The sequence below is a fragment of the Musicola keenii genome, from assembly GCF_014855505.1.
Classification (GTDB): Bacteria; Pseudomonadota; Gammaproteobacteria; order Enterobacterales; family Enterobacteriaceae; genus Musicola; species Musicola paradisiaca.
In genome coordinates this window covers 172,757-288,099 of the sequence record NZ_JAAWVW010000002.1, presented here as the reverse complement: position 1 = coordinate 288,099, position 115,343 = coordinate 172,757, and the positions used below count along the sequence as shown (strand labels likewise).

98 protein-coding genes and 1 other annotated feature (2 of these 99 running past the window's edge) are annotated in these 115,343 nt (G+C 57.1%); of the genes, 56 read left to right on the top strand and 42 right to left on the bottom strand.

The window, feature by feature from the left end; genetic code table 11:
• The 4 genes from potH to rlmC all read left to right on the top strand — a co-directional run.
• Positions 1-618, top strand: the 3' portion of a protein-coding gene (gene potH, locus HEP82_RS03570; RefSeq protein ID WP_192456812.1) for a putrescine ABC transporter permease PotH. The gene continues 342 nt to the left of window position 1, outside the view; the window shows 618 of its 960 coding nt (coding positions 343-960); the start codon falls outside the window, past its left edge; it ends in the stop codon at positions 616-618.
• Entirely contained in the window at positions 615-1,460 is an 846-nt protein-coding gene (potI, locus tag HEP82_RS03565; RefSeq protein ID WP_015853975.1) for a putrescine ABC transporter permease PotI, read from the top strand. The genes potH and potI overlap by 4 nt, the downstream gene beginning before the upstream one ends.
• 105 nt (positions 1,461-1,565) lie before the next feature.
• Positions 1,566-2,015, top strand: coding sequence for a YbjO family protein (locus HEP82_RS03560; RefSeq protein ID WP_192456864.1), 450 nt, complete (start codon positions 1,566-1,568; stop codon positions 2,013-2,015).
• A 66-nt stretch (positions 2,016-2,081) separates the two neighbouring features.
• Complete coding sequence (gene rlmC / locus HEP82_RS03555; RefSeq protein WP_192456811.1) at positions 2,082-3,254, top strand: 23S rRNA (uracil(747)-C(5))-methyltransferase RlmC; 1,173 nt, start codon at positions 2,082-2,084, stop codon at positions 3,252-3,254.
• Here the strand turns inward: rlmC and HEP82_RS03550 are convergent.
• The 6 genes from HEP82_RS03550 to artP form a co-directional block, all read right to left on the bottom strand.
• Positions 3,219-4,397: an MFS transporter gene (locus HEP82_RS03550; RefSeq protein ID WP_192456810.1), complete on the bottom strand. Its 1,179-nt coding sequence runs from the start codon at positions 4,395-4,397 to the stop codon at positions 3,219-3,221. The two genes, rlmC and HEP82_RS03550, sit on opposite strands and share 36 nt — an antisense overlap.
• A 133-nt stretch (positions 4,398-4,530) precedes the next feature.
• Positions 4,531-5,265, bottom strand: a complete 735-nt coding sequence (gene artJ / locus HEP82_RS03545; protein ID WP_192456809.1) for an arginine ABC transporter substrate-binding protein — start codon at positions 5,263-5,265, stop codon at positions 4,531-4,533.
• Between the two features lie 273 nt (positions 5,266-5,538).
• On the bottom strand, positions 5,539-6,210 hold the full coding sequence (artM, locus tag HEP82_RS03540) for an arginine ABC transporter permease ArtM (protein WP_192456808.1): 672 nt from the start codon (positions 6,208-6,210) through the stop codon (positions 5,539-5,541).
• Entirely contained in the window at positions 6,210-6,926 is a 717-nt protein-coding gene (artQ, locus tag HEP82_RS03535) for an arginine ABC transporter permease ArtQ (protein WP_192456807.1), read from the bottom strand. Before artQ ends, artM begins: the two co-directional genes overlap by 1 nt.
• 10 nt (positions 6,927-6,936) lie before the next feature.
• Positions 6,937-7,668 carry an arginine ABC transporter substrate-binding protein gene (gene artJ, locus HEP82_RS03530; RefSeq protein WP_192456806.1) on the bottom strand — a complete coding sequence of 244 codons (732 nt, stop codon included), beginning with the start codon at positions 7,666-7,668 and terminating at the stop codon, positions 6,937-6,939.
• Between the two features lie 17 nt (positions 7,669-7,685).
• Entirely contained in the window at positions 7,686-8,414 is a 729-nt protein-coding gene (gene artP / locus HEP82_RS03525) for an arginine ABC transporter ATP-binding protein ArtP (RefSeq protein WP_192456863.1), read from the bottom strand.
• A 480-nt stretch (positions 8,415-8,894) separates the two neighbouring features.
• Here artP and HEP82_RS03520 point away from each other — a divergent pair, with 480 nt between their 5' ends.
• Entirely contained in the window at positions 8,895-9,221 is a 327-nt protein-coding gene (locus HEP82_RS03520; protein ID WP_192456862.1) for a heavy metal-binding domain-containing protein, read from the top strand.
• A 2-nt stretch (positions 9,222-9,223) separates the two neighbouring features.
• Entirely contained in the window at positions 9,224-10,060 is an 837-nt protein-coding gene (locus HEP82_RS03515) for an N-acetylmuramoyl-L-alanine amidase (RefSeq protein ID WP_269150409.1), read from the top strand.
• A 38-nt stretch (positions 10,061-10,098) separates the two neighbouring features.
• On the opposite strand, the gene HEP82_RS03510 is transcribed toward HEP82_RS03515, so the two are convergent.
• From HEP82_RS03510 to hcp, 3 genes are all read right to left on the bottom strand, one after another.
• Positions 10,099-11,574 carry a DUF2867 domain-containing protein gene (locus HEP82_RS03510; RefSeq protein WP_192456805.1) on the bottom strand — a complete coding sequence of 492 codons (1,476 nt, stop codon included), beginning with the start codon at positions 11,572-11,574 and terminating at the stop codon, positions 10,099-10,101.
• Between the two features lie 136 nt (positions 11,575-11,710).
• On the bottom strand, positions 11,711-12,718 hold the full coding sequence (gene hcr / locus HEP82_RS03505) for an NADH oxidoreductase (protein WP_192456804.1): 1,008 nt from the start codon (positions 12,716-12,718) through the stop codon (positions 11,711-11,713).
• A 57-nt stretch (positions 12,719-12,775) separates the two neighbouring features.
• Entirely contained in the window at positions 12,776-14,428 is a 1,653-nt protein-coding gene (hcp, locus tag HEP82_RS03500; protein WP_192456803.1) for a hydroxylamine reductase, read from the bottom strand.
• A 286-nt stretch (positions 14,429-14,714) separates the two neighbouring features.
• Here hcp and HEP82_RS03495 point away from each other — a divergent pair, with 286 nt between their 5' ends.
• A complete protein-coding gene (locus HEP82_RS03495) occupies positions 14,715-16,376 on the top strand; it encodes an ATP-dependent endonuclease (protein ID WP_192456802.1) in 1,662 nt (553 codons plus the stop codon).
• 200 nt (positions 16,377-16,576) lie between these two features.
• Here HEP82_RS03495 and cspD read toward each other — a convergent pair whose 3' ends face one another.
• Positions 16,577-16,798 (bottom strand): cold shock-like protein CspD, encoded by a 222-nt coding sequence (gene cspD / locus HEP82_RS03490; protein ID WP_192456801.1) that lies wholly within the window; start codon positions 16,796-16,798, stop codon positions 16,577-16,579.
• A gap of 346 nt (positions 16,799-17,144) precedes the next feature.
• Between cspD and clpS the strand changes: the two genes are divergently transcribed.
• Together clpS and clpA are read left to right on the top strand one after the other, a co-directional pair.
• Positions 17,145-17,465 carry an ATP-dependent Clp protease adapter ClpS gene (clpS, locus tag HEP82_RS03485; RefSeq protein WP_192456800.1) on the top strand — a complete coding sequence of 107 codons (321 nt, stop codon included), beginning with the start codon at positions 17,145-17,147 and terminating at the stop codon, positions 17,463-17,465.
• A gap of 29 nt (positions 17,466-17,494) precedes the next feature.
• Positions 17,495-19,774: an ATP-dependent Clp protease ATP-binding subunit ClpA gene (gene clpA / locus HEP82_RS03480; RefSeq protein ID WP_015853959.1), complete on the top strand. Its 2,280-nt coding sequence runs from the start codon at positions 17,495-17,497 to the stop codon at positions 19,772-19,774.
• 581 nt (positions 19,775-20,355) lie between these two features.
• Here the strand turns inward: clpA and infA are convergent.
• The 5 genes from infA to trxB form a co-directional block, all read right to left on the bottom strand.
• Positions 20,356-20,574 carry a translation initiation factor IF-1 gene (infA, locus tag HEP82_RS03475; RefSeq protein ID WP_002211347.1) on the bottom strand — a complete coding sequence of 73 codons (219 nt, stop codon included), beginning with the start codon at positions 20,572-20,574 and terminating at the stop codon, positions 20,356-20,358.
• A gap of 95 nt (positions 20,575-20,669) precedes the next feature.
• Positions 20,670-21,386, bottom strand: coding sequence for a leucyl/phenylalanyl-tRNA--protein transferase (gene aat, locus HEP82_RS03470; RefSeq protein ID WP_192456799.1), 717 nt, complete (start codon positions 21,384-21,386; stop codon positions 20,670-20,672).
• Positions 21,387-21,452: 66 nt separating this feature from the next.
• Positions 21,453-23,174 carry a heme ABC transporter ATP-binding protein/permease CydC gene (gene cydC / locus HEP82_RS03465; RefSeq protein ID WP_192456860.1) on the bottom strand — a complete coding sequence of 574 codons (1,722 nt, stop codon included), beginning with the start codon at positions 23,172-23,174 and terminating at the stop codon, positions 21,453-21,455.
• A 17-nt stretch (positions 23,175-23,191) separates the two neighbouring features.
• Entirely contained in the window at positions 23,192-24,958 is a 1,767-nt protein-coding gene (gene cydD, locus HEP82_RS03460; protein WP_192456798.1) for a heme ABC transporter permease/ATP-binding protein CydD, read from the bottom strand.
• Positions 24,959-25,182: 224 nt separating this feature from the next.
• Positions 25,183-26,142 (bottom strand): thioredoxin-disulfide reductase, encoded by a 960-nt coding sequence (trxB, locus tag HEP82_RS03455; RefSeq protein WP_192456797.1) that lies wholly within the window; start codon positions 26,140-26,142, stop codon positions 25,183-25,185.
• Between the two features lie 511 nt (positions 26,143-26,653).
• Here trxB and lrp point away from each other — a divergent pair.
• The 10 genes from lrp to dmsD all read left to right on the top strand — a co-directional run bounded on the left by lrp (position 26,654) and on the right by dmsD (position 42,285).
• Positions 26,654-27,148 (top strand): leucine-responsive transcriptional regulator Lrp, encoded by a 495-nt coding sequence (gene lrp / locus HEP82_RS03450; RefSeq protein WP_010277211.1) that lies wholly within the window; start codon positions 26,654-26,656, stop codon positions 27,146-27,148.
• Between the two features lie 115 nt (positions 27,149-27,263).
• Entirely contained in the window at positions 27,264-30,740 is a 3,477-nt protein-coding gene (locus HEP82_RS03445; protein WP_192456796.1) for a DNA translocase FtsK 4TM domain-containing protein, read from the top strand.
• A gap of 153 nt (positions 30,741-30,893) precedes the next feature.
• A complete protein-coding gene (lolA, locus tag HEP82_RS03440; RefSeq protein ID WP_192456859.1) occupies positions 30,894-31,505 on the top strand; it encodes an outer membrane lipoprotein chaperone LolA in 612 nt (203 codons plus the stop codon).
• A 7-nt stretch (positions 31,506-31,512) separates the two neighbouring features.
• Positions 31,513-32,856 carry a replication-associated recombination protein A gene (locus HEP82_RS03435; RefSeq protein WP_192456795.1) on the top strand — a complete coding sequence of 448 codons (1,344 nt, stop codon included), beginning with the start codon at positions 31,513-31,515 and terminating at the stop codon, positions 32,854-32,856.
• Positions 32,857-32,963: 107 nt separating this feature from the next.
• Positions 32,964-34,259 carry a serine--tRNA ligase gene (gene serS, locus HEP82_RS03430; protein ID WP_192456794.1) on the top strand — a complete coding sequence of 432 codons (1,296 nt, stop codon included), beginning with the start codon at positions 32,964-32,966 and terminating at the stop codon, positions 34,257-34,259.
• Positions 34,260-34,758: 499 nt separating this feature from the next.
• A complete protein-coding gene (locus tag HEP82_RS03425) occupies positions 34,759-37,209 on the top strand; it encodes a DmsA/YnfE/YnfF family dimethyl sulfoxide reductase (protein WP_192456793.1) in 2,451 nt (816 codons plus the stop codon).
• A gap of 348 nt (positions 37,210-37,557) precedes the next feature.
• Positions 37,558-40,002 (top strand): dimethylsulfoxide reductase subunit A, encoded by a 2,445-nt coding sequence (dmsA, locus tag HEP82_RS03420; protein ID WP_192456792.1) that lies wholly within the window; start codon positions 37,558-37,560, stop codon positions 40,000-40,002.
• Between the two features lie 11 nt (positions 40,003-40,013).
• Complete coding sequence (locus HEP82_RS03415; protein WP_015853948.1) at positions 40,014-40,631, top strand: DMSO/selenate family reductase complex B subunit; 618 nt, start codon at positions 40,014-40,016, stop codon at positions 40,629-40,631.
• A gap of 1 nt (position 40,632) precedes the next feature.
• Positions 40,633-41,493, top strand: coding sequence for a DmsC/YnfH family molybdoenzyme membrane anchor subunit (locus tag HEP82_RS03410; RefSeq protein ID WP_192456791.1), 861 nt, complete (start codon positions 40,633-40,635; stop codon positions 41,491-41,493).
• Positions 41,494-41,670: 177 nt separating this feature from the next.
• Positions 41,671-42,285, top strand: coding sequence for a Tat proofreading chaperone DmsD (dmsD, locus tag HEP82_RS03405; RefSeq protein WP_015853946.1), 615 nt, complete (start codon positions 41,671-41,673; stop codon positions 42,283-42,285).
• Between the two features lie 178 nt (positions 42,286-42,463).
• Here dmsD and HEP82_RS03400 read toward each other — a convergent pair whose 3' ends face one another.
• From HEP82_RS03400 to HEP82_RS03390, 3 genes are all read right to left on the bottom strand, one after another.
• Positions 42,464-43,069: a glutathione S-transferase family protein gene (locus tag HEP82_RS03400; protein WP_192456790.1), complete on the bottom strand. Its 606-nt coding sequence runs from the start codon at positions 43,067-43,069 to the stop codon at positions 42,464-42,466.
• Between the two features lie 151 nt (positions 43,070-43,220).
• Positions 43,221-43,865, bottom strand: a complete 645-nt coding sequence (locus HEP82_RS03395) for a DsbA family protein (RefSeq protein ID WP_192456789.1) — start codon at positions 43,863-43,865, stop codon at positions 43,221-43,223.
• A 260-nt stretch (positions 43,866-44,125) separates the two neighbouring features.
• A complete protein-coding gene (locus HEP82_RS03390) occupies positions 44,126-45,001 on the bottom strand; it encodes an MBL fold metallo-hydrolase (protein ID WP_192456788.1) in 876 nt (291 codons plus the stop codon).
• 102 nt (positions 45,002-45,103) lie between these two features.
• Here HEP82_RS03390 and HEP82_RS03385 point away from each other — a divergent pair, with 102 nt between their 5' ends.
• On the top strand, positions 45,104-46,012 hold the full coding sequence (locus HEP82_RS03385) for a LysR family transcriptional regulator (protein ID WP_192456858.1): 909 nt from the start codon (positions 45,104-45,106) through the stop codon (positions 46,010-46,012).
• A gap of 168 nt (positions 46,013-46,180) precedes the next feature.
• Entirely contained in the window at positions 46,181-47,329 is a 1,149-nt protein-coding gene (locus tag HEP82_RS03380; protein WP_192456857.1) for an MFS transporter, read from the top strand.
• 61 nt (positions 47,330-47,390) lie between these two features.
• Here the strand turns inward: HEP82_RS03380 and HEP82_RS03375 are convergent, their stop codons facing one another.
• The 5 genes from HEP82_RS03375 to ycaO form a co-directional block, all read right to left on the bottom strand.
• Positions 47,391-48,326 carry a LysR family transcriptional regulator gene (locus HEP82_RS03375; RefSeq protein ID WP_192456787.1) on the bottom strand — a complete coding sequence of 312 codons (936 nt, stop codon included), beginning with the start codon at positions 48,324-48,326 and terminating at the stop codon, positions 47,391-47,393.
• A 404-nt stretch (positions 48,327-48,730) separates the two neighbouring features.
• Positions 48,731-49,471, bottom strand: a complete 741-nt coding sequence (gene pflA / locus HEP82_RS03370; protein ID WP_192456786.1) for a pyruvate formate lyase 1-activating protein — start codon at positions 49,469-49,471, stop codon at positions 48,731-48,733.
• Between the two features lie 280 nt (positions 49,472-49,751).
• Positions 49,752-52,034, bottom strand: coding sequence for a formate C-acetyltransferase (pflB, locus tag HEP82_RS03365; protein WP_192456785.1), 2,283 nt, complete (start codon positions 52,032-52,034; stop codon positions 49,752-49,754).
• 56 nt (positions 52,035-52,090) lie between these two features.
• Positions 52,091-52,948, bottom strand: a complete 858-nt coding sequence (gene focA, locus HEP82_RS03360) for a formate transporter FocA (RefSeq protein ID WP_192456784.1) — start codon at positions 52,946-52,948, stop codon at positions 52,091-52,093.
• 814 nt (positions 52,949-53,762) lie between these two features.
• Positions 53,763-55,526: a 30S ribosomal protein S12 methylthiotransferase accessory factor YcaO gene (ycaO, locus tag HEP82_RS03355; protein WP_192456783.1), complete on the bottom strand. Its 1,764-nt coding sequence runs from the start codon at positions 55,524-55,526 to the stop codon at positions 53,763-53,765.
• A gap of 235 nt (positions 55,527-55,761) precedes the next feature.
• On the opposite strand from ycaO, the gene serC reads away from it, so the two are divergent.
• The 5 genes from serC (at position 55,762) to ihfB (ending at position 61,423) form a co-directional block, all read left to right on the top strand.
• Positions 55,762-56,847, top strand: a complete 1,086-nt coding sequence (gene serC / locus HEP82_RS03350; protein ID WP_192456782.1) for a 3-phosphoserine/phosphohydroxythreonine transaminase — start codon at positions 55,762-55,764, stop codon at positions 56,845-56,847.
• Between the two features lie 261 nt (positions 56,848-57,108).
• Positions 57,109-58,398, top strand: a complete 1,290-nt coding sequence (gene aroA, locus HEP82_RS03345) for a 3-phosphoshikimate 1-carboxyvinyltransferase (RefSeq protein ID WP_192456781.1) — start codon at positions 57,109-57,111, stop codon at positions 58,396-58,398.
• 183 nt (positions 58,399-58,581) lie between these two features.
• The gene (gene cmk, locus HEP82_RS03340; RefSeq protein ID WP_192456780.1) at positions 58,582-59,274 is read left to right on the top strand and encodes a (d)CMP kinase; all 693 of its coding nucleotides are present in this window, start codon (positions 58,582-58,584) and stop codon (positions 59,272-59,274) included.
• Positions 59,275-59,371: 97 nt separating this feature from the next.
• On the top strand, positions 59,372-61,045 hold the full coding sequence (rpsA, locus tag HEP82_RS03335) for a 30S ribosomal protein S1 (protein ID WP_192456779.1): 1,674 nt from the start codon (positions 59,372-59,374) through the stop codon (positions 61,043-61,045).
• A gap of 90 nt (positions 61,046-61,135) precedes the next feature.
• Complete coding sequence (gene ihfB / locus HEP82_RS03330; RefSeq protein WP_192456778.1) at positions 61,136-61,423, top strand: integration host factor subunit beta; 288 nt, start codon at positions 61,136-61,138, stop codon at positions 61,421-61,423.
• Positions 61,424-61,623: 200 nt separating this feature from the next.
• Here ihfB and HEP82_RS03325 read toward each other — a convergent pair whose 3' ends face one another.
• The 9 genes from HEP82_RS03325 to hisG all read right to left on the bottom strand — a co-directional run bounded on the left by HEP82_RS03325 (position 61,624) and on the right by hisG (position 69,574).
• Complete coding sequence (locus tag HEP82_RS03325; RefSeq protein ID WP_192456777.1) at positions 61,624-62,262, bottom strand: hypothetical protein; 639 nt, start codon at positions 62,260-62,262, stop codon at positions 61,624-61,626.
• 248 nt (positions 62,263-62,510) lie between these two features.
• Positions 62,511-63,125 carry a bifunctional phosphoribosyl-AMP cyclohydrolase/phosphoribosyl-ATP diphosphatase HisIE gene (hisIE, locus tag HEP82_RS03320; RefSeq protein ID WP_192456776.1) on the bottom strand — a complete coding sequence of 205 codons (615 nt, stop codon included), beginning with the start codon at positions 63,123-63,125 and terminating at the stop codon, positions 62,511-62,513.
• A complete protein-coding gene (gene hisF / locus HEP82_RS03315; RefSeq protein WP_192456775.1) occupies positions 63,119-63,895 on the bottom strand; it encodes an imidazole glycerol phosphate synthase subunit HisF in 777 nt (258 codons plus the stop codon). The genes hisIE and hisF overlap by 7 nt, the downstream gene beginning before the upstream one ends.
• Positions 63,877-64,614, bottom strand: a complete 738-nt coding sequence (gene hisA / locus HEP82_RS03310) for a 1-(5-phosphoribosyl)-5-[(5-phosphoribosylamino)methylideneamino]imidazole-4-carboxamide isomerase (RefSeq protein ID WP_192456774.1) — start codon at positions 64,612-64,614, stop codon at positions 63,877-63,879. The genes hisF and hisA overlap by 19 nt, the downstream gene beginning before the upstream one ends.
• Positions 64,615-64,620: 6 nt before the next feature.
• Positions 64,621-65,211, bottom strand: a complete 591-nt coding sequence (hisH, locus tag HEP82_RS03305; RefSeq protein WP_192456773.1) for an imidazole glycerol phosphate synthase subunit HisH — start codon at positions 65,209-65,211, stop codon at positions 64,621-64,623.
• Complete coding sequence (gene hisB, locus HEP82_RS03300; RefSeq protein ID WP_192456772.1) at positions 65,211-66,278, bottom strand: bifunctional histidinol-phosphatase/imidazoleglycerol-phosphate dehydratase HisB; 1,068 nt, start codon at positions 66,276-66,278, stop codon at positions 65,211-65,213. Before hisB ends, hisH begins: the two co-directional genes overlap by 1 nt.
• Before the next feature lie 13 nt (positions 66,279-66,291).
• The gene (hisC, locus tag HEP82_RS03295; RefSeq protein ID WP_192456771.1) at positions 66,292-67,362 is read right to left on the bottom strand and encodes a histidinol-phosphate transaminase; all 1,071 of its coding nucleotides are present in this window, start codon (positions 67,360-67,362) and stop codon (positions 66,292-66,294) included.
• Positions 67,359-68,669, bottom strand: coding sequence for a histidinol dehydrogenase (hisD, locus tag HEP82_RS03290; protein WP_192456770.1), 1,311 nt, complete (start codon positions 68,667-68,669; stop codon positions 67,359-67,361). The genes hisC and hisD overlap by 4 nt, the downstream gene beginning before the upstream one ends.
• Before the next feature lie 5 nt (positions 68,670-68,674).
• Positions 68,675-69,574 (bottom strand): ATP phosphoribosyltransferase, encoded by a 900-nt coding sequence (gene hisG / locus HEP82_RS03285; protein WP_192456769.1) that lies wholly within the window; start codon positions 69,572-69,574, stop codon positions 68,675-68,677.
• 62 nt (positions 69,575-69,636) lie between these two features.
• Positions 69,637-69,757, bottom strand: a sequence feature (His leader region).
• A gap of 296 nt (positions 69,758-70,053) precedes the next feature.
• On the opposite strand from hisG, the gene HEP82_RS03280 reads away from it, so the two are divergent.
• Positions 70,054-70,875, top strand: a complete 822-nt coding sequence (locus HEP82_RS03280) for an SDR family oxidoreductase (protein WP_192456768.1) — start codon at positions 70,054-70,056, stop codon at positions 70,873-70,875.
• Positions 70,876-70,938: 63 nt separating this feature from the next.
• Here HEP82_RS03280 and HEP82_RS03275 read toward each other — a convergent pair whose 3' ends face one another.
• On the bottom strand, positions 70,939-71,664 hold the full coding sequence (locus HEP82_RS03275; protein ID WP_192456767.1) for a response regulator: 726 nt from the start codon (positions 71,662-71,664) through the stop codon (positions 70,939-70,941).
• Positions 71,665-71,669: 5 nt separating this feature from the next.
• The gene (locus HEP82_RS03270; RefSeq protein ID WP_192456766.1) at positions 71,670-73,295 is read right to left on the bottom strand and encodes an ATP-binding protein; all 1,626 of its coding nucleotides are present in this window, start codon (positions 73,293-73,295) and stop codon (positions 71,670-71,672) included.
• A gap of 426 nt (positions 73,296-73,721) precedes the next feature.
• Between HEP82_RS03270 and HEP82_RS03265 the strand changes: the two genes are divergently transcribed.
• The 11 genes from HEP82_RS03265 to HEP82_RS03215 all read left to right on the top strand — a co-directional run bounded on the left by HEP82_RS03265 (position 73,722) and on the right by HEP82_RS03215 (position 84,403).
• Positions 73,722-75,089, top strand: a complete 1,368-nt coding sequence (locus HEP82_RS03265; RefSeq protein ID WP_192456765.1) for a 2-hydroxycarboxylate transporter family protein — start codon at positions 73,722-73,724, stop codon at positions 75,087-75,089.
• 63 nt (positions 75,090-75,152) lie between these two features.
• On the top strand, positions 75,153-76,037 hold the full coding sequence (locus HEP82_RS03260; RefSeq protein ID WP_192456764.1) for a fumarylacetoacetate hydrolase family protein: 885 nt from the start codon (positions 75,153-75,155) through the stop codon (positions 76,035-76,037).
• Positions 76,038-76,104: 67 nt separating this feature from the next.
• Positions 76,105-77,148 carry a [citrate (pro-3S)-lyase] ligase gene (gene citC / locus HEP82_RS03255; RefSeq protein WP_192456763.1) on the top strand — a complete coding sequence of 348 codons (1,044 nt, stop codon included), beginning with the start codon at positions 76,105-76,107 and terminating at the stop codon, positions 77,146-77,148.
• 30 nt (positions 77,149-77,178) lie between these two features.
• Positions 77,179-77,472, top strand: coding sequence for a citrate lyase acyl carrier protein (citD, locus tag HEP82_RS03250; RefSeq protein WP_192456762.1), 294 nt, complete (start codon positions 77,179-77,181; stop codon positions 77,470-77,472).
• On the top strand, positions 77,469-78,344 hold the full coding sequence (gene citE / locus HEP82_RS03245; RefSeq protein ID WP_192456761.1) for a citrate (pro-3S)-lyase subunit beta: 876 nt from the start codon (positions 77,469-77,471) through the stop codon (positions 78,342-78,344). The genes citD and citE overlap by 4 nt, the downstream gene beginning before the upstream one ends.
• 26 nt (positions 78,345-78,370) lie before the next feature.
• Entirely contained in the window at positions 78,371-79,891 is a 1,521-nt protein-coding gene (gene citF, locus HEP82_RS03240) for a citrate lyase subunit alpha (RefSeq protein ID WP_192456760.1), read from the top strand.
• Between the two features lie 10 nt (positions 79,892-79,901).
• Positions 79,902-80,459: a citrate lyase holo-[acyl-carrier protein] synthase gene (gene citX / locus HEP82_RS03235; RefSeq protein ID WP_192456759.1), complete on the top strand. Its 558-nt coding sequence runs from the start codon at positions 79,902-79,904 to the stop codon at positions 80,457-80,459.
• Positions 80,443-81,330 carry a triphosphoribosyl-dephospho-CoA synthase CitG gene (gene citG / locus HEP82_RS03230; RefSeq protein ID WP_407938272.1) on the top strand — a complete coding sequence of 296 codons (888 nt, stop codon included), beginning with the start codon at positions 80,443-80,445 and terminating at the stop codon, positions 81,328-81,330. Before citX ends, citG begins: the two co-directional genes overlap by 17 nt.
• 534 nt (positions 81,331-81,864) lie before the next feature.
• Positions 81,865-82,623, top strand: coding sequence for a flagellar brake protein (locus tag HEP82_RS03225; protein ID WP_192456757.1), 759 nt, complete (start codon positions 81,865-81,867; stop codon positions 82,621-82,623).
• 183 nt (positions 82,624-82,806) lie between these two features.
• Complete coding sequence (locus HEP82_RS03220) at positions 82,807-83,052, top strand: hypothetical protein (RefSeq protein ID WP_192456756.1); 246 nt, start codon at positions 82,807-82,809, stop codon at positions 83,050-83,052.
• Entirely contained in the window at positions 83,042-84,403 is a 1,362-nt protein-coding gene (locus tag HEP82_RS03215) for an APC family permease (RefSeq protein ID WP_192456755.1), read from the top strand. Before HEP82_RS03220 ends, HEP82_RS03215 begins: the two co-directional genes overlap by 11 nt.
• Positions 84,404-84,535: 132 nt before the next feature.
• Here HEP82_RS03215 and sbcB read toward each other — a convergent pair whose 3' ends face one another.
• Positions 84,536-85,966 carry an exodeoxyribonuclease I gene (sbcB, locus tag HEP82_RS03210; protein ID WP_192456754.1) on the bottom strand — a complete coding sequence of 477 codons (1,431 nt, stop codon included), beginning with the start codon at positions 85,964-85,966 and terminating at the stop codon, positions 84,536-84,538.
• 403 nt (positions 85,967-86,369) lie between these two features.
• Between sbcB and tmaR the strand changes: the two genes are divergently transcribed.
• From tmaR to HEP82_RS03170, 8 genes are all read left to right on the top strand, one after another.
• Complete coding sequence (gene tmaR, locus HEP82_RS03205; RefSeq protein WP_015853906.1) at positions 86,370-86,708, top strand: PTS system regulator TmaR; 339 nt, start codon at positions 86,370-86,372, stop codon at positions 86,706-86,708.
• A gap of 391 nt (positions 86,709-87,099) precedes the next feature.
• Positions 87,100-89,400, top strand: coding sequence for a ComEC family protein (locus HEP82_RS03200; RefSeq protein WP_269150407.1), 2,301 nt, complete (start codon positions 87,100-87,102; stop codon positions 89,398-89,400).
• Positions 89,401-89,438: 38 nt separating this feature from the next.
• Complete coding sequence (gene msbA / locus HEP82_RS03195) at positions 89,439-91,187, top strand: lipid A ABC transporter ATP-binding protein/permease MsbA (protein WP_192456753.1); 1,749 nt, start codon at positions 89,439-89,441, stop codon at positions 91,185-91,187.
• Positions 91,184-92,179 carry a tetraacyldisaccharide 4'-kinase gene (gene lpxK, locus HEP82_RS03190; RefSeq protein ID WP_192456752.1) on the top strand — a complete coding sequence of 332 codons (996 nt, stop codon included), beginning with the start codon at positions 91,184-91,186 and terminating at the stop codon, positions 92,177-92,179. The genes msbA and lpxK overlap by 4 nt, the downstream gene beginning before the upstream one ends.
• 39 nt (positions 92,180-92,218) lie before the next feature.
• Complete coding sequence (locus HEP82_RS03185; protein WP_192456751.1) at positions 92,219-92,401, top strand: Trm112 family protein; 183 nt, start codon at positions 92,219-92,221, stop codon at positions 92,399-92,401.
• Positions 92,398-93,150, top strand: a complete 753-nt coding sequence (kdsB, locus tag HEP82_RS03180) for a 3-deoxy-manno-octulosonate cytidylyltransferase (RefSeq protein WP_192456750.1) — start codon at positions 92,398-92,400, stop codon at positions 93,148-93,150. The genes HEP82_RS03185 and kdsB overlap by 4 nt, the downstream gene beginning before the upstream one ends.
• 310 nt (positions 93,151-93,460) lie before the next feature.
• A complete protein-coding gene (pelN, locus tag HEP82_RS03175; protein ID WP_192456749.1) occupies positions 93,461-94,780 on the top strand; it encodes a pectate lyase PelN in 1,320 nt (439 codons plus the stop codon).
• A 433-nt stretch (positions 94,781-95,213) separates the two neighbouring features.
• Positions 95,214-96,110 (top strand): YcbJ family phosphotransferase, encoded by an 897-nt coding sequence (locus HEP82_RS03170; RefSeq protein WP_192456748.1) that lies wholly within the window; start codon positions 95,214-95,216, stop codon positions 96,108-96,110.
• 17 nt (positions 96,111-96,127) lie between these two features.
• Here the strand turns inward: HEP82_RS03170 and elyC are convergent, their stop codons facing one another.
• Entirely contained in the window at positions 96,128-96,907 is a 780-nt protein-coding gene (gene elyC, locus HEP82_RS03165) for an envelope biogenesis factor ElyC (RefSeq protein ID WP_192456747.1), read from the bottom strand.
• Positions 96,908-97,096: 189 nt separating this feature from the next.
• Between elyC and cmoM the strand changes: the two genes are divergently transcribed.
• The 7 genes from cmoM (at position 97,097) to cueO (ending at position 108,013) form a co-directional block, all read left to right on the top strand.
• Complete coding sequence (gene cmoM, locus HEP82_RS03160) at positions 97,097-97,882, top strand: tRNA uridine 5-oxyacetic acid(34) methyltransferase CmoM (protein WP_192456746.1); 786 nt, start codon at positions 97,097-97,099, stop codon at positions 97,880-97,882.
• The gene (gene mukF, locus HEP82_RS03155) at positions 97,879-99,201 is read left to right on the top strand and encodes a chromosome partition protein MukF (protein WP_192456745.1); all 1,323 of its coding nucleotides are present in this window, start codon (positions 97,879-97,881) and stop codon (positions 99,199-99,201) included. Before cmoM ends, mukF begins: the two co-directional genes overlap by 4 nt.
• A complete protein-coding gene (gene mukE / locus HEP82_RS03150) occupies positions 99,182-99,898 on the top strand; it encodes a chromosome partition protein MukE (RefSeq protein ID WP_015853895.1) in 717 nt (238 codons plus the stop codon). The genes mukF and mukE overlap by 20 nt, the downstream gene beginning before the upstream one ends.
• On the top strand, positions 99,895-104,328 hold the full coding sequence (mukB, locus tag HEP82_RS03145; protein ID WP_192456744.1) for a chromosome partition protein MukB: 4,434 nt from the start codon (positions 99,895-99,897) through the stop codon (positions 104,326-104,328). Before mukE ends, mukB begins: the two co-directional genes overlap by 4 nt.
• A 295-nt stretch (positions 104,329-104,623) precedes the next feature.
• Positions 104,624-106,051 (top strand): hypothetical protein, encoded by a 1,428-nt coding sequence (locus HEP82_RS03140; protein ID WP_192456743.1) that lies wholly within the window; start codon positions 104,624-104,626, stop codon positions 106,049-106,051.
• Between the two features lie 92 nt (positions 106,052-106,143).
• Entirely contained in the window at positions 106,144-106,284 is a 141-nt protein-coding gene (locus tag HEP82_RS03135) for a hypothetical protein (protein ID WP_192456742.1), read from the top strand.
• A 58-nt stretch (positions 106,285-106,342) separates the two neighbouring features.
• Positions 106,343-108,013, top strand: a complete 1,671-nt coding sequence (gene cueO, locus HEP82_RS03130) for a multicopper oxidase CueO (protein WP_192456741.1) — start codon at positions 106,343-106,345, stop codon at positions 108,011-108,013.
• A 48-nt stretch (positions 108,014-108,061) separates the two neighbouring features.
• Here cueO and HEP82_RS03125 read toward each other — a convergent pair whose 3' ends face one another.
• Complete coding sequence (locus tag HEP82_RS03125) at positions 108,062-108,472, bottom strand: winged helix-turn-helix transcriptional regulator (RefSeq protein WP_192456855.1); 411 nt, start codon at positions 108,470-108,472, stop codon at positions 108,062-108,064.
• Between the two features lie 100 nt (positions 108,473-108,572).
• On the opposite strand from HEP82_RS03125, the gene HEP82_RS03120 reads away from it, so the two are divergent.
• Positions 108,573-109,685 (top strand): NADH:flavin oxidoreductase, encoded by a 1,113-nt coding sequence (locus HEP82_RS03120; RefSeq protein ID WP_192456740.1) that lies wholly within the window; start codon positions 108,573-108,575, stop codon positions 109,683-109,685.
• A 64-nt stretch (positions 109,686-109,749) separates the two neighbouring features.
• On the opposite strand, the gene HEP82_RS03115 is transcribed toward HEP82_RS03120, so the two are convergent.
• From HEP82_RS03115 to HEP82_RS03105, 3 genes are all read right to left on the bottom strand, one after another.
• Positions 109,750-110,256, bottom strand: a complete 507-nt coding sequence (locus HEP82_RS03115; protein ID WP_192456739.1) for an NUDIX hydrolase — start codon at positions 110,254-110,256, stop codon at positions 109,750-109,752.
• A gap of 303 nt (positions 110,257-110,559) precedes the next feature.
• Positions 110,560-111,201 carry a ribonuclease T2 family protein gene (locus tag HEP82_RS03110; RefSeq protein ID WP_192456738.1) on the bottom strand — a complete coding sequence of 214 codons (642 nt, stop codon included), beginning with the start codon at positions 111,199-111,201 and terminating at the stop codon, positions 110,560-110,562.
• Between the two features lie 544 nt (positions 111,202-111,745).
• Entirely contained in the window at positions 111,746-112,345 is a 600-nt protein-coding gene (locus tag HEP82_RS03105) for an NUDIX domain-containing protein (protein WP_192456737.1), read from the bottom strand.
• A gap of 215 nt (positions 112,346-112,560) precedes the next feature.
• On the opposite strand from HEP82_RS03105, the gene HEP82_RS03100 reads away from it, so the two are divergent.
• Complete coding sequence (locus tag HEP82_RS03100; protein WP_192456736.1) at positions 112,561-113,319, top strand: DeoR/GlpR family DNA-binding transcription regulator; 759 nt, start codon at positions 112,561-112,563, stop codon at positions 113,317-113,319.
• A 123-nt stretch (positions 113,320-113,442) separates the two neighbouring features.
• Here the strand turns inward: HEP82_RS03100 and HEP82_RS03095 are convergent, their stop codons facing one another.
• Complete coding sequence (locus tag HEP82_RS03095; protein ID WP_237048186.1) at positions 113,443-113,730, bottom strand: hypothetical protein; 288 nt, start codon at positions 113,728-113,730, stop codon at positions 113,443-113,445.
• 50 nt (positions 113,731-113,780) lie between these two features.
• Between HEP82_RS03095 and HEP82_RS03090 the strand changes: the two genes are divergently transcribed.
• Positions 113,781-114,053: an Lrp/AsnC ligand binding domain-containing protein gene (locus HEP82_RS03090; RefSeq protein WP_192456734.1), complete on the top strand. Its 273-nt coding sequence runs from the start codon at positions 113,781-113,783 to the stop codon at positions 114,051-114,053.
• A gap of 195 nt (positions 114,054-114,248) precedes the next feature.
• Here the strand turns inward: HEP82_RS03090 and HEP82_RS03085 are convergent, their stop codons facing one another.
• Positions 114,249-115,343, bottom strand: partial view of an NADH-dependent flavin oxidoreductase gene (locus HEP82_RS03085; RefSeq protein WP_192456733.1) — the 3' portion only. 60 nt of this gene lie beyond the right edge of the window; only the last 1,095 of its 1,155 coding nucleotides appear in the window; its start codon lies beyond the right edge, outside the window — the gene reads right to left on this strand; it ends in the stop codon at positions 114,249-114,251.

The window sequence follows — 115,343 nt, the reverse complement described above, 5'->3', positions numbered from 1 at the left end:
TGTTTGTTGGTGGGCTACCCGATGGCCTGGGCGGTGGCGCACAGTCGGTCATCCACCCGCAATATTCTGCTGTTGTTGGTGATCCTGCCGTCCTGGACTTCGTTCCTGATCCGCGTCTATGCCTGGATGGGGATCCTTAAAGACAACGGTATTCTGAACAATTTTCTGATCTGGCTGGGCGTCATCGACCAGCCGCTGACCATTCTGCATACCAATCTGGCGGTGTATATCGGGGTGGTGTATTCCTATCTGCCGTTTATGGTGCTGCCGATTTATACCGCGCTGACTCGGCTGGATTACTCGCTGGTGGAGGCGTCGCTTGATCTCGGCGCACGTCCGGTACGCACGTTCTTCAGCGTGATTGTGCCGCTTACCAAAGGCGGCATTATCGCCGGTTCCATGCTGGTGTTTATCCCAACGGTAGGGGAATACGTGATCCCTGAATTGCTCGGCGGCCCGGACACCATCATGATCGGTCGCATCCTGTGGCAGGAGTTCTTTAACAACCGCGATTGGCCTGTGGCCTCAGCGGTAGCGATGGTGATGCTGATCCTGCTGATTGTGCCCATCATTTGGTTCCACAAGTATCAGAACAAAGCGGCGGAGGATCAGGAGTGAACAATTTACCGGTAGTGCGTTCGCCGTGGCGCATTCTGATTCTGGTGCTGGGATTTACCTTCCTGTACGCGCCGATGCTGATGTTGGTTGTCTACTCGTTCAACAGCTCGCGCCTGGTGACGGTATGGGCGGGCTGGTCGACCCAGTGGTACAGCGCGCTGTTTGAAGACTCGGCGATGATAAGCGCCGTAGCGCTCAGCCTGACTATCGCCGCCGCCTCGGCGACGATGGCGGTGGTGATCGGTACATTGGCGGCGGTGGTGATGGTGCGATTCGGTAATTTTCGCGGTTCTACCGGCTTTGCCTTTATGCTGACTGCGCCGCTGGTGATGCCGGATGTGATCACCGGCCTGTCGCTGCTGCTGCTGTTTGTCGCGTTGGGGCACGCCATTGGCTGGCCGGCGGAACGCGGCATGTTCACCATCTGGCTGGCGCATGTAACCTTCTGCTCGGCCTATGTCACGGTGGTGATCAGTGCGCGTCTGCGTGAACTGGATCATTCGATCGAGGAAGCAGCGATGGATCTTGGTGCGACGCCGCTGAAAGTGTTTTTCATCATCACGGTGCCGATGATTGCGCCGGCGCTGATTTCCGGCTGGTTGCTGGCGTTCACGTTGTCGCTGGACGATCTGGTGATTGCCAGTTTTGTGTCCGGGCCGGGTGCGACGACGCTGCCGATGCTGGTGTTTTCCAGCGTGCGCATGGGGGTCAATCCGCAGATCAACGCCCTGGCGTCGTTGATTTTGCTGGTCGTCGGCGTTATCGGGCTGATCGCATGGTGGTTTATGGCGCGGGCGGAAAAACAGCGGCTGCGGGATTTACGACGCGCGGTGCATAACTAACGCATTTTTCTGTTTTGTTTGCCTTTTTTCCGATAGCGCCACCATACTTAGGTGGCGTTATTGTTTCAGGAGAAACACACCATTCTATACGGTAAAAAAGCGATAATGCGGCGTAGCGCGTTCGCGCCGGTGGCGGTGATGGTGGCGGGAATTGCGATTATCACTACCCGCTGTTTGAGGATCCTGCTGATGGTGGGAGAACTGGGTGTCAGCGAATTTGTCGACTGGCTAAGCAACAGCGCCAGAGAATGGGATACCACGCTGGTGTTGTTGGGGGCATTGGTGATCGTCAGCCTGGAAATTCGTTGCGGGTTTGCCGTGCTTTCCGGCATCAACTGGGGGCGCTGGTGCTTTCTGGCGGCGGAATGTTTGGTGACGGTGTATATGTTAATGGCGTCCATGGTCGACTTTTTACCGCCCGTATTTCATATCGGCGGTGGGACGACCGGCGAAATACTCAACAACCTTCTGCTACAACAACTACCTGATGCGTTACTGATCTTGTTGCTGTTTGTTCCCCGGCGCAGTCAGCGTTTTTTTGCCCAGCCGTCCTAACTTTCCTGTCTGCTGGTGGTACAATCAGCCCCCTTTTGTGTATTGACGACAGATTTCAGCCTTCCCATGCAATGTACCCGCTATAACGACGGAACCTGCCGCTCCTGCCAGTGGCTGGAGAAAGACTACACGCAGCAGTTAGCTGATAAGCAGCAACACCTGTGTGGATTGCTGACGGGCCATCCGGTGTCGCAGTGGCTGCCGCCGGAGGCATCGGCGGAAAGCGCATTTCGCAATAAGGCCAAGATGGTGGTGAGCGGCAGTGTGGAGCGGCCGCTACTGGGGATGCTGCGCCGCGATGGTACGCCGATCGATCTGTGCGATTGTCCCCTCTATCCGCAAGATTTTGCGCCGGTATTCGCGGTGCTGAAGCCTTTTATCGCCCGGGCCGGGCTGACGCCCTATAACGTGACGCGCCGCCGCGGTGAACTGAAGTATCTGCTGTTGACGCAAAGCACCCTGAGCGGCCGTTTCATGCTGCGCTTTGTATTGCGATCTGAAGCCAAACTGGCCCAACTGCGCGCCGCCTTGCCCTGGTTGCTGCAGCAATTGCCGCAGTTGGCGGTGATCTCCGCCAATATTCAGCCGGTACATCAGGCCATCATGGAGGGCGAGCAAGAGATCCCGTTGACGGAACAGCAGGCGCTAGAGGAACGGTTTAATCAGGTGCCGCTGTACATCCGGCCGCAGAGCTTTTTCCAGACCAATCCTCAGGTTGCTGCCCGGTTGTATGCCGCCGCCCGTGCGTGGGTGGCGGGGTTGCCGATCGACAGCTTGTGGGATTTGTTCTGCGGGGTAGGGGGATTCGGGTTGCATTGCGCCCGTCAGGAACGGGCGCTGACCGGCATTGAAATCAGCGCGCAAGCTATCAGCTGTGCGCGTCGCTCGGCAGAGCAACTGGGGCTATCGCAGGTGAGCTTTGCGGCGCTGGACTCTACCCGTTTCGCCGTCGGCGAAAGTCGGACGCCCGATTTGGTGATCGTCAATCCGCCTCGTCGGGGGATTGGCGCTGAATTGTGCCAGTATCTGGCGCGCATGGCGCCACCCTACTTGCTTTATTCCAGTTGTAACGCGGAAACCATGGCGCAGGATATGGCGCGTCTGCCGGCGTATCGGGCGGTGAAGGTACAATTATTCGATATGTTTCCCCATACCGCTCATTACGAAGTGCTGGCGTTATTGCAACGGTCATCGACGGCCAGCCTACCGGGGGAGTTTTTTCATCCCCAACAGCGTTAGCGCGCAGAATGCCGCACCGACCAGAAAAGTCGCGGCGGCGCCCCAGTAGCTCCACAGTACGCCGGCGATCGTACTGGCCAACAGCAAGGCGATGCCGCTTATCAGATTGAACATGCCGTAGGCGGTACCACGCAGGTCAGCCGGCGCTTCGTCGGCGATCATGGCCGCCAGCAATCCCTGCGTCATCCCCATATGCATGCCCCACAGTGCCACACCCAACAGCAAGCCGAACCCATGTGTGCTGCATGCCAGCACGATATCCGCCAGAATCAGCACCACCAGCCCGGTTTGCAGCAGCGCACGGTGGGATACGCGATCCGCCAGTTTACCGAAGGGGTACGCCGAGCAGGAGTAGACCAGGTTCATCGCCACCATGACCAACGGAATCAGCGGCAAAGGAATGTTTAATTGCTGTGCCCGCAGTACCAGAAACGCCTCGCTGAAGCGGGCGAGGGTGAAAATGGCGCCGGCGCCGACTACCCACCAATAACCAGCGCCGAGGCGCTTGAGGTTATCGCGACGGATCGGATTGGTGCGCGGTGCGACGCGGCTGGGTTCCGGCTCGTTCAGACCAAAAAACAGCAGGGTGATGGACAACAGACCGGGGAGCGCGGCGACCCAAAAAATGGCCCGAAAATCATTGTGCCACAGCAGCATCAGACCGACGGCGATCAGCGGCCCGGCGAAAGCGCCGAAGGTATCCAGCGATTGGCGCAGACCAAAGGCTGCGCCGCGAATGTCCGATGGCGTAATATCCGCCACCAGCGCGTCCCGAGGGGCACTGCGGATCCCTTTACCGATGCGGTCCAACAGGCGGGCGCCGAGTACCATTCCGATGGATGGCGCCAGTGCGAACAACGGTTTGCTGAACGCGCCCAGCCCATACCCTAGTAACGCCAGCCCTTTACGTTTGCCGAGATAGTCGCTAAGTACGCCGGAAAATACCCTGACGATGAGCGCGGTGGCTTCCGCCAACCCCTCCACCAGACCGATCAGCATGACGCTGGCGCCCAGCGTCGATGTCATAAACAACGGCAACAGGCTGTGAATCATCTCGGAGGAGATATCCATCAGCAGGCTGACGCCGCCCAACACCCATACCCCTTTCGGAATGCGGTTTAGGGTCGATAAGAGTGGAAACATAATGTGCGCCCGGTTCGGTGGATTGTGGTGCAGCCAGTGATGCAACGTGCAGAGCCTAGCAGGTTGCGCGTCAGGTGTCAGGCGATGTTGCCGGTGAGCCCGCGGCACCTGTCCGGGCGGCGGGCTCTGAGGGTTATTGCTGCGGGAACCACTTGTCGTTGATGGCTTTGTAGGTGCCGTTGGTCTTGATGGCGGCCAGTGCGTTATTCAGTTTTTCCAGCAGCGCCTGGTTATCCGGCCGTACCGCAATACCGAGACCGATACCGAAATAGGCTTCATCCGTCACTTTTTCGCCGACGGTGGCCAAATCCGGGCTGGTCTTCAGCCATTCATTGACGACGGCGGTATCGCCGAATACGCCGTCAAGCCGGCCATTTTTCAGGTCGATCAGCGCATTCTGGTAGCTGTCGTAAGGCACGGTCTTCACTTCCGGATGTTTATCCTGCAGGTATTTCTGGTGAGTGGTGCCGTTTTCCATACCGATACGTTTACCTTTCAGATCCGCCAGCGAGTGATACTTGCCTTTTTGCGCGATCACGATGGCGGAGTTGGCGTAGTAAGGCTGGGTAAACGCGACTTGTTTACTGCGTTCAGGGGTGATGTCCATGCCGGAGATCACGGCGTCGTAGCGGCGGAATTTCAGCGCCGGGATCAGACTATCGAACGCCTGATTGGTGAAGCTACAAGTGGCCTGCATCTGTTTGCACAGCGCATTAGCCAGATCGATATCGAAGCCGACGATCTGGTTGCTGGCGTCCAGGGATTCGAACGGCGGGTAGGTGGCGGAAGCCGCGAAACGTACCGTCTCGGCAGCGGTGGCGCTCAGGGTGAAACCCGCCAGCAGGGTGGCAAGGACGATTTTTTTCATGATCACTCCAATCTGTTTTTGTACATTCGTATTACGGCGTGTCGCCAGTGGAAACACCATGCCATCAATAAAATACATATGCAAATATTATGATTAAAAATTCAATAATATCCTATGGGCTTGGTGGTATTGAAATAATGTTTATATTTTACAATGAGATATTAAGGTCAAGAGGGCAGTGGGATGGGCGGTTGAATAATATTTCACCATGGGTGAATGTTATGTTAATGCCGGCAGGCGCAACGACGCCCTGGCGGCAGGGCGTCGATATGTTCAGGCGCTACGTTGTTCGAAAGCCAGTGCGCGACGTTCGAGAAGACGCATCAACAGCGTCAGCAGGCCATTGACGCACAGATAGACGATACCGGCGGCGCCGAACACCAGTACATCATACGTCCGCCCATACAGCAGTTGCCCGTGGCCCATGACCTCCATCAGCGTGATGGTATACGCCAGCGAGGTACCTTTGAACACCAGCACCACTTCGTTGGAGTAGGAGGAGAGCGCGCGCTTGAAGGCGAACGGCAGTAAGATATGCAGTGTGTCGCGTCGGTTCATGCCGAGCGCCGCGCAGGATTGCCACTGCCCGGCTGGAATGGCGCGTACCGCACCGTAGAACAGCTGGGTGGTGTAGGCGGCGCTGTTGAGCGCCAGCGCGCTGACGGCGCACAGCCAGGGCTGGGACAGCAGGCTCCACAGCCAGGGGATCTGGCGGATGGACTCAAACTGACCGGGGCCATAGTAAATCAGAAAGATCTGCACCAGCAGCGGCGTACCGGTGAACAGCGTGATATAGATCTTGGCCAGCGATGAGAGCAGCGGCGTCTTCAGCGTCAGAATCACGGTCAGCGCCAGCGATAGCACCAGCGCAACCAGCAATGAGGCGATGGTTAGCAACAGGCTGGTATGCAGCCCTTTGAGCAATTCGGGGATGTAGCCGAGCATCAAGACGGCCTCCGTTCAAAGCGCGTAGCGCGGGTTTCGATGCGCTGTAGGATCGCCTGACTCAGCAGGGTGATCGCCAGATAGATAGCCGCCGCGATCATGTACCAGGTAAAGGGTTCCTGCGTGCGGGTGGCGATGCTTTTGGTTTGCAGCATCAGATCGTTAACGCTGATCAGCGACACCAGCGCGGTATCCTTGAGCAGTACCAGCCACTGATTGCCGAGGCCCGGCAGGGCATGGCGCCACATTTGCGGCATGATCAGACGCCGAAATATCACGCTTTTGCTCATGCCCAGCGCCTGGCCGGATTCCCACTGCCCGCGAGGAACGGCCTTGAGCGCGCCGCGCAGGGTCTGAGAAGCATATGCCGCATACAGTAACGCCAATGCGATAACCCCGCACAGGAACGGGCTGACCTCGAAGTTATCGATATTCAGCTTCACTGGAAACTGCGCTACGCCCAGATTGAGGGTAAAGCCATCCGCCAGCGTCAGCAGCAGCTGGGAGGAGCCGAAGTAGATAAACAACACCACCAGAATTTCCGGCAGGCCGCGTAACAGTGTGACCAGTGCCGTGCCGCAGGCCGCAACCGTTTTCCAACGGGCGGTTTCCCACAGGGCGAACAGCATGGCCAGCGCCAGCCCCAGCACCAGGGCGCAAACGGCAAGGCCGACGGTCATCCCGGCGGCGCTTGCAAGAGGTTGAAGTTCAATCATTAGCGTCGGATTATTGCTGGAACCATTTCTTATAGATGGCCTGATAAGTACCATCCTGCTTGATTGTGTTCAGCGCGGCGTTGAATTTTTTCACCAGTTCGTCGTTGTTCTGGCGCACCGCGATGCCCAGGCCAATACCGAAGTAATCTTTATCCGCGACTTTGTCGCCAATGGCGGCCAGGCCCTGGTTCTGTTTCAACCATTCGTTGACGACCGCTGTGTCGCCAAACACGGCGTCCAGGCGTCCGTTTTTCAGATCCAACACGGCGTTCTGGTAGCTGTCATAAGGCACGACCGTGATGTCTTTATGTTTATCCAGCAAGAATTTTTGATGCGTGGTGCCGTTCTGAACCCCGACACGCTTACCACTCAGGGCGGCGACATTCGCAATCTTTTCTTTCTGGGCGATGAACATCGCCGAGTTTTCATAGTAAGGCTGGGTGAAAGAAACCTGCTGCTGGCGTTCCGGGGTGATATCCATGCCGGCGATGACTGCATCGAAACGACGGAATTTGAGGCCGGGGATCAGGCTGTCAAACGCCTGGTTGCTGAACGTACAGGTGGCCTGAATCTGTTTACACAGTGCATTGGCCAGGTCGATGTCGAAACCGACGATCTGGTTGCTGGCGTCCACGGATTCAAACGGCGGGTAGGACGCTTCGGTCGCGAAACGAAGCGTGTCTGTGGCGGAGGCGGAAACGCTTAATCCGGCCAGCAGGGCCGCGAGGATGATTTTTTTCATGATTATTCCTGATAATGTCAATGAGACAGATAGCCAGCGAATTCGGGTGTCTGGGGCTGAGTGAAGTGCGAGGCGTCGCCCTGTTCCACGATACGGCCATTTTCCATGTACACCACACGGCTGGCGGTTTTGCGTGCAAAATCCACTTCATGGGTCACGATAACCTGCGTGATGCCGGTTTCGCTCAATTCCTGAATGATGCTCACCACCTGGGCGGTGATTTCCGGATCCAACGCGGCGGTCGGTTCATCGAACAGCAGTACGTTGGGTTCCATCATCAGGGCGCGAGCAATCGCTACGCGCTGTTGCTGACCACCGGACAGGTGCAGCGGATAACGGTCGGCGAAGTCGTTCAGACGCAGACGGGTCAGCAATTTTTCGGCGCGGGCGTCGGCGTCCTGGCGAGTTAACCCCAACACCCGGCAGGGTGCTTCCACCAGATTTTGCTGCACGGTGAGGTGGGGCCATAAATTGTATTGCTGAAACACCATGCCGACATGGCGGCGCAACTGGCGAATAGCGTCTTCGCCGGGGGCGTCGCGGAAATCAAATTGGGTGCCGTCAATCGCCAGCGTACCGGAACGCGGCATCTCCAGCAGGTTAAGCACCCTCAGCAGCGAGCTTTTCCCTGCGCCGCTGGGGCCCAGTAACACCAGGGTTTCCCCGGAAGGACAATCAAGAGTGATGTCAGACAGCGCCTGATGTGCACCATAAAAACAGTTAATGCCGGTTAGTTGAATACTCATGCGTAAGAATTGAATAGACATTGATGCCGCAGATGGTAGCGTCGGCAGGATACTTCTGCAATCGCCCCGGCCCAAAAATTGCAATTACACGACTTTTTGTTGATCTACCAGCACAAAATTGTGCGGCATGGTGAAAGCGGATATCGTTCAACATCGTATCCGCCCTGATGCGGCGCGCCTTTCGTCGCGGTGTTCTGCCTTGCCGCCGTGTTTCATCCTCTGTGCCCAGCCGGCCGACCCGCTGGGCCGCACCCGTCCAACGCCACCTCCTGCACTTCCTCGCCGTGAACAGGTTTCCCTGCATAACACGAAATGTTGACCCGGCTCTTGTCGCCCTTGTTTTTCCGGTAAACGCTGTCCATCCGCCGCCTTGGTGTGAGAAAGTGTGCCGGGCTGACGCCTGCGATAAGGCGGAATATGGCCTTCCCGGCTGACAGTGAAGCCGGCGGCTTTAACGACACAGGAAAGGGAGCGAGCATGATGCAGTTAACCACCACCCCGACGCTGGAAGGGTATGCCATCGATGCCTATTGCGGTGTCGTGACCGGCGAGACGATTCTGGGGGCGAACATTTTCCGTGACCTGTTGGCTGGGCTGCGGGATATCGTCGGCGGCCGTGCCGGCGCTTATGAGCATGAACTGCGCCGGGCGCGGGAAATCGCGATGCAGGAAATGGAACAGCAGGCGCTGGAGCTGGGTGCGAATGCGATTGTCGGTATCGATATCGACTACGAAACCGTGGGTAAAAACGGCAGCATGCTGATGGTGTCCGTCAGCGGAACCGCTGTGAGGGTAAGCCGTCGGTGAACATGATGCGGCGCCTGATAACGGCAGCACTGTTGTTGACGATGCTGTCCGGTTGCCAGATGTCGGATTCCCGAACTGATGAAGGGCGCTATGTGCTGGAACGGGCGGTGAAGGCGCGTTCACACTCGTCACGAGTGCAGTTTCTGGTGATCCATTACACAGTCGGCACGTTTCCTCAGTCGTTACAGGTGCTGACGGAAGATGAAGTGAGCGCCCATTACCTGATCCCCGCCGTCCCGCCCCTGTACCACAGCAAGCCGATGGCATGGCAGTTGGTGCCGGAGTCGCAGTCTGCCTGGCATGCCGGCGTCAGCCATTGGCGCGGCTACAGCCATCTGAATCAGGTTTCGATTGGGATCGAGCTGGAAAACCCGGGCCCGCGGGATACCGCCTCCGGGGCTGAGTGGACGCCCTATCCCGCGTCACAGATCGCACTGGTGGCGGATTTGGCGCGCGATATCATTCGTCGTTACGCCATTGCGCCGCCGAATGTGGTGGCGCACAGCGATATCGCGCCGCAACGCAAAACCGATCCCGGCCCCTTGTTTCCCTGGCGGGCGCTGGCGGAACAAGGTATCGGCGCCTGGCCTGACCCGGCGCGGGTGACGTTCTATCTGCAAGGCAGAGCGCCGTATGCGGCAGTAGACAGCCGGACGCTGCTGGAAAAGCTAGGGCGTTACGGGTATGAGGTGACGGAAGGGATGAGCGCTCGCCAGCAACAACGGGTCATCGCCGCGTTTCAGATGCACTTTCGCCCACAGCGGGCCGACGGGCAACCGGATGCGGAAACCGACGCCATGGTTGATGCATTGCTGGAGAAGTACGGCGCATCGCGCTGATCCCGACGGCCGCGTTTAGCGATTCCCGAGAGCCGCATTTAGTTATCGCCGGGCAAGCTGTTGTAAGGGTCTGGCAATTCCGCCTCTTCCGCCAACTGCGCAATCCGTTGGGTCATGCCGCGAAAAATGAACACATGGGCCGGGGTCATCAGGTACCAGTACAGCAGGCCTTTCCACCCGTCAGGATGCCACCAGGCGTGGATGCCGACGATGCGGTAGGCACCTCGTTCGTCGATGGTGAAGGTCAACCGTCCCAGCCCGGGCGCTTTCATCCCGAACAGCAAGTTCAGGCTATGAGGCGGTTGTACGGCGAGCGCCCTCCAGCCGTTGATGTTATCGCCGGTGCGTAACGCATTACGCGCAGGCCGGCCATACACCACTTTATTGCCGCACAGATCGTCGATCCGTGCGCGTATCCGCCATAACCGGTTGGCGTAAAAGTAGCCGTCCGCGCCGCCTACTCGCTGCGTCACATGCCAGAGCGCTTTGCTGCTGGCGACGGTTTTCTGACTAAACCCGACCCGTTTGGGATAAAAAGCAAACCCAGGGCGCCAGCGTGCGCGGGCAGTGGCGTCGAATCCCCAGTCTGGGTGGCTCATTTCGTCGATTGTGCTGTTGAGCGCGGCGGCGATGGCGTCGTCAACGGTTTGCAGGCGTTGGGGTATCAGCCGTTGCAAACTATTGTCAGTCATCACGATATCCTGTTGCTGGCTGGCGATTAAGGCGTGGATAAACGGACGCGGCAGCGAAGTGACGGCCTGGAGGAAACAACGGGACAGCGCATTGAGAGACAGCGGCAGCGGGATGACCCATCGGCGTTTGCCCGCCAGACGGATAAAGCGCCGTAACAGGCTGATATAGCTCACGAGTTCCGGCCCGGCCGCTTCCAGCACACGGTGTTCGGTTGTGGGATGGTGCCGGATTTCATCCAGGTAGTGCAGCAGGTTGTCCAGCGCGATGGGGGATGACTTCGTGCGTGTCCAGTGCGGCGGCATGAGTATGGGCAGATGCTCGACCGCACTGCGTATCACTTCAAACGCGACGGAGCCGGGGCCGATGATGGGGCCGATGCGTATTTCCGTCACGGGAATGCCGCAGTTGCGTAAAATATCGCCGGTTTGCTGACGGGCGTGGGCGTATTCGGATAACAACGGCGGTGATGAGGAGACGGTGCCGAGACAGATAATCTGCCGGACATGGCTGGTGCGTAGTATGTGGCGCAGGTTTTGCGCTGACTGACGTTCGCGATCGACGAAATCCGGCCCGTCTTCCATATTGTGGAACAGGTAATAGAGGGTCTCCGCCTGCCATAGCCCTTCCGGTAAGGTGTGGGGTTTCATCAGATCGAGATATTCGTTGCGAACCCCAGGGAGCGCCAGAGCGGACAGGCGTTCGGGGTGGGACGAAGCCGCGATGACCGGCTGCCCCTGCCGGCTTAGCCAGGCGGTCAAGTGACGGCCAATATAGCTGCTGGCGCCGAGAATCAGCACGGGGCTGGGATGGATGTGGGCCATGATGCTCTGCTCCTGCCTGAGCGGACAACCTGAAAAGCATGACCATATTGGATGAGATGGTTGTCGTGCGCAACCGATTTACGCCGCGGCAGACAGGTGCCGCGGCGGACGGTATCGCTGACGTGGATACAGACGGTTATGCCAGAACGATATCGCCCTGCAACTGACAGCTGCAGGCCAACACATAACCTTGCGCCACCTCTTCCGAGGTCAGCGTCATGGTGCTGGTGGTGGTGTACTGCCCGTGCAGTATCCGGGTTTTGCAACTGCCGCAGACGCCGGCGCGGCAGGCGGCATTGACCGGCTGGTTGTGGCTTTCCAGCGCCGTTAGCAGGCTGACGCCCACCGGTACTTTCACCTGCCGCAGCGGATTGCGGATCGTCATGGTGAGCGTGTTGTCGTCGTCAATGTTTTCCGCCGGCTCTGCGCCGAATTGCTCTTTAAAGAACCGATCCGGGCTGACGCCTAATTGTAGGCTCAAGGCTTGCGCCAGTTTCATATAGGGGTGCGGCCCACAGGTCATGACGGTACGACGGGCGATATCCGGTACTTGTTGTTGCAACACGGTTTCCGTCAGCCGGCCGCTGAGAAAACCGACGGCGGCGTCCTGTTCAGCCATTAGCGTCAAGCGCAACTGCTGAGGATAGCGTTGGCTCAGCGAGCGCCACTCATCGGCAAAGATCACCTGCTGCGGATCCCGCACGTTGAACATCACTTGAACATCGACTTCCGGTTGCATCGCCAGCAGCCAGCGCGTCATGGCCATGATCGGGGTGACGCCGCATCCCGCCGCCAGCATCAGGTAACGATCGCTGACCGCTCGGTGGCAGGTGAATTCACCCTGGGCATCGGAAAGCCAGAGGTAATCGCCCGGTTTAACCTGTTGCGTCAGCCAGGTGGAGCCGAGCCCGTTCTCCAGTCGGCGCACTGTCAGTGTAATAAAGCGACTCAATCCCGGTGAGGAGGACAGGGTATAGGCGCGCAGGGTATCGGCGCTGCCGTCGATGCTGACCAGCGCGTACTGGCCGGGTTGCCAGGGGTAAAAATCGTGGCTTATCAGCGACAGCGTCCAGACATCCGGCGTTTCCTGATGGATGCTGTGTACCTGCATACGGTTGGGACACGATGGCGTAGGCATGGTCATGTCTATTCTCCTTGATTCTGCCCAACGGCCTGCTGATGGGCCGCTGGGCGACGGCCGTCAGGCGGTCAGAATGGCGTCCAGATCCTGTTCCACCGTGGTGATGGGGCGCATGCCGAACTTCTCGTTCAAAATGGCCAGCAGATTCGGCGTCAGGAAGGCGGGGGCGGTCGGGCCGGTGTAGATGTTCTTCACGCCCAGCGCCAGCAGTGTCAGCAGGATGACGATCGCTTTCTGTTCGAACCAAGACAGCACCAGACTCAACGGCAGATCATTAACGCCGCAACCCAGTTTTTCCGCCAGATTCACCGCCAGCATGATGGCGGAGTAAGCATCGTTGCACTGACCCACATCCAGCAGACGTGGTAAGCCTTCCAGCGTACCGAAATCCAGTTTGTTGAAGCGGTACTTGCCGCAGGCCAGCGTCATGATCAGGCAGTCGTTCGGTACGCTGCGGGCGAAATCGGTGTAGTAGCTGCGTTCCGTACGGCTGCCGTCGCAGCCACCGATCAAGAAGACATGGCGCAGTTTTTTTTGTGCGACCAGATCGATCACGGTATCGGCGGCACTGAGCAGCGTCTGACGACCGAAGCCGACGGTGATCAGGTGCTCGATTTCGCTGTAGGGGAAGCCGGGCAACTGCTGCGCTTGTGCGATGATCGCGCTGAAATCGTCGCCCTCAAGATGTTTCGCGCCCGGCCAGCCGACGATGCTGCGTGTCCAGATGCGGTCGGTGTACTGGCCGACGCTAGGGTCGATGATGCAGTTGGAGGTCATCACGATCGGCCCCGGGAATTTGGCGAATTCCGTTTGCTGGTTCTGCCAGCCGCTGCCGTAGTTCCCTACCAGATGCGGGAATTTTTTCAGTTCCGGATAGCCGTGGGCCGGCAGCATTTCGCCATTGGTATAAATATTGATGCCGGTGCCCTGGGTTTGTTCCAGTAGCATGCGCAGATCTTTCAGGTCATGGCCGGAAATCAGGATGGCTTTGCCCGCGACCGGACGGACATTGACCTGCGTCGGTTGTGGGTGCCCGTAAGTGTCGGTTTCGCCGTGATCCAGAATCGCCATGACGCCGAAGTTCATTTTGCCGATGGCCAGCGCATTATTCAGCAGGGTTTCGACATCGCTTGGACGAGTGCCGAGCCAGGCCATAAAGGCATGGAATTCCGCATACAGCGCGTCGTCGTACTGCCCCAGTACATGGGCGTGTTCCATGTAGGCCGCCGCGCCTTTCAAGCCATAGAGACACAGCATACGCAGGCCGTGGATATCATCGCCGATGGCGGCCTGATCCTGATTCAGTGCGAACTGGGCGGCCTGCTCACGCAGAACGACGATATCGTCGCCCGCCAGTTCCAGCGTGGCCATCGGGTGATCGACGTTGACCGAGGCGTCCAGCAGGCGGCAGCGCGTCGCCAGGGAATGACGCAAGGCGATCGCTTCTTTGGCATAGCCGATGATGCGCTGGGAATCGAAGTTAACGTTGGTGAGCGTGGCGAAGAAAGCACGTGGGGTAAAATGGTCGATCTCATGGTCGACAATGCCTTGCGCTCTGGCCTGCAGCGCCCAGGCGGAAAGCCCCTGCAGCACGGCGACCAGCAGATCCTGCAAGTCGGAGGTTTCGGCGGTTTTGCCGCACATGCCTTGCGCATAGGCGCAGCCGTTGCCGGCAGGGGTTCGGATGGTCTGTTCACATTGCACGCAGTACATGATGACGTCCTTTTAAAGTTGTATTTAAAATGCCACTTATAAAGTAGTCCGGTTGACGGCGACCAAAAAGGTTTTTTTGATGCAACTTTAAGTAAGTTTGACATAGCGCAATTTTGCATCGCGGATGACAATCACTTGCATTTGATATCCCTAACGGTGGATTGGCTGAAATTTGCCCGGTTATAGCGCCATTGCATGCGCATCCAGGCATATACGGGGATGGGGGCTTGACCCTGTCGTGGTTTTGTCGTCATGCTCATAAGGCATATGCAAAAGGAGGGCGCGGATGTATCTGGAAAGAATCGATATTCTGGGATTCCGTGGGATCAACCGTTTGTCGCTGACGTTGGATGACAACACGGTGCTGATTGGCGAAAACGCCTGGGGCAAATCGAGCCTGTTGGATGCTTTGTCGCTTTTGCTGGCCCCGTCGTTGCCGCTCTATCATTTCGACCTGCAGGATTTCCATTTTACGCCCGGCGATGAAACCAGCCGGGAACGCCATCTGCAAGTGATCTTCACGTTTTGCGAATCTGCTCCCGGCCACCATCTGGCGCCGCGTTACCGTTCTCTTTCTCCAGTCTGGATCAAAGGGGAGAGTAAACTGCACCGCATTTTCTATCGTCTGGAAGGCGAAGTGGACGAAAGCCAGGCGATCTTTACCTGGCGCAGCTTTCTGGATGCGGGGGGGCATGCTCTGCCGCTCGATAATATTGATTGGCTGGCCAGCGAGGTCATTCGTCTGCATCCGGTGCTGCGCTTGCGGGATGCGCGGTTTATTCGCCGTTTTCGCCCCGGTACGCTGGTGCCGGCCATCGACAACAACGAACGGCTCGCGCATCAGATTGAAACCCTGATGCGCGAGCTGGCGCAGAATCCCAACCGGCTGACTGACCATGAACTGCGGCAGGGGATGGTCGCCATGCGACAACTGGTCGAACACTATTTCTCCGAACAAGGGGCGGCGCCGAACGAACGGTACCATTATCGTCATGCGCGTGCCGGCAACGGCAGGGCGTGGCGTTCGCTGGATACGATCAACCGGATGTTTGCCGGGCCGAACAGTCGTAGTCGCCGTATTATCCTGCTCGAGCTGTTTTCGACGTTGTTGCAGGCCAAAGGCTCCATCGCGCTCGATCCACATTCCCGTCCCTTATTGTTGATTGAAGATCCGGAAACCCGGCTGCATCCCATCATGCTGTCAGTGGCGTGGGGGCTGCTGAACCAACTGCCATTGCAGAAAATCACCACCACCAATTCGGGCGAATTGTTGTCGCTGGTGCCGGTGGAGCAGGTGTGCCGCCTGGTGAGGGAGTCGGCCAAGGTTGCGCCCTATCGGATTGGGCGTCAGGGGATGAGCCCGGAGGACAGCCGCCGTATCACCTTCCATATCCGCTTCAACCGCCCGGCGTCGTTGTTTGCGCGTTGCTGGTTGTTGGTGGAGGGGGAAACGGAGGTCTGGATGCTCAGCGAAATGGCGCGGCAATGCGGCCATCATTTTGAGGCGGAGGGGGTGCGGGTCATCGAGTTTGCGCAGGTCGGCCTCCGACCGTTGCTGAAATTTGCGTATCGCATGGGGATCGAATGGCATGTGTTGGTGGATGGCGATGACGCCGGGAAGAAGTACGCCGCTACGGTGCGTAGCTTGCTGCAAGCGCAGGGAGAAAGCGAACGCGACCATCTGACGATACTGCCGGCGTTGGATATGGAACACTTTATGTACCGTAACGGTTTTAGCGGCGTTTATCACCGCATCGCGCAACTGCCGGAGCCAGTTCCGTTATCGATGGCGAAAGTCATTACGAAAGCCATTCATCGTACGTCCAAGCCTGATCTGGCGATTGAAGTTGCGATGGCGGCCGCCGAACAGAGCGAAGCGGCCATCCCTCAACTTCTGCGCACTCTATTCTCCCGTGTCTTGTGGTTGGCTCGCGGCCGAGCCGACTGAACTATACCGGCCTGGCGTCCGTGTTATTTTTCTGGCGACACGTTGCGGTAATGTTGTTCTGCCACAGTATCCCCACAGAGGAGGTCAATGCGCTGGGGGATTAAAGAAAAATGCCGACCGCTTGGCGGCCGGCACAGGTGTTTGTTTTCTTACCTGGTATCAGGAACTAAAAAAAGAAAATCAGAATGCGTGGGGTGAGTTCAGGCGACCGTTTCGCCGACCACCGGCACGATCAGACTGGCATGATTTCCTTTAGGCCCCTGGTGCACGGTGAATTTTACTATTTGCCCGGCTTTTAGTGTCCTGTAACCATCCATCTGAATCGTCGAATAGTGAGCGAAGATATCTTCTCCGCCGCCTTCAGGACAAATAAAGCCAAAGCCTTTGGCATTATTGAACCATTTAACAGTACCCGTCTCCATGCATTTCCATCCTTCGCTAGAGTATTCTCTAAGGTGAGGTTAATTGGTTAAGGAAACCCCGGATTGATTAAAACAGCAACAATCCAACCTCACACTCTAGTGAAATCACTTTGGCCGTCAAGCACCCTTTCCGGGCCTGTTGTCGCAAGTTTGTGAAAATTTGATACAGATAACGCTATTGATGTGACTCGTTGCCGTTAATGAGAGATGCCGCCGGCGGCGTGCGGGAAGGCACCGGGCGACGCAATTACGGGACACACCTTCTGCAGGCGATGATACAATGAAATCAGGCGCGTGACCGCGGATGACGGTCGACGGAAGATGAAGAACCGGGTCGGATTAAGAGATGGCAAATCACAATACAGGGCCGCAAGTCGAAGGCCAGACGAAAGATCTTCATGAAGAGGCGCTACGGCCGCCTTCTATGTATAAAGTGATACTAAACAATGATGATTACACGCCAATGGAATTTGTTATTGACGTCCTGCAAAAGTTCTTTTCTTATGATATTGAACGTGCAACGCAACTGATGCTTACGGTTCACTATCAAGGTAAAGCCATCTGTGGTGTTTACAGTGCGGAAGTGGCTGAAACCAAGGTGGCGCAGGTGAATCGTTACGCCAGAGAGAATGAGCATCCGTTGCTCTGTACGCTGGAAAAGGCCTGAATCAAGGCAATTTATTGGGGGAGGTGCCTATGCTCAATCAAGAACTGGAACTCAGTCTCAACATGGCTTTTGCCAGAGCGCGCGAGCACCGGCATGAGTTCATGACCGTGGAGCACTTGTTGCTGGCGTTACTCAGTAACCCCTCCGCACGCGAGGCGCTGGAAGCCTGTACGGTGGATTTGGCCGCGCTGCGCCAGGAGTTGGAAACCTTTATTGAACAAACTACGCCGACGCTGCCACAAAGCGACACGGAGCGGGATACCCAGCCAACGCTGAGTTTCCAGCGCGTATTGCAGCGCGCGGTGTTCCATGTTCAGTCGTCGGGGCGCAGCGAAGTGTCCGGCGCCAATGTGCTGGTCGCCATTTTCAGCGAGCAGGAGTCGCAAGCGGCTTATCTGCTGCGCAAGCATGACGTCAGCCGACTGGATGTGGTGAATTTCATTTCACACGGTACACGTAAAACGGAATCCGGGGGGCCGTCGGCCAGCGCGGAAAACCCGGTTAACGAAGAGCAGGCCGGAGGCGAAGAACGTATGGAAAACTTCACCACCAACCTTAACCAGCTTGCCCGGGTAGGGGGCATCGATCCGCTGATTGGCCGCGATCGCGAGCTGGAACGCACCATCCAGGTATTATGCCGTCGTCGTAAGAACAATCCATTGCTGGTCGGGGAATCCGGTGTCGGGAAGACCGCCATCGCCGAAGGGCTAGCCTGGCGTATCGTGCAGGGCGACGTACCCGAAGTCATGGCGAACTGCAGTATCTATTCGCTGGATATCGGTTCGCTGCTGGCTGGCACCAAGTACCGGGGCGATTTTGAAAAACGCTTCAAGGCGCTGCTGAAGCAGCTGGAGCAGGATCAAAACAGCATCCTGTTCATCGATGAAATTCATACCATCATCGGCGCGGGCGCCGCTTCGGGCGGTCAGGTAGATGCCGCCAACCTGATCAAGCCGCTGTTGTCCAGCGGTAAGATTCGGGTGATAGGTTCGACTACCTATCAGGAATTCAGCAATATCTTTGAGAAGGATCGCGCGCTGGCCCGGCGCTTCCAGAAAATCGACATCACCGAACCCAGCGTGGATGAAACGGTGCAGATCATCAATGGGTTGAAACCGAAGTACGAAGCCCATCACGATGTCCGCTATACTGCTAAAGCGATTCGTGCCGCAGTTGAACTGGCGGTGAAATATATCAATGATCGCCATTTGCCGGACAAAGCCATCGACGTGATTGATGAAGCGGGTGCGCGTTGCCGTCTGATGCCGGCCAGCAAACGCAAAAAAACCGTCAATGTGGCGGATATCGAATCCGTGGTAGCGCGTATTGCCCGCATCCCGGAAAAAACCGTCTCCGCCAGCGATCGCGATGTACTGAAGAATCTCAACGACCGGCTGAAAATGTTGGTATTCGGGCAGGACACGGCGATTGAAGCCCTGACCGAAGCCATCAAGATGAGTCGTGCCGGGCTTGGTAGTGAACGTAAACCGGTGGGGTCGTTCCTGTTCGCCGGTCCAACTGGGGTCGGGAAAACCGAAGTAACGCTGCAACTGGCCAAAGCGCTGGATATTGAGTTGCTGCGCTTTGATATGTCTGAGTACATGGAGCGTCATACCGTCAGCCGGCTGATCGGTGCGCCTCCAGGATACGTCGGGTTTGATCAGGGTGGGTTGCTGACCGATGCGGTCATCAAGCACCCGCATTCGGTGCTGTTACTGGATGAGATCGAGAAGGCGCATCCGGATGTCTTCAATCTGCTGTTGCAGGTGATGGATAACGGTACGCTGACCGATAATAACGGCCGCAAGGCGGATTTCCGCAACGTCATTGTCGTGATGACCACCAATGCCGGCGTGCGTGAGACCCAACGCAAATCCATTGGCCTGATCCAACAGGACAACAGCAGCGATGCGATGGAGGAGATCAAGAAAGTCTTCACGCCGGAGTTCCGTAACCGGCTTGACGGCATTATCTGGTTCAACCATCTGTCGCCGCAGGTCATTCAACAGGTGGTGGACAAGTTCATCGTCGAATTGCAGGCGCAACTGGATGCCAAGGGCGTCTCGCTGGAAGTGAGCGAAGAAGCGCGCAACTGGCTGGCTGACAAAGGCTATGATCAGTCGATGGGCGCGCGTCCTATGGCGCGTGTTATTCAGGAAAACCTGAAAAAACCGTTGGCCAACGAATTGCTGTTTGGTTCGCTGGTGGATGGCGGTTCCGTCAAGGTGGAACTGGACGATGCCGCCCAGATGTTGACTTATCGCTTTCTGAGCGCGCACAAAACTCGGCCGGAAGGGGCGGTGCACTGAGTCTCCGTCATCAGGCAAAAAATACCTATGTGAAAAGGCATCTGCGGATGCCTTTTTTACTGCCAGTCTATCAACGTTGCCGGCTATGAACGCCGGGTGTCGTGACTCTTCCCATCGAAGAGCCGCGACGCCGAGCTGATGTCAATCTGGGGAATGTGGTCATCACCGGATTGAACCTAGCCGACGCGGTGGTTTTCTGCCGTTTGCGGTATATAACCGGCTCTTATTGCAGTATGGATATTCCCGCGGGAAGCCCGTGCATGCTAGTTAAACGTTGGGATGCTGGGTCGCTGCCGCTCACGCGATATTGCCCCAGTAATCCGACTCAATTGATTGGCGTCTCTCCGAAAAGGGAAAAACCACCGCTGCCCTGAACGATAGACGCTATCGGTGTTATATGGTGCTGTGCAGTCGTTGTCATGAGTCTGCGGTAAAGCGATTTACCTGAGCGTGGTAAATCCTTTTTACCGAAAAAACAACGGGCCGGATGCAAACATCGACCAAAAGAAACGCCCTCGCCGAAGGCAAGGGCTGCGGAGGGGGACATCCTCGTGAAATCGCGTTACACGATGGCGAGCCTGTTAGCGGCTACGGAAGACAATGCGGCCTTTACTCAGGTCGTACGGGGTCAGTTCCACAGTGACTTTGTCACCCGTCAGGATGCGGATATAGTTTTTACGCATTTTACCGGAGATGTGAGCGGTAACCACGTGTCCGTTTTCCAATTCAACACGGAACATGGTGTTGGGCAGCGTATCAAGTACGGTGCCTTGCATTTCAATATTGTCTTCTTTGGCCATCGAATCCTCTAGGTTTAATTACCTTAGTTTTTAACCGGCAAGATAATGCCGAAAAACCCACATCATGTAAAGGCATGTAAACACCCACCGCCGATTTATCGGGATGGCGTGTCGGGGGGGAAGATCAGCGTTTGAGGCTGCCAGCAAGCGTTACCGAGGGACTGGGTGCGGTATTGCGCCAGCCGATATAGAAAATCACGCCGGGGGATTTCTGTTGCGCCCAGCGATGCGGTATGGGGGTTAAGCACCTGACAATCAATTAGCTCTCCGCCGTAACTTACAAAGTGGTACAGGAATGCCGTCAACGCAAATTTGGAGGCATTATCAGCGCGGCTGAACATGGACTCACCGCAGAACAAGCTACCTTGCGCAATGCCGTACAGGCCACCCACTAATTGCCCTTCATCCCAGACTTCGACGGAGTGAGCATGTGTGGATTGATGCAAATATAAATAGGCTTCAATGATATCGTCGCTGATCCAGGTGCCGTCATCCCGTTCGTTGGCGCAGGCAGTGATGACCTCGGTAAATGACTGGTTGAGCGTGACGCGATAACGGGTATGTCGCATAAATTTCTTCATGCTGCGGCTTAAATGAAATTGTTCCGGGAACAGGACGGCGCGTGGATCGGGGCTCCACCACAGAATAGCGTCGCCGGGCGTGTACCAGGGGAAAATACCCTGACGATAAGCGCTGAGCAGGCGATCAGGCGACAGATCGCCCCCGTAGGCCAGTAGGCCGTTGGGTTCGCGCAGCGCGGTTTCAGGATCTGGAAACCGCAACGAAAAAGGGGAAAGCTCGCGCAACAGCATACTGACCTCTGAACTTAGCCTGCGGACTCTATTGAGTTCCGAACGATTGCGTTACAGACGATTGAGCTACAGACGTTGATGAAACTGCCAGTAGCGCCCCTGCTGTGCCATCAGACCAGAATGATCGCCCTGCTCAAGCAGGGCACCATCGTCCATAATGCATAAGCGGTCGAAGCTTTCCAACCCATTCAAACGGTGAGTGATGATCATCAGGGTTTTGCCGATGCAATGTTGTCGCAACAATTCAAGTATCCGTCGCTCGGTCTCCGCATCGAGCCCTTCGGTCGGTTCATCCAGCAGCACCAGTGGGGCAGGGTGTAGCAGCGCTCGCGCCAGCGCGATGCGTCGCTGTTCGCCGCCAGATAACTGACGACCGCCCTCCCCTAACCAGGTGTTCAGCCCATCATCCGCCAGCAGCTTGTCCAAACCGACCTGAATCAGCACGTTTTTTAACTGTTCATCGTCAGCGTGCGGTGCGGCCAGCGACAGATTGTCCCGCAGCGTTGCGCTGAATATGTGCACACGTTGCGGCACAACGCTCATCATGGCGCGCAGCCGGGATTCCGGCCAATCCTGAATTGGCACGTCATTGAGCAGAATTTCACCGGTGGTGCAATCCCAGGCGCGGGTGAGCAATTGCAACAGTGTGGATTTACCGCAGCCGGTGCGGCCGAGCAACGCGATGTGCTCACCCGGCGCAATCGTCAGTGAAACCGAACGTAGTACCGGTTGTTGCTGATCGGGATAAGTGAATCCAACATTGTTGAGCGTCACGTTGATTTGACCAGACACGTCAGCCCCATCGACTGGGAACGCCACCATTGGCGGCAACGTCATTAACTGATTGACGCGCACGGCAGACGCGGCAACCTGCCCGATATGCTGGAACGCGCCGGCCACCGGCGCCAGTGTTTCGAATGCCGCCAATGCCGCAAAAACGAACAGCGCGATTAGCGGGCCCGGCTCGGCATTGCCGCCGACACCGCCCGCCGCCAACCACAGAATCAACGTGACGGTCATGCCGCTGGCGCCGATCAGCAACGCCTGGGAAAGTGCGCTCAAGCTTGCCTGTTGTTCCTGACGCGCGAACCAGCGCTCTTCCCAGTGATCCAACTGCTGGCGGAAGGACGCCAGCGCGCCAAAGATAGTCAGCTCGGCTTGCCCTTGCAGCCAGGTGGTCAATTGAACACGATAATCGGCGCGCAGTTCGGTCAACGCCACGCCGATCGGCTGCCCGGCACGATAAAAAACGGGGGGCAATAATAGCAACATCGCCAGCAGGATGGCACCCAGCGTCAGTGCCAGCGAACCGTCAATCAGGCTCAGGCCGTAAGTGATCGCCAGAATCACGGCCAGCGCGCTGACCAATGGGGATATCACCCGCAGATAAAGATGATCGAGCGTATCCACGTCTGCGACCAAGCGGTTAAGTAATTCAGCCTGACGAAACTGGCTCAATCCGCCGGGAGACAACGGCAGGAGCCGGCTGAAGGTAAATACCCGCAGGTGCATCAACACCCGAAAAGTAGCGTCATGGCTGACCAGTCGCTCGAAATAACGGCTGGCGGTGCGGATAATCGCCGCGCCCCGCACGCCAGCGGCTGGCAACATGTAATTGAACGTCGTCAGTCCCAGCAGGCCGACAATCGCCGACGCGGCAAGAAACCAGCCGGACAGCGTCAGCAGGCTGATACTGGCCAGCAATGTGACGATCGCCAGTATGATGCCCAAGCCAAGCTGCCAGAAATGACGTCGATAAAGGGCTAAAAAGGGTTTAAGCGCCTGCATCACTTGAATCTTATCCATTACAGTTCTCCATGACGCTGGGCCAGCAAGTCGGCGAACGGGCCTGCCGTCCGGTTTAATTCAGCAAAGTGACCGCGTTGCACCAGCTGACCGTTATCCATCACCCAGATTTCATCATAATGTTGAATATCCTGCAGTTGGTGAGTGATCAGCAGGGTAGTTTGCCGTAACGCCGCCTGATTAAGCGCATGCATCACCAGTTGTTCGCTGTGCGCATCCAGACTGGCGGCGGGTTCATCCAGCAACAACAACTGGCATGGGTGGAGCAACGCGCGCGCCACCGCTACCCGCTGCGCCTGACCGACGGACAGACGCGCCGCACCGTCGCCGATCGTGGTATCCAGCCCTTGGGGCAGATGGGGGAGAAATTCCTGCACGCAGGCCCGTTCCAGCGCCTGCTGTACCGCTGCTTCGCTGATATCGGGACGCCCCAGCGTGATGTTTTGCCGGAGGGTGGCGGCCGGCAGATGAGGGTTTTGGCCGACCCAGCTTAAATGCTTGCGCCACGCGGTCAGGGAGAGTGTATTCAGCTCCTGCCCATTGACTGTCAGTGAGCCGCGGTAAGGTAGGAAACCGAGCAGCACATTCAGCAGCGACGTCTTGCCCGACCCGCTGGTGCCCACCAACGCTACACGTTGGCCGGCCTTCAGATGAAATGTGAGCGGTCCGGCCAGCGCTTTGCCGGTTGGCGAATGCAGCGTAAGGTTTTCCGCCACAATCTCTACCGGTTGATCGCTGTGAAAGCGTGTCTGGCCGTTGCCAACGGCCTCGCCTTCGGTGGTCAGAAAACGGTGGAGCGCTTCGGCCGCGCCGATGGCTTGGGCCTTGGCATGATAAAAAGTACCGAGATCACGCAATGGCTGAAAGAATTCCGGAGCGAGGATAAGTACCAGGAACCCTGCAAACAGCGTCACTGCAGTGCCATAGCTGCCGAAATGCAGCTCGCCGAGGTAGGAAAAACCGAAATATACCGCCACTACGGCGATGGATACTGACGCGAAAAACTCCAGCACGCCGGATGACAGGAACGCCATGCGCAGCACGTCCATCGTCCGGCTGCGAAAATCCTCTGAAGCCTGACGGATACTGTCGATTTCTGTGTGGCCGCGATGAAACAGCCGCAGTGTGTCCAGCCCGCGCAGCCGATCGAGAAAGTGACCGCTTAGCCGCGCCAGCGCCTGAAAATTGCGGCGGTTAGCATCGGCGGCGCCCATGCCGACCAGCGCCATAAACAGCGGAATCAGCGGCGCGGTAAGAAACAGAATCAGCCCGGCCGCCCAGTTCACTGGGAAAACGACCGCCAAAATCAGCACTGGAATCAGTGCGGCCAGATACATTTGCGGCAGGTAACGGGCGTAGTAGTCCTGCATATTGTCGACCTGCTCCAGAATCAGGCTAGCCCAGCTTCCTGCGGGTTTGCCCTGAATCCAGGCTGGCCCCAATTGCTGTAGCCGGTCAAGTACCTGGCGGCGAACCTGACGCCGTACCGCCAGACCGCAGCGAAAGCCGACGCGCTCCCGCATCCAACTGACTGCGGCCCGCAGCATAAAAGCTGCCGCCAGCCACAGAAACAAGGGCGTCAGCGCCGGACGGAGTGTGTGCTCGATCATCAGCGCATGCAGCAGCGACGCCATCAGCCAAGCCTGAGCGACGATCAGCAGGCCGCTGATGACCCCCAGCAGCAGTGAGAGTCGTAACCAGCGGTGCGCCAGTTTGCTTTGCTGTTTGAGCCAGCGCAGCAGTTCGCGTTGTCGGGTGTCTTTCATTGCTAAAGAGTCGCTTCCTGTGAATTACGTAAAAATAACGCTTATATAACCGTTGGTTAACATAAGGGGCTGGCAACGGTTAGGTTGGCGTCATGTTACCGCGACAGCGTGTCACTGCAAAAGAAAAGCAAAAGTCGGATAGGGGTGTTGATCAATTTTTGCGGGAGAGTACGCAGAGCAGAAAGAGCGATATCCCGGAAGCATGGGCCTCCGGGAGGGGGCAGTTATTTGTCGTTCAGGCTGTCCAAATAGCGTTCAGCATCCAGCGCGGCCATACAACCGGTGCCGGCAGATGTAATCGCCTGGCGGTAGTTGTGATCCATGACGTCTCCGGCGGCGAAAACGCCAGGAATGCTGGTCTGGGTAGCGTTGCCGTTGATGCCCGATTGCACCTTTATGTAGCCGTTTTCCAACGCCAACTGGCCGTTGAAGATCGCCGTATTCGGGCTGTGGCCAATAGCGATGAAGACACCGGCGACATCCAACTGTTCGGTGGCGTCGCTCTGCGTATTGCGCAGGCGCACGCCGGTAACGCCCATGTCGTCGCCGATCACTTCATCCAGCGTGCGATAGGTGTGCAGTACGATGTTGCCGCTGTCGACTTTCGCCATCAGGCGGTCGATCAGAATTTTTTCAGCGCGGAAGCTGTCGCGACGATGAATTAGGTGCACTTCGGCGGCGATGTTGGATAAGTACAACGCCTCTTCCACGGCGGTATTGCCACCGCCGACAACGGCGACTTTCTGTTGGCGATAGAAGAAACCGTCACAGGTGGCGCAGGCGGAAACGCCCTTGCCTTTAAAGGCTTCTTCAGAGGGAAGCCCTAAATAGCGTGCGGAAGCGCCGGTAGCGATGATCAGCGCGTCGCAGGTGTATTCATCGCTGTCGCCGAACAGGCGGAACGGGCGCTGTTGCAGATCGACGTGGTTGATATGGTCGAAAACGATTTCGGTATTGAATTTGACGGCATGGTCATGCATGCGTTCCATCAGTAGTGGGCCGGTCAGATCGTTTGGATCGCCGGGCCAGTTTTCAACTTCAGTCGTGGTGGTTAACTGGCCGCCTTTTTCCATGCCAGTGATCAGCAGCGGTTGTAAATTGGCCCGTGCAGCATAGACCGCGGCGGTGTAACCGGCCGGGCCTGAACCCAGAATCAATAATTTACGATGTTTGGCAGTGCTCATGAGTTCCTCAATTCGTGTGAACGGACGATGGCAGCGATTGTAAGGAAATTACTTCGGTAAAAAAAGTGTAGTGGAATGTTGTTGGCTATTTGTCTAATCGTTACAGGTTATTGGAATACCGTGGCGCGATAGGGGGCCGGATCTTTGCATTAAGAGGGGACGTGCGATGCGGGAAAAACCAGTCAATTCAGGGAGGAAAGCGTGAATCTGGCACTTTCTCCTGATTTTAATTGTTTTGCTTTGACAATCGGCTGTAGTTTTGCGAAAACATCCTTGGAAGAGGAAATTTTTTGTATGTGAATAGTTGAATGCTCCGCTTTTCATCAGCTTTTATCTGGATGGAAACACAGTGCCGCTTTTTGTGGAATGCTGTTTTAACGCCGATGCGCCGACGACTGACGGGGACACTATTGTACAACAAAAGGCAGGGGTCTTCTTTAGGGCAGCTCTGGTACATGAGGTTGGTCAGAGACAGCAATTAAGCAGGGAAGGATGAAGAGAGACAACAAGAATGGTAGACACGAAGAAACGTCCGGGAAAAGATCTTGACCGCATTGATCGCAATATCCTGAACGAACTGCAAAAAGATGGTCGTATCTCCAACGTGGAGCTCTCCAAGCGGGTTGGTCTTTCACCCACCCCGTGTCTGGAGCGTGTTCGTCGATTGGAGCGGCAGGGCTTTATTAATGGTTACACTGCACTGTTGAATCCGCATTATCTGGATGCATCATTGTTGGTGTTTGTGGAGATTACGCTGAACCGCGGCGCACCGGATGTGTTTGAACAGTTCAATGCCGCCGTGCAGAAGCTGGAAGAAATTCAGGAGTGTCATCTGGTTTCCGGTGATTTTGACTATCTGCTCAAAACCCGCGTGCCGGATATGTCAGCTTACCGCAAGTTGTTGGGTGAAACGCTGCTGCGTCTGCCAGGCGTCAACGACACCCGCACCTATGTGGTGATGGAAGAAGTGAAGCAGAGTAACCGGCTGGTGATTAAAACTCGCTGATGGCAGGGATGCATAATCCGGTAAATTTAGCTACACTCCTGTGAATATATACAGCATGCGCCGGGGCACCCTCGGCGCTTTGTTATGGCACATTTGCAGGAACCTGGAGATTGGCTTGAGCCAGGAATACACCGAAGACAAAGACGTGACGCTGAAAACGCTCAGCGCGGGTCGCCGCTTATTAGAAGCGATGCTTATCGTGGCAGCGCTGTTCGCCGTTTATTTGGCGGTCGCGCTGCTGAGTTTCAGCCCCTCGGATCCCAGCTGGTCGCAAACGGCTTGGCATGAGCCGATTCACAACCTGGGCGGCGGGGCCGGCGCCTGGCTGGCGGATACCTTATTCTTTATATTCGGCGTGCTGGCTTATGCCATACCGCCGATAATGCTCTCGCTGTGCTGGGCGGTTCACCGGTCACGTAATCATGAGCACATCATTGATTATTTCACCCTGTCGCTGCGCCTTATCGGGACATTGGCGCTGATCCTGACGTCCTGTGGGCTGGCCGCGTTGAACGTTGACGACATCTATTATTTTGCTTCCGGCGGCGTGCTGGGCAGTTTGCTCAGCAGTTCAATGATTCCCCGATTTAACAATATCGGCGCCACCATGATCCTGCTGTGTGTGTGGGCGACCGGCCTGACGTTATTCACCGGCTGGTCGTGGCTGACCATCGCCGAAAAGATTGGCGCAGCAGTCATGGGGTGTCTCACGTTCTTTTCCACCCGCCGTCGCGACGATGACTATCATTACGATGAAGCGGATGACGACACGGTGCCGAATGATACGGTCGATGCTGCTCACGCCGACGAACCCGGGACTGACCGGCGTGACGATACCGACGATGTTCTGTTCTCTGCGCCCGGTATTAGCGCGGCGGCGTCCGAAGCGATGCAAGCGCCGGAGACGGAGGATAGGCCTCGTCCCGATGAAAGCACGCCGCGGCTGGACGTTTCGCTCCCTGCTATCGCGCATGACTCGGCTCTGAGCCCGGTGGATGCGCCGTCTTCAGCCGACGCATCGCCATCGCCCACCACAGCATCGGTTGCGCCGTCCGCCTCGATGCAACCGGCGTATACGGTGTCGTCAGTGGTGTCAGCGGCACTGGTCGTCAAAGCGTCGTCTGAGCCGGCACAGCCGCCTGAGCCATCGTTCAATAAGGTAGCAGACTGGCACGCGCTCAGCGTGCAGCCGGAGGATCGCATCTCTCGTGTCGCCGCATCGACGGCACCCGTTTTTGCCGTTCCTGAACCGGATTCTGCGGTGACATCGAAAACCAATACGCTGTTTACCCCCGCTTTTACAACGGATGAAAACGAAAATCCCCAGGTGAAACGGGGTATGGGGCCAGAGTTGCCGCGTCCAAATCCGGTGCGTATTCCTACCCGCCGCGAATTGGCGTCCTACGGTATCAAACTACCGTCCCAGCGTCTGGCAGAGCAGCAGGCGCGCGAGGCGGAGCGGCATGCCCGCGCAACACAGGACGAAATCTCAATCGACCTGCCGCGTGACGAGCATGCGCCGGAGCGCAACGCTGATATTTCGTCAGTCACCGAAACCGTGGTGCCTGACAGAATGTTCGATAGCCAGCCCGCGTTGGATGATGACGAACAGTTGGATGATGACGAACAACAGGCGCTGATCCAGGAAGCCGAATTGCGTCAGGCGTTTATGGAACAACAGCGTACCCGTTATGGCGAAGAGTATGCGGTACCGGAGGAAGATGAGGATGCGTTAATGCAGGCGCGTCTGGCCCGCGATTTCGCCGAACAGCAGAAGGTTCGCTACGAAGACGAGACGCCGCCGGTGGCTGCTTCTGTGCCTGAATTGCCTGTAGAAGGTGAGCCGTCTTCGGCAACAACAATGGATGTACGCGGTGCCTTCGCGATATCGCCGTTTGCCGATCTGGTGGATGACGGCCCTGCCGAACCGCTGTTTACCTTGCCTGCTCAGGAAGAACTGGATAATGAGGCTCTATTGTTTGCCCCCGCCGTTTCAGCGGCGTCGCCGGCATCGCATACGCAACCGGAAGACAAGCCGGCATCGCCGCTGATGAATAGCCTGATCCATCCCTTCCTGATGCGCAATGATCAGCCGCTGCATACGCCAACGACGCCGCTGCCTTCACTGGATTTACTGACGCCGCCATCCATCAACGATGCGCCGGTGGATGAATTTGAACTGGAGCAGATGGCGCGGCTGATTGAGGCGCGTCTAGCCGACTATCGCGTTAAGGCATCGGTGGTCGATTATTCGCCGGGGCCGGTAATCACCCGTTTTGAACTGGATTTAGCGCCGGGGGTGAAGGCGGCGCGTATTTCCAACCTTGCGCGCGACCTTGCGCGTTCGCTGTCGGTGGTGGCAGTGCGTATCGTTGAAGTTATCCCCGGTAAACCGTATGTCGGCCTTGAGTTGCCGAACCAACACCGGCAGACCGTATTCCTGCGGGAAGTGCTGGACTGCGAAAGATTTCGTGATAACCCTTCGCCGCTGGCGGTAGTTCTGGGCAAAGATATCGCAGGTGCGCCGGTCGTGGCGGATCTAGCGAAGATGCCACATCTGTTGGTGGCGGGAACCACGGGTTCCGGTAAGTCGGTTGGTGTCAACGCCATGATTATCAGCATGTTGTACAAGTCTACGCCGGACGATGTGCGGTTCATTATGATCGACCCGAAAATGTTGGAGCTGTCGGTTTATGAGGGCATCCCGCATCTGTTGACCGAAGTGGTGACTGATATGAAAGACGCCGCCAACGCCTTGCGCTGGTGTGTCGGTGAGATGGAACGGCGTTACAAGTTGATGTCGGCGCTGGGTGTGCGCAATCTGAGCGGCTACAACGAACGGATTATGCAGGCGGAGGCGATGGGCCGTCCGGTGCCGGATCCGTTCTGGAAACCGACCGACGGCATGGATACCCAACCGCCGGTACTGGAGAAACTGCCGTATATTGTGGTGATGGTAGACGAATTCGCTGATCTGATGATGGCGGTGGGCAAGAAAGTGGAAGAGCTGATTGCCCGCCTGGCGCAGAAAGCGCGTGCCGCCGGTATTCATCTGGTGCTGGCGACGCAGCGTCCATCGGTGGATGTGATCACCGGCCTTATCAAAGCTAACATTCCGACCCGCATCGCTTTTACGGTGTCCAGCAAAATAGACTCTCGCACCATCCTCGATCAGGGGGGGGCCGAGTCGCTGCTGGGGATGGGCGACATGCTGTATATGGCGCCGAACTCTTCTATCCCGGTGCGCGTCCACGGCGCCTTTGTGCGTGATCAGGAAGTGCATGCGGTAGTGCAGGACTGGAAAGCCCGTGGGCGGCCGCAATATATCGATAATATCGTCAGTGGCGATGATGACGGTGAGGGAGGTGGTCTTGGTTTTGACGGCGATGAAGATCTTGACCCGCTGTTTGACCAGGCTGTGGCCTTCGTGGTGGAAAAACGCCGCGCTTCCATCTCCGGCGTGCAGCGTCAATTCCGCATCGGCTATAACCGGGCGGCGCGTATCGTCGAGCAGATGGAAATGCAGGGGATCGTCAGCAGTCCGGGGCATAACGGCAACCGCGAAGTGCTGGCGCCGCCGCCGATGGAGTGAGTGATGGCTGCCGTGAAAAGAAACGTAAAAGCGCAAAATAGCGGATAATTCGTCTGTCATGCACGGTGCGTCTGGGCTACAGTAGCGCCCAATCGAAACGGCGGCCCAGGCCGCCGTGCATGTGGTCAGAACAATGAAAGGATTTTATCTATGCTGAAGAAATGGTTGATGGCCGGTTGCTTGTTGAGCAGCGTTATTTCCGGTGCGGCGTTGGCGGATGCCGCTGGCGATTTGCAGAGCCGCCTCAGCAAAGTGAACAGTTTCCATGCCGGTTTCACTCAGAAAGTGTCCGGCAGTGATGGTGCCACCGTGCAGGAAGGTCAGGGCGAGCTGTGGGTAAAACGTCCCAATCTGTTCAACTGGAAAACCACTGCGCCGGATGAAAGTCTGCTGGTGTCCGATGGCAAAACCCTGTGGTTTTACAATCCGTTTGTCGAGCAGGCAACGGCGACCTGGGTGAAAGACGCGACAGGCAATACACCGTTTATTCTGATTACTCGAAATGACCCGAAAGACTGGAGCAAGTACAACGTGACCCGTAACGGGGACGATTTCCAGCTGGTTCCGCGCGCCGCCAGCGGCAATCTGAAACAATTCGCCATCAGTGTTACCGGCGACGGGACTATCAAGGGGTTCACCGCCACCGAACAGGATGGGCAGCGTAGCGTTTATACGCTGAAAAATCAGCAAAATATCGATGTGGATTCAGCAAAATTCCACTTTACGCCGCCGAAAAACGTCACGGTGGACGATCAACGTCAGTGAGGCGTGTGTGAGCAATCTGTCTCTCGATTTTTCCAGCCATCAATTTCAGCCGTTGGCCGCACGCATGCGGCCGACCACGCTGGCGCAATATATCGGTCAGCAACATCTGTTGGGGCCAGGCAAGCCACTGCCGCGCGCTATTGAGACCGGGCAACTGCACTCCATGATCTTGTGGGGGCCGCCGGGCACCGGCAAAACCACGCTGGCGGAATTGATTGGTCGTTATGGTGAGGCGGATGTCGAACGTATCTCGGCGGTGACGTCCGGCATTAAGGAAATTCGAGAAGCAGTCGAGCGGGCGCGCCAGAATCGTAATGCCGGGCGCAGAACCATTCTGTTTGTGGATGAAGTGCACCGTTTTAACAAAAGCCAGCAAGATGCTTTTCTGCCCCATATCGAAGATGGAACGGTGACGTTTATCGGTGCCACCACGGAAAACCCTTCATTTGAACTCAACTCGGCGTTACTCTCGCGAGCGCGCGTTTATCTGTTGAAATCACTGGATACCGCCGATATTGAACAAGTGCTGGCGCAGGCGATGGGCGATCGCGAGCGCGGGCTAGGCGGGCAACACATTGTGCTGCCGGATGAGACCCGCCGCCTGTTAGCGGAGCTGGTGAACGGCGATGCGCGCCGGGCGCTGAATCTGCTGGAAATGATGGCGGATATGGCAGAGGTCGACCCCGCCGGGCAGCGCGTCCTGACGCTGGAGTTGTTGAAAGCGGTGTCCGGCGAGCGTAGCGCCCGTTTCGATAACAAAGGCGACCGTTACTACGATCTGATCTCCGCCTTGCATAAATCAGTACGCGGTTCTGCGCCGGATGCCGCGTTGTATTGGTATGCCCGCATCATCACCGCCGGCGGCGATCCGCTGTATGTTGCGCGTCGTTTGCTGGCCATCGCTTCGGAAGATGTGGGCAATGCCGATCCGCGCGCTATGCAGGTGGCGATCGCCGCTTGGGATTGCTTTACCCGCGTTGGGCCTGCCGAAGGCGAGCGGGCCATTGCGCAGGCGATTGTTTATCTGGCCTGCGCACCGAAAAGTAATGCGGTGTACACCGCCTTCAAGGCCGCCATGCGCGATGCGAAGGATAAACCGGATTATGATGTTCCAGCCCATCTGCGCAATGCGCCGACATCGTTGATGAAAGAGATGGGGCTGGGGGCTGAATATCGCTACGCCCATGATGAAACCAACGCTTACGCGGCGGGGGAGGTCTACTTCCCGCAGGAAATGGCAGAAACGCGCTATTATCAACCGACATCCCGTGGGTTAGAGGCCAAAATCGGCGAAAAGCTGGCCTGGCTTGCTGCACAGGATCAAAATAGCCCGACAAAACGCTACCGCTAATTTAAGGGTTGCGGTAAGGTTTACGCGATACTTTCTGCTGCAAGGCGTCGTTGGCCGGCGCCCTGTAATTATCGATTATCCACTCATAAAACAAGCACAGGACTAGCATGCTCGATCCCAATTTGCTGCGTAATGAGCTAGACGCAGTTGCTGAAAAATTACTGGCTCGCAGAGATTTTAAACTGGATGTGGAAGCGCTGCGTAAACTGGAAGAACGCCGCAAAGTGCTTCAGGTCGAAACAGAAAGTTTGCAGGCAGAACGTAACTCCCGATCGAAAGAAATAGGCTCCGCCAAAGCGCGCGGCGAAGATATCGAACCTTTGCGCCGGGAAGTCAACACCTTGGGTGAAAGACTGGATGCGGCCAAAGCTGAGCTGGAACAGATCCAGAGCGATATCCAGGCCATTGCGTTGACTATCCCTAATCTGCCCGACGATTGTGTACCGCTGGGGAAAGATGACTCCGAGAATCAGGAAGTGTTCCGCTGGGGCGAGCCCCGCCAGTTCGATTTCCCGGTACGTGACCATGTTGACCTCGGTGAACTCTCCGGCGGTTTGAGCATGGCGCTGGGTGTGAAGCTGACCGGCTCCCGCTTCTCGGTGATGAAAGGTCAGGTTGCTCGTTTGCATCGCGCGCTGGCGCAGTTCATGCTTAACCTGCATACCGCCGAACATGGTTATGAGGAAGCCTACGTTCCTTATCTGGTCAACCATGCCACACTGTACGGCACCGGCCAGTTGCCAAAATTCAAAGAAGATCTGTTCCATACTCGCCCGCTGGAAGAAGAAGCGGAAACCAGTAACTATGCGTTGATCCCGACGGCAGAAGTGCCGCTGACCAACCTGGTACGCGATGAAATTCTGGATGAAGAGTCTCTGCCGATCAAACTGACTGCGCATACGCCGTGTTTTCGCTCCGAGGCCGGGTCTTATGGCCGCGATATGCGCGGTTTGATTCGCGTGCATCAGTTCGACAAAGTGGAGATGGTGCAGATCGTTCGTCCGGAAGACTCCATGCAGGCATTGGAAGAACTCACCGGGCATGCGGAAAAAGTGTTGCAGTTGCTGAAGCTGCCGTACCGCAAGGTGCTGCTGTGTACCGGGGATATGGGCTTTGGATCCTGCAAAACCTACGATCTGGAAGTCTGGTTGCCGGCCCAGAACACGTACCGTGAAATCTCTTCCTGCTCCAATATGGGGGATTTCCAGGCTCGTCGGATGCAGGCTCGCTGCCGTGGTAAAGGCGACAAGAAAACCCGTCTGGTGCATACCCTGAACGGTTCTGGTCTGGCGGTGGGTCGTGCGCTGGTTGCCGTGCTGGAAAATTATCAGCAGGCCGACGGCCGTATCGAGGTACCGGAAGTGCTGCGTCCGTATATGGGCGGGCTGGACATTATCGGCTGACTTCTGCCGACTATCCGCACAGTAAAAAAGCGCCGCATGAGGCGCTTTTTTACTGGTGTTATTCAGGGGCAGTGAGGTTTTCCCCTCATAGAGCAATTCAAGAACTATGCTGAAGTACGACGAGCCAATGCGCTTAGTTCCCTTTCAACAATCCACGTCAAATCCGCCAGCAATGAAAGCAGATTGTTACTGCTGACCCCCGTGCACCGTGTCGTCACGAAACATATCAATATCGCCAGCAGCCAGGCGCCTTGGGTGATTTTCCGCGTCAGGCATGAACTTCGTTGTATTAAAAACTATATAACGCTAATGGTTACTTTGTTGATATTAAACAACAAAAATAAATGCCAACTGCATAATCCTTATGAGTAATAAGGTTATTCAAAAATATGCAGAGTAGTCAGCGCTAGGCTGGTAAGTCTGTGGCGATCCGTTACCAGAATGATCGCGCATTTGGCCATCGCGCCTGAATGTATTCTGCCGCTTTCGGGAGAGCACGATGTCGGGGAAAATAACGCATGACCTGCTGCAACAGGGTATGGATAGACGTTCGTTCATTAAATCAACGGCGCTGACCGGCCTGTCTGCGGCGATCGGGCAAGTCTTGTTGCCTTACCAGTCCCTGATGGCGGCGGGAACGGCGACGTTATCAGGAGAACCGGCGGCGGATAAGATGGTATGGGGCGCCTGTTCGGTCAATTGTGGCAGCCGCTGTGCGCTGCGCTTTCATGTGCAGAATGATGTGATCCGCTGGGTTGAGACGGATAACACCGGTGATGATCAGTACGGAAATCATCAGGTACGGGCCTGCCTGCGCGGGCGCAGCATCCGCCAGCGCATCAATCATCCCGACCGGCTGAAATACCCGATGAAACGGGTCGGTAAGCGCGGCGAAGGAAAGTTCAAACGTATCAGTTGGGACGAAGCACTGGATGAAATTGCCGGGAGCCTGAAACAGGTGGTAGAGAAGTACGGCAATGAATCGGTGTATATCAATTACAGTTCCGGCATCGTCGGCGGCAACATCACTCGTTCTTCCCCTTCAGCGTCGTTGGTGACACGGTTGATGAACTGCTATGGCGGTTCCCTTGGGCAATACGGAACCTACAGCACGGCGCAGATCGCCTATGCCATGCCGTATACCTACGGCAGCAATATGGGCAACAGCACCTCCGATATCGAAAACAGCAAACTGGTGGTGATGTTTGGTAATAACCCGGCGGAAACCCGGATGAGCGGGGGCGGCATCACCTATTACCTGGAGCAGGCGCGGGCGCGCTCTAACGCCCGGATGATCGTGATCGACCCACGTTATACCGATACCGCCGCAGGGCGGGAGGACGAATGGATCCCGATTCGACCGGGAACCGACGCCGCATTGGTGGCGGGGCTGGCCTATGTGTTGATCACGGAAAATCTGGTTGATCAGGCGTTTTTAGATACCTATTGCGTGGGGTACGACGAAAAGACGCTGCCTGCCGGCGCGCCGTCGAACGGGCACTATAAGGCTTACATTTTGGGACAAGGGGGGGACGGGATTGCCAAAACACCGGCCTGGGCGGCGGACATTACCGGCATTCCTCAGGATCGTATCATCAAGCTGGCGCGGGAAATCGGCAGCACCAAACCGGCGTATATCTGTCAGGGGTGGGGCCCGCAGCGGCAGATGAACGGTGAGTTGACGTCGCGGGCGATAGCCATGCTGCCGATCCTGACGGGCAATGTGGGGATCAACGGCGGCAACAGCGGCGCGCGGGAGTCCACCTACACGCTGGAAGTGGAACGGATGCCGGTGCTGAGCAACCCAGTTAAGACGAAAATCTCCTGCTTTACCTGGACGGACGCCATCGTGCGCGGTACGGAGATGACGGCGAAGCGGGATGGCGTTCAGGGGCGCGAACAGCTGATGACGCCGATCAAGTTTATCTGGAACTATGCCGGTAATTGTCTGGTCAACCAGCATTCGGACATCAACCGGACTCATGAAATTCTGCAGGATGACGCGCTGTGCGAGAAAATCGTCGTCATTGAGAATTTCATGACCTCATCGGCGAAGTATGCCGACATCCTGTTGCCTGACTTGATGACCATCGAGCAGGAGGACATCATCCCCAATGATTACGCCGGGAATATGGGCTACCTGATTTTCATCCAGCCGGCGACCAGCGCCAAATATGAACGACGTCCGATTTACGACATCCTCAGCGAGGTAGCACGTCGGTTGGGGCCGGATGTCCATCAGCGTTTCACCGAAGGGCGGACGCAACGGCAATGGCTGACGTATCTGTACGATAAAACCCGGGCTAAAGATCCCACGTTGCCGGATTTTGAAACGTTACGGGCGATGGGCATATACAAACGCAAAGACCCGGCTGGACACTATGTGGCGTATAAAGCGTTCCGTGACGATCCGGTGAAGAACCCGCTGAAAACGCCGTCAGGCAAAATTGAGATCTACTCCGAGGCATTGGCGAAAGTCGCCGCCAGTTGGGAATTAAAACCCGATGACGTCATCAGCCCGCTGCCGGTGTATGCCTCCACCGCTGAGGGGTGGGACGATGCTCTGCGCCAGCGCTATCCCTTGCAGATGATCGGTTTCCATTATAAGGCCAGAACCCATTCGACTTACGGCAACATTGAGTTGCTCAAGGCGGCTTGTCCGCAGGAAATCTGGATGAACCCATTGGATGCCGCCACGCGCGGTATCCGCAACGGCGATTGGGTCAAAGTCTTCAACGCCCGTGGCGAGGTACGGCTACAGGCAAAGGTGACGCCGCGTATTATTCCCGGTGTGACCGCGATGCCGCAGGGCGCCTGGCATCAGGCGGAAATGGCTGCTGACCGTATCGACCGGGGCGGTTGCATCAATACCCTGACGATGTTACGGCCGTCGCCGCTGGCGAAGGGGAATCCGCAACATACCAACCTGGTCGATATCGCCCGGGTTTAAGAGGCACGAAGAGGGAACCATCATGGTCAGGTACCGAGTCGGTGCAGCGGCGTGTCTGGCATGGCGATATGTCATGGCGGCGCGCCGATGCCGTGATGGTGTATCGGGCCGGTCAGGCATCCGTCAGGGTGGCATCGAATCTGTGGCAGCTACCCTAAAATATGATGTGATTCATGCGGTTATCGTGTCTTTATTAATTATCATCCATAACTATTCTACTCGTTGTGCTGCATTCGCCTGTCTCTGCGGTGACGTCTGCTGTCCATCAGCCCTTGTATCACCGCGTTCCAACCAGGGCATTTTTTGTTCTGGCTCTCCACTCCCTTTTGACGAAAGTGGGTTCGGCTTATGAACAATGTCAAGAAATCTTCTGTACTCCTGTACCCGCTCAGCCGCCGTTCGTTGGTGAAAAACGGCGCGCTGTGCGGTATTGCGGCGGCGGTCGGCAACCTGGCGTTACCCTTTGCCAGCCGGGCGTTCGCCGGGCAATCCGTCTCTTCATCAACGTCTGCGGAACAGGTTGTCTGGAGTGCCTGTACCGTAAACTGCGGCAGTCGATGCCCATTGCGTATGCATGTGGTTGACGGCGAAATTCGTTACGTTGAAACCGATAATACCGGCGATGACGAGTACGACGGCCTGCATCAGGTGCGGGCTTGCCTGCGGGGCCGTTCGATGCGCCGTCGCGTTTATCATCCCGACCGCTTGAAGTACCCGATGAAGCGCGTAGGCAAGCGCGGAGAAGGGAAATTCGAGCGTATCAGTTGGGATGAAGCGTTGGATATCGTCGCGGCCAGCCTGAAAAACACCGTGAGCAAATATGGTAATGAAGCCGTCTACCTGAATTATGGCACCGGCACGCTGGGCGGTACGATGACGCGCTCATGGCCGCCGGGGAAAACGCTGGTGGCGCGTCTGATGAATTGCTATGGCGGCTACCTCAACCATTACGGTGACTACAGCACGGCGCAGATTACGGTCGGGCTGAATTATACCTATGGCGGCTGGGCGGACGGCAACAGCCCCTCGGATATCGAAAACAGCAAACTGGTGGTGCTGTTCGGTAATAACCCGGCCGAAACCCGGATGAGCGGGGGCGGCGTGACCTATTATCTGGAGGAAGCGCGCCGGAAGTCGAACGCCAAACTGATTGTTATCGATCCCCGCTACACCGATACCGGTGCCGGCCGGGAAGATGAATGGATCCCCATCTATCCGGGAACGGACGCCGCGCTGGTGGCGGGGATGGCGTATGTGCTGATCACCGAAAATCAGGTGGATCAGGCCTTTTTGGATAAATACTGCGTTGGCTATGATGAGAAAACCCTGCCACCCGGCGCGCCGGCTAACGGGCATTACAAAGCTTATATCCTCGGGCAGGGAGCCGACGGTATCGCCAAGACGCCGCAGTGGGCGGCGGCCATTACCCGTATCCCGGCCGAGACCATCATCCGGTTGGCGCGGGAAATCGGCAGCGTCAAACCGGCCTTCATCGCTCAGGGATGGGGGCCGCAACGGCGCGCCAATGGCGAACTGACCTCGCGGGCGATCGCCATGCTGCCGATTCTTACCGGCAACGTGGGAATTCACGGTGGTAACAGCGGTGCACGGGAAAGCTCCTACGGGACGGCATTCGTGCGGATGCCGACATTGACCAACCCGGTGAAAACCAGCATTTCCATGTTCATGTGGACGGACGCCATTGAACGAGGGCCGGAAATGACGGCGTTGAAGGATGGGGTGCGCGGTAAGGATAAGCTGGACGTACCGATTAAATTTATCTGGAACTATGCCGGCAACTGTTTGATTAATCAGCATTCCCAAATCAATCGTACCCATGAAATCCTACAGGATGACAGCAAGTGCGAAATGATTGTGGTGATCGATAATCACATGACGGCCTCTGCAAAGTACGCCGATATCCTGTTGCCGGACTGTACGGCGGCGGAGCAGATGGATTTCTGTCTGGATGCGTCCTGCGGCAACATGGCTTATGTGATTTTCGCCGATCGGGTGATTGCCCCCCGGTTTGAGTGCCGCACGATCTACGACATGCTGACCGATCTCTCCCGACGGCTGGGGGTGGAGCAGGCCTTCACCGAAGGGCGCACTCAGGAGCAATGGATGCGCTACCTGCACCAGCAGTCGCGGGCATTGATGCCGGCGCTGCCGGAGTTTGATGCATTCCGTCAGCAAGGGATGTATAAGGAGCGCGATCCCAACGGGCATTTTGTGGCGTACAAGGCATTCCGCGCCGATCCGCAGGCCCACCCGCTGACCACGCCGTCCGGAAAGATTGAGATTTACTCCGCGGCGCTGGCTGCCATCGCCGGTAGCTGGACGTTATCGCCGGGCGACGTCATCGACCCGTTGCCGGTTTATCATGCCGGTTTCGAAAACTATGACGACCCGCTCATGCGTCATTATCCGCTGCAACTCAGTGGGTTCCATTATAAATCCCGCACCCATTCCACTTACGGCAATGTTGAATTGCTCAAAGCCGCGTGTCCGCAGGAAATGTGGATCAACCCGCTTGACGCCCGCGCCCGCGGGATTGCCAGCGGCGATCGGGTACGAATCTGGAACGATCGGGGCCAGGTTGAAGTGGCGGCCAAAGTTACGCCGCGCATTATTCCCGGCGTCGTCGCGCTGGGGGAAGGGGCCTGGTATGACCCGGATGCCCGTCGGGTCGATCAGAGCGGCTGCATTAATGTGCTGACGACGCAACGCCCTTCGCCGCTGGCGAAAGGGAACCCCTCACATACCAATCTGGTTGAAGTACAAAAAATTTAGGAGAGTAACCGATGGGTACGCAATATGGTTTTTATATTGACTCAAGCCGCTGCACCGGGTGCAAAACCTGTGAGCTGGCCTGTAAGGATTACAAGAATCTGACTCCGGAGGTGAATTTCCGTCGTATTTATGAGTATGCCGGGGGGGGATGGCAGCAGGACGGCAACTGCTGGCATCAGAACGTGTTCGCCTATTACCTTTCGGTGTCGTGTAACCACTGTAGCGATCCCGCCTGTACCAAGGTGTGCCCGACCGGCGCCATGCACAAGCAGGGCGATAACTTTGTGGTGGTGGATGAATCTATCTGCATCGGCTGTCGTTACTGTGAAATGGCCTGCCCGTATGGCGCGCCGCAGTTTGACGCCGCCAAAGGCCATATGACCAAATGCGACGGCTGTTACCAGCGGGTGGCTGAAGGGAAAAAACCGATTTGCGTCGAATCCTGTCCGCTGCGTGCGCTGGATCTGGCGCCTATCGAGGAGCTGAGAAAACGCTACGGCACGTTGGCGGAAGTGGCGCCACTGCCGGCCGCAAGGTTCACCCAGCCGAATATCGTGGTGAAACCGAATGCAAACAGCCGTGCCGTGGGCGATACCACCGGCTTCCTGGCAAATCCTGAGGAGGTGTGAAATGGGAAACGGATGGCATGAATGGCCGCTGGTGATTTTTACCGTACTGGGGCAGTGCGTGGTCGGCGGGTTTATGGTGATGGCGTGGGCGCTGTTGCGCCATGGGGTCGACTCAGCGCAGGGAACAAAAATCAACCGGCACATGTTTTTCCTCTGGCTGTTGATGGGGATAGGTTTTGTCGCGTCGGTGCTCCATCTTGGCTCGCCGTGGCGGGCGATGAACGCGCTGAACCGCCTAGGCGCTTCACCGTTGAGTAATGAAATCGCGCTAGGGTCGCTGTTTTTCGCGCTGGGAGGTGTGTTCTGGCTGTTGCGGTTATTGGAAAAAATCTCCGGCGGGCTGGCGCGTTTGTGGTTGATGGTCACGTTATTGGTCGGGGTGGGTTTTTTGTACGCCATGATCCGGGTATACCTGATCGATACCGTACCGACTTGGAATAACGGTTTTACGCCGGTGCATTTTCTGATGACGGCGCTGCTGGGCGGCCCGCTGCTGGGTTATGTACTACTGCGCGCGGCGGGTGAAACGGACGCCGAGATCCGCTGGTTGCCGGTTTTCAGCCTGTGCGGGTTGGTGGTGAGTATGGTGGCCATCCTGTGGCAAACCACCGCGCTACCCGAGATCCATAGCTCGGTGCAGCAGGCCACGCAGTTGGTGCCAGCCTATGCGGGGATACAGATTTTCCGCTGGTTGTTGTTGATCGCCGGTTTGTCGCTGTGGTGGGTTCCGCTGTTTCGTCGCCGCCCGTCCTCCGTCGGCGTACTGGCGCTGGGATCTTGTCTGGTGATCGGCGGTGAATTGCTGGGGCGGGTTATCTTCTACGGCCTGCATATGACGGTCGGTATGGCGGTCGCGGGCTAACCGAGGGTGTGTGCCTCGGGCCGGGTTCAATTTCGGACACGGCCTGATGGCAGCAGGCGCCAGGCTGAACCAGGATTATTGATGAGCGGTGATAACCCCCGGCGATGTTCGTCGCCGGGGGAGCGGTTGTCGGCGGATGCGGATGATGGTCCGTTATCCCGTTGCAGTGGAGGAGATATGGCAAGACAAATGGTCAGCCTTACCGGGCGCATGCTAGGCGCGCTGTTGTATTACGCGCCGGATAATGACAACAACATGCCGCTGTTTGCGCAACTGCGGCAATCGGGCTGGCATCAGACGTGGCCGTGTGGCGATGCGGCGCCTGTCGAACAAGCGGCGCAGCAGATGACCTTGGGCCTGCAATCCGGGTACGAAGAGCGGCTGGCTGACGTTTGGCAGCGGTTGTTCATCGGGCCGGATCATCTTGAGGCGCCGCCGTGGGGCTCGGTCTATCTGGACAAAGAGAGCGTGCTGTTCGGCGATTCCACGCTGGCGTTGCGCCTTTGGTTACGCCAGCAAGGCATCGAGCCGTGCAACGAGGCGCGGGAGCCGGAAGACCATATCGGCTTGATGCTGATGTTGGCGGCATGGTGCGCGGAGCACCAGCCCGACGGTGTGCCCATTCTGCTGGCGGATCACCTGCTGCCGTGGGCGATGCGCTATCTCGATTTGCTGGAGCAGGCGGCCGGGCACCCGTTCTATCAGGGGGTCGCCGCGCTGACCCGGACGACATTGCAGGACTGGCAACGTGTCTACCGGTTAACGCCCGCGCCCAGGCAACTGTTTTATTGACGACGGATGTGACGATTGACACCTGGGTGCTTGCCGCAAAGGTGGTGCGGTTTGCGCGCTCCCCCGCACGGCAATGGCACCGGTGTCTGCGCTGAACGATACCGGCTGTGTATTACGTGCTTCGTGACGGCGGCGGTTTAGGCGTGCGGTCATGCGATGAAGCATGGCGGGGCGCCAACTACGGGTAGCGCGCCGCCCGTTGCCAGGCTGGCCGGGCTCGCATTGCCGCCAAGAGCCGCCACAGATGCGGGCGTGATTGATCGAGCCAGCCCCGGCTGGCGGCGATATCCAACGGGAATCCCATCATGATATCGGCGGCGGAAAAGGTGTTTCCCGCCAGCCAGGGGGACTTGCCCGCCTCCTGTTCCAGAAAATCAAAATGCAGATTAACTTGCTTATTAACCATGCCAAGAATCGGCCAGCCGAACGGCCCCATCTTCTGAGCCACCAGTTTTAACAGCATCGTGCTCATCAGCGAGCCTTCGGTGTAGTGCATCCAGTAGCGATAACGCCAGTATTCGGGGCAATCGGGCGTGGGGGCCAGATGCGGGCCGAAGGTGTCAAGTAGGTACTCGATAATCAGCCCGGTCTCGGCCAGAATTTTGCCGTCGTGTTCAATCATCGGCGCTTTGCCCAGCGGATGAATTTTCCTTAGTGCGTCCGGTGCCCGCATCGATAGCCGATTGCGCTGCCAGTTGACCACGTCGTAGGGAACGTCCAACTCTTCCAGCAACCAGAGGATACGCTGCGAACGTGAGGTATTCAGATGGTGGACTCTAATCATAGTATCCCTCAGTCAACGATGATGACGGCAGGAGCGCCGCGCTGGGTTCGGGTGATTAAGCGGCGGGCTTAATCAGGAATGGGACGGGCATCATCCCTGATCCCGGGGGGCATGCGACGCGACGGTCAGCATGAGGTTGATAGTTATACGGTTATTGACTGACGGCGACCTGTTTAAGCAGATAATCTTGCCAGGCGTCAGGGCGACCAATCCAGGGTGCAATATTGAGTGTGGTTAGCGTATCGTCCAGCGCCAGAACCAGCGTCGGGAAACCGCCGCCGCCGGATTGCGTCAGCCATTGCCGACTCTCGGCGATGTGCTGGCGGGTAGGCTGCCCGCGCCAGTGGGTACAGGCGTTGTCAAAATCATCCCGATTCAGCCCGATGTCGGTAGCCAGTTGCAATAACACAGGGAGATCCGAAATACGCTGACCTTCGACATAATGGGCGCGTTGCAGGCGCTCCAGCAGATCCAGCCCATGCCCGCCCAATTCCTCCGCCGCGAGGATGGCGGTAGTCGGTGGTTCTGAATCCAGCGTGGCGGTCACGTCCCACAGCAGACCGTTGAAATAGCCGTCCCCGAAAGGCTGCCCGCTCATCTGCGCGATGCGCCGATCATGGGGTTGCACGTACTCCCGCCATTCAGGGGTGATCCGGCGGCGGTTGGGGCCGGTCATCATGCCGCCGGCATGAAGCACAATCGGCAGCCCTTCAATTTTACGGGCTGCGTGGATTAACGGCGCTGCGGCATAACACCAACCACACAGCGGATCAAAGATGTAGTGTAGCCTGTTCATTTCTACGCTCCGTATGTTATCCGCAAGGGAAAATGAGGGGATGCCTTGCTGTCGTGCCAATATCGTTCCGGCGGACGGTGTTATGTCATCACCGAATCACGCTTATTGTTATTATTGACCATTTCCGGTGAGTTATCCGGTCATGGCATGGATTTCTATCCGGCCGGGATCGCAAACCTGAAAGAAAAGATCCCGGCGTTGGGCTTCCCTGCGCCGATTGCTGCTCACACCGACACGGCGTGGTGTCCAGGCCGCCCCTATCAGGGCCAGGTCATTTCCCCTTTGATGACGCTGGCGCCCAGCGTTAATGAAGACGTTTCGCCAAGTGCCGGATAGGCTTTTTGCATGGCATCCGCCAACGCTTTGCTGTCGGCGGCGAGACCGGCCTGCCGTTCAAAAGTTTGCAGATACTGGCGGGTAAACGCGATGTTTTGCGGCGTCCAGGGTTGGGAGCCGTCTTGGTTCGGCAGGTAGTGACTCGGTACCACGGTGGTCGGGTTCAGTTTTTTGATGCTGTCCAAATCCTCCAGCCAATGTTGACGCGACGCCGCAGTTTGGGTGTCCGCCATCCAGACGTGGATGTTGGCGGCGGTGTGCACGCCGCCGACGACGGCCTTCAGCGCCGGGATCCAGACAAAGGTGCGATCGGGCGTCGCACCGTTCAGCCCAATAATGTCGATGTCGTGACCTTCCAGTTGCAGCTGGCTGCCGGCAAGCGGCTGCGGCACGACCACGCTTTTCGGCGCGTTGTCTTTCAGAATGGGCCCCCAGTAGGCGACTTTCTTCTCCCAGGTCGCGTTGATGGCGGCGATAGTCTGCGGTGTGGCGACGATCTGTGCCTGCGGAAACGCTGCTTTCAGTACGTCGAGGCCGAAATAGAAGTCGGGGTCATGGTGACTGATGTAGATCGTTTTCAGCGTCTTGCCGGTGGCGCGGATTTTTTCCACCAGCTTTTCTGCATCATTGCGCTGAAATTGCGCATCAATCAGCAAAGCGTCGTGCTCACCGGTGATGATTTCGGAGGACACCGGGAAAATGGAGGCCGCGCCGGGGTTATAGACGTCCATTTTCAGTGCGGCCGCAGCGGAAAATGTCGTTGAGGCGAAGAGGGTGGCTAACAGGGTTTTCTTTAACATGGTCATGCTCTTTTGCGAAGGGAATGGCGGCATAATAAATTTCATTTTCGGTGAGAAAAACCGGTAAAATCGGACGTATTTGTTGCATAAATCGAGTGAATGATGGACAGAATCACAGCGGCTAAAGTTTTTGTCGCTATTACCGAGCGCGGCAGCCTGATTGGCGCCGCCGCTGCGCTGGAGATGTCGCGCGCCATGGTGACGCGCTATCTGGCTGAAATGGAACGCTGGGCGGAGGCTCGGCTGCTGCATCGTAGTACGCGCCGCCTGAGCCTGACGTCGGAAGGCGAAAGGGTGTTGTTGCATTGTCGCGAACTGCTGGCGGTGTCACAGCGTCTGGAATTGCCGGCGCGTGGCGGCAAAGAACCCGCGGGGTTATTGCGATTGACCTGCTCGCCTTCGCTGGCGCAGTCGACGCTGGTGGCGGCGATCACCGCTTATTTACAGCGTTATCCCCGGGCGGCGATCGATCTGCAAGTCTCAAGCCAGACGACTGACCTGGTTGAAGAACGTATTGATTTGGCAATCCGTATCACCAATCAACTGGAGCCGGGGTTGATCGTCCGGCCGCTGGGGCAGTGTACGTCTGTCGTGTGCGCGGCACCGGGGTATCTGGCTGCCCGCGGAACGCCGCAACGGGTGGAGGATTTGGCGCTGCACAATTGCCTGACCTATTCCTTCTTCGGCAAAAGCCTGTGGCGGTTTCACTGTCAGGGGCAGGAGGTTGCGGTGCCCGTCAACGGCAGCTTCAGCGCAAACGATTCGTTAGTGCTGCTTGAGGCGGCGCTGAGCGGCGCCGGGATTACGCTCCAGCCGGTGTATTCGGTCAGCGATCTGGTCGCCAGCAAGCGGTTGATTGCCTTGTTTCCCGACGTGGAACCGACGGCGCTGAGCGTGTATGCCGTTTATCGATCGCGCGAGCATATGTCCGCCGCGTTGCGCGCGTTGCTGGATTTTCTGGTGGAGTGGTTTGCCGCCAATCTGGAATGGAAACGCATCTCGCAACGTTGATGGCTTGTCGACGTCGCTGGGCCTGCTAGGTGGCGCCGTTTTTCGCTAGCGTGGAGCCCGGTCGGCCTAAAGACAAAATGTGCGGCTGCCGCCGACAGGGCAATTGACTTTGCCGATGCGGGTGGCATGATGCGCGCAGTCACTACTCTTCTGTTTGGTTTTTCCTCCATGTCCACCTATACACGCCCAGTCTTACTGCTGCTTAGCGGTCTGCTGCTGCTGACGATCTGCTTAGCGGTTCTGAATACTCTGGTGCCTTTGTGGCTGAATGAACGGCAGTGGTCGGTATGGCAGGTCGGGCTGGTCGGAACCGGCTATTTTACCGGCAATTTGGTCGGTACGCTGCTTGCCGGCAGGTTAATTCATCGCTGGGGATTTAATCGCAGTTATTATCTGGCTGCTGCGATATTCGCGCTGGCGACCGGCATGTTGGGCGTGTCGTCGGGGATGTGGGGCTGGCTGGTGTGGCGGTTTGTGGCCGGCGTCGCCTGTGCGCTGATCTGGGTGGTAGTGGAGAGCGCGCTGCTGTGCAGCGGGCATGCCGTTAAACGGGGCCAACTGTTGGCGGCTTATATGATGTCTTATTATTTCGGCAGCGTGCTGGGTCAATTGCTGCTGGGTATGGTGCCGAGCGCACAGGGTAGCATTCTGCCCTGGCTGGTCATGCTGGTGCTGGCGGCGATGTTCCCGTTGGTGTTCGCCCGCATTCCGCCGCCGCAGCCGGTGACGCACCACGCCGGCGTATGGCGCATGTTGCGTTATCGTCGCGCCCGACTGGGCATTGACGGTTGTATCATTTCCGGCGTGATCCTCGGGTCGTTATATGGATTGATGCCGCTCTACCTGGCGCATCAGGGGATGAGTGACGCCCAGGTCGGATACTGGATGGCGTTGCTGATTAGCGCCGGTATCGCCGGTCAGTGGCCGGTAGGGCGGCTGGCGGATCGCTTTGGCCGGTTGATGGTGCTGCGGGTGCTGGTTTTCGCTGTAGTGATGGGGGCGCTGGCGGTGCTGGGGATGGGCAGTGCGGGCATGGCTTTCGCCTTGTGCCTGCTGGGAGCGGCGGGTTTTACGCTTTATCCTGTCGCAATGTCCTGGGCCTGTGAGCGTGTGGCGCCGGATGAGCTGGTGGCGATGAATCAAGCCTTGTTGCTCAGCTATACCATCGGCAGCCTGTGCGGGCCGTCGCTGGCGGCGCTATTGATGCAGGCGTATTCCGATGCACAGTTGTTCGTGCTGATCGCCGTGGTGGCGCTGGGATACCTGATTCTGTTGCTGAAAAAAACCGACCATCATCCGCGCCCGCTACCGGTATAGGGGATGCGGCACCGTTGAGTGTTGCGCAGGGATAACGCGGCGGACGCGCGGCGCTGGCCGGTCATGCCGTCATGTGCGGGGTACCGCCGGTCAGTGAAGGTTGCCCCGCTTCGATAATGTTGTTCCAGAGCACTTCCGCGACCGGGCTTAGCCGTTGTCTGGCATTACGTACCAGATAAAAAATGCTGGCAAGGCCGAGATTTTCCGGAGATATCGCACACAGTTTCCCTTCCTGAACCCAGCGCTCGGCGTAGTGATCCGGCAAAAAACCGACATGGGTGCCCGCGAGTAACAGCAGCAGGCTGCCTTCTTCATTCCAGGTTGTGTTTTTCAACCCTTGCCGGGCTATCGGCCCTAACTGTTGGCAGATTTCATTGGTGGCGTAGCCGCCGACCAGCAGACGTTTGGGATTGAGCGTACCGTCGCGCCACTCTTGTTCGAACCGAGGCGCTTGTTCCGTTGCGGCATAGAACGAGCTGCGTTCGATGAATGCCGGTTGGAAAAAGATATCCGACGGGATGTCATCCGGCAGCACAGTGAGGACGATATCCAGCTCGCTGTTGCGCAGACGTTCCATCAGCGAATGATAGTCGTTGATGCTGAGGTGCATGGAGGCTTCAGGACTGCGGGCAAACAGGCGGCGGATCGCCAGAGAAACCGCCTGTTCGGGATGCGAGGCGATATTGTCCAGGCAACCGATACGCACTTCGCCGATCAGTTCGTGCTTGATACGCGCCAGGCGGTTGGCGAAATCATCCAACGTGGCGATGACGGCTCTGGCTTCCTGATACACCACTTCGCCTTCGGTGGTCAGCGAGAATCCGCCGCGACCCCGCTCGCACAATACCAGCCCTAGCGCGTCCTCAAGACGCGAAAGATAGTGACTCAGCACCGGTTGGCTGAGGCCGGTGGCGTCCTGCGCGTTAGTAATCCCTTTTTTCTCGACGATTTTGCAAAAGAGTTTTAACCAGCGGATTTCAAGTTTATCGAGGCGCATATCTGTCCCTGAATACATGTATTTTTAAAATATTCACATTGAAATAAATCTATTTTATTCAATGTAAATTCCCATTATGTTACGCGCAGCCGTTAGCTCATTGAGCCGGCTCCACCCAATTGTGTGGTTTTATGCGTTACACCAGGGCTCTTTGTAAACACTCATGCCGCTATTGGGCGGCATGAGTGGTGTCTGCAATATAATATCCTGCAATGTCTATTTTTACGCCTGTATTGCCGCCGGTCTGTGAAGACGGCGGCTTGTCGCGCCTGTTCATTGGGAGAGGGGGAATAAAAAGGCTGAAAGCGGTACTGCGCTTGATTGAAAAAGCCGTCGCGCCGCCGGCCGGCGACGCGCAGAAAACGGGGCGTTTTAGTGTATTGCCCGAAAGGGTAGCGCGCCGTTTAGTAAACGACTTTATGGCCGTAGCTGGCGATAATGGATTTCACGCGATCCATGATATCGGCTTTGGGCGGTTTGATACCGTCCAGCTTGTACTCCTCACCCATGGCAGTCCATTTGTGCTTGCCCAGTTCATGGTAGGGCAGCAGCTCGATTTTCTCGATATTGCTCATATTTTGGGTGAATTCCCCCAGCAGATGGGCAGAGGCGTCATCATCCGTCCAGCCGGGGACGACGACGTAACGGATCCAGACACGCTGATTGCGTTTGGCCAGATAGCGGGCGAATTCCAGTGTACGGTGGTTGGATACGCCGACCAGATTCTGGTGGATATCATCATTGAGCTGTTTCAGATCCAGCATGACCAGATCGGTGACATCCAGCAGTTCATCAATGACCGGGTCGTAACGGCGGACAAAGCCGTTGGTGTCGAGGCAAGTATTAATCCCTTGCTCATGGCAGGCGCGGAACCAATCGCGCACAAACTCCGCCTGCAAAATGGCTTCGCCGCCGGATGCGGTGACGCCGCCGCCGGACGCATTCATGAAATGGCGGTACGTCACCACTTCCTTCATCAGCTCTTCCACCGTGATTTCCCGGCCGCCGTGAGTATCCCAGGTGTCCCGGTTGTGGCAGTAGAGACAACGCATCAGACAGCCCTGAAAGAAGGCGATGAATCGGATGCCGGGGCCGTCGACGGTACCGCAGGATTCAAAGGAGTGAATGCGACCAATAACTGACATTGCGAGGTTTCTCCAGGTTTGGCCGGACAATAGCGGCCTGTCATGAGCGCAGATAGGTGTTCTCCGACTGGGGAGATCTGCGTCGAATCTGTTTTGTCAGCACGTCAGCCGTGTGGCGGGCTGACAAAACAGGTTCTTTCCGGTGGGACGGCGGATGATTTCCGGGGACATCTCCATCCGTATGCACAGCGACCCGCTGAGTATGAGCGAGATTCCCCGCGATAAAAAGGCTCCACGGATGTGGAGCCTCTATGTTACGTGTTTTCAGACAGACATGTAATTACATGGACTGGGTGAAAGTACGGGTGATCACGTCCTGCTGCTGTTCTTTGGTCAGCGAGTTGAAGCGAACGGCATAACCGGAAACACGGATGGTCAACTGCGGATATTTTTCCGGGTTTTCCATGGCATCGAGCAGCATTTCGCGGTTCATGACGTTGACGTTCAAGTGCTGACCACCTTCGACGGACGCTTCGTGGTGGAAGTAACCATCCATCAGACCTGCCAGGTTGGTTTTACGCACGTCGTCGTCTTTACCCAGCGCGTTCGGCACGATGGAGAAGGTATAGGAAATACCGTCTTTCGCGTAGGCGAACGGCAGTTTCGCCACAGAGGTCAGAGAGGCGACAGCACCTTTCTGGTCACGGCCGTGCATCGGGTTGGCACCCGGTCCGAACGGCGCGCCAGCGCGACGACCGTCAGGAGTGTTACCGGTTTTCTTACCGTAAACCACGTTGGACGTGATGGTCAGTACGGACTGAGTCGGTGTCGCGCCACGGTAGGTGTTCAGTTTCTGAATTTTCTTCATGAAACGTTCAACCAGGTCACAGGCCAGGTCGTCAACACGCGGATCATTGTTACCGAACTGCGGGTATTCGCCTTCGATGTCGAAGTCGACAGCCAGACCGTTTTCGTCGCGAATCGGTTTCACTTTGGCGTACTTGATGGCGGACAGCGAGTCAGCCGCTACGGACAGACCGGCGATACCGCAAGCCATGGTGCGGAATACATCGCGATCGTGCAGCGCCATCAGAGAAGCTTCGTAGCTGTACTTGTCGTGCATGTAGTGGATGATGTTCAGGGCGGTGACGTACTGTTTGGCCAGCCAGTCCATGAAGTGATCCATACGATCCATCACTTCGTCGAAGTTCAGAACGTCGCCTTTGATCGGCTCGGATTTCGGGCCTACCTGCATTTTCAGTTTTTCGTCCACGCCGCCGTTGATGGCGTACAGCATGGTTTTCGCCAGGTTTGCACGGGCGCCGAAGAACTGCATTTGTTTGCCAACCACCATCGGGCTCACGCAACAGGCGATCGCGTAATCGTCGTTGTTGAAGTCCGGACGCATCAGGTCGTCGTTTTCGTACTGCAGGGAAGAGGTGTCGATGGACACTTTAGCAGCGAATTTCTTGAAGTTTGCCGGCAGCTTTTCAGACCACAGGATGGTCATGTTCGGTTCCGGAGACGGGCCCATGGTGTACAGGGTGTTCAGGAAACGGAAGCTGTTTTTAGTGACCAGAGTACGGCCATCCAGGCCCATACCGGCCAGAGATTCGGTTGCCCAAATCGGGTCGCCGGAGAACAGTTCGTCGTATTCCGGAGTACGCAGGAAACGCACCATACGCAGTTTCATCACCAGGTGGTCGATCAGTTCCTGGGCATCCTGCTCGGTGATTTTACCGGCTTTCAGATCGCGGTCGATGTAGATATCCAGGAAGCTGGATACGCGACCGAAGGACATAGCGGCGCCGTTCTGAGATTTCACAGCGGCCAGGTAGCCGAAGTAAGTCCACTGTACGGCTTCCTGAGCGGTGGTAGCCGGGCCGGAGATATCGCAGCCGTATTTGGCCGCCATCTCTTTGATCTGCGACAGAGCATGGTGTTGGTCGGCGATTTCTTCACGCAGGCGGATAGTCGCTTCCAGATCTTCGCCGTTTTCCAGTTTGGATTGCAGGGAAGTGAACTGGGCGAATTTGTCCGCCATCAGGTAGTCGATACCGTACAGAGCAACACGACGATAGTCGCCGATGATACGGCCACGGCCGTAGGCGTCCGGCAGACCGGTCAGCACGCCGGATTTACGGCAGCGCAGGATATCCGGGGTATACACATCGAATACGCCCTGGTTGTGGGTTTTACGGTATTCGGTGAAGATTTTTTTCAGCTGCGGATCCAGTTCACGGCCATAAACCTTACAGGAGCCTTCAACCATTTTGATGCCGCCGAACGGAATCAGCGCGCGTTTCAATGGTGCATCAGTCTGCAGACCGACGATTTTTTCCAGGTTTTTGTTGATGTAGCCGGCATCGTGGGATGTGATGGTGGCTGCAACGTCGGTGTCGAAATCAACCGGCGCATGAGTGCGGTTTTCCTGTTTGATGCCGTCCATCACTTTATCCCACAGGGCTGTGGTAGCGGTGGTGGCACCGCTCAGGAAAGATTCGTCACCTTCATACGGTGTGTAGTTTTTCTGAATGAAGTCACGCACGTTGACGCCATTCTGCCATTCGCCTGCGCTAAAACCTTCCCATGCGTTGGCGAGTTTTTCATTCAGTTCGGTCATATTACACCTACCTTTGATATGGATTTTTGTAACCCGACGTTGCGGCCGACAGCAGCTTAGTGCTGATCTCCACCGCGCAAATAGATGACCCAATAGGTCAGCCCAACCAGAAATCCGCCGCCGATGATGTTCCCCAGAGTGACAGGGATCAGGTTGTCGACGATGAAATTCCCGACGCTCAAGTGTTCAAACTGGACGGCAGTCATATTAATGGCGTGCCAGAATGAATCTGAAGCGAAATTCTTAATAACGATCCCCATCGGAATCATGAACATATTAGCGATGCTATGCTCGAAGCCGCTGGCGACGAACATGGCGACCGGCAGTATCATCGCCAGCATTTTATCGGTCAGGGTGCGGCCGGAGTAACTCATCCATACCGCCAGACACACCATCAGGTTGGCCAGAATCCCCAGACACAGCGCTTCGATAAAAGTATGCTCCAGTTTGTGGCTGGCGGTTTGCAGGACATTAAGCCCCCAGGCACCGTTTGCCACCATATATTCGCCAGAGAACCACATCAACGCCACGAAGAACAGTGCGCCAATCAGGTTGCCGATATAAACGTTAGCCCAGTTCAGCCACAGTTGCTTCCAGGTGATGCGACCGCTGGCCTTCGCAATCACGGTCAGCACGGTGGAGGTGAACAGATCGGCGCCGCAAACCACGACCAGCATCAAGCCCAGGGAGAAGCAGATGCCGCCTACCAATTTGGCCATGCCATAGGGCATTGACGCAGTACCGGTGGTTGCCGTGATGTAAAAGACGAACGCGATAGAGATGAAAACACCGGCAGTGACCGCCAGAAAAAAAGCAGTTAGCGGTTGTTTTGTCGCTTTATAAACGCCTGCGTCTTCGGCGACTTTCGCCATGGCTGACGGTAATAATAGAGTGAAGGGGTTGTCAGTTTTCACACTAACTCTCTCTCAATGATTATCTACGTTGAAATATTAACAAAGCGCTATGGGCCAAAATTTGACATGGATCATATCGGTGAAAACTATAAGGCGATAACGCTCCATCGACAGGGGTATTTTTTATCATAACTTTATGTTTTTTAACAAGAAAAAAAATTTTAAAATTTATTAAATATGTTGAAAAAGGCAATGATCGGGCCGTTTTAGCGTTAAAAAAAATATGGTTTTGTAGTAAATTCGTGCGTCGGTTTTAGGTTATTTAATTTTTTGTTCACTGCTTTATAACAATAACGTCATTTATTATCATCACAAACAATTAACCCAGATAAATAACGATTTTATACCCAGCACACTTCGTGTTTCATTTATTGTCCGGCCCATCCCTGGGGCCTCCTTTTTAGGGGCACAACAAGCTGCATTTAAATCTGCTTACGGCAGATTTCTCGTCCGTGCGCATCACTGAATGTAACCCGCTTATTGGGACTTCGAGCCCCGTCGCCTGCCTGCAACTCGAATTATTTAAGGCATCGGTGTATGGAATAAACATATCGTCAAACAGGAACAATAAATATTTCCGGGAAAACAGCACCTGGATTATTCCTGCAGCCAGCACGACCCGAAAAAATGCTGCCTGATTGGAAAAGAAAGGAAGCCAGAGTATGACGTCGCAATCTTCGCGCGATATTGTAAGGCAAAAATAGCCAGACAGGTAATAAAAACCCTGCGCAAATCCGGCACGCAGACAGGCGAAACCGGTGTTCTGGTTTCGCCTGAACGGTGACAAAAATGAGAGAGCCTCGCCGGGTGAGAATTAGGCGTTCTGCCAGTGTCGGCGTTTGGCGTTTTGCAATTTTTCGTAGGCGGCTAAAAGTGACTGATGCGCTTTCAGGGCGGTAAGATCACTATCAATGGCGAACAGCCCGTAGAAGCTTTGTTCGCCGGTAATCGCCGCGCTGGCAGCGTCGACGGCGTCCTGACCATACATGCGCACGAACGCATCGTAGTACAACGCCGGTTCGCGTTCAGGCTCCAGCGCCAGTTGAAGCAGCGTTTGCAGACAACGATAGTAGTTGCCGCGCTCGGCGCTAAACACGGACTGATTGAAATCGAGCGACCATTCCGCCCAACTCAGCGCCTGTTCCAGATCGCCGCCCGCCAACGCCAGCATGGATTTCAGCTCGCCGACGCGCAAAGTAAACCACCCGTTATCTTTGCCGGTGGCGATGCCCAGCAGTTCACGCACGCGGGTAAAATCGTCCAGACCTTCGTCATCCAACTGTTGCAGCAAATTCAGATACTCGTCTTGCTCCCATTGGCTGTCTGGCAGCGCCAGCAAGGTGTCGCGCAGATGCGCGCCCATGCTGTTGTTGGCCAGCAGCAGATCTTCCGCCGGGTAAATATCCGACATACCCGGCACCAGAATGCGGCAGGCATAGACGGAAAGATGTTCATAATCCGCAATATACACTTCTTTATCTTCCTGCCGGAAGATCGCCATCAGGGTGGCGAACTCCTGTTCGGTCGTGCCGCTGAAGCTCCAGTCTGCAAACGCATAATCGGCTGTTTTACGGAACAAATCCCAAGAGATCAGACCGCTGGAATCGATGAAATGCGTTTCCAGATTGGTGTGCTCCGCCACTTCGTCGTTATCGAAGGTCGGGGGCGTGAAAACGTCCAGATCTTTCAGCCCGCGGCCTTGCAGCAACTCGGTCACGGTACGTTCCAGTGCGACGCCGAAATCTGGATGTGCGCCGAACGAGGCGAAACAGGTACCGTTGGCGGGATTGAACAGCACCACGCAAATCACCGGATAACGGCCGCCGAGCGAGGCGTCGTAAGCGAGGATCGGGAATCCTTCCTGTTCCAATGTGGTGATGGCTTCAACCACGCCGGGGTAACGTGCCAGTACGTCGGATGGAATTTCCGGCAGGCTGATGGCCTCGGCGATGATCCGGTTTTTTACGTAGCGTTCGAAAACTTCCGACAGACCCTGTACGCGGGCTTCATTCCGGGTGTTGCCCGCAGACATCCCGTTGGAAACGTACAGATTGCCGATGATGTTCATCGGAATGTACACCGTCTGATGATCAGACTGACGGGTAAAAGGTAGGGCGCAGATACCGCGTTCAGCGTTGCCGGACTGCAAATCGACCAGTTCGCTGGCGGTTAATTGTTGGTCTGGATCGTAGAAGCGGTGTAGGCGTTCATCCAGAATGCCCGCGGGCAGGCTGTCGTCATCGGGAATGGCGAACCATTTTTCATCCGGATAATGTACGAAGTCGCTGTTGGCGATCGCGTTGCCGAGATAAAAGTCGGCGAAAAAATAGTTGGTGGACAAGCGTTCGAAGTATTCACCCAACGCAGATGCCAGCGCTGCCTTTTTCGTCGCGCCCTTACCATTGGTAAAACATAGGGCGCAGTCGCGGTCGCGGATATGTACCGACCAGACATTCGGCACCGGATTAAGCCATGAGGCTTCCTCGATGTTGAACCCCAGGTCCTGGAGTTGTCGTTGAAAACGGGCGATGGAATCTTCCAGGGCGGCGTCTTTGCCTGGGATAAAAGTCTGGGTCATGGTAGCAACCTGATTATGGTAACGGGGCGTGCATAATACGGGGTTTTGCGTATCGACTCTATTTATTCTGTAACAGCCAGGTAACAGTGATGACGATCACGCAATCGTGTGCTGAAGATTTCATCTTTGAACGAGAATAAGCGTTGCAGGCATGCAGGGTGAGTGATAAAACCGATATAAGGTAAAACAATGCGACATATTAGGTCGCTATTTTTATTTAAAGTGGTGAGGGGAAATGACTCAGATTTTCAATTTTAGTGCCGGTCCAGCCATGTTGCCGGTAGAAGTATTGCGTCGTGCGGAACAGGAACTTTGTAATTGGCACGGTCTGGGCACATCGGTGATGGAAATCAGCCACCGCAGTAAAGAATTCATGCAAGTCGCCGAAGAGTCCGAACAGGATCTGCGTGACCTGCTAAAGATCCCCGCCAACTATAAAGTTCTATTTTGTCACGGCGGCGCCCGTGCCCAGTTTGCCGCGGTGCCGTTGAATTTACTGGGTAATAATTCGACAGCCGATTATATCGACGGCGGCTACTGGGCTTACAGCGCGGTGAAAGAAGCGGAAAAATACGGCACGCCGAACGTTATTGATATCAAAACCCGCATTGATGGGCTGCGTGCGGTCAAACCGATGCGTGAGTGGGCACTGTCCGCCGATGCGGCCTATGTGCATTACTGCCCGAATGAAACGATCGACGGGCTGGCGATTGAAGAAGAACCGGATTTTGGCGACAAGGTGGTGGTGGCCGACTACTCGTCCAGCATTCTATCTCGCCCGCTGGATGTCAGCCGTTATGGTGTGATCTACGCCGGCGCGCAGAAAAACATCGGCCCGGCCGGTTTAACCTTGGTGATCGTGCGTGATGACCTGATCGGTAAAGCTCGTCGCGAACTGCCTTCCATTCTGGATTACAAACTGCTGGCGGATAACGGCTCCATGTTCAACACGCCGCCGACCTTCGCCTGGTATCTGTCGGGCATGGTATTCAAATGGCTGAAAGAGCAAGGCGGGCTGGTGGAATTGGATAAGCGTAATCAAGCTAAAGCCGATCTGCTGTACTCGGCTATTGATGGCAGCGCTTTTTATCGCAACGATGTGGCTACGGCGAACCGTTCGCGTATGAATGTGCCGTTCCTGCTGGCGGATGCGGAACTGGACAGTCTGTTCCTGAAAGAATCCAAGGAGGCGGGTCTGCATGCGCTGAAAGGCCATCGCGTGGTAGGTGGTATGCGGGCTTCCATCTATAATGCCATGCCTATCGAAGGCGTGAAGGCATTGACCGATTTCATGGCCGACTTTGAACGTCGCCACGGCTGATAATGAGCTAATGGCACGGCGGTTTGCTGCCGTGCCGATCCTTGGGTGTCAATCCCCGATTGCAATCCCCCGGCCGTCGTCCCCGTTTGTCCCGGTTGTATAGCAGCAGCGCTGTCGGAAAAACGGTGCAAGCCATGACAGAAATACGGGGTTCGCATAGAAAACCGTAATAATGACAATACCTTGCCTCGATTGTCGATGGATGGCCGCTGTGTTTTAGATCGGACTGTTATATCTATTCATGAGGAGAATGAGTTTCACATGCAGGAATCCCTGACCCTACAACCTGTCTCTCTGGTTAATGGCACCATCAACTTGCCGGGCTCCAAAAGCGTTTCAAACCGTGCGCTGCTGTTGGCGGCTCTCGCCGAAGGTACGACCCGGCTTACCAACCTGCTGGACAGCGATGATGTCCGTCATATGCTCAATGCGCTGAAAGCGTTGGGGGTCAGCTATACGCTTTCCGACGATCGAACCGTGTGTGAAATTATGGGCCTGGGGCATGCCTTTGAGACGCCAGAACGTCTGGAGCTGTTTCTGGGGAATGCAGGCACAGCGATGCGTCCGCTGACCGCTGCATTGTGCCTGACTGCCGGCGACATCGTTTTGACGGGCGAGCCGCGTATGAAAGAGCGTCCCATCGGTCATCTGGTGGATGCGCTACGTCAGGGAGGCGCCGACATCGATTATCTGGAGCAGGAAAATTACCCGCCTCTGCGGTTACGGGGTGGGTTTGTCGGCGGTGATATCAGTGTTGACGGCTCAGTTTCCAGCCAGTTTCTTACTGCGTTGCTGATGACTGCGCCGCTTGCTCCGCAGGATACCCGCATCACCATCCAGGGTGATCTGGTGTCCAAACCCTATATCGACATTACGTTGCATATGATGAAAGCATTCGGCGTTGATGTGACAAATGCGGAATATCGAACTTTCGCGATTGCCGGGAACCAGCATTACCGGGCGCCGGGAGACTATCTGGTTGAAGGCGATGCGTCTTCCGCTTCCTATTTCCTAGCTGCTGCAGCGATTCGCGGCGGTACGGTGCGCGTGACCGGTGTTGGGCGTAAGAGCGTGCAGGGCGATGTCCGCTTTGCCGACGTGCTCGAAACAATGGGCGCACAAATTCGTTGGGGCGATGACTATATTGAGTGCCAGCGTGGCGAGCTCCATGCCATTGATATGGATATGAACCATATTCCGGACGCTGCGATGACGATCGCCACGACGGCGCTGTTCGCCCAAGGCGGAACCACGACGTTGCGTAATATCTATAACTGGCGCGTGAAAGAAACTGATCGGCTGGCTGCGATGGCGATTGAACTGCGTAAGGTCGGTGCTGAGGTGGAAGAGGGGCATGATTACATCAGCATTACGCCGCCCAAACAGCTGCAAGCGGCTGAGATTGGTACTTATAACGATCACCGAATGGCCATGTGTTTTTCATTGGTGGCGTTGTCCGATACGCCTGTCACGATCCTCGATCCCAAGTGCACCGCCAAAACGTTTCCGGATTACTTCCAACAACTGGAGCGTCTGAGTCGGCACGATTGAATTTCCTGTCGCGGGGTCGTATCGACCCCGTATTATAGAAACTTGCTCTGCCAATAGATTAATTCCCGGAATTTTCTGCAGTAATAAGTCTTTAATTTCACGATTGTCCCCGCTACAGCGTATAATGACTTGGTAAATTGTCTGTAGAGACATGCAGTTTCCTAATATCTGAAGGAGAGTGAAATGGCGGTGACTGCCCCGGTGATTACGGTCGACGGGCCGAGTGGCGCAGGCAAAGGCACGCTGTGCAAAGCGTTGGCTGATGCGTTGCAGTGGAACCTGCTGGATTCCGGCGCAATCTATCGGGTGCTGGCGTTGGCCGCGTTGCACCATCATGTGGATATCGCGTCGGAAGAAGCGCTGGTTCCGATCGCATCGCATCTGGACGTCCGCTTCGTGCCGGCTGATGGGCAATTGCGTGTCATTCTGGAAGGTGAGGATGTCAGCAGTGAAATCCGCACTGAAGACGTCGGAAATACCGCTTCACAGGCTGCTGCGTTCCCCCGTGTGCGCGAGGCGCTGCTCAGACGGCAGCGGGCGTTTCGGGAGGCACCGGGCCTGATTGCCGACGGACGAGATATGGGAACTGTGGTATTCCCTGATGCGCCGGTGAAGATTTTTCTGGATGCCAGTGCCGAAGAACGCGCCAACCGCCGCATGCTGCAGTTGCAGGAAAAAGGCTTTAATGTTAACTTTGAACGTCTTTTGTCCGAGATCAGAGAGCGCGATGAGCGCGATCGCAACCGGCCGGTTGCGCCGCTGGTGCCTGCAGCGGATGCTTTAGTGCTGGATTCGACAACAATGACGCTAGATGAAGTGGTGGCCCGTGCGCTGGAATATGCCCGCCATATACTGCCACAACTGACTGGCAAATAATTTTACCTCGTCGCAAGGATTTCGGCGGGGATGTGAAGCAACCCCATCGGGCAGGATGCTAGATGGACGTTAAATGTAAAAACTCAAGATTATCAACATGACTGAATCTTTTGCTCAACTCTTTGAAGAATCCCTGAAAGAAATCGAAACCCGTCCGGGTTCCATTGTCCGCGGTGTTGTGGTCGCTATCGACAAAGACGTCGTTCTGGTTGATGCCGGCCTGAAATCTGAATCTGCCATTCCGGTAGAGCAGTTCAAAAACGCCCAGGGTGAAATTGAAATCCAGGTCGGTGATGAAGTTGACGTGGCTCTGGACGCGGTAGAAGACGGCTTCGGTGAAACCCTGCTGTCCCGTGAGAAAGCCAAACGTCACGAAGCATGGCTGATGCTGGAAAAAGCTTATGAAGAATCCGCTACTGTTACCGGTATTATCAACGGTAAAGTGAAAGGTGGTTTCACCGTTGAGCTGAACGGTATCCGTGCGTTCCTGCCGGGCTCTCTGGTAGATGTGCGTCCGGTTCGCGACACTCTGCATCTGGAAGGCAAAGAGCTTGAGTTTAAAGTGATCAAGCTGGACCAGAAACGCAACAACGTGGTTGTTTCCCGTCGTGCCGTTATCGAATCTGAAAACAGCGCCGAGCGCGATCAGCTGCTGGAAAACCTGCAGGAAGGCATGGAAGTCAAAGGTATCGTCAAGAACCTCACTGACTACGGTGCATTCGTTGATCTGGGCGGCGTTGATGGTCTGCTGCACATCACTGACATGGCCTGGAAGCGCGTTAAGCATCCGAGTGAAATCGTCAATGTGGGCGACGAAATCACTGTCAAAGTGCTGAAGTTCGACCGCGAGCGTACTCGTGTCTCCCTGGGCTTGAAACAGCTGGGCGAAGATCCGTGGGTTGCTATCGCTAAACGTTATCCGGAAGGCACCAAGCTGACCGGTCGCGTAACCAACCTGACTGATTATGGCTGCTTCGTGGAAATCGAAGAAGGCGTTGAAGGTCTGGTACACGTTTCCGAAATGGATTGGACCAACAAAAATATCCATCCGTCCAAAGTGGTTAACGTGGGCGACGTGGTTGAAGTTATGGTTCTGGATATCGATGAAGAACGTCGTCGTATCTCCCTGGGCCTGAAACAGTGCAAAGCCAACCCGTGGCAGCAGTTCGCTGAAACCCATAACAAGGGTGATCGCGTAGAAGGCAAGATCAAATCCATCACTGACTTCGGTATCTTTATCGGTCTGGACGGTGGTATTGATGGTCTGGTGCACCTGTCCGATATCTCCTGGAATGTAGCTGGCGAAGAAGCTGTTCGCGAATACAAGAAAGGCGACGAAATCGCTGCGGTGGTTCTGCAGGTTGACGCAGAGCGCGAACGCATTTCCCTGGGCGTGAAACAGCTGGCTGAAGATCCGTTCAACAACTACCTGTCTGTAAACAAGAAAGGTGTGATTGTTACGGGCAAAGTCACTGCGGTTGACGCCAAAGGTGCTACAGTTGAATTAGCCGACGGCGTTGAAGGTTATCTGCGTGCGTCTGAAGCTTCTCGCGACCGTATTGAAGATGCAACGCTGGTGCTGAACGTGGGTGATGAGATCGAAGCCAAATATACTGGCGTTGATCGTAAAAACCGTGTTGTAAGCCTGTCCATCCGTGCCAAGGATGAAGCTGACGAGAAAGACGCTATCGCTTCTGTTAATAACAAACAGGAAGAAGGCAATTTCTCCAACGCTATGGCTGAAGCGTTCAAAGCTGCAAAAGGCGAGTAATTTCGGTGGGTTAGGCGGCGGGACTTGCCGCCCGACCTTAAACGGTAGTAAGTTACAGTGGCATGCACAAGCCACTCACTTGGAGGAATCATGACCAAGTCTGAACTTATTGAAAGACTTGCTGGACAGCAATCGCATATCCCGGCCAAAGTGGTTGAGGACGCGGTGAAAGAGATGCTGGAGCAGATGGCCACTACGCTGGCCGATGGCGACCGCATCGAAATTCGCGGGTTTGGCAGTTTTTCACTCCACTACCGTGCACCACGCACTGGCCGTAATCCGAAAACCGGCGAAAAAGTGGATCTGGAAGGTAAATATGTTCCTCACTTCAAACCGGGTAAAGAATTGCGAGATCGTGCCAACATTTATGGCGGATAATCAGCCATAACGCCTGTTTCATGAATAGCACCCGAGAGGGTGCTATTTTTTTGTCAGCGGTAAACCACCGCCTCGGGAGGTGCTGGTTGTTAGCTGATACTCCCCTACCTGGCCGAAGGTTTCGAAAAGCGTCCAGCGGTAAGCCTGCTATTAGGTGGCGACGGTTGGTTAAAAAGGCCATATTCCCTGATGCCGGACGATTATTTTGCCAGAAGCACGTAGGCGATAATGGGCTCTATTTTTTGAGGCGGCTGCAACCAGCCATTGAAAATGTTGCCCAATCCTTTGTTCTTATATTCGGCATCGCAACTGCCTGAGGTTCCTTTTCCCCCGAGTCCAAATGTACCGCCGCCTTCTGCTTTAATTTGGCAGCGATGCTTATTGGTGAATTCGTTATAAAGCCAGCCTGGCTCTATCGTACTGAACTGAACCATGACCCCGGGTTTCTCAATGGTCAGATATTTAGCCGCGTAAGTATATTCCGGTGTAATGCCGCAAAAGCTGTCCTGTTGCACGCAAGGGAGTGTTTTAAATTTAGTGGCGTCGAAAGTCTTGTATTCATCAAATTGCATACCCCGATACCAGTACATGGCCTTGCTCGCCTCTACATCGGTGGCACGAACTTTAGGATTAACCAGAATCAGTTTGTTTGATGTTTCAGTTTGAAGCTGCAGGTTGCCGTTCTGATACATCGCCAGCACCCGTGTGTTATCCAGCCCATTCTTTTTGATCACGCTTTCTACTTTGGCATCCGCTGCCGATACGCCTTGACTCATCAGCGTTGTCGCCAACATGGCGCCTATTACCGTAAGTTGGGAACTTCGTATTTTCTGTCGCATATCGTTTTCCTTGCTTGGAGAAAATGTCCGAAACGGCGACGCAGACTTGCGTCACAGGAGCGGGCCGGTTGATTGACTGCGGCGGTTGCGAAGTATCGTTATTCCGCACCGTTGAACACGAATAAAGCCTAATCAACCAGACATGCGTAGACGCGGTTAAACTGGGCGAATATTTTGCCGAAGATGGGAAAAAATGGGAAAAGTGAGACGCTTTACCGGCGGCGGAAGCCGGTAAAGCGGATGACATATCAGCGGTTATGACGCTCTTTCAAACGCTGGATGATGGTGGACAAATCCAGATCCTGATCCTGTAGCAACACCAGCAGGTGATAAACCAGATCGGCGGCTTCGTTAGTCAGTTCCTCCCGATCGTGGACAGTCGCCGCCAGCGCGGTTTCCAACCCTTCCTCGCCGACTTTCTGCGCGATGCGCTTGGTACCGCTGGCGTACAGTTTCGCGGTGTAGGAGCTGGCCGGATCGGCATTCTTACGCTCGGCCAGCAGTTGTTCCAGTTGGTAAAGGAACTGCCAGCGGCTTTCCGCAGGATGGAAACAACTGGTATTGCCCAGATGACAGGTCGGGCCGATCGGCGTCGCCAGCACCAGCAGCGTATCGTTATCGCAGTCCGGTGTAATCGATTCCACATTTAAAAAGTGTCCGGACGATTCGCCCTTAGTCCACAACCGCTGTTTGGTTCGGGAGTAGAAGGTCACTTTACCGGTTTCTTCCGTCACCTGCAGCGCGGCCTGATTCATATAGCCCAGCATCAGCACTTCACCGGAAACCGCGTGTTGTACGACTACCGGTAACATGCCGTTGGTTTTTTGCCAGTCGAGCTGGTTTCGTTGTTGTTCAGTTAACACACCCGAATCTCCACGCCTTGTTGCTTAAGGAACTGCTTGAGTTCACCAATATTGATAATTTGTTTATGGAATACCGACGCCGCCAGTGCGCCGTCCACGCCGGCTTGCTGAAACGCAGCCAGAAAATGTTGCATGGTTCCCGCACCGCCGGAAGCGATCAGCGGAACATGACAAACATCGCGCACTTGCGTCAATTGCGCCAGATCGTAACCATTGCGCACACCATCCTGATTCATCATGTTCAGAACGATCTCGCCGGCACCGCGCTTCTGCACCTCTTGCACCCAATCCAGCGTTTCCCACTGGGTGACACGGGTACGCGATTCATCGCCGGTATACTGATTGACATGATAACGACCGGTTTCGGCGTCATGCCAGGTATCGATGCCGACCACGATGCATTGTACGCCATAGCGATCCGCCAGTCGGGAAATTAAATCGGGGTCGGCCAGGGCGGGCGAATTGATGGAGATCTTATCGGCGCCGAAAGAGAGTATCTGCCCAGCATCTTCAATACTCTTGATCCCGCCGGCGACGCAGAAGGGGATATCGATCACTTCCGCCACGCGAGACACCCAGCTTTTGTCCACCACCCGGCCGTCGGAAGAGGCGGTGATATCGTAAAACACCAGTTCATCAGCGCCTTCCTGCGCATAGCGCTGAGCCAACGGCACGATATCGCCGATAATTTCATGATTGCGGAACTGCACGCCCTTGACCACCTGGCCGTCACGCACGTCCAGACAAGGGATTATCCGTTTTGCCAGCATGAGATTGCCTCCGCCACGTTAAATTTACCTTCCAGCAAAGCCCGACCGACGATCACGCCCTGAACGCCGCTGCCGCGCAACGCGGCAATATCCGCCAGCGAACCGATGCCGCCGGAAGCCTGAAACGCCACCTGCGAATAACGCTGGCTCACTTCGCGGTATAAATCGACATTCGAGCCCTGCAACGTACCATCGCGGGAAATATCGGTACAGAGGACGTGTTTCAGGCCGAACGGTAGATAGCTCTCCACGGTCTGCTCCAGAGTGGCACCACTGCTTTCCTGCCAGCCGCTGATAGCAACCTGTTTAACGCCCTGCGCGTCGATGCGCACGTCCAGCGCCAAAACCAGTGCTTCCGCGCCATAGCGGGTAAACCATTGCTGCACCAACTCCGGCCGTTTTACGGCGGTGGAGCCAATCACTACGCGGCGCGCGCCGGCCTCCAGCAGGGATACGACATCCTGCTCGGTGCGGATGCCGCCGCCCACCTGTACCGGTACGGAGACGCCGGCCAGCAGCGTTTTCAGCAGCGGGATCTGGCGCGCCGCCGGGTCTTTGGCGCCAGTCAGATCCACCAGATGCAGCACCTGTGCCCCCTGTTGCTGGTAATCCTGCAAACGGGGCAGCGGGTCGTTGCCGTACTGGCGTTGCTGACCGTAGTCGCCCTGATGCAAACGAACCACCTGTCCGTCAATTAAATCCAACGCGGGAATAATCATCGCCGTTTACATCTCCAGAAAATTTTTCAGCAACTGCGCGCCCGCCGCACCGGAGCGCTCCGGGTGGAATTGCACGCCGTAGAAATTGTCTTTCTGTACTGCCGCGGTGAACGGCTCGCCGTACGTGGATTGCGCGATCGTATTGGCGCATACCGGCATGGCGTAACTGTGGACAAAATAGAAGTACGCACCGTCGGGAATCGCGTGAAACAGCCGGTGGCCCGCCTGCGGCGTGACCCGGTTCCAGCCCATATGCGGTAGCGGCAGGCCGTGGTCGGCCATTTGTACCACCGGCGTATCGATGATACCCAGTGTGTCCACGCCGTTATTTTCATCGCTACGGCTGCCCAGCAGTTGCATACCGAGACAGATACCCAGCACCGGCTGAGTGCAGGTTTTTATCAGGTCGATCAACTGGCGTTCAGCCAGTTGATCCATTGCCGCCTGCGCAGTGCCCACGCCCGGCAGAAACAGCTTATCGGCACGCAGCACCACCTCTGGGGCGCGGCTGACCAGCGGGTCATACCCCAGACGTTTCACCGCGTACATCACCGAGGAGAGATTGGCGCAACCGGTATCGAGAATCACCACGTTCATCACAACACTCCTTTGGAGCTGGGCAGCGTATTACCCTCGACACGTATAGCCTGGCGCAAGGCGCGGCCGAACACCTTGAACAGACTTTCCACCCGATGATGGTCGTTGCGGCCCTTGGTTCTCAGGTGCAGGGTGCAGGCCATGGCGTAAGAGAGCGAGCGGAAAAAGTGCTCAACCATCTCGGTGCTGAGGTCGCCCACGCGCTGGTAATTGAACTCAGCTTTGTACTCCAGATGTGGCCGGCCGGAGATGTCCAGCGCGCAACGGGCCAGACACTCATCCATCGGCAGCACGAAACCGAAACGGCCGATGCCGCGCTTGTCGCCCAGCGCCTTGTTCAGCGCTTCGCCCAGTGCCAGCGCGGTGTCTTCTACCGTATGGTGATCGTCGATGTACAGATCACCCTTAACATCGATATTCATGCGGAAACCGCCGTGAGTGGCGATTTGATCCAGCATATGGTCGAAGAAACCAACGCCGGTGTTGATCTTGCTGCCGCCTTCGCGATCCAGCCAAACTTCAACGTCGATAGCGGTTTCGCGTGTAACTCGGTTAACCTGGGCGTGGCGGTCGCTCTTGGTCAACTGCGCGGTAATCGCCTGCCAGTTCAAACCATCACGTTGATAGCGCAGACCGGCAATCCCCATATTTTGCGCCAGTTGCACGTCAGTTTCGCGGTCGCCGATGACGAAGCTGTTGTCGCTGTCCATCACGTTGTCTTTCAGAAACGCATCCACCAACGCGGTTTTAGGTTTACGGCACGCGCAGTTATCGCCGGGCAAATGCGGGCAGATCAACACGCGCTCGAAGCGCACGCCCTGCGAGGTGAAAATCTGCATCATCAGGTTATGCGGCGGGTCGAAATCCTCCTGCGGGAAGCTGGCGGTGCCTAACCCATCCTGATTGGTGATCATCACCAGTTTGAAACCGGCCTTCTGCAATGTCAGCAGCGACGGGATCACGTCTGGCTCCAGTGCCAGCTTGTCCAAACGATCTACCTGAAAATCCTCGGGCGGCTCGGCGATCAGGGTGCCGTCGCGGTCGATGAAAAGATATTTTAATCCCACGGTGATTCCTCAATTACGCAGTAGTGGCAGACAGCGCCTGCAGTGCGGTGATGACGCGCTCGCATTCGTAACGATTGCCGATGGTAATACGCAGGCAACCGGCCAGCCCTGGCTGTTTATTTTGATCGCGTAGAATAATGCCTTGATCCCACAAGGCCTTAAAGACGGTTGCCGAGTCGGCGAAACGCACCAGCAGGTAGTTGCTTTCACTGGCGAACACGGTGTCTATGCCGTCCACGTTGTTCAGCGCCTCCGCCAGCCAGCGGCGGTTTTCCAGCACCTCGGCGACGTTCCGGCGCATCCGGGCGATTCCGGCATCGCTCAAGGCTTGCGCTGCGATATCAGCCACCGGTAGCGAGAGCGGATAAGGGGCAATTACTTTGAGCAGCAACTGGATAACGTCGGCATTGGCGAGCGTGAAACCACAACGTAACCCGGCCAGTGCGAAAGCCTTGGACAACGTACGCAGGATCACCAGATGCGGGTAGTCCGCCAGCCAGTTGACGGTGGAGGCTTGCGGACAGAATTCGATATAGGCCTCATCGATAGCCACGACCGCCCGGCCGCGCGCCAGCTCCAGCACCCGACGTAGATCGTCCTGATTGACCAGATTGCCGGTCGGGTTATTGGGGGAGCAGACGTAAATCAGCTTCACGTTATCCAACTGACGTTCAATGGACGCCACATCAAGCTGCCAGTCCGCCGTGCTCTGGGCGACACGACACTCCACGCCGAAGGTTTCGGCGCTGACGGCGTACATGCCGTAGGTGGGTGGGCAGAACAGAATGGCGTCTTTACCCGGTTCGCAAAAGGCGCGAATCAGCAGTTCGATACCTTCATCGGCGCCGCGGCTCACCAGTACCTGTTCCGGCGCGACGCCGGCGTAAGCGGCGTAGCGTGCGATCACCTGCGTCGGTTGGCATTCCGGATAACGGTTCAGGGTGTGCAGCGTGAGCGAGTATTCCGGCGCTTGCGGGAATTCGTTGGCGTTGAGCCACACATCGCCGTTTCCGCCAAGACGACGGGCCGACTGGTACGGGGTCAAACGGCGCACATTCTCGCGCGCCAGGTTCTCTATACTCATACTTGCTCCTTCAGGGCGTTGACGCGCAGGGTGACGGCATTCTTGTGAGCGGTTAACTGTTCGGCCTGCGCCAAGGTCTCGATGGTGACGGCCAAGCCCAGCAACCCTTGCGGCGATAACTGCTGCACGGTCATGCGTTTTTGGAAATCCGCCAGACCCAGGCTGGAATAGGTGGCGGTATAGCCATAGGTCGGCAGCACATGGTTGGTGCCTGAGGCGTAGTCGCCCGCCGATTCCGGCGACCAATCCCCCAGAAACACCGAGCCGGCGCTGGTGATGCGCGCCACCAAATCTTCCGCGTTGCGGGTCTGGATTATCAGGTGTTCCGGGCCGTACTGGTTGCTGATGTCCACGCACTGATCCAGATCGCGGGTCACAATCACCCGGCTGCTGTCCAGCGCCTGACGGGCGATGTCGGCGCGGGAAAGGGTGGTGAGCTGGCGCTCGACCGCCGCGATCACCGCCTGCGCCATGGCGGCGTCCGGCGTCAACAGAATCACCTGCGAATCCGGGCCGTGTTCCGCCTGGGAGAGCAAATCGGCGGCGATGAAATCCGGCGTGGCGCCGCCATCGGCGATCACCAGCACTTCGGACGGGCCGGCCGGCATGTCGATGGCTGCGCCGTCAAGGCGTTGGCTGACCTGACGTTTGGCCTCGGTGACGTAGGCGTTGCCGGGGCCGAAGATTTTATCCACCTTGGGTACGCTGTCGGTGCCGAACGCCATCGCTGCCACCGCTTGCGCGCCGCCGAGCTGGTAGATTTCCTGTACGCCGCACAGCTTCGCCGCGTACAGAATTTCATCGGCGATGGGCGGCGGCGAACACAGGATGACCTTGCCGCAGCCGGCGATGCGCGCCGGCGTCGCCAGCATCAGGACGGTAGATAACAGCGGTGCAGAGCCGCCGGGGATATACAGGCCGACGCTGGCGATGGGGCGCGTTACCTGCTGGCAACGCACGCCGGGTTGGGTTTCCACATTCACCGGCGGCAACACCTGCGCATAATGGAATGTCTCGATATTGCGCACCGCATTCGCCATCGCCTGTTTGATATCGTCGCCCAGCCGGGCGGCGGCGGCATCGATATCGGCGGCGGAGACGCGCAGAGTATCCACCTGTACCTTGTCGAAACGGGCGCTGAAATCGCGCAGTGCCGCGTCGCCTTCGGCGTTAACGCGATCCAGAATCTCGCTGACGGTGGCGGTGATGCGGCCGGAGGCGGAAATTGCCGGGCGCGTCAGCAACTGTCGTTGTTGTTCCGCCGAACTGGACTGCCAGTCAATCAGGGTATTGAAACGATTGGTCATGACCTTCACTCCATCATTTTCTCGATCGGCAGTACCAGAATCGAACTGGCGCCCAGCACTTTCAGTTTTTCCATGGTTTCCCAGAACAGGGTTTCGCTGCTGACCATGTGCATGGCCACCCGATTCTGATCACCTGCCAGCGGCAGGATGGTGGGACGTTCAGCGCCCGGCAATAACCCGATCACCTCTTCCAGGCGATCGCTGGGCGCGTGCAGCATGATGTATTTGGATTCACGCGCCTGAATCACGCCTTGCATGCGGGTCAGCAATTTGTCGATCAACTGCTGTTTATCCGCGGGCATCTCGCCGTCGCGTTGGATCAGGCAGGCTTTGGAGCGGTAAATCACTTCCACTTCGCGCAGGCCGTTAGCTTCCAGTGTGGCGCCGGTCGAAACCAGATCGCAAATAGCGTCGGCCAGCCCGGCGCGCGGCGCCACCTCTACCGAACCGTTAAGTAGGCAGGATTTGAAATTAACACCTTGTTTATCAAGATATTTCTTGAGAAGGTGAGGGTAGGAGGTAGCGATGCGTTTATTGTTCAGGCATTGCGGGCCGGTGTACTCCTCATCGAGCGGCATAGCCAACGACAGGCGGCATCCGCCGAAGTCAAGACGACGCAGCGTGAAGTAGCGCGGGTCTTCCCCCTGGGCGCGGCGGTCGAGCAGTTCCTCTTCCAGCACGTTCTCGCCGATGATGCCCAGATCGACCACGCCGTCCATCACCAGGCCGGGGATATCGTCATCGCGGACGCGCAAAATATCGATAGGCATGTTTTCGGCGAACGCGATCAGACGTTGCTGTTGCAGATTGATTTTGATGCCGCAGCGAGCAAGCAATTCCCGTGAGTCGTCGCTCAGGCGGCCTGATTTCTGCATCGCGATGCGTAAACGTGATTTATCCAGCATGTGAACCTCAATTTATCCTGTCTGTGACGCCTGTTGATTCAGGCTTTTAAACGTTAGGGCCATAAAAAAAGCCCCCGAAATCGATCTTCCGGGGGCTCTTTTCGCACGCTGTGCCACTGGAAGATTCTACTGTCTTCCAGCACCAAACGCCTGAAAGACTAGTCAGGGTGATGGTGATGATGGTGGCTTAACAGGGTGCGTAACATAATTTGGTTATCTCTGTGTCAATGATGGGGCGCGTTTTTGGGGCGCCTTCGCGGCATTTCCGCGTTGTTTCAACTGTCAGCTAACCTAAACTATCTTGCTATCTTCACGCAACATTTTTTTACCCCAAAACTATCACCCTTTAAAAACATCACGTTTATTGTCATCACTGCTGGGGGACGAAGAGTAAACTGAATCAGGGGAGCCGTGCCGCGTCACGGCGTTACTTCATGATGCGACAACCTGGCGAAAACCGCAGAGATCGGGGTGAAACGATGAAGAAGGTATCAATAATCGGGCTGGGCTGGTTGGGGATGCCGCTGGCGCTGGCCTTGCTGGGGCGAGGGTATCAGGTCATGGGCAGCAAGACGACGGATGACGGCGTGGAAGCGGCGCGGCTATCGGGAGTGGAGTGCTATCGCTTGAGGTTGACGCCGGAGCCGGAGTGCGAACCGGAAGCGCTGGCGGCGCTGCTGCAAACGGAGGCGCTGATCGTTACCCTGCCGCCGGGGCGCACCGCCCGGGAAGGGGGCGGCTATCTGCAGGCGGTACAGCAACTGGTCAACAGCGCGCTGGCGTTTGGCGTGCCGCGCATCATCTACACCAGTTCGTCGGCGGTGTACGGCGCCACCCGTGGCAAACTGAAAGAAGACAGTCCGTTGCAGCCGGATACCGACAACGGCCGGGTGTTGGTGGCGTTAGAGCAGTGGCTGCATGCGCTGCCGCATACGCAAGTGGATATTTTGCGGCTGGCCGGGCTGGTGGGGGCGGACCGGCATCCCGGGCGCTTCCTGGCGGGGAGGCGTGACGTGCCTAACGGGTGTCACGGCGTGAATCTGGTGCATCAGGACGACGTGATCGCCGCGGTCGAGCTGCTGCTGCAACGCCCGCACGGCGGGCACCTGTATAATCTGTGCGCGCCGCTGCACCCGGCCCGCGACGTGTTTTATCCGGCGCAGGCGATACACATGGGGCTGACGCCGCCGCACTTTTTGCCGGGCGACCCGGCGCAAGACCGGCGGGTGGACGGGCAGCGAATCTGCCGTGAACTGGGATTTGAGTACCAGTATCCGGACCCGATGAGCATGGTGTTTTAAGCGCGGGGAAAAGATGAGCGGCCGCGGGCGTTGCTCGCAGCACGCCCGCGGCCGGCGGAGGGATTATTCGGCCTCTTTTTTACGGTACAGACGGCGCGGGTGCCCGATCTTGCCGTAGCGCATTTCAATTTCCAGAAAGTGGTTCTCCACCCCGAATTCCAGATAACGGCGCGCGGTGGTTTTACTCAGCCCGGTTTGCGTGACTACCTCATCGACGGAATACAGCGTGTCGGGCGCGTTGAGGAACATTTGACGCACCAGATTGAGGGTATTTTCCTCGATGCCTTTGCTGCCGGGCCCATTGGGGGCGGTTGATGCCTGTAGCTGATAAAGCACATCCACGTTTTGCTGGTCGACAACCTTGTAAGTATGTTGCGTTTTGACGAACTGGATAAAACGCTCCAGCGAGGAGCGCAGACGCGGATAGGCAACAGGTTTGATGATGTAATCGAACGCGCCGCAGCGGATCGCCTGTGCGCAGGTATTCATGTCGCTGGCGGCGGTGATGAAGATCACCGAACACTGGGTGCCTTTGAGTACATCGCTTTCGATCAGTGAAACGCCTTCGCCGTCCGGCAGGTAGTTATCCAGCAGGATCAGCCGTGGTTTGTGTTGCTGTATCAGCCGTCTGGCATCGTTCAGGGTTGAGGCGATGCCCACTACGCGCAGCGCGAAGTTCTTTTCGATGAACTCGGCATGGACGTTGGCCAGCTTTCTTTCATCTTCCACGATAAGCACGTCGAAATTATCAATGGATCGTTCAGTCGGCATGGTACTCGCAATCGGCATGGTACTCAGTTTTCCTGTTGTTGGCGGTTGTGGTTAAGCCCAATGTTCTTGGGAATAAAAAGAGAAAAAATTGTGCCGTATGGCTGGTTATCGGAGACTTCAATCACCCCTTGAGCCTGGCTGACGTAATTGGACACCAGATGCAGCCCCAAGCCGTGATCGCCTTCCCGCTTGCTGGTCACGCCCATCTCAAATACCCGATCGGTGATGGCGGGGTCAATGCCGGTGCCCTGATCGGCCACTTCAATGACCAATTCCTGCTCACCGTCGTGGATATAAACTTCGACAGGATAATGAGTCCGGGTGCTGGCGAGTGTGGCTTCCACCGCATTATCAATTAAATTGCCGATGATAGACATCAGTTCGGTTTCGCTCAGTGCGGCGGGAATGACCTTAAGCTGACAACGTGGATCGAAGCGCAGTTCGATACCTTTTTCCCGCGCGCTGGCGTATTTGCCGAGCAGCAGCCCGCATAGCGTCGGAGAGCAAAACCGGCTGGCGATAAAATCCAGCACCACTTGGGCGCCTTCTGACTGCGCTTCGATATAACTGATCGCTTCATCATAGCGCCGAAGGTGCAGCAGGCCAGCCAGGGTTGCGGTCCAGTTAAGCTGTTCATGCCGCAGGATGCGCAGGCTATTGGCGTAACGCTTCACCTGGCTGAGCTGCATCCCCAGCGTATGAATGTCGTTTTTATCGCGGAAGCTGATCACCCATCCTTGCAACTCGTCTTCCAGCATGATGCGTACCCGGCTGGCAATCACGGTGACATGGTTGAAGCGGCAAATTTCGTCGTGAGTGTCGGTGTTCAGGATATCGGGTTGGTTAAAGAACGCGGTGGGCGCGATGACATCGTCGATCGGTTTTCCCCGCAATTGCCAGGTTGGCGCGTCCAGCCCCAACAGTTCTTTGGCCGCCCGGTTGATCACCGCAATGCGCCGCTCTTTGTCGATGGCGATCACGCCTTCGTAGATCGATTCCAGCAGCGCTTTTTGTTGCCGCACCAGCAGGCGGATTTCCAACGGCTCCAGCCCGAACATCTGCTTTTTCAGATTGCGGGCGAACAGCCATGAAAAGAAAAACAGCGCCACCAGCATGATGCCGATGGCTAACCCGATTTGGGCAACTTTGCTGAAGGTGAGGTTATCGATACGTTTTTTCAGATAGCCGACGGAAACAATGCCGATCACCTCATCGCCATCCATAATCGGCGCTTTGCTGCGTAAGGAAATGCCAATCGCGCCGCGGCGCACCGTAATCGTGCTGTGGCCTGCCAACACGTCCTGATTGTCGCCGCCAATCATCTCGGTACCGAGCAGCGCCGGATCTTCAGAATGGTAAAGATGGGTGGCGTTGCGATCGCCGATGACGATAAAGCTGGCGTCGCTGCGTGCGCGGAGTTGATCGACCAGCGAGTCGATGGTGACGAGATCTCGTTGTTTCACCGCCGCAATCAGCGACGGAATAATGGCGATTTCCCGCGCCTGAATCTGGGCGCGACTGCCGAGGTCGGAATACATCTGCTGTTCGACGACATAATAATAATAGATGCTGGTGCCACCGAGCAGCAGCGAAAAAAAGATCATCAGATAGATAAATAACCTGAGATGAAAAGGGTATCTGACAGTCATAACGTGCGTATTCCGGAAGCATTCAGCAATCTGAGGTGGCTAATTTATCATGAACGGCGTAAAAAACAGGGAGCAAAAAATCGTATTGTGAGTTGTGCCGAGGATGTTGTGAAATTTGTATTTTTTATTCCGAGGTTTTAAATAAAAATTAAATTGAATTTCACTGCAATCGGACAATTATTTTACCTTTTTTCAACATGTGAATTTTTATTTCCAAACAAACCATTTTGACCATAAAATCCATAAAAACCACGAAAAAACTTCCTGTCTTGATGTATTTTAATTAATTGTTTTTAAATGAAAAAATAATTAAAACCATAAAAACCATAAGTGCCATTAAAACTCATTTTCTAATTTGAGGATTGTCACATAATAATTAGCATCCAACTTTTAAGATGCGCGGGAAAATAACAAGGGGAGAAGGTTATGAGTACCACAGATGATGCTTATATCGTTGTGAAAGATGAGGCCTCTGGGAAGGCTTCGTTAAAAGAGAAATGGTGGCATATTCTGGATAACTACAAAGTTGGCGTTATTCCAGTGCCGTTATTTTTGCTGGCCGGTTTGTTGATCGGTCTGGATTGTCTAGGCGGGAAATTGCCCAGCGATATCGTCGTGATGGTGGCGACGCTGGCGTTCTTTGGTTTTGCCTGCGGTGAATTCGGTAAGCGTCTGCCGCTCGTCGGCAAGATGGGGGCGGCGGCGATTTGCGCCACGTTCATTCCGTCCGCGCTGGTGTACTACGGCCTGCTGCCACAGGTGGTGGTTGAATCCACCACCAAGTTCTATAAATCCACCAACATTCTGTATCTGTACATCTGCTGCATCATCGTCGGCAGTATCATGAGCATGAACCGGCAGACGCTGATTCAGGGCTTTCTGCGGATCTTCTTCCCGATGCTGTGCGGTGAAGTGGTCGGCATGTTGGTCGGTATGGGCGTAGGTATTTCGCTGGGTATGGATCCGTTCCAGGTGTTCTTCTTCTTGGTGTTGCCGATCATGGCCGGTGGTGTGGGCGAAGGCGCCATCCCGTTGTCCATCGGTTACGCTGCATTGATGCATATGGATCAAGGTGTGGCACTGGGCCGTATCCTGCCGATCGTCATGCTGGGCAGTCTGACGGCTATCGTCATCGCCGGTTTGCTGAACCAGTTGGGTAAACGTTATCCGCACCTGACCGGTGAAGGTGAGCTGATGCCGAACAAAGCGAACGGCCAAGAGCAGGCTACCGGTTCTCTGACTAGCGCCATGAGCGGCAAGATGGACCCGGCTAACCTGGCCGCAGGCGCCCTGCTGGCCATCCTGCTGTACATGGTGGGTATGGTCGGTCAGAAAACCATTGGTTTGCCTGCGCCGGTCGGCATGCTGTTCGCAGCGGTTTTCGTCAAGCTGGTGCACGGCGCGTCTCCGCGACTGCTGGAAGGTTCTCAGGTGGTTTACAAATTCTTCCAGACATCCGTGACCTACCCGATTCTGTTTGCCGTCGGTGTGGCTATCACGCCGTGGCAGGAATTGGTGCACGCATTCACCATCACTAATCTGCTGGTTATCGTCACCACCGTGACCGCATTAGTCACCACCGGCTTCTTCGTCGGTAAGAAAATTGGCATGCACCCGATTGATGTCGCCATCATCTCCTGCTGCCAGAGCGGGCAGGGCGGTACCGGCGACGTGGCTATCCTCACCGCCGGAAACCGTATGGTGCTGATGCCGTTTGCTCAGATTGCTACCCGTATCGGTGGGGCAATCAACGTCTCTGTGGCCTTGCTGGTTCTTGGCAAGTTCCTGATGTGACGGCTGTGTTAACGCAATAAAACTGCACGAGCAACGCAGAGTTATTCAACTAGGTAAAGAATTATGAAACTTGCAAGCTACCGCCATAACGGCAAAAACAGCTACGGGATCTACACCCAGGCCGGTCTTATCGACCTGGGCAGCCGCCTCGGCGAACGTTACCCGGATCTCAAAGCGCTGCTGGCCGGCGAGGCCCTCAGCCTGGCGGAAGAATTTCAGCATCAGACCCCGGATATCGCGGTGGCGGATGTAACCTTCCTGCCGGTCATCGTGTCGCCGTCCAAAATCCTGTGCGTGGGCATGAACTACGCCGACAAACGCAAGGAGTTCGACGAGCAGAACCCGGCGCCGACGCTGTTTGTCCGTTTCGCCGATTCGCAGACCGGTCATAACACGCAAGTGCTCAAACCGCACTATTCCAGCGAGTTCGACTATGAAGGCGAACTGGCGGTGGTTATCGGCAAGGCCGGTCAGGGCATTCACCGCGACCACGCCCTGTCCCATGTCGCGGGTTACAGTTGCTACATGGACGGTTCGGCGCGCGACTGGCAGCACAGCTGGTTCACCGCCGGCAAAAACTGGCAGAAAACCGGCGCGTTCGGGCCGTACCTGACCACCCGCGACGAAATTCCGGATCCGCATCAGTTGGCCATCCGCACCTACCTCAACGGGCGTATGGTGCAGGACGACAACACCGCCAGCATGATCCACAAGGTGGCGGAGCTGATTGAGTACATCAGCACCTTCACCGCACTGAGCGCGGGCGATGTCATCATTACCGGGTCGCCGGGCGGCGTCGGCAAAAAACGCACGCCGCCGCTGTTTATGCACCCCGGTGATAGCATCGAAGTGGAAATCGAGAAAGTGGGGCATCTGCGCAACACTATCGGTGAAGCGCCGCAGCCGGCGAAAGCCGTACCGGCAACGCCGATCGCCGTCGGCCACTGACCGGGTCGGCCGTCGGGATACCGGCGGCCGTACCGAAAAGCGCAAGACCAGAAGCAGGAAAACCGTTATGTATGTCGATGAGAATGTTGAATTTTCCCTACTGAATAATCCGGGCGCCCATGCGGCGCGGGAAGAGGTAAGCGGGTTTCTGGCCCATTGCCATCTTGGTATGGATCGGGACATCGACATGTTCGTCGTCGGGCGGCATCAGGGGCGGCTGGTGGCTTGCGCCGGACTGTGCGGCAACACCATCAAGTGCGTCGCGGTCGACCCGGCTTACCGGGAACTGAATCTTGGCGTGCGGGTGGTGAGCGAAGTGGTGCAGTACGCGGCGGAACGCGGGCAATTCCACCTGTTCCTCTACACCCGGCCGGACAACATTGCGCTGTTCCGGGGCTGCGGGTTCTATCCGCTGGCTTGCTATGACCACCACGCCGTGTTGATGGAAAACACCCCCATCGGCATCCGGCAGTATTGTCAGTCGCTGGCGGCGCAAGTCATGCCGGGTGATAACATCGGCGCGATTGTGATGAACGCCAACCCGTTCACGCTGGGGCACCGTTATCTGGCCGAACAGGCGGCGGCGGCCTGCGACTGGCTGCACCTCTTTGTCGTGCGCGAAGACGTTTCGTTCTTTCCGTTCAGCGAACGGCTGGAGATGGTGCGTCAGGGCGTGGCGCATATTCCGAACCTGACGGTGCATGCCGGCTCGGAATACATGATTTCCAAAGCGACCTTCCCCGGCTACTTCCTGAAAGAAGAAAAACTGATCACCCAGGCCCATGCGGCGCTGGATCTGATTATTTTCCGCCAATATATCGCGCCGGCGCTGAACATCACACGGCGCTTTGTCGGCACCGAGCCGTTCTGCCCGGTGACGCATCGCTACAACCAGGACATGCACGACTGGCTGGAGCGCGCGGACAGGGTGGACGCACCGGCCTTGCAGGTTATTGAGATTGAACGCACGCGGGCGCAGGCCGGGCAGGCCATATCGGCCTCCGAAGTGCGCCGGCTGCTGAAGCTGCGCCAGTTCGACGCGATACGCGCGCTGGTGCCGGCGACGACTTTTGTGCATTTACAGCGTTATGGCGAATTGGCCTGCGCGTAACACATTCACTGTATCAGTCAGGAAAACACCATGAAAATCATCAAGGAGGCCCTCGCAGGCACCTTCGAATCCAGCGATCTGCTGGTGAAGGTGGCACCGGCGGCCGGCGAATTGACCGTTGTTATCAACAGCGAAGTCATCAAACAGTTTGGCGAACAGATTAAGCAGGTCGTCAACGAGACGCTGGCCGCGCTGGGCGTGACCGAGGGTACCGTCATTGTGGACGACAAGGGCGCGCTGGATTGTGTCATCCGCGCCCGGGTACAGAGCGCGGTACTGCGTGCTGCGGATACCGACGTTATCGAATGGGAGAAACTGTCATGAAAAAATTGCGCCGCAGCATGCTGTTTATGCCGGGGGCCAATGCCGCCATGCTGTCCAACGCCTTCATTTACAAGCCGGACTCCATCATGTTCGACTTGGAAGACGCGGTTTCCCTGCGTGAAAAAGATACCGCTCGCCTGCTGGTTTTCCATGCGTTGCAGCACCCGATGTACAAGGATATCGAGAAAGTGGTGCGCATCAACCAGCTCAGTACCCCGTTCGGTCTGAAAGACCTGGAAGCGGCGGTGCGCGGCGGGGTGGACGTGGTACGTCTGCCGAAGACCGACTCCACCGACGACGTGGATGAACTGGAACATCACCTGGTGCGTATTGAAAAAGCCTGTGGCCGGGAAGTGGGGTCCACCCGCATTATGGCGGCGATCGAATCCGCCGTGGGCGTCATCAACGCCGTGTCTATCGCCCGCTCGTCCGAGCGTATGATCGGCATCGCGCTGGCGGCGTTTGACTATGTGATGGATATGCAGACCGAGCGCGGCGACGGCACCGAGCTGTTCTATGCGCGGTGCGCCGTGCTGCATGCCGCCCGCGCCGCCGGGATCGACGCCTTCGACGTGGTGTATTCCAACGTCAACGATGAAGAAGGCTTCCTGAAGGAAGTCGATCTGATCCGCCGGCTGGGCTTTAACGGTAAATCGTTGATCAATCCGCGTCAGATTGAACTGCTGCACAACGCCTACGCGCCGACCCAGGATGAGGTGGACTATGCCCACCTGGTGATCCAGGCGGCAGAAGAGGGCGAGCGTGCTGGTCTGGGCGTGATCTCGCTCAACGGCAAGATGATTGACGGGCCGATTATCGACCATGCCCGCCGGGTGCTGGATCGCGCAAGCGCATCCGGTGTACGCAAGTAACGGACGGGACTGACAGGATTGGAATAATGAGCAACATGATTGAAGCACTGCAACAGCAGTTTCCGGAACAGCGCCACCTGCAACCGTTCGCCGGGGCCAACCAGGCCACGCCGTGGCTGAATGACATCGCCGCCAAGCACCAGCGTAAACTGTGTGCCGATCTGGAAGAGGCGATCCGCAAGAGCGGCCTGAAAGACGGCATGACTATCTCTTTCCACCATGCTTTCCGTGAAGGGGACAAGGTCATCAACCACGTGGTGGAGACGCTGGCCCGTCTGGGGTTCAAGGATTTGACGCTGGCCTCCAGTTCGCTGATGACCTGCAACGCGCCGCTGGTGGAACACATTCGCAATGGCGTGATCCGTCGCATCTACACGTCCGGCATGCGCGGCAAGCTGGCTGACGCCATCTCCCACGGGTTGATGAAAGAGCCGGTACATATTCATTCCCACGGCGGCCGGGTGCACCTGTTGCAGAGCGGCGAACTGAAGATTGACGTGGCGTTCCTCGGGGTGCCGAGCAGCGACGAATTCGGCAATGCTAACGGGACATCCGGCAAATCCCGCTGCGGCTCGCTGGGCTACGCGATGGTGGATGCGCACTACGCGAAAAAAGTCGTACTGTTGACGGAAAGCCTGGTGCCGTTCCCGAACATGCCGGCCAGCATCGTGCAGGATCAGGTCGATTTCGTGGTACCGGTGGACGAAGTGGGCGACCCGGCGAAAATCAGCGTCGGCGCCGCGCGCGTCACCAGCAACCCGCGTGAACTGCTGATTGCCCGCCGCGCCGCAGACGTGATTGAACACTCCGGCTATTTCAAAAACGGCTTCTCCATCCAGACCGGGTCCGGTGCGGCATCGACCGCCTGTACGCGCTTCCTGGAGGACCGCATGAAGCAGCAGGGCGTGGTGGCGAGTTTTGCGCTGGGCGGCATCACCGGCAGCATCGTCGACCTGCACGAAAAAGGGCTGATTGACACATTGCTGGATACGCAATGCTTTGACGCCAACGCGGCCGCCTCGCTGGCGACCAATCCGAAGCATGTGGAAATCTCCACCAACGTCTATGCCAACCCGAGCGCGAAAGCGGCCTGCTGTGACCAGTTGGATGTGGTGATCCTGAGTGCGCTGGAAATCGACACCGACTTTAACGTTAACGTTATCACCGGCTCCGACGGGGTGATGCGCGGCGCCTCCGGCGGCCACTGCGACGTGGCGACGGCCGCTAACCTGACCATCGTGGTGGCACCGCTGATCCGCAGCCGCATCCCGACGGTGGTTCGTCAGGTGACGACCTGTGTTACGCCGGGTAGCGCCATCGACGTTCTGGTGACGGATCACGGTATCGCGGTGAATCCGGCGCGTCCTGATGTGGCCGAGCGGTTGCAACAAGCCGGCCTGAGTGTGATGTCCGTCGAAGAGCTGTACCAGCGGGCAATTGCGCTGGTGGGCGAACCGAAAGCCATCGAGTTCCACGACCGTATCGTGGGCGTGATCCGCTACCGTGATGGCAGTGTGATCGACGTGGTGCGTCAGGTGAAAGACTGAGGCTGACATCATGAGCGACACGACCCTGACCGAGGCCCCCGTAGACAATACGGCGGGCATCAGCCTGGAAGCGCTGTTGGCGGCGAAGGAGCGCCGGGCGGTACGACAGCAAGCGCTGCTGACCCGTTACGGTATGACGCTGGTGTCATTGACGCTGGTGACGCCGGGCCCGGTGAAGGATTCGGCGCTGTATCGCCGTGGCATGCGGGCGGCAGTGGCGGCGTTCACGGCGCTGGTGATGGCCCGAGGCTGGACAGTGCGCGAACAGCAGCTGCACTGGCTGGCGACGGGCGCTGAAGGGTTCTGGGTCGTGGATAAGGATGCGCTGACAGTGAAGGCGGCGACGACGGCGTTGGAAGAACAACATCCGCTGGGGCGGGTGTGGGATTTCGACGTGTTCTGCCCGCGCGAAGGGAGTGTCAGCCGTGGAATGCTGGCCTACCCGAAGCGCACCTGTGTGCTGTGCGGCGAGCCGGCGCACGCTTGTGCGCGTTCACGTCGACACCCGCTGCCGGACGTGATCGCCCGCATCGAGGAGCTGCTGCATGGCAATGTCGACACCGAATAACGGGCCGTATGTTGGGGCAACCGCGTTAATCAATGCAACGTGTAGCGGGGTGGCTATTCACGACCGAGTCGTGGCAGCACTGCAGGTGGAAGTGAACCTGACGCCAAAGCCGGGGCTGGTGGATCGGGCGAACAGCGGTTCGCACCGGGACATGGATTTTTCGACGTTTGAAGCCAGTATTGCGGCGTTGACGCCGTGGTTCAGCCGCTTTACGGCGGCAGGGGCGGCGCACCATGCGCTGCCGCTGACACGATTACTGGCCGCGGTGCGACCGGTGGGGCTGGCGGCGGAGCAGGCGATGCTGGCGGCAACGGGCGGGGTGAATACCCACAAGGGCGGGATCTTTGCCTTCGGTCTGGTATGCAGTGTCGCAGGCTGGCTTAGCGCGCGGGGCGAACGGCTGACTCAGCAGGCGTTGTGCGCCGGCGCGGCAGCCATGACCGCCGATTTGGTGGCGCGAGAACTGGCGACGTCACGGGGGACGGCGGCGACGGCCGGAGAACGTTTGTTCCGACGTCATGGCTTGACCGGGGCGCGAGGCGAGGCGGCGAGCGGGTTTGCGACGGTGCGGGAGCACGCGCTGCCGGCATACCGGGCGGCGTTATGTCGCGGCGAGGCGGAAGAGGCGGCGCTGTGGCAGGCGCTGGTAGTGCTGATGGCGCATAACCCGGATACCAACGTGGTTTCACGCGGTGGAATGGCGGGGTTGCGCTTCGTGCAAGGCTATGCGCGGCAACTCCTGGCGCAGGGTGTGAACCGTGCCGGTCTGGACGCGATGGATCGGGCGTTGATTGCCCGCAATTTGAGCCCAGGCGGCAGCGCCGACCTGTTGGCGATGACCTGGCTGTTGGCGCACTATCCTGCGCATTGACCAGATGCCCGATGGCGCAACAGATTATGCTGTCCGGCGTAGAGAAGCTCGTCTATTATTCACACTAAGGGGTTATCCTCTTGGTGCCTATCCCAGTAGATCAAGGTTACTTATCGTTTGATTCCCGGTGTTGGCGCGTGCCGCGTGAACCGGGAATTTTCTCTATTCATGGGTCAGGCCCGGGCCGATTCTTCATAATCCGTATGCTCGGGTTAGGAGGGAGGGCATGGATGCGAGAAGGAGAGGGTTCATGACCTCCTTGATTTCAGACTGTTCAGACGGGCGTGAACGTCTGAGCAACCCTGTGTTGCGTATCGCCATCGATAGCCCTTACCACGAGAGGGTCTGTTCGCCGGAGAGACTCCGATCCTTGCGCGGGGCTCCGCGATCTGCCGACCGTCGTTCGGTGCTGGTGCGCAATTGGACAACCGGGCGCTGCCGGCCTAAAGTTGCGGCTGTCGGTGCCGATACCCAGCCATAAATCTGCGCCCCGACGGGATGGGGCGCTGTATCGGCATTCAACTTACGGTGGGGATGGATGTAGTGGATGAAAATCTGAAAGAGCAATTTGCCAGAAGGAATAAAATGGCAATATGCGGAGCGCTGCGAGAGCTGGCAAAACAAGGGATCGCAGTGGGAGTACGGCATGCGCGTGGACAGTTCATCAGTAAAATATTAGACGTAGAGCCTGATGAAGATATGTTCCTGTTCGATCTTGGTGGTCTGGAGTCTGAAAACAGCCGCGCTATTTTCGCGGGTGATTTGGAGTTTGTGGCGGAGCCCGCCGGCGCCAAGGTTGAGTTCCGTACCGCCATCCTAAAAACCGTTAATTATGAAGGGTTGCCGGCATTTTGTGCTGCGCTTCCAGACGTGCTCTATTACATCCAGCGTCGCAATTATTTCCGCATCAATTCTCCTGCCTGGCCGCCCATGATTTGTCGCGGCAGTCTGCCGGATCACTCAACGTTTGAATTTAGCCTGAAGGATTTGTCGCTGGGCGGTGTCTGCCTGCATACCGAGCGTCAGAATATTGATGAGTTTCTCAAACCGGGCGATACGCTGAAAAACGTGGAACTGGATCTGGCCAGTTACGGGCAATTCTGGATAGACATGATATTTGTGAATCATGCCGTGACCAAAGTAGTGGACAGCAAGGGCGAGGTGAAACAGATCCAACGTCTGAGCTTTCGTTTTCCGGAGTTGAATGCCACGCAGGAGCGTGACCTGCAACAGGTGATCACCGGGCTGGAACTGGAACAGAACGAACGCCGCAAACGCCTGCGCGATGGCTGATTAAGGGTTGTCTCCAGCAAGCTGCTGGGGCACAATACGCGCCCTGTAAATAACCGACGCTGTGATACCGCGTCGGTTATTTTTTTGTTTTATGGCATGAACATGAAAAAGAGGCCGGGGCATGCTCCGGACGGATATCCATAAGATACGCACGCGATTAAGGCGGCAAGAGGAAAGAGAAAAATGGGGAAATCTGTTGTATTGAGTCCGGTCCCCGCCGGTTTGCGCTGCGCTGGCAGCAATCAGGGCGCTGTTCTGGCGATGAAGGCATCGGCCGGCGCGCCCGCGCATCCCTGTTGTGGCGGTAATTATCGTCCGTTTTTCAGCCTGGCCGGGCAGCGGTGTTTCGTACCCGGTCGTGATGTTTCCTTCATGATGTTAAGTGCGGCTGCCACCGCTGTCGCTGGAGGCGCGCACGATGTCGCATGAATCTGCCACCGTCGCCCATCGTACGCAATTGCGTAAAACCCTGACGTTATGGCCGGTGGTCATGATGGGGTTGGCCTATCTGCAACCGATGACCATTTTCGATACTTTCGGCATTGTCTCCGGCCTGACCGATGGCCATGTCGCCACCGCGTATGCGTTCGCCCTGATCGGGATCCTGTTTACCGCGCTGAGCTACGGCAAGCTGGTGCGCCGCTTCCCGTCGGCCGGTTCCGCCTATACCTACGCCCAGAAAGCCATCAACCCGGCGATCGGCTTTATGGTGGGCTGGTCATCACTGCTCGATTATCTGTTTATGCCGATGATCAACATCCTATTGGCGAAAATCTATTTTGAAGCGCTGGTGCCGGATGTTCCTTCATGGATCTTCGTCGTGATGCTGGTGGCGTTCATGACGCTTTCCAATCTGCGCGGCATCAAAACCGTGGCCAACTTCAACAGCCTGATAGTGGTGTTGCAGGTGGCGGTGATGATCGCTATTACCGGTATGGTGGTCTACGGCGTTTCCCACGGCGAAGGCGCCGGGACGCTGGCCAGCAGCCGTCCGTTTTGGTCTGAGAACGCGCATGTTGTGCCGATGATCACCGGTGCGACCATCCTGTGTTTCTCCTTCCTCGGCTTTGACGGCATCAGTTCGTTGTCCGAGGAAACCAAGGACGCCGGGCGGGTGATCCCGAAAGCGATTTTTCTGACGGCGCTGATTGGCGGCCTGATCTTTATCGCGGTCTCCTATTTCCTACAGCTTTACTTTCCGGATATTTCCCGCTTCCAAAACCCGGATGCATCGCAGCCGGAGATCATGCTGTATGTCGCGGGCAAAACCTTCCAGTTCGGCATCCTGATTTTCTCCTGTGTGACGGTGCTGGCTTCCGGCATGGCGGCGCATGCGGGTGTTTCGCGGTTAATGTACGTGATGGGCCGCGACGGCGTGTTCCCTGAGCGCTTCTTCGGTTACATCCATGAGAAATGGCGGACGCCGGCGTTGAACGTGCTGCTGGTGGGCGTGATTGCTTTGTCGGCGATATCGTTTGAGCTGGTAACGGCGACAGCGCTGATCAACTTTGGCGCGCTGGTCGCTTTCACCTTCGTCAATTTGTCGGTGATTTCCCAGTTCTACATTCGCGAGAAACGCAATAAAACGTTGCGGGACATCGTCAATTACCTGGTGTTGCCGGTGATGGGGGCATTGAGTGTCGGCGCGTTGTGGCTCAATCTGGAGAAGACCTCCATGACACTGGGGTTGACTTGGGGCGCAGCCGGCCTGCTGTACCTGATGCTGGTGACTCGCGTGTTCCGCCAGCCAGTCCCTCAGTACAACGAAGACCCGGTTTAATCCATCCTCTGATCTGACAGGCTCCTGCACGGAGCCTGCGATGGTCAAATCCCTGTTTGCGGCGAGGCCGTATTTCCTGAGAACTGCGCTATGACCCACATCTTCGGTGGGGCAAGACGACGGTGGCCGATGTCAGGCCACCAGTTGTTGGGCGTAAGTGAACAGCGCCTTAAGCAATGCAATTTTTTTCTCGTCATCGGCATGGATCTGATACAGGCTTTCCAGCGTATCCGAATAGGATTGCAGCCGTTCCGGCGTAAAGATCTCGCGACGATGCCGCAGCCAGCGCTGTTGTTCCTGATCGTCCAGCGTGCCGGGGAAATTGCGCGCCCGATAGCGAAACAGCAGCTCTTCCATCCGGCGATCGGCGAATTGCAGCTTCAGCGCGGGCAGGTGCTGGGGCGCCGTTTCGCGAATGATGGTCATCGCCGCCCGATCGGCATCGCCGAAGAACCCATCGTATAACTGCAAGTCCACATCGGCGGCGGGCTCGAACGCGGGGGCGTCGGCAAACAACGCCACCACTTTTTCTCTGACCAGCGGGTGTTGACGCAGCAATTTCAGGTTATCAAGGCAGCGCTGACGATCGACGCCCAGCCGTTCCGCATCTTCAGGTCGTAGCGTGGCGGCGGGGGCCAGCACCGGGCATTTGTTGATATGCACCAGTTTGATCGGCACCGGCGATTCGTTTTCGCCCAGCAGATCGCGGCGAGTATACAAGCGGGTTCTCAGCGCATCGGCGCTCAGGCTCAGCAACGGGTCGATATCGCCCGCCAGATCACAGACGATGACGGCATTACGGTTTTCTGGATGCCAAGCCAACGGCACAATCCAACTGGTATTGCCGCGCGCGGCGCCGAACATACCGGATACGTGCACCAGTGGTTTCATTTCCGCGATGTCGATCAGCGCGCTGACCTTGTTCTTGTTGCGTAGCTGGTACAGATAATCAAACAGCCGGGGTTGCACCTGTTTGAACAGGCGCGCCATAGCGATGGTGGCATAAACGTCCGACATGGCGTCGTGGGCGTGTTCGTGTTCGATGTCGTTGGCGCGCGTCAGGTGCTCCAGCCGGAAGCTGGGGAACCCTTCCTCATTTTCCGGCCACACGATGCCTTCCGGCCGCAGCGCGTAGCAAGCGCGCAGCGCATCCAGCAAATCCCAGCGTGAATTACCGCTTTGCCAGCTGTAGGCGTAAGGGTCGATGAAATTGCGATAAAACAGATTGCGGCTGACTTCGTCGTCGAAGCGAATATTGTTGTAACCCATGATGCAGGTGCCGGGCGTGCTGAATGCGTCATGAATTTGACGGGCGAAGTCGACCTCGCCGATCCCTTTGCTGCTCGCCAGTTGCGGTGTAATGCCGGTAATCATCACGGCTTCGGGGTCTGGCAGATAATCGTCGGTGGGCTGACAGTAGATCACCACCGGTTCGCCGATGACGTTGAAATCCTGGTCGGTGCGAATACCGGCAAACTGAGCGGGCCGATCTTTGGCCGGGTGCTTGCCGAACGTCTCGTAATCGTGAATGAAAAAGGTGGATTCGGTTTGTGAATTGCGCACGTTGTCTCTCTGTGTTGCAAGCCGGGTGGCGCTCCCACCGGGCTTGTTCGGTCGAGGCCGCTCACCTGACGCCGTCCGTTAATCGCGAGCCGGGTGATGCATGGCATAAACATAAAAACTGCGGGGATCATACCATTCCGGGGTGTAACCCGTCGCTGTAGATCGCGCCGTCGGCGATACGGAGCGTGATTCGGCGGGCGCAAAAAAACTGAATTGTTTCAGCTCGTGGAGACATAAACGAAAAAACAGAATAAATTTAATATAAAACAATGCAATATATTGATTTATCATTCAGTCACTACCTATCAAAACCAGAAAATCGCCCTTGTCGTCGATAGCGGCTAACCTGTATGGTTAGGGTCAGGGCCATCATGAATTTTTATCGTTAAGTAAGGGTAGCGAAATGGATAAGGGTAACAACAAACCATGCTTCCAGGATGTGCTGGAATTCGTGCGTATGTTTCGTCGCAAAAACAAGCTGCAGCGTGAGATTGTCGATAACGAGAAGAAGATTCGCGACAACCAAAAGCGTGTGCTGCTGCTGGATAACCTGAGCGAGTACATCAAGCCGGGCATGTCCATTGATGATATCCAGAGCATTATCGCCAACATGCGCAGCGACTATGAGGATCGCGTCGATGAGTACATCATCAAAAACGCCGATCTCTCAAAAGAGCGCCGCGAGTTGTCGCGTAAACTCAAGGAAATGGGTGAGATCAAACCGCCGGTGGATGCACAGTAATACCGGCCGGTGCAATGAAGCGCCATCAGTAAAAAACCTACCGACAGGGCCCACTCGCGGCCCTGTTTCATTGTCGGCATACCCCCCGGTTTTCCGATCGTCCAGATTAGGGCGGCCCGGTGTTTCAGCGCGATAAAACAGTGTCTCATCCGGTTGTTACTCCCTGATAGATCAATGGTGTCGGTCTCCAATCTAATGATGTTGGCCCTATGACTCCAGCGGCAAAAGTGAATGACGGAAGCGCTCGCGCAACGTCAATGTATATCCGTGCAACGGCGAAAATTGCCTGCGATACCCTTTCCAAAACACAGCGCGGCGGCTATCGCTCGGTAGCCTGGGCTGTCACACTTCGCGGTGTGATACGGGGCCGCCAGACGGTGGATAGGATAAATTGCACCGGCATATCGGTGCGGCAGGACAGGAGCTGATCATTCGGATTTCATTGAATATGGCCGCCATCAGCCTGACGCTCGGGATCCTGCCGCTGCTGGTACTGCCCGCGCTGCCCGCCAAGAGTCTGTTGCTGGTGATGGGCATTTTTGCGTGCTACGGCGTGCGTACCCGGTGTTATGGGGTAGCTCTGGCGGTTTTCGGGTTTGTCTGGGGGTGTAGCAATGCGTCGCTCATACTGGCGCAGACCGAGCGATTTACCCGCGGCATCGTCAGCGCCGAAGTGGGGATCAGTAGCGAGCGTTTTGCCGAATCCGATGCACGGCAATTGCTGGCGCGGTTGTGGATGATTGACGGTAAGCCGGTGTTTCCCCCGTTGTATGCCCGACTGGAAGCATCACCCGCACTGGCGTCCTGGTGTGGTGGGCAGCGTTGGCGGATGCGGTTGCAGTTACGTCCGGTACATAGCCGTCTCAATGAAGGCGGGTTTGATCGGCAACGCTGGGCAGTATCGCGGCTGCAACCGCTGACCGGGCGTATTCTCGCCGCAGAGGCGGTGGACTCGGCGTGCGGTTGGCGCCAGCAGTGGGTGCGTCGCATGGAACAGCAAACGGCTTCGCTGCCGTGGCGCGCCATTCTGATCGCACTGGCGATGGGCGATATGGCGTCAGTCGATGATGCAACGCGAGAACTGTTACAGAAAACCGGCACATTGCATCTGATGGCGATATCCGGGCTGCATATCGCGCTGGCGGCAATGCTCGGCTGGGGCGCGATCCGGGGGTTGCAACTGGTGTTGCCTTTGTCGTGGGTGGATGGGCGGTTGCCGATGTGCTGTGGTGTGCTGGTGGCCTGGGCGTATGTCTGGCTGGCGGGCGGCAATCCTCCCGCCATCAGAGCCGCGCTGGCGTTATCGGTATGGGCGGTTGTGCGCCTGCGTGGGATCTCGGTATCGGCCTGGCAAGTATGGCTATGGTGTATCGGACTGATCATGCTGGCGGAACCCTTGAGTGTGCTATCGGACAGCTTCTGGTTATCGGCGCTGGCCGTCGCTGCGCTGATTTTCTGGTACCAATGGGCGCCGTTGTCGGCAGGGCGCTGGCGCGGTGTGTATGGTTGGTGGGTACGGGCATTGCACTTGCAGATAGGTATCACATTGCTGCTGGTGCCGTTGCAGGTGCTGTTGTTCCAGGGCATAAGCCTTTCATCGCTGCCCGCCAACCTTTGGGCGGTACCCTTGGTGTCGCTCATCACCACGCCGCTGGTGCTGGTGACGCTGCTGTTGATGGTCTTTTCTCCGCTGGCGCATGCGCTCTGGTGGTTGGCGGATCGTTCGCTGGCGCTGGTATTTGCGTTATTGCAGGTGCTGCCGGACGGGTGGCTGTCTGCGCCGGCATCTCTGTTGCCATTCAGTGCGCTCGGTTGGCTGGCGGTGATCAGTTGGCGGCTGGGCTGGTGGCGCAGCCAGACGGCGGGGTTACTGGCATTGGTGCTGTGGCTGGCGTTCAGGCCTCGAACGCCTTCACCCCAGTGGCGTGTGGATATGCTGGATGTGGGGCATGGTCTGGCGGTTGTGATCGAACGCCAGGGCAATGCGGTGCTGTATGACACCGGTGCGCGTTGGGAGGGCGGAGACAGTATGACGCGGGATATTTTGCCCTATCTGCGTTGGCGCGGATTACGGCTGGAACAGACGATCATCAGCCATAATCATCAGGATCACAGCGGCGGGTTGCCTGTACTGCGCAGACAGTTTCCCTTGCTGCCGGTGTATGGCCCGCAGGCATCTGCCGATTATCGCCCCTGCGTCCAGGGCGCATCGTGGCACTGGCAGGGGCTGCGGTTTGAGGTGTTATGGCCGGTGGCGGTCGCCGTGGAGGCGGGCAATCACGATTCGTGCGTGATCCGAGTGACGGATGGGCGTTTCAGCCTGTTGCTGACGGGCGACCTGGAACGGGAGGACGAGGTGGCGTTGCTGAAAACCCAGCGGCTGAAACTGGCGTCGGACGTCATTCAAGTGCCGCATCACGGCAGTTCGACATCGTCGTCGGCGCCGTTTCTGCGGGCGGTGGGGGCGACGGCAGCCCTTTCATCCAATGCCCGCTATAACCCGTGGCGTTTACCGTCCTCGCCGGTTGTCCGGCGTTACCGGGAACAGGGTATCCGCTGGTACGACACTGCCGGCAGTGGGCAGGTGAGTGTGCGTTTTTTCAGCGATGGCATACAAATATTGCGTTACAGGGGGGAAATCGCTCCTCGCTGGTATCATCGGTGGTTTGGCGCACAACCGGATAATGAGTAATATAGGCGGCTGTTTATCAAGGTCTCAGGTTTTATTGCATGATTAATGACAAAGATCTCTCCACATGGCAGACGTTTCGCCGCCTATGGCCGATGATCTCCCCCTTCAAAGCGGGATTGATTGTGGCCGCTGTGGCGCTGGTGGTGAACGCCGCAGGCGATACGCTGATGCTGTCGCTGCTTAAGCCATTGTTGGATGATGGATTTGGCAAGGCGGATCGCAGCGTGATGGTCTGGATGCCGCTGGCTATCATCGGACTGATGATTATGCGCGGCATATCCAGTTATATCTCCAGCTACTGCGTCGCCTGGGTATCCGGCAAAGTGGTCATGAACATGCGCCGCCGCCTGTTCAGCCACATCATGGGAATGCCGGTTTCATTTTTTGATCAACAGTCAACCGGAACGCTGTTGTCGCGGATTACCTACGATTCCGAGCAAGTGGCGTCTTCATCGTCGAATGCGCTGGTGACGGTAGTCAGGGAAGGCGCGTCAATTATCGGGCTGTTCGTGCTCATGTTTTGGTACAGCTGGCAATTGTCGTTGATTTTGATCGTGATTGCGCCGTTCGTTTCCTACAGCATGCGTGTGGTGTCCAAACGTTTTCGCAACATCAGTAAAAATATGCAGAACACCATGGGACAAGTGACCACCAGCGCCGAGCAAATGCTGAAAGGGCATAAAGAAGTGTTGATTTTCGGCGGTCAGAAAGTGGAAGAGGAACGCTTCAACCAAGTCAGCAACCGCATGCGTCAGCAGGGCATGAAAATGGTGTCGGCCTCGGCGATTTCCGATCCGGTGGTACAGTTTATCGCTTCGCTGGCGCTGGCGTTTGTACTGTATGCCGCCAGCTTTGATAGCGTGATGAAGGCGTTGACGCCGGGGACGATCACGGTGGTATTTTCCTCCATGTTCACCCTGATGCGTCCACTGAAGTCGCTGACTAACGTCAACTCTCAGTTCCAGCGCGGGATGGCGGCGTGTCAGACGCTGTTCGCCATTCTGGATACCGAGCAGGAAAAAGACAGCGGAACGCGCGTGCTGGGCCGTGCCCAGGGCGATGTGGAGTTTCGTAACGTCAATTTTGCCTACCCTGGCAAGGAAACGCTGGCGCTCAAAAACGTCAGTCTGCGCATTCCGCCGGGCAAAACCGTGGCGCTGGTGGGGCGTTCCGGCTCCGGCAAATCGACTATCGCCAGTCTGATAACCCGGTTCTACGATATCCAGTCCGGCGAGGTTTTGCTGGATGGACAGGATTTGCGGGAGTACACCTTGTCGTCGCTGCGTAATCAGGTGGCGTTGGTGTCACAGAATGTACACCTGTTCAACGATACCATCGCCAACAACATCGCTTACGCCTGTGGTGATCGTTACAGCCGCGAAGATATCGAACGGGCGGCGAAGATGGCGCATGCCATGGACTTTATCGATCGGCTAGAACATGGGCTGGATACGGTAATCGGCGAGAATGGCATATTGCTTTCCGGTGGCCAACGCCAGCGCATCGCCATTGCTCGCGCGTTGTTGCGTGATTGCCCGATTCTGGTGCTGGATGAAGCGACGTCGGCGCTGGATACCGAATCCGAACGCGCCATTCAGGCAGCGTTGGACGAGTTGCAAAAAGATCGTACCGCGCTGGTGATTGCGCACCGTCTGTCGACGATTGAGAACGCCGACGAAATTCTGGTGGTCGAAGACGGCCAGATTATCGAACGTGGCGGGCATGAGGAATTGCTGGCGCGCAATGGGGCCTATGCCCAGTTGCACAGGATGCAGTTTGGCGAATGATTGAACGTATCTGGTCGGGGCGCTCCCCGCTGTTCTGGCTGTTATGGCCGCTGTCGTTGTTGTACGGATTGGCGAGTTCATTGATCCGTATGAGCTATCGCCTTGGCTGGCGCCGAGCATGGCGGGCCCCGGTGCCGGTGGTGGTGGTCGGCAATCTGACGGCGGGTGGAAACGGTAAAACACCGCTGGTGGTTTGGTTGGTAGAGCATTTGCAGCAGCGCGGTTATCGCGTGGGCGTGGTGTCGCGCGGGTATGGCGGTCATGCGCCCCATTATCCGTTTCTGGTGACGCCGGAGGCCACGACGGCGCAGGCTGGTGACGAACCTGTGCTGATTTTTCAGCGTACTGGCGCGCCGGTAGCGGTGGCGCCACGGCGCCGTGATGCGGTAGCGGCGCTGCTGGCGGCGTATCCGCTGGATCTGATCGTCACTGACGATGGGTTGCAACACTATGCGCTGGCCAGAGATGTCGAACTGGTGGTGGTGGATGGCGTCCGCCGGTTTGGTAATGGCTGGTGGCTGCCCGCTGGGCCAATGCGCGAACGCGCTTCCCGGCTGGCGTCGGTGGACTCAGTGATCGTCAACGGCGGTGAAGCGCGTGACGGAGAGATTGCCATGCGCCTGGAAGCAAGCGAGGCGGTTAATCTGCTGAGTGGGGAACGTCGGCCGGTGTCGTCCTTACCGCCGATGGTGGCCATGGCGGGCATTGGTCATCCGCCCCGTTTTTTCGCCACGCTGGAGAGGTTAGGGGCGCGGCTTACGCGCAGCGTGGCTTTCGCCGATCACCAACACTGGCGTCCTGAACAACTGGCGGCGCTTACGCCGGATGAACGACAACCGCTGATAATGACGGAAAAAGACGCAGTGAAATGCCGCGCTTTTGCGCACGAGAATTGGTGGTATGTGCCGGTTGACGCCGTTCTGCCGTCGGTGTCATCGCAAGCGCTGCTGGATAAACTGTCCGGGCTCATCGCGCAGCAGCGCCAACACTAACCGGACGTTTTTTGACAATAGCTTCGTGATGGAGGAAGCATGGATCACCGTTTGCTTGAGATTGTGGCTTGTCCGGTCTGTACCGGGCGACTGATTTTTAACAAAGAAAAGCAGGAACTGATCTGCAAAGTGGATAGGCTGGCGTATCCGTTGCGGGACGGGATCCCTGTTCTGCTGGAGACCGAAGCGCGCTCCCTGGCTCCTGACGAGATTGCACAATGACGTTTACTGCGATAATCCCCGCCCGGTTTGCCTCGACCCGTCTGCCCGGCAAGCCGCTGGCGGATATCAATGGCAAACCGATGGTCGTGCACGTCATGGAGCGTGCGCGCGAATCCGGTGCCAGCCGCGTAATTGTGGCGACCGATCATCCCGATGTGGCGCAGGCAATTGCGCAGGTCGGCGGCGAAGTGTGTCTGACCAGCCCGGATCACGCCTCTGGTACGGAGCGACTGGCTGAAGTAATTGAGCATTACGCCTTCGCCGACGAAGAAATCATCGTGAACGTACAGGGCGATGAGCCGATGATCCCGCCGTCGATTGTGCGTCAGGTAGCGGAAAACCTGGCCGCCAGTCGTGCCGGGATGGCGACGCTGGCGGTGCCGATTACCACCAGTGAAGAAGCGTTCAACCCGAATGCAGTAAAAGTGGTGACGGACGCTGAAGGGTATGCGCTCTATTTTTCCCGGGCGACCATTCCCTGGGAGCGCGACCGCTTTGCGGTCAATCGCGATACGATCGGCGATCATTTTCTGCGCCATATCGGCATCTATGCTTATCGCGCCGGCTTTATCCGCCGCTATGTTGGTTGGGCGCCGAGCCAACTGGAGAAAATCGAGATGCTGGAGCAACTGCGCGTGCTCTGGTATGGCGAGAAAATCCATGTGGCGGTCGCGCAGGAGGTGCCGAGCGTCGGTGTGGATACCCCGGAAGATCTGGCGCGTGTCAGGGCGGCGATGACGCAGCGTTAATCCATCACGACCTTTATATCCTGTCGATAACGGGCGATTGCTGTAAGAATCGCCCGTTTTTTATGGCGTGATGAGACGCTGGCACGCAGGCCCTACCTACGCGGCGTGCGGGGCGTTATCGACGGTGCCTGTAGAAGGCTGATGCAGTGTGGTTCAGCGTAACTTTTGAGGCATAAATTATTACCAATCGGGTTAACGTTTTTATCAGTCCCTCCTTTTTGAAACGGCATTTCATGTGTCAATGTTAAAGGTGGCTTATCATTTGGCCGTCTGATGTTTACGGTTGTTTCACTAAGGATGGAGTTACGCAATGAAAATGAACAAACCAGTCGTACCGGTTGTGTTGGGATTGATAGCGGCGGGGTATGCCGCCGACGGGCTGGCGGCGGAGTATTACTTGTCCGCCAGCGGCAGCGACAGTGCCAGCGGCAGCAAGAGCGCACCCTGGAAGACGTTCGCCCGAGCCCAGGAAACCCTGAGTGCAGGGGATACGTTATGGATACGAGGGGGAACCTACGCCATCACTGCCGGTTTGAACACTTGTAGTAGTCAAACCGATACGGTGAACGCGATCACGCTTAGCAAGAGCGGTTCTTCCGGTAAACCTATCGTGTATCAGGCATACAGCGGCGAAACCCCGATATTTGATTTCAGCGGTATGACGGATGATTGCCGCGTCAAAGGGTTCAATGTGGTCGCCAGCTGGATCACGCTAAAAGGGCTAGAAATTAAAGGCGTTCCGCAAAATAACAACAAGAACCACGAATCCTGGGGGGTGTGGATCAACGGCAGTCACAACATTTTCGAGCGGCTGAATATCCATCACATCATGGGAACCGGTCTGTTTTTGAAAAACGGTTCCTATAACACCATTCTCAACAGTGACTCCCACCACAATTACGATCCCCTTACCTCCAATGGCGCCGGTCAGAGCGGTGACGGTTTTGGGGCGCATGTTTCCGCCAACATGCCGGGTAATATCTTCAGCGGTTGCCGGGCGTGGTGGAATTCGGATGACGGCTTTGATCTGATCAACGCCTATTCGTCGGTGACGATTGAAAACTCTTGGGCTTGGTTGCATGGCTATCTGCCGGGTACGACCACTTCGCTGGCGGCCGGCAACGGCAATGGCTTTAAGGCGGGCGGCTATGGCGGTGTGTATGTCAGCAATGGCGTGAAGCACACGGTGCGTAATTCGGTGGCGTTCCTTAATAAAGCCTCCGGTTTTTATGCCAACCACCACACGGTCGCTAACGATTTTTTCAACAACACCGCGTACAAGAACAAGATCAATTTCAATATGCTGGGGATCGACGCCAGCGGCAGCGGCACCAATCTGGGGACGCTGCGTAACAATATCTCCTACGCGGCGACGTCCAGTTCGTTGTCCAATACCAGCGGCGCCAACATGCGCTACAACTCGTGGAACTTCAGCAACGTACTGTCTGATACCGAATTCCAGAGCGTTTCCACCAGCGGGTGGGATGCCGCGCGGCAGTCCGACGGCAGTTTGCCGGTGCTGAAAAGCCTGCATCTGGCGTCCGGCAGTTGGATGATCGACAAGGGCGGCGATGTGAAAATCGCCTATCAGGGCTCGGCGCCTGATTTGGGCGCATTTGAATTGAAATAACGACCACGGCCCCGTCGCGCGTGATAGCGATGGGGCATCTGGCGTGCCTGAGCCGCCGGTGTTGTCTCCCGTCAGATCCCACTTTCCATACGTCAACCGCTCGGAACGGCGTCCATACCGGTATTTTTTGATCTGCATTGAAGAAATCAGCAGGGTATCGCCGCATGATGATTCAGGCTGTATCCGTCATAGCGCGTGGCTGAAAGTCACGTAACCCTGCAGCACGCTGCCTGACACTGTGACAAATAGCACCATCCTGTGTCGTGCGGTGTGAGCAAAACTCCGCTGCGTGTCGTTGGCTGTCTTGATGGCGGGAACGATAGCGCCAGCGACATTACTACAGCGAGCACAGCCAGGGGTTTCTGACTGGCCTGTGACACAGGATTGCGCCGGGCCCGATGTCGTGCGCGTTAATCAGCGAGGTAAGCCGCCAATGGAATTGTTGAAAGCGGAATTGAGTACGGTGCTGGGAGAGTCGCTCAGTCGGCTTGAGCGTATTAGCGAACAACCCTACGCGCATTTGTATGCGTTGTACGATGGTGCCGGCAATGCGATGCCGCTGTTAGCTAAAAGTTATGTTTGTCAGGGGGTTGCAGCACAGGAAGCCTACAAGCTCAGTATGCTGGCCCGTGAAGGTGAGGTACGGCTGCCGACGGTATACGGCGTGGTGTTGACCCATCAGGCGCCGTACAAGGAATTGCTGCTGCTTGAGCGTTTGCGCGGCGTGTCGGTAGAAGCGCCGTCGCGATCGCCGCAGCGCTGGGAATTGTTGATGGATCAGATTCTGGAGAGCATCACCGCCTGGCATCGCATCGACAGTCACGGCTGTGTCGGCACCGTCGACAGCACGCAGGAAAACCTCTGGTCGCACTGGTATCAGCAGCGGTTGGCGGTCTTGTGGTCGACGTTGCAGAAGGTCAGTGCGCCGTTGTTGACGATGGAGGATCGCGCGCTACTGTTTCGCACCCGTCAGAACCTGCCGGCGTTGTTCGCCGATTTTGACGACAACTGCGTACTGGTGCACGGCAACCTTACGCTGCGCAGCATGTTGAAAGACCCGCGCACCGACCAACTGCTGGCGATGCTCAACCCTGGCATGATGCTGTGGGCACCCCGCGAATACGACCTGTTCCGGCTGTGCGAAGAATCCGGCATGGCGGAACAGCTGCTTTATCGCTATCTTAGCCGCGAGCCGGTTTCCGAGTCGTTTGTTTACCGGCGTTGGCTGTATATCCTGTGGGCGGCGATTGCCCGCTATATCCACACCGGCCAGCTCGATCGTGAGTTGTTCGATAATGCCGCCAGACAGTTACAACCCTGGCTGGAATGACACCCTCCGCGCCGATGTCAGGATGATGGCGGCGGCGCGACGCCTTTAAGCCGCTGCCAAAGTAACCCTAATTCCTCGTACCAGGCGCGTTCGGCATGTGAGAGATACAGCGGCGAGGGGAAAATGCGCTCCCACAGATTCAGCGGCGAGGTGATGGCCAACTGGTTGGCGGGCGCAGGAATCGGATGCAGCCCCTGACTGAGAAAGAAATTCATCGCGCGCGGCAGATGGTTGGCCGATGTCACCAGCAAAAACGGTTGCTGGCCGAGCAGTCGCGCCGTGCCCTGCGCCTCCTCCTCGGTATCGTGCGCCTGATCCAGCAGCAGGATATCCTGCGCCGGCACGCCCAAACTTTCCGCCACCATGGCTGCGGTACGCGCGCTACTCACGGTGTTGCCCTGTGCCGCCGCGCCGGTAAAGATCAGTTTTGCGCCGGGGTTGGCGCGATACAGGCGGATCCCTTCCGTTACGCGGGGCAGGCTATTGCTGAGCAGGTTAGCGCTGGGCGCCCAGTCGGGATTGAAGGTATAACCACCGCCCAGCACCACGATATAGTTCACTGCGGGAAACGAGGGGTTCCAGGTGGGATAGCGCGACTCTAACGGTTGCAGCAGACGGTCGGCGACGGGTTGCAGACTCAGCAGCAACAACAGCAGCCAACTGACGGTCAACAGCAGCCGGGCGGTTTTTTGCCAGCGGGAGAACCACAACAGCGCGAGAGCAACGCCGACGACCAGCATGAGCAACGGCAACGGCAGTAGCAGGCTACCGATGTATTTTTTGGCGGCAAACAGCATAAAATAGCGTCCGTATCGGGTGAAAAAACACCATATGGGCAAAAATCGCGTTGTCAGGCCATTTATTCCGGGCCTGCCTGTGACAGAATATCAGGTTCAGAGAAAAACAGCCGTTTATGTTGTTTCGACGTTCAGTAAACCGCTGGTTGGAACAACCGGTCGGCTGTTAGCCATCACGCGGAATGTGGAATGCAGGATCGTAATTTTAACGACATCGCCGATAAGTTTGCCCGTAACATTTACGGCACCACCAAAGGAAAACTGCGACAGGCGGTACTCTGGCAGGATCTGGAAACCCTGTTGCCGACATTGCCGGAACGCCCGCTATACATTCTGGACGCCGGCGGCGGCGAGGGCGCGATGTCGCGTCGGCTGGCGGCGCTGGGGCATCAGGTGTTGTTGTGCGATCTGTCCGATGCGATGATCCAGCGCGCTCAGGCCGCCGCCGGGGAAGACGGCGTCGCGCAGAACATGCATTTTGTGCGTTGCGCGGTGCAGGACGTCGGGCCCCATCTGGCGCGCCCGGCGGATCTGATCCTGTTTCATGCGGTGTTGGAATGGGTGGCGGATCCGTTGCAGGCGCTGCAGGCATTGAGCGCTTGTCTGGCGCCGGGCGGCGCGTTGTCGCTGATGTTCTACAACCATGATGCGCTGTTGATGCGCAATATGGTGTTGGGAAACTTCGGCTTTGTCGATGCCGGCATGCCCAAACGCAAACGTCGCTCGCTCTCGCCCGATCATCCGCTTAATCCGCCGCAGGTCTACCAGTGGCTGGCGTCGTTGGGGTTGGAACTCGGTGGCAAGACCGGCGTGCGGGTGTTTCATGACTATTTACAAAACAAGCAACAACAGATTGACGATTTCGACATACTGCTGGCGCTGGAGCAGCGCTACTGCCGTCAGGAACCGTTTGTCAGCCTGGGGCGTTACATCCACGTCATGGCGCACAAGCCCTCTTTGAAGGATGCATTATGAGTGATTTTTCCCAGACCGTACCCGAACTGGTTGCCTGGGCGAGAAAAAATGACTTCTCCATTGCGTTGCCGACCGAACGTTTGGCGTTTTTGCTGGCCATCGCCACCCTGAACGGCGAACGCATGGATGGGGAGATGAGCGAAGGGGAGCTGGTGGACGCATTTCGTCACGTCAGCCAGGGATTTGAGCAAACCCACGAAACTATACCGGTGCGCGCCAACAACGCCATCAATGACCTGGTGCGGCAACGGTTGATCAACCGTTTCACCAGCGAACTGGCGGACGGCAACGCCATCTATCGTCTGACGCCGCTCGGTATCGGCATTACCGATTACTATATTCGCCAGCGCGAGTTCTCCGCGCTGCGTCTTTCCATGCAGCTCTCGATGGTGGCCCAGGAACTGGGCCGGGCGGCGGAGGCGGCGGAAGAGGGCGGCGACGAGTTTCATTGGCACCGCAACGTGTTCGCGCCGCTCAAATACTCGGTGGCGGAAATCTTCGACAGCATCGACCTGTCCCAACGTAGCATGGACGAGCAGCAGCAAAGCGTGAAGGACGATATCGCCGCGCTGCTGAATCAGGACTGGCGTGCCGCCATCGCCAACTGCGAACGTCTGCTCAGCGAAACCTCCGACACGCTGCGGGAGTTGCAGGACACGCTGGAAGCGGCGGGGGACAAACTGCAGGCCAGTTTATTGCGCATTCAGGACGCCACGCTCGGCAAAGACGAACTCGCCTTTGTGGACAATCTGGTGTTCGATTTGCAAGGCAAGCTGGATCGCATCATCAGTTGGGGGCAGCAGACTATCGATCTGTGGATCGGTTACGACCGGCATGTACACAAGTTTATCCGTACCGCGATCGACATGGACAAGAACCGGGTGTTTGCCCAGCGTTTGCGCCAGTCGGTGCAGAGCTATTTCGAGGCGCCGTGGGCGTTGGCCTACGCCAACGCCGAGCGGCTGCTGGATATGCGCGACGAGGAACTGGCGCTGCGCACCGAGGAAGTTACCGGCGAGCTGCCGCCGGATCTGGAGTACGAAGCCTTCAGCGAAATCCGCGAGCAAATCGCCGCCATGGTGGAACAGGCGCTGGAGAAATATAAACAGCAACATATTCCGCTTAATCTGAGTGAGGTGATACGTGACTATCTGACACAGTATCCCCGCTCGCAACATTTTGATGTTGCCCGAATTGTGGTCGACCAGGCGGTACGTCTGGGGGTGGCCGACGCTGATTTCACCGGATTGCCGGCTCTGTGGCAGGCAATCAATGAGTACGGAGCCAAGGTGCAGGCCCATGTCATCGATAAATATTGATCAAAACATTTCCGCCCGGCTGATGAATGCGCTCGCCAACACGCTGTTTCCCGCGCTGGACAGCCAACTGCGCGCCGGGCGTCACATTGGCGTGGAAGAGCTGGAAAACCACGCATTTCTGATGGATTTTCAGGACGAACTGGAACACTTCTACGGCCGTTACAACGTCGAACTGATCCGCGCGCCGGAAGGTTTTTTCTATCTGCGCCCGCGATCCACTACGCTAATCCCGCGTTCGGTGCTGTCCGAGCTGGACATGATGGTGGGCAAAATCCTCTGCTATCTCTACTTAAGCCCAGAGCGTCTGGCGCATGAAGGTATTTTCAGCCAGCAGGAGCTGTATGAGGAGCTGCTGAGCCTGGCGGACGAGAGCAAGCTGCTCAAGCTGGTGAACCAGCGTTCCACCGGCTCCGATCTTGACCGGCAAAAATTGCAGGAAAAGGTGCGCACTTCGCTTAACCGCCTGCGGCGCTTGGGGATGATCTATTTTATGGGCGCCGATGGCAGTAAGTTCCGCATCACCGAGGCGGTGTTTCGCTTCGGTGCTGATGTGCGCAGCGGAGATGACCCGCGTGAAGCGCAGTTGCGGATGATTCGCGACGGCGAGGCGATGCCGGTGGACGGCAGTCTGTCGCTGGATGACAGCGATGATGGCGCGAGCGGCGATGACCCACGAGTTGAGGATGAACAGGAATGATTGAACGCGGAAAATTTCGCTCGCTGACGTTGGTCAACTGGAACGGCTTTTTTGCCCGCACCTTTGATCTCGACGAACTGGTCACGACGCTGTCCGGGGGTAACGGCGCCGGAAAATCCACCACCATGGCGGCGTTCATCACCGCGATGATCCCGGATTTGACGCTGCTGCACTTCCGTAATACCACCGAGGCCGGTGCCACCAGCGGTTCCCGCGACAAAGGGTTGCACGGCAAACTGCGTGCCGGAGTGTGTTACTCGGTACTGGACGTGGTCAACTCTCGTCATCAGCGCGTGCTGGTGGGGGTGCGGCTGCAACAAGTGGCCGGGCGTGATCGCAAGGTTGATATCAAACCCTTTACCATTCAGGGGCTGCCGATCGCGACCTCGCCGACCCAGCTGCTGACGCAGTCGGTGGGCGACCGTCAGGCGCGCGTGCTGTCGTTGCAGGACGTCAAAGACCGGGTCGAACAGCTTGAAGGCGTGCAGTTTAAACAGTTCAACTCGATTACCGACTACCACGCCTTGATGTTCGATCTCGGCGTGGTGCCGCGCCGGTTGCGCTCCTCGTCCGATCGCAACAAGTTTTACCGCCTGATTGAGGCCTCGCTGTACGGCGGGATCTCCAGCGCCATCACCCGTTCGCTGCGCGACTATCTGCTGCCGGAAAACAGCGGTGTGCGCAAGGCGTTCCAGGATATGGAAGCGGCGTTGCGGGAAAACCGCATGACGCTGGAGGCGATCCGCGTGACCCAGTCGGATCGCGACTTGTTCAAGCATTTGATTTCTGAGGCCACGTCCTACGTGGCGGCGGATTACATGCGCCACGCCAATGAACGCCGCATCCATCTTGATGGCGCGCTGGCGTTGCGCCGCGACCTGTTCGGCAGCCGTAAACAGCTGATTGTGGAGCAGACCCGCCATGTGGAAATGGCGCGCGAGTTGCAGGAGCAGACCGCAGCGGAAAGCGATTTGGAAACCGATTATCAGGCCGCCAGCGATCACCTGAATCTGGTGCAGACGGCGATGCGTCAGCAGGAAAAGATCGAACGCTACAGCGCCGATCTGGACGAGCTGAACTACCGACTGGAAGAGCAGAATGAGGTGGTGGAGGAAGCGCGCGAGCAGTTGGAAGAACGCGAAGCCCGCGCCGACGCCGCCGAACAGGAAGTGGATGAACTGAAAAGCCAGCTGGCGGATTACCAGCAGGCGCTGGACGTACAGCAAACGCGCGCGATTCAGTACAGCCAGGCACAGCAAGCGCTGGAACGCGCCCGGTCGTTGTGCCAATTGCCGGCGCTAACGGCGGATAACGCTGAAGAGTGGCTCGATAGCTTCCGCGCCAAAGAACAGGAAATCACCGAACTGTTGCTGGAGATGGAACAGAAACTGAGCGTGGCGGACGCCGCCAATAGCCAGTTCGAGCAGGCGTATCAACTGGTGTGCCAGATAGCCGGCGCGGTCAGCCGCAATGACGCCTGGAGCACCGCGCGGGAACTGTTGCGCGACAGCGCGTCCCAACGCTATCTGGCCGAACAGGTGCAACCGCTGCGGCTGCGGTTGTCCGAACTGGAGCAGCGCCTGCGGGAACAGCAGGAAGTGCAGCGGCAGTTTCAGGAATTCGCCAAACGTTGCGGCCAGGCGTATGAGCCGGAAGATTTGGAAGCGTTGCAGGCGGAACTGGAGGCGCGCATCGAGGATTTGTCCGAGCGGGTGGCTGCCGCCGGCGAACAGCGTCTGTCGCTGCGTCAGGAACTGGAGCAGGTGCAACAGCGCATTCGCGAGCTGACAGCGCGGGCGCCGGGTTGGTTGGCGGCGCAGGAAGCGCTGTCGCAGCTCAACGAACAGAGCGGTGAGCACTGTGGCGATAGTCAGCAAGTGACTGAATTTATGCAGCAATTGCTGGAGCGCGAGCGCGAAACCACGGTCGAGCGCGATGAGGTCGCCAGCCGTAAACGGCAAGTTGATGAGCAGATTGAGCGCCTCAGCCAGCCCGGCGGTTCGGAAGACCCGCGCCTGAATGCGTTGGCGGAGCGTTTCGGTGGGGTGTTGCTGTCGGAAATTTACGACGACGTCACGCTGGACGACGCGCCGTACTTCTCCGCGTTGTACGGGCCGTCGCGTCACGCCATCGTGGTGGCGGATTTGTCGCTGGTGCGTGAACAGTTGGCCGGTTTGGACGATTGCCCGGAAGATTTGTACCTGATCGAGGGCGACCCGCAGTCGTTCGACGACAGCGTGTTTGCAACCGAGGAGCTGGAAAAAGCGGTGGTGGTGAAAATCGCCGATCGCCAGTGGCGTTACTCCCGCTTCCCGGAGGTGCCGCTGTTTGGCCGCGCCGCCCGTGAACAACGGCTGGAAAGCCTGCGTGAAGAGCGCGAAGCGCTGGCCGAACGTTACGCCACGCTCTCCTTCGACGTGCAAAAGATTCAGCGTTTGCATCAGGCGTTCAGCCGCTTTATCGGCAGCCACCTGGCGGTGGCGTTCGAGGACGACCCGGAAGCGGATCTGCGCCAGTGCAACAGCCGCCGTGGTGAGCTGGAGCGCGCTATCGACAATTTCGACAGCGAAAATCAGCAGCAACGCCAGCAGTACGAACAGGCCAAAGAGCAGATGACGCTGCTCAATCGCTTGATGCCGCGAATCGGCCTGTTGTGCGACGACGGGTTGGAAGACCGGGTGGATGCGCTGCGTGCTGAACAAGACGAGGCGGAAGAGGCCGCCCGGTTTGTGCAGCGGCACGGCGCATCGCTGGCGAAGCTGGAGCCGCTGGCGTCGGTGCTGCAAAACGATCCGCAACAGCATGAGCAACTGCGGGAAGAGTATGCGCAGGCGCAGGCCGGCCAACGCACGGTCAAGCAACAGACCTTCGCGCTGACGGAGGTGGTGCAGCGGCGCGCTCACTTCAGTTATACCGATTCGGCGGGCATGCTCAACGCCAACGTTGATCTGAACGATAAACTGCGCCAGCGCCTGGATCAGGCGGAGCAGGAGCGTACCCGTGCCCGTGAGCAGTTGCGCCAGCATCAGGCGCAGTTGACCCAGTACAGCCAGTTGCAGGCGTCACTGAAAAGTTCCTATGACGCCAAACGCGATATGCTCAAAGAGTTGACGCAGGAGTTGGCGGATATCGGCGTGCGCGCCGATGCGGATGCCGAAGCCCGCGCCCGCACGCGACGCGATGAGCTGCACGCGGCACTGAGCGCCAATCGCGCTCGCCGCAATCAACTGGAAAAACAGATCACTTTCTGTGAAGCGGAAATGGACGGTTTGCAGAAGAAACTGCGCAAGGTGGAGCGCGACTACCACACCATCCGCGAGCAGGTAGTGACGGCGAAAGCGGGCTGGTGCGCGGTGATGCGTCTGGTGAAGGACAACGGCGTCGAACGCCGCCTGCATCGCCGCGAACTGGCGTACCTGAGCGGCGACGAGCTGCGGTCTATGTCGGATAAGGCGCTGGGGGCGTTGCGTCAGGCGGTGGCGGACAACGAACACCTGCGTGACGTGCTGCGCATGTCGGAAGATCCAAAGCGGCCGGAGCGCAAAGTACAGTTCTATATCGCGGTCTACCAGCATCTGCGCGAGCGTATCCGTCAGGACATCATCCGCACCGACGACCCGGTGGAAGCCATCGAGCAGATGGAGATCGAGCTCAACCGTCTGACCGAAGAGCTGACCGCGCGCGAGCAGACGCTGGCGATCAGCTCCCGTAGCGTGGCGAACATTATCCGTAAGACTATCCAGCGCGAGCAAAACCGTATCCGCATGCTCAACCAAGGCTTGCAGGCGGTGGCGTTCGGGCAGGTGAAGAGCGTGCGGCTCAACGTCAATGTGCGGGAAACCCATACCACGCTACTTAACGTGTTGTCCGAACAGCAGGAACTGCATCAGGATCTGTTCAACAGTAATCGCCTGACCTTCTCCGAAGCGTTGGCGAAGCTCTATCAGCGCCTCAATCCGGAAATCGACATGGGCCAGCGCGCGCCGCAGACCATCGGCGAGGAGTTGCTGGACTACCGCAACTATCTGGAAATGGAAGTGGAGGTTAACCGCGGCGCCGACGGCTGGCTGCGGGCGGAGAGCGGTGCGCTGTCCACCGGCGAGGCCATCGGTACCGGGATGTCGATTCTGGTGATGGTGGTGCAGAGCTGGGAGGAAGAGTCCCGGCGGCTGCGCGGCAAGGATATTTCCCCGTGTCGTCTGCTGTTCCTCGACGAAGCGGCGCGGCTGGACGCCAAATCCATCGCCACGCTGTTCGAGCTGTGCGAGCGGCTGGAGATGCAACTGATTATCGCCGCGCCCGAGAACATTAGCCCGGAGAAAGGTACCACCTACAAGCTGGTGCGTAAGGTGTACCAGAACCACGAGCATGTGCATGTGGTCGGCCTGCGCGGGTTCGCCACCGACACGCAGGACAGCCCGACGCACTAATCTCTGCGCCGTATGACATGCGCTCTTGATCAACAGGGCGCATCGTCACGGCATCCCACGCCGTGTTGTGCTACCGCGCGTGCCTATCTTGCTCCCATCCTGTGCCGACACGGCGACTGCCTTTGTCACCGCCGTGTGGGTCTATCCATGCGCGTTTTCCCCTGTGAGGCGCCGTATTTCGCCGAGCCATCCCAGCCCGCATAACGTAATTTCCCGATGGGCGCCCGCGTGGCGATGGCTGTTCCCGCGCCATGCTGGTAACGCTATTCCGATAGGCAAATTCCTGGAGACGAAGATGGTAGACAGACTGATACCTTATGCACTGACGTCACAAGCGAGTGATGCGGAAGTATCGAGCTACGTGAAGAACGTCAGCAATTATGTGATGAGCAAAAACCCCAATGCTGGCGGCTATAACGCCCAGAACAAGTCGGGTATTTTGTTGCAGACGCATGCGCAGAAACTGTTTGGTCACACGGGTATTTCGGCCAACAAAACCGTGGGTACAATCCTGATCATTTCCAACCAACTGATGAACGGATTGGCAACCATGAAAGCCTGGGCGAAGACGCTGAGCGAGACCGCGACGTCGAATGCGGTGAAATTTCAGAACGTGGAATGGCTGATTCATCTTCACCTGAATTCGCCTCTGATGACCGACTGGGTGATCACGACCGGGGCGGCCAATCTGATCAAAGAGCTGGATGCGCAGGGGAAAGGCGCGGTAAAAATCCGTTTTGCCATTGATTGCAGCGCCTGGTTGATGAACCAGGAACATCAGAAATTGTATGATGCCGCCGTCCCCGCCGACGTTGATTCCTCGCCAGTGAAAGGCAAGTTGGCCCTGAGAGCGAGCCGGTTGAAAACCATTCCTTATGGGTTGCTGCGATCGTTCGGGTTGCACAAAGCGCTGCTGCTGAATCAGTTGAGTGCCGACACCAAGAAAGACCTGTATCTGGTTGTCGATGTGGAGCCGGGGGAGGCATTGGTGCCCACGAAGGCGACGCCGGATAAAGACATCGCCAGTAATCGGGCGAAATGCTTTCTGGCAACCTGGAATATGCTGATCAATGGTAAAAAAGTGGTTTATAACTGTCTGGAATGGTTGCCGCACTATGCCGGTACCATGGCGTCGGAATGGTACAACATCAAATACCCTGACGGTGCGCCGATGGATAAGGTGGATGGCAAAGATGTTCGGGTCATCAAGACCGATGAAACCAAGTTGAAAGTGGAGCTGGCGGTGACAACCTGCATGGACAAACTGACGGCATATCTGAATACCGCCGGCAAAGACAGCCCGTATCCCAGTGAGCCTATGCTGGGGTTCAACATGAAGGATTACGTATCCCCCCAGTTGATCAGTGTTATGCCGGAAGCAGTCAACTCGTCGAAAGTCGGCGGCGAACGGGCGTTCCTGCTGGGCGGGAAAAAAGTCGCTTATGTGGAAGTGTGCGATGTCATGGGGATCGGCGCCGGCGAGGGCGCGTCGCTGAAGTCACATGTGGGAAACAATAACGCGGATAAGACTGACGCCCGGGTCTGGACCTCTTCGTGGGGAGCCTTAAAGGATATTGTCGGCAATAAGCTGAATCTGGTGCGCTCGACCAGCGGCGCGGTCAGCTATACGCCCAAAGCGAAGATCATCGTGCAGGATCTGAAAGATATGGGCGGGGTGTATGTGGGCAATGAAGCGGGAACAACCGTTATCGTCGAGTTCTGACTGACACCTGCCGTCGATGAGTGGGTCGGCGGTGGATACAAACCTGACGGGCTGTGTGATACAGCCCGTTTTTCATGGCGCAGAGGGTTGTTATGAGGATGAGCGCAGTGATTGTCGTGATGGCGATGATTACCGTGATGCAGGTTGCGGTTCTACCCGGTTTGCGCGGCATCGGGTTGCACATGAGTATCCTGCAGTCACATTTTTCCATGCCGGGACGGAAAAGGGCTTGACCTTACGGCTACTGGAAGGTTCAGCCTGACAGTCTGAACGCAGAGGAGGAGTCCTGAAATGTATCGTCGCGACTTTCTGAAATATACCGCCTTGCTTGGCGCCGCCAGCGCGCTGCCGTGGTGGAGCGGCCGGGCATGGGCGGCTGCACCGGTGGCGTTGCCCATTCCGCCGTTGTTAAAACCGGATGCCACAGGCCATATCGATCTGCGCCTTCAGTCTGGCGTGATGCGCTGGTTGCCGGGCATAGACACGACGACCTGGGGCATCAACGGCCCATTACTGGGGCCAGCGTTGCAACTGGAGCAAGGGCAGTCGGTCTCGGTAACAGTGACCAACCGGTTAGCTGAAACCACCACCGTGCACTGGCACGGCATGGAAGTTCCGGGCGACGCCGACGGCGGCCCGCAGGCGACGATCGCCCCCGGCGCTAGCTGGGATGCGCGCTTTACGGTCGACCAGCCCGCGACGACCGCCTGGTTCCATCCGCATACGCACGGCGTCACCGGGCGTCAGGTGGCGATGGGGCTCGGCGGATTGATCTTGGTGCAGGACGCGCTAGGCCGTGCCTTGCCGCTCCCCAATCAATGGGGGGTGAATGATATTCCGGTGATTTTGCAGGATAAACGGCTGAATGCTAGCGGTCAGATTGACTATCAATTGGATGCAATGACGGCGGCGGTGGGTTGGTTCGGCGATCGTATGTTGACCAACGGCGTTGTCGCACCACAGCATATCGCGCCGCGTGGCTGGTTGCGCCTGCGCATGCTGAATGGTTGCAACGCCCGCTCGTTGACGTTGGCGGCCAGCGATGGCCGAACACTGTATGTGATTGGCAGCGACGGCGGCCTGCTGGCGGAACCGGTGGCGGTGCAGCAGTTGCCGATGCTGATGGGGGAGCGTTTCGACGTGTTGGTGGATGTGCGCGACGGCAAACCGTTTGATGTGGTGACGCTGCCGGTTAGCCAGATGGGGATGATGCTGCCGCCGTTCGATCAGCCTTTGCCGGTGTTGCATATCCAGCCGGGAACGGAGACGGGCGCTGGAACGTTGCCGGACCGGCTGGCGACGCTGCCGCCGTTGCCTGCGACGGATGGGCTGAAATGGCGTCGATTGCAATTGTCGATGGATCCCCAATTGGATATGCAAGGCATGCAACTCCTGATGCAACGCTATGGCATGCAGGCGATGGCCGGCATGATGATGGGGGGGAACGGCGCGATGACGGGCATGTCACATGGAAATATGCCGCACGGGAACGGCGCGATGCCGATGTCGTCGCCGGGCGGTATGAACCACGGCAACATGAACCACAGCGGTATGAATCATGGCGGCATGGCGATGCCGGCGGAGAATGGGACATCGTCGACCGCCGGCGGGCTGGACATCATGACCAGTAATCGCATCAACGGCGTCGCGTTCGAGATGGGCAAACCGTTGTTTGACGTCAAACGCGGCGAGGAGGAGATCTGGGAGATCTCCGGTCAGGGCGACATGATGTTGCACCCGTTCCATATTCACGGTACGCGGTTTCGTATCCTGTCGGAAAACGGCGCTGCGCCTGCCGCACATCGGCAAGGGTGGAAGGACACCGTGCGGGTGGAAGGCGGTGTTAGCCGGGTGTTGGTGCGGTTCAATCACCTGGCGCCGGCGCAACGGGCCTATATGGCCCACTGCCATCTGCTGGAGCACGAAGATACCGGCATGATGATGGCGTTTACCGTGTCGTAGCGTGTATTCGGCATCGGCGATGTTGGCCTTGTTGGCGGGGAGCGGCGCTCACAGTGCCGTTTCGAGTGTTTCGACCGCTTCCTGCTCGCCGGCCGCGCGCCGATCGAAATCCTCTCGCGCTTTTTCCACCTGCGGCAGATACTCCACCGTCCAACGATACAGTGCCTGAAATGGCTCCTTCAGCGTGTGCCCCAGTTCCGTCGTGTGATATTCCACAGCGATGGGCGAAGCGGTCAGCACCCGGCGTTCAACGATGCCGTTGCGCTCCAGTTTGCGTAGACATTGCGTCAGCGCCTTCTGGGTGATGCCATCCAACCGACGTTTGATCTCGTTAAATCTAAGCGGGCGTTCGCACAACGTCGCCAACACCAGCACAGACCATTTGTCGGCAATCTGCTCCAGCAGAAAACGGCTGGGGGAGTTGGCATGGCAAAAAGGGGAAAGACAGGGTTTGGTCATCGTGGTTTCCTGTAGGCTACCTGGTTGCATTAAAGTGCCTAATTGACACCAAGTTTACATTGTATACCCTCAAGCCATCACACCCAAGGAGATGAATGGCATGGCCAATATTGATGTCCTGTTTCGCCCGTTTTCACTCAAAACGCTGACCCTGAAAAACCGCATCGTGATGGCGCCGATGACCCGTACTTTTTCCCCTGACGGCATCCCCGGCGACGATGTCGCGGCCTATTACCGGCGCCGTGCCGAAGGCGAAGTCGGGTTGATTTTGTCGGAAGGTACCGTGGTCGATCGCCCCGGCGCGCGTAATCATCCCGGTATTCCAGTGTTTCATGGCGATGCGGCCTTGCAGGGCTGGCAGAACGTGATCGATGAAGTACATGCAGCGGGCGGGCGGATGGGGCCGCAGATATGGCACGTTGGCTCGGTACCGCTGCGAGATGTGGCGTGGGAACCTGACTATATCGAAAGCCCGTCCGGGTTAGTTATGCCGGATGTGGAGCGCGGCCACGCCATGACGGACGAGGATATCGCCGATACTATTGCGGCGTTTGCCCGCGCGGCAGCCGATGCCAAACGCCTGGGGTTCGATACGATGGAACTGCACGGGGCGCACGGCTATCTGATCGACCAGTTCTTCTGGGGGGAAACCAACCAGCGCACCGATGCTTTCGGCGGCGCGACCATCAAACAGCGCGCCCGCTTCGCCGCCGAAGTGGTGAAAAGTGTGCGTCAGGCAGTGGGGCCGGACTTCCCGCTGATCCTGCGCGTCAGCCAATGGAAACAGCAGGACTATAGCGCACGTCTGGCGCCGACGCCGCTGGCGTTGGAAGACTGGCTGGCGCCGCTGGTGGCGGCGGGTGTGGATATTCTGCACTGCTCCCAGCGTCGTTTCTGGGAACCGGAATTCCCGGAAGTGGATGGCGAAAACGGGCTGAACTTCGCGGGATGGGCCAAGAAAGTCACCGGCGCGGCCACCATCAGCGTCGGTTCCGTTGGGCTGTCGGATGAATTCTTCAGCGCCTTTGCCGGCAAAGGTTCCACCCCGGCTAACCTCGATAAGCTGTTGGATCGCATGGCGCGTGATGAGTTTGATTTGATCGCGGTGGGGCGTGCACTGCTGACCGATCCTCACTGGGCCGCGAAAGTCCATCAGCAGAAACTGGAAACCCTCAAAGGGTTTGACCCGGCGTCGCTCGGACAGTTGGTTTAACAGTTGCAACGCCCCGATGGGCAGGCTGATGGCGTGCCATCGGCCCGTCTGTCGCGAGATGACATTACAACAGCCGGATGGCTGAGCTCACCACAAAGCGGCTTTCTTCGCTAATCGGCCAGTCGTCGGGGATATCCGATGACTGGCGCACAATTTGCCAGGCATCGTGCTCTTGCGGGCACAGGCAGATCGCTTCCGGCGCCACATCCACCAGGAAATTCCACTGCCGTACTTTTTCCGGCTTGCCCGCTTGGCTTGTCGCTTCCAGCGAATAGTCAAAAAAACCCAGATAATGACGGATATAGCTCAAACGCAGCCCGGTTTCTTCATGCAATTCGCGCATCAACGTCGCCAACAGATTGTGGTCGTTGGGCGCGCGACCGCCACCGGGTATTTCCCAATATCCCGGTAGCACCGGGTCATTGGCGCTACGCCGCACCAGCAGTATCCCACCGTTAAACACTACGGCGGCGCCCAGTGTTTGACGAGTGATCCCTTCCTGCTGAGCCTGTGATTCAAACTGCCGCAACATCTTGCTGTATGCACTGTCCTGGGGTGAAAACAAAAACATGTCATTACCTGTCTGTGTCGAGTTCGGCGCTAACCCGGCCGCTGGTGAGGCCTATCTCGTCATTACTTGCCCGCGCTCGTCGCGAAAGGCCGCGTAATGGCGGACATAGCCTAGTTGTTATAGATGACACTGATATTTCATCTTGTTAATAAATACAAATATGATTTTTTCATATAAAAATACTTTCGATTGGGTATCAATCTGGTACATCAAAACTACAAAAAAGGTAACTAAATGTAATTTATTCTGAGGTGGGGACGCCTGCATCAGTGATCGGGCACAGGACGAAGGCGTCAGATGGGGTTAGCGGACGTTCGGGATCCGGATCTCGCCGGCAGGGCAATTGGATTTGATGTTGGAGGCGCAGGACTGGAATTTCAGTTGCTTATCCAGACAGACGCGGACTTCCGACAGTTCTTTCTTGTTACAGGCCACGACTAGGCCGTCGGCCGGAATATCGGGATTGCTCTGGCGGAATGCAGTCAAGATCTTGTCGGCGGACAGGAATAGCGGTTTGTGCGGTGCCTGGAGTTCGGGCGGTACTTTTACCTGGCTCAGAGCCTGGTCGGCTGCCTCCAGATAGCCTTTAGCGCCGAGCCCGCTACAGGTGCCGTGTTTTTCCCACTCATGGGTCAGTAAGTCATCTGAGGGAAAAATCATATCGCCTTGTCGGCGCTCTTCCGGCGTCAGTGCGGCGATGGGCGGACAGTTTTCCGGCCATCCGCCCTTGGTGTACTGGGGCCACAGGCCATGCAGGACGAAACCGTAGCCTTTGGTACATTGCGGATTGTCTTTGTGGGTCAGGCAAAATGTGGGCGACCATGACAGCGTCAGCAGATAGTAGTCAAACATGCCGGCCTGGTTTTTATTCTGTGCCAGAGACGGCGCGCTCAGTAAGCTGCCTGCCAGCGCCAGACCCGCCAGCAGTGCGAAGCCTTTGCTCATAAAACACCTCGTGAAGTAAGGCATGATGCCTAGAATATGCGCCGAAAACCGGCTAATCATGTTATTGCGCCGGCAGTTTCTGCCATTTCGCCGGTTATTTCCATTCGTAAGAAATAATCAATCGGCGCCTGGCATCACTGCTGCAGCACGCCCAGAGTCGATCCACCTAGAGACGAATTGGCGCGCATGTTGAACGGACAACACACTTGCCTAGCCCGAAGGGTGAGCGGAGCGCGTACACGGCAAGCCCCAAATGACCAGTCGAATAACGCATTAAGGCTGATATCGATATCGCCAGGCTGCATAACGGCGGTTTATTAAGGCATAGCGTGGGCGAATGAAAAGTCAAACCATGGGCGTTTTCTCGGCGGTTTATCCGACAGGCCTCGGCGCTGCCGGGAGCGCTGCGTCCCTTCGGGCGTCTGGATTATTGGCGCCCTTCACCGCGTTTCGGCGGTCGGTAGCAAGAAGGGCGTGGCGGTGTGTATGTGCCAGCCGCGCGTTGTCTTCACCACAAAAGGCTCAGGCCACAAGCTTCATGGCGTTAGACGCCGTGGCCGTCAACGCGTTGACGCAGCGCGGCATATTGCACCAACATAATGGTTTTGGCATCGACCAGCAGGCCGGTTTCAATGGCACGCAGCGCATCCGGCAGAGTCATCTCCAGCGTTTCCACATCTTCGCCTTCTTCGCGCCGCCCGCCGCCGGCGCCGATGCGTGAGGCGTCGTCATATTCGCCGACAAAAAAATGCAGTTTTTCGGTCACTGAGCCGGGGCTCATGTAGCACTCCATAATTTTTTGCACGTTGAATACCCGGTAGCCAGTTTCTTCCTCCGCTTCGGCGCGAATGCGTACCTCGGGGTCGGCATGGTCCAGCAGACCGGCGGCGGTTTCAATCAGCATGCCGTCGTGACCATTGACGAATACTGGAAAACGGAACTGCCGGGTGAACAACAACGTCTGCTTTTGCCGGTTGAACAGCAGGATGGTAGCGCCGTCGCCGCGGTCGTAGGTTTCGCGACTCTGTCGTTGCCAGGAGCCGTCGCGCCGTAGAAAGTCGAAGGTGGTTTTTTTCAGCAGATACCCGTCGTCGGAGAGGACAACACTGTCGATAATGCGGATCCGATCTTTGGTGGTGTGCATGAGGAGACTCCAAGTGGTAGAGGAGTTGGCATCTTAAGGTATGCTACCGTGCAATATCAATTTATTTCATGCAATATCGTGCATTACGTGATGCTTATTTTGCACGTTTTTACTCGTATTCAGCCAGGTATACGGAATTTTGTGGGTGTTAAGTGACTATTCGTGTAAATTCGTGAACATTTAGTCATGGGGTCGGGCAAGAATACGGAGCAGGTATGCTGACGACACAGCGTAAAAAACAGATTTTGGTGCAACTGGCGGCAGAGGGGCAGGTGCTGGCGAAGGCGCTCAGCGAACAGTTCGGCGTTTCGGAAGATACCATCCGCCGGGATTTACGTGAGCTGGCTCGGGAGGGGCGTTTGCAACGGGTGCATGGCGGCGCGCTGCCGGCGTCGGACACGGTGGTAAGTTTCGCCGCTCGCAGCCAGATGGCAATCGATGAGAAACAGCGACTCGCGCGTACGGCAGCGGCAATGATTACACCGGGGCAAGTGGTGATGATCGACGGCGGCACCACCAGCGGCGAACTGGTGAAATGTCTGCCGGCGGATCTCTGCGCTACGGTGGTGACGCACAGCCCCAGTGTGGCGGTCGGGTTGGTCAACCATCCCGGTATCGACGTGGTGCTGATTGGCGGCAAACTGTATAAGCATTCGCTGGTCACGGTGGGCGCCGCCGCGGTAGAAGCCATGTCGCATATTCGCGCCGACCTGTTTTTTATGGGGGTGACTGGCGTTCACCCGCAAGCCGGTTTCAGTACCGGTGATTTGGAGGAGGCTTACATCAAACGGGCGCTGGCGGCGCGGGCGGCGGAAACCATGGTGATGGCGACACGGGATAAGTTGAACGTCGCGTCGCCATACGCCATCGGCGATCTGTCGTTGGCCGGCACGCTGATTGTGGACGACGACGTACCGGGCGCGTTGACGTTGCCATTCGAACAGGCGGGGCTGGCCGTGGTGCGGTATGGATGATAATGCGGCGCCAACGTTTGGCGACAATCTTGGTTGATGCCTGCGGTCGCGCCTGCGATCGTCTCGGATGGACACAGACTCATCTTTGGACGTTGCGGGGCTGGATGTCGCCCGCCGTCCGTATCAACGGATGGGCTTGCGTATCGGTGCCGGTATAGGGCGGCGTATCAGGATGCGTTGCGGCCCAGCCCGGCTTTGAGCCGGGTGCGCCAGGTTCTGCAGATAATGGGCGGGCTGGCCGAGCAGTACGTGGGCATCTTTTTCTACTACCCGTTGCTCCGGCGCCTGACTTAATCCGCCGGCAAGCAGTTGTTCTACTTCGTAAGGCAGAAATTCTTTGCCGCAATCCGATTTGGGATTGAGAAATAGTGTCGCTCCCCGCGTGATTTCAAAAAGCGTGCGTGCGGGCAACGCCAGGTAGGGTTCCTCGCTCTGAATCGACCTCTGTAGGACGCTCAACGATGAGAAAAAAGAATCACGGGATCCGTGTGGGGCGTCATTCGCAAGCATCGGTACGCGCATTCGAGCAATCGGTGGGGGTCATTGATGAAATCATGGACTGCTATGTCATGGCCGGCGACGCTGATTATTTATTGCGTGTTTTGGCCGGTAGCTTCCGCGACTACGAACGCTTCGTACGGGACAAGCTGCAAAAAATTGGCGGTATTGCGGCCATTGAGACCCGTTTTGCTTACGGGATGATTAAACGCTCCAAGGTCTTTCCTCGTCTTTAAGTGGGGAACCGCCTCAGGGCATCAAGGCGCGAACCGCCGTTTCCCATGCCACTGCCTGTCGTTGCAACCGCGCGCCCAGAAGGATGCCGTGTCGCGCGATCGACAACAGCCCGGCCGGCTACGCAGGTCGGGCGCTGAAAAAAACCGGTGGCACGCAGGCCGGGCCGAGCGCTTGCCCGGCGCATCAATGAGTCATCAAGCGTGAGGCGGTGTTGCCTCAACGACAGGGAACCACCCCTTCGCCACCTGGATGACGCCCCACAGTTTGTCCGGGATCGCCAGTAACGGCACGCGCTCGGCATCAAGCGCCGTAGCAATCTCGGTTTCCCGGCCTTCACCCGCGAGCTCGACCCATGTCGGGTTCATCACCAGGCCCTGCCCGATCGCGATGAGAGACAGGCCGGTATCCATGGCTTTTGCAGCGTCTGCTGGCGTGCGGATAAGGCCCGCCGCCATCAGGGGAATGCGCTCGGCTACGTGCTCAACGAGCAGCTCGGCGGTCGTCCGTTCGTCGGCACCATCAACCGGTCTGGCATTCGGAATGTCAAAAAGCGAGGCATGCAGATAATCGATGCCGGCTTCAATCAGCCGATCAATCAGTACGTAGCTATCACTGATACGCAGCGCCCCTTCGCCAGCTTCTTCCGGTGAGATGCGGTAGCCCAGCAAGAAAGAGCGCTTGGCGTGTTCGGCGATGACCCGCTGCGCTTCACGCACCACGGCCAAGGGGAAACGCATACGGTTTTCGAGCGAACCGCCCCATTCATCATCACGCTGGTTAAACATGGGCGAGAAGAAGTTCTGGATGAGAAAGCCATGAGCACCATGCAGCTCGATGCCGTCGAAGCCCGCCTCAATGGCGCGGCGAGTCGCTTCGCCGAAAGCCCTGATGATCTCTTCGATAGCTTCCCCGCTCAGTGCATGGCTAGTGATTTCGGCGTTATTGAATGGGCTGGGCGGCACCTTTAGCGCACTGGCGCTGACCACACGGCCATCCGGTACAAGGTGCGGCAAGGCTTTGTTGCCGGCGTGGAATATCTGCAGAATGGCGGGCGCGCCCCCACTTTTAGCCGCTTGCGCGAGGCGACGGAGGCTGGGAATGAAACGATCGTCATAACTGGCGAACTCGTCAGTGAAGCCTATGCCGTCAGGCGTCACATGCGTGCAGCCTGTCACCACCATGCCGACACCGTTGGCGCGAGCGCGATAGTAAGCCACCTCTTGGTCAGATATGGTGCCATCCGGGTTCGCCGACCAGGTTGTCATCGGTGCCATCACGGCACGGTTGCG

What these genes read in the sequence shown, in the direction of transcription:
- HEP82_RS03560 (WP_192456864.1), top strand. Translation starts at nt 1,566, where the DNA reads ATGCGGCGTAGCGCGTTCGCGCCGGTGGCGGTGATGGTGGCGGGAATT.
- rlmC (WP_192456811.1), top strand. Translation starts at nt 2,082, where the DNA reads ATGCAATGTACCCGCTATAACGACGGAACCTGCCGCTCCTGCCAGTGG.
- HEP82_RS03550 (WP_192456810.1), bottom strand. Translation starts at nt 4,397, where the DNA reads ATGTTTCCACTCTTATCGACCCTAAACCGCATTCCGAAAGGGGTATGG.
- artJ (WP_192456809.1), bottom strand. Translation starts at nt 5,265, where the DNA reads ATGAAAAAAATCGTCCTTGCCACCCTGCTGGCGGGTTTCACCCTGAGC.
- artM (WP_192456808.1), bottom strand. Translation starts at nt 6,210, where the DNA reads ATGCTCGGCTACATCCCCGAATTGCTCAAAGGGCTGCATACCAGCCTG.
- artQ (WP_192456807.1), bottom strand. Translation starts at nt 6,926, where the DNA reads ATGATTGAACTTCAACCTCTTGCAAGCGCCGCCGGGATGACCGTCGGC.
- artJ (WP_192456806.1), bottom strand. Translation starts at nt 7,668, where the DNA reads ATGAAAAAAATCATCCTCGCGGCCCTGCTGGCCGGATTAAGCGTTTCC.
- artP (WP_192456863.1), bottom strand. Translation starts at nt 8,414, where the DNA reads ATGAGTATTCAACTAACCGGCATTAACTGTTTTTATGGTGCACATCAG.
- HEP82_RS03520 (WP_192456862.1), top strand. Translation starts at nt 8,895, where the DNA reads ATGCAGTTAACCACCACCCCGACGCTGGAAGGGTATGCCATCGATGCC.
- HEP82_RS03515 (WP_269150409.1), top strand. Translation starts at nt 9,224, where the DNA reads ATGATGCGGCGCCTGATAACGGCAGCACTGTTGTTGACGATGCTGTCC.
- HEP82_RS03510 (WP_192456805.1), bottom strand. Translation starts at nt 11,574, where the DNA reads ATGGCCCACATCCATCCCAGCCCCGTGCTGATTCTCGGCGCCAGCAGC.
- hcr (WP_192456804.1), bottom strand. Translation starts at nt 12,718, where the DNA reads ATGACCATGCCTACGCCATCGTGTCCCAACCGTATGCAGGTACACAGC.
- hcp (WP_192456803.1), bottom strand. Translation starts at nt 14,428, where the DNA reads ATGTACTGCGTGCAATGTGAACAGACCATCCGAACCCCTGCCGGCAAC.
- HEP82_RS03495 (WP_192456802.1), top strand. Translation starts at nt 14,715, where the DNA reads ATGTATCTGGAAAGAATCGATATTCTGGGATTCCGTGGGATCAACCGT.
- cspD (WP_192456801.1), bottom strand. Translation starts at nt 16,798, where the DNA reads ATGGAGACGGGTACTGTTAAATGGTTCAATAATGCCAAAGGCTTTGGC.
- clpS (WP_192456800.1), top strand. Translation starts at nt 17,145, where the DNA reads ATGGCAAATCACAATACAGGGCCGCAAGTCGAAGGCCAGACGAAAGAT.
- clpA (WP_015853959.1), top strand. Translation starts at nt 17,495, where the DNA reads ATGCTCAATCAAGAACTGGAACTCAGTCTCAACATGGCTTTTGCCAGA.
- infA (WP_002211347.1), bottom strand. Translation starts at nt 20,574, where the DNA reads ATGGCCAAAGAAGACAATATTGAAATGCAAGGCACCGTACTTGATACG.
- aat (WP_192456799.1), bottom strand. Translation starts at nt 21,386, where the DNA reads ATGCTGTTGCGCGAGCTTTCCCCTTTTTCGTTGCGGTTTCCAGATCCT.
- cydC (WP_192456860.1), bottom strand. Translation starts at nt 23,174, where the DNA reads ATGCAGGCGCTTAAACCCTTTTTAGCCCTTTATCGACGTCATTTCTGG.
- cydD (WP_192456798.1), bottom strand. Translation starts at nt 24,958, where the DNA reads ATGAAAGACACCCGACAACGCGAACTGCTGCGCTGGCTCAAACAGCAA.
- trxB (WP_192456797.1), bottom strand. Translation starts at nt 26,142, where the DNA reads ATGAGCACTGCCAAACATCGTAAATTATTGATTCTGGGTTCAGGCCCG.
- lrp (WP_010277211.1), top strand. Translation starts at nt 26,654, where the DNA reads ATGGTAGACACGAAGAAACGTCCGGGAAAAGATCTTGACCGCATTGAT.
- serS (WP_192456794.1), top strand. Translation starts at nt 32,964, where the DNA reads ATGCTCGATCCCAATTTGCTGCGTAATGAGCTAGACGCAGTTGCTGAA.
- HEP82_RS03425 (WP_192456793.1), top strand. Translation starts at nt 34,759, where the DNA reads ATGTCGGGGAAAATAACGCATGACCTGCTGCAACAGGGTATGGATAGA.
- dmsA (WP_192456792.1), top strand. Translation starts at nt 37,558, where the DNA reads ATGAACAATGTCAAGAAATCTTCTGTACTCCTGTACCCGCTCAGCCGC.
- HEP82_RS03415 (WP_015853948.1), top strand. Translation starts at nt 40,014, where the DNA reads ATGGGTACGCAATATGGTTTTTATATTGACTCAAGCCGCTGCACCGGG.
- HEP82_RS03410 (WP_192456791.1), top strand. Translation starts at nt 40,633, where the DNA reads ATGGGAAACGGATGGCATGAATGGCCGCTGGTGATTTTTACCGTACTG.
- dmsD (WP_015853946.1), top strand. Translation starts at nt 41,671, where the DNA reads ATGGCAAGACAAATGGTCAGCCTTACCGGGCGCATGCTAGGCGCGCTG.
- HEP82_RS03400 (WP_192456790.1), bottom strand. Translation starts at nt 43,069, where the DNA reads ATGATTAGAGTCCACCATCTGAATACCTCACGTTCGCAGCGTATCCTC.
- HEP82_RS03395 (WP_192456789.1), bottom strand. Translation starts at nt 43,865, where the DNA reads ATGAACAGGCTACACTACATCTTTGATCCGCTGTGTGGTTGGTGTTAT.
- HEP82_RS03390 (WP_192456788.1), bottom strand. Translation starts at nt 45,001, where the DNA reads ATGTTAAAGAAAACCCTGTTAGCCACCCTCTTCGCCTCAACGACATTT.
- HEP82_RS03385 (WP_192456858.1), top strand. Translation starts at nt 45,104, where the DNA reads ATGGACAGAATCACAGCGGCTAAAGTTTTTGTCGCTATTACCGAGCGC.
- HEP82_RS03380 (WP_192456857.1), top strand. Translation starts at nt 46,181, where the DNA reads ATGTCCACCTATACACGCCCAGTCTTACTGCTGCTTAGCGGTCTGCTG.
- HEP82_RS03375 (WP_192456787.1), bottom strand. Translation starts at nt 48,326, where the DNA reads ATGCGCCTCGATAAACTTGAAATCCGCTGGTTAAAACTCTTTTGCAAA.
- pflA (WP_192456786.1), bottom strand. Translation starts at nt 49,471, where the DNA reads ATGTCAGTTATTGGTCGCATTCACTCCTTTGAATCCTGCGGTACCGTC.
- pflB (WP_192456785.1), bottom strand. Translation starts at nt 52,034, where the DNA reads ATGACCGAACTGAATGAAAAACTCGCCAACGCATGGGAAGGTTTTAGC.
- ycaO (WP_192456783.1), bottom strand. Translation starts at nt 55,526, where the DNA reads ATGACCCAGACTTTTATCCCAGGCAAAGACGCCGCCCTGGAAGATTCC.
- serC (WP_192456782.1), top strand. Translation starts at nt 55,762, where the DNA reads ATGACTCAGATTTTCAATTTTAGTGCCGGTCCAGCCATGTTGCCGGTA.
- aroA (WP_192456781.1), top strand. Translation starts at nt 57,109, where the DNA reads ATGCAGGAATCCCTGACCCTACAACCTGTCTCTCTGGTTAATGGCACC.
- cmk (WP_192456780.1), top strand. Translation starts at nt 58,582, where the DNA reads ATGGCGGTGACTGCCCCGGTGATTACGGTCGACGGGCCGAGTGGCGCA.
- rpsA (WP_192456779.1), top strand. Translation starts at nt 59,372, where the DNA reads ATGACTGAATCTTTTGCTCAACTCTTTGAAGAATCCCTGAAAGAAATC.
- ihfB (WP_192456778.1), top strand. Translation starts at nt 61,136, where the DNA reads ATGACCAAGTCTGAACTTATTGAAAGACTTGCTGGACAGCAATCGCAT.
- HEP82_RS03325 (WP_192456777.1), bottom strand. Translation starts at nt 62,262, where the DNA reads ATGCGACAGAAAATACGAAGTTCCCAACTTACGGTAATAGGCGCCATG.
- hisF (WP_192456775.1), bottom strand. Translation starts at nt 63,895, where the DNA reads ATGCTGGCAAAACGGATAATCCCTTGTCTGGACGTGCGTGACGGCCAG.
- hisA (WP_192456774.1), bottom strand. Translation starts at nt 64,614, where the DNA reads ATGATTATTCCCGCGTTGGATTTAATTGACGGACAGGTGGTTCGTTTG.
- hisH (WP_192456773.1), bottom strand. Translation starts at nt 65,211, where the DNA reads ATGAACGTGGTGATTCTCGATACCGGTTGCGCCAATCTCTCCTCGGTG.
- hisC (WP_192456771.1), bottom strand. Translation starts at nt 67,362, where the DNA reads ATGAGTATAGAGAACCTGGCGCGCGAGAATGTGCGCCGTTTGACCCCG.
- hisD (WP_192456770.1), bottom strand. Translation starts at nt 68,669, where the DNA reads ATGACCAATCGTTTCAATACCCTGATTGACTGGCAGTCCAGTTCGGCG.
- hisG (WP_192456769.1), bottom strand. Translation starts at nt 69,574, where the DNA reads ATGCTGGATAAATCACGTTTACGCATCGCGATGCAGAAATCAGGCCGC.
- HEP82_RS03280 (WP_192456768.1), top strand. Translation starts at nt 70,054, where the DNA reads ATGAAGAAGGTATCAATAATCGGGCTGGGCTGGTTGGGGATGCCGCTG.
- HEP82_RS03275 (WP_192456767.1), bottom strand. Translation starts at nt 71,664, where the DNA reads ATGCCGATTGCGAGTACCATGCCGACTGAACGATCCATTGATAATTTC.
- HEP82_RS03270 (WP_192456766.1), bottom strand. Translation starts at nt 73,295, where the DNA reads ATGACTGTCAGATACCCTTTTCATCTCAGGTTATTTATCTATCTGATG.
- HEP82_RS03265 (WP_192456765.1), top strand. Translation starts at nt 73,722, where the DNA reads ATGAGTACCACAGATGATGCTTATATCGTTGTGAAAGATGAGGCCTCT.
- HEP82_RS03260 (WP_192456764.1), top strand. Translation starts at nt 75,153, where the DNA reads ATGAAACTTGCAAGCTACCGCCATAACGGCAAAAACAGCTACGGGATC.
- citC (WP_192456763.1), top strand. Translation starts at nt 76,105, where the DNA reads ATGTATGTCGATGAGAATGTTGAATTTTCCCTACTGAATAATCCGGGC.
- citD (WP_192456762.1), top strand. Translation starts at nt 77,179, where the DNA reads ATGAAAATCATCAAGGAGGCCCTCGCAGGCACCTTCGAATCCAGCGAT.
- citE (WP_192456761.1), top strand. Translation starts at nt 77,469, where the DNA reads ATGAAAAAATTGCGCCGCAGCATGCTGTTTATGCCGGGGGCCAATGCC.
- citF (WP_192456760.1), top strand. Translation starts at nt 78,371, where the DNA reads ATGAGCAACATGATTGAAGCACTGCAACAGCAGTTTCCGGAACAGCGC.
- citX (WP_192456759.1), top strand. Translation starts at nt 79,902, where the DNA reads ATGAGCGACACGACCCTGACCGAGGCCCCCGTAGACAATACGGCGGGC.
- citG (WP_407938272.1), top strand. Translation starts at nt 80,443, where the DNA reads ATGTCGACACCGAATAACGGGCCGTATGTTGGGGCAACCGCGTTAATC.
- HEP82_RS03225 (WP_192456757.1), top strand. Translation starts at nt 81,865, where the DNA reads ATGGATGTAGTGGATGAAAATCTGAAAGAGCAATTTGCCAGAAGGAAT.
- HEP82_RS03220 (WP_192456756.1), top strand. Translation starts at nt 82,807, where the DNA reads ATGGGGAAATCTGTTGTATTGAGTCCGGTCCCCGCCGGTTTGCGCTGC.
- HEP82_RS03215 (WP_192456755.1), top strand. Translation starts at nt 83,042, where the DNA reads ATGTCGCATGAATCTGCCACCGTCGCCCATCGTACGCAATTGCGTAAA.
- tmaR (WP_015853906.1), top strand. Translation starts at nt 86,370, where the DNA reads ATGGATAAGGGTAACAACAAACCATGCTTCCAGGATGTGCTGGAATTC.
- msbA (WP_192456753.1), top strand. Translation starts at nt 89,439, where the DNA reads ATGATTAATGACAAAGATCTCTCCACATGGCAGACGTTTCGCCGCCTA.
- lpxK (WP_192456752.1), top strand. Translation starts at nt 91,184, where the DNA reads ATGATTGAACGTATCTGGTCGGGGCGCTCCCCGCTGTTCTGGCTGTTA.
- HEP82_RS03185 (WP_192456751.1), top strand. Translation starts at nt 92,219, where the DNA reads ATGGATCACCGTTTGCTTGAGATTGTGGCTTGTCCGGTCTGTACCGGG.
- kdsB (WP_192456750.1), top strand. Translation starts at nt 92,398, where the DNA reads ATGACGTTTACTGCGATAATCCCCGCCCGGTTTGCCTCGACCCGTCTG.
- pelN (WP_192456749.1), top strand. Translation starts at nt 93,461, where the DNA reads ATGAAAATGAACAAACCAGTCGTACCGGTTGTGTTGGGATTGATAGCG.
- HEP82_RS03170 (WP_192456748.1), top strand. Translation starts at nt 95,214, where the DNA reads ATGGAATTGTTGAAAGCGGAATTGAGTACGGTGCTGGGAGAGTCGCTC.
- elyC (WP_192456747.1), bottom strand. Translation starts at nt 96,907, where the DNA reads ATGCTGTTTGCCGCCAAAAAATACATCGGTAGCCTGCTACTGCCGTTG.
- cmoM (WP_192456746.1), top strand. Translation starts at nt 97,097, where the DNA reads ATGCAGGATCGTAATTTTAACGACATCGCCGATAAGTTTGCCCGTAAC.
- mukF (WP_192456745.1), top strand. Translation starts at nt 97,879, where the DNA reads ATGAGTGATTTTTCCCAGACCGTACCCGAACTGGTTGCCTGGGCGAGA.
- mukE (WP_015853895.1), top strand. Translation starts at nt 99,182, where the DNA reads ATGTCATCGATAAATATTGATCAAAACATTTCCGCCCGGCTGATGAAT.
- mukB (WP_192456744.1), top strand. Translation starts at nt 99,895, where the DNA reads ATGATTGAACGCGGAAAATTTCGCTCGCTGACGTTGGTCAACTGGAAC.
- HEP82_RS03140 (WP_192456743.1), top strand. Translation starts at nt 104,624, where the DNA reads ATGGTAGACAGACTGATACCTTATGCACTGACGTCACAAGCGAGTGAT.
- HEP82_RS03135 (WP_192456742.1), top strand. Translation starts at nt 106,144, where the DNA reads ATGAGGATGAGCGCAGTGATTGTCGTGATGGCGATGATTACCGTGATG.
- cueO (WP_192456741.1), top strand. Translation starts at nt 106,343, where the DNA reads ATGTATCGTCGCGACTTTCTGAAATATACCGCCTTGCTTGGCGCCGCC.
- HEP82_RS03125 (WP_192456855.1), bottom strand. Translation starts at nt 108,472, where the DNA reads ATGACCAAACCCTGTCTTTCCCCTTTTTGCCATGCCAACTCCCCCAGC.
- HEP82_RS03120 (WP_192456740.1), top strand. Translation starts at nt 108,573, where the DNA reads ATGGCCAATATTGATGTCCTGTTTCGCCCGTTTTCACTCAAAACGCTG.
- HEP82_RS03115 (WP_192456739.1), bottom strand. Translation starts at nt 110,256, where the DNA reads ATGTTTTTGTTTTCACCCCAGGACAGTGCATACAGCAAGATGTTGCGG.
- HEP82_RS03110 (WP_192456738.1), bottom strand. Translation starts at nt 111,201, where the DNA reads ATGAGCAAAGGCTTCGCACTGCTGGCGGGTCTGGCGCTGGCAGGCAGC.
- HEP82_RS03105 (WP_192456737.1), bottom strand. Translation starts at nt 112,345, where the DNA reads ATGCACACCACCAAAGATCGGATCCGCATTATCGACAGTGTTGTCCTC.
- HEP82_RS03100 (WP_192456736.1), top strand. Translation starts at nt 112,561, where the DNA reads ATGCTGACGACACAGCGTAAAAAACAGATTTTGGTGCAACTGGCGGCA.
- HEP82_RS03090 (WP_192456734.1), top strand. Translation starts at nt 113,781, where the DNA reads ATGAGAAAAAAGAATCACGGGATCCGTGTGGGGCGTCATTCGCAAGCA.